Origin of the sequence: Acinetobacter sp. YH12254, from assembly GCF_013417415.1 — a bacterium.
In the GTDB taxonomy this organism is placed as follows: domain Bacteria; phylum Pseudomonadota; class Gammaproteobacteria; order Pseudomonadales; family Moraxellaceae; genus Acinetobacter; species Acinetobacter pseudolwoffii.
This window is the reverse complement of sequence record NZ_VPEB01000008.1, coordinates 1-115,343: the sequence shown is the minus strand read 5'-3', so window position 1 is coordinate 115,343 and position 115,343 is coordinate 1. Positions and strand designations below refer to the sequence as shown.

Here is a 115,343-nt window from a genome sequence, read left to right as displayed (position 1 = left end):
CCAGCATATTCGCGGTATGTACCGGATTGGTCTGCTGCTGTGCAATCACATACAGGGCAATACCGACTCCCAATGCACCGACCGAAGTCCAGAAGAATTTTTTCTTCGCAGGCAGACCGGCATTGTCTTTATAACGAATTTTAATCCAGTCATCCGCCCAACCCACGGCACCGAAGATGACCATCACCGCCAGTACAATCCAGACATAAGGATTGGAAAGATCCGCCCAAAGCAGGGTCGAAATACCGATTGAAAGCAGGATTAGTACGCCACCCATGGTCGGTGTACCCATTTTCTTGGCATGGTTTTCAGGGGCATACGAGCTGACCGCCTGACCATATTTGAGTGCCTGAAGCTTGCGAATCATGATAGGACCCAGCACCAGACCAATGGTCAATGCCGTCAGGACACTGAGCAACGCACGTAAAGTTAAATAACGAACCACCTGAAACGTGCTGTCAAAGCCCGCCAAATGTTCAAAGAGCCATAACAGCATTTAGAGTTTCTCCATCAATGCAGCCATCAATGTTTCCATATGGGTATAACGCGACCCTTTAAACAGAAATGACATCGGCTGAGGTTGATGTGTTTCAATCAAATGAATTAAAAATGGCAATGCCTGCTCCTGATTCAGGAAAGCCTGCATTTTCTTGCCATATTGGGTACTACGTGCACCTTCCTGTGCGGCAGGTGCAAATTCACCCACAGCTACCACAAAGTTAATGCCTTTGACCGAGACCAGATCTCGACCCAGCTTATAATGTTCCATCGCAGCCGATGAACCGAGTTCACCGATATCACCGGTCACCATGACCCGAATGCCCTGCTGCTGTGCCAAAACTTCAGCTGCTGCACGCATTGAACCAGGATTGGCATTGTAGGTATCATCAATCAGCAAATACTGTTTGTGTTGAATAAAGTTCAAACGGCCTTTGGCACCCACAGCCTGCTCCAGACCGGTCACGATATCATCCAGACCAATCCCGATTGCCAAAGCAAAGGCAGCCGCTGCTGTGGCATTTTCAACATTATGCTCACCGGCAAAGGGCAGCTGAACTGTTTTCGAAGCTTGTGGTGTATGCAGGGTAAAGGTAGAAGATTGCGCATCGAGCACGACATCGCTGGCATACACTTCACCGCCGGCACCAAAACTTAAGCTTTGTTCAGTTTTGACCGCCTGACGAATGGTTTCAGTAAAATCATCTGCGGCAGGAATAATCGAGGTTTCTGTAATATGCGCATAAATTTCAGATTTGGCAGTACAAATGCCATCACGGCCGCCGAATTCACCCAAATGCGCAGTCCCGATATTAATAATCCCGGCCACATGCGGCTGTACCATGTTTGAGGTGTAATCAATTTCGCCCTGATGACTGGCACCCAGCTCCATCACTGCATACTGATGTTCGGGACGTAATTCGAGCAACATCACCGGTACGCCGAGGTCATTATTCAGGTTGCCACGCGTGATCAGTGTCGGCGCAAGACGAGACAAGATGCTCCCCAGCATTTCCTTGGTGGTGGTCTTGCCACTGCTGCCGGTCAAGGCAATGACTTTGAGCTGAGGATTCTGCTGACGACGGTATGCGCCCAACCGCCCTAGTGCCAAACGGGTATCGTCTACGACAAGCTGGCAGATATCGATATCGAGCGGTCGACTGACGATCGCAATCTGACAGCCGCTTGCTGCTACTTGTGCCACAAAATCATGGGCATCAAAGCGCTCGCCTTGCAGTGCAAGGAAAGCATCCCCTTGTTCAGCATCACGCGAATCGGTCAGAATACGTTTGATGGCGTCTGCCGTTTTTTTATTATTGAGCCAATTGCCTTGAGTCGCTTGTTCAAGCTGTTCTGCTGTCCAAGGTGCAAGTGGCACGGTACTGGTTGTTGAGGTATGCATATCTGAATCCTAATACGCTGGATAAGCTGAATCTGTGCTGTGATGCTGGGCATCAATCGCGGCTTGCACTTCGACCACATCATCAAACCAGTGACGTACACCATCAATTTCCTGATAATTTTCGTGACCTTTGCCTGCAATCACCACGATGTCCCCTGCCTGCGCGTGTTTAACGGCAAACTTGATCGCTTCACGACGGTCATGAATTTCATGGTAGCTTTTGCCTAAAAAGTCGATGCCATTTTTCATATCGGCAAAAATTTGTGCAGGATCTTCGGTTCGCGGGTTATCGGAAGTCAAGACCGCAATATCCGAACCTTCTAATGCTGCTTGCGTCATCAGTGGACGCTTGCCGCGGTCACGATCGCCGCCACAGCCAAAGACGGCCCAGAGATTTTGTGAAACATGACGTTTTAAAGTGATGAGAACCTGAGTCAAGGCATCAGGCGTATGCGCATAATCCACTACAAATAGGCGCTCGCCATCACGCAGCACCTGCATCCGGCCTGGTGCACCTTTGAGCTGTGGCACAGTCACAATCAAGCTGCTTAAATCAAATCCGGCCTGCTCTGCCATGATCAGACTGGCGACCAGATTTTCAATATTGAAATGTCCAAGCAGCGGACTGTTCACAACATATTCAGCAGAAGCCGTTTTCAGCTTAAAGGCCGCACCTGAAATGCTGTATTGAATATCCTGAACCTGATAATCCGCAGCTTGACGGGTTGAATAGGTCAAAATTTCTGGCTGTGACGGATTGTTGCGCGCTGCATCAATCATGATATGAGCATGCGCATCATCCAGGTTGATGACAGCCACTTTTAAACTTTCAAATTTAAATAAAGCAGATTTGGCTTCTGCATAGGCTTGCAGCGTCCCGTGATAATCCAGATGATCGCGACTTAAATTACTATAGCCCGCAATCTCGATATCACAGCCATTCAAGCGACCTTGCTCCAGACCATGCGAACTGGCTTCAATCGAGGCAAATTTAGCACCGGCTTGAGCATAAACATGCAAAGCATTTTGCAATTGCAAAGCATCGAGCGTGGTATGCGACGAGGCTTCCAGATTTGGCAAAATCCCGTTACCTGTAGTCCCCATCACTGCACAAGCTTTGCTTTGCAACATGAACAGTTCCGCAACCAAACGTGAAATCGTGGTTTTACCATTGGTGCCGGTCACTGCAAGAATACCTGCAGCCTGAACAGGCTGGCTGGCTTGTAAATATTGTTTTTGCCACTGTCCCATCAAATGTCGGACATCAGCAACCACCAGATTGGGTGAGATATCCAATTCGATTTCAGAAATCACCGCTAAGGCACCCTGCTCTAAAGCTTTTTGTGCAAATACTGCAGTTTTTTCTGGTTGTGACAGACTGGTCAAGGCAATAAAAATTTGCCCTGCCTTAACTTTACGGCTATCCAGTTCGAAACCCTGAAAGGCTTGGGTCATCCATTCAGCAGTATCCTGAACGGCGTAGAGATCTTTAAATGTAATAGACATTGATCACCTATTTACTGGACTTTGGGAGATTCTAAAGGTTTGTCCAGAGGGACATTCAGCAGACGCAAGGATTCCTGCATCACGCGTGCAAATACCGGTGCCGATACCGTACCGCCGTAATAGGTGCCTTGCGGATTTTCGACCACCACCACCATGGCAATACGCGGATCACTCACGGGCGCTACGCCAGCAAACAAAGCCCGGTATTCATTGGTAGAATAGCCTTTACGATCGGCACGCAGTTTATGCGCAGTACCGGTTTTCCCTGCCACACGATAACCCGGAATTGTCGCGCGCGTGGCGGTACCGCCAGGCAGAGTTGCTACTTCCAGCATAAGCAAGACCTGATCTGCAATATTGGCATCAATCATTTGCTCACCCTGCGGCTGTTCTTCCAGCTTGTACAGGCTCAGCGGCATTCTCACACCCTTATTGGCCAGCATGGCATAGGCATCCGCCATTTGCAGTACAGTAGCATTCAGGCCATAACCATAGGACATGGTTGCCACTTCTGACACATTCCATTTACTTGGTGGCAAGATCAGACCGGCACTTTCACCCGGGAATCTTACTGCTGAGCGTGAGCCAAAACCCAAGCGTTTATAGAAAGTAGGTAGAGTTTCATACGGCAAAGACAAGGCCAGTTTGGCGACACCCACGTTCGAAGATTTCTGGATAATACCGCCCAGTGTTAACTGACCATAGTTATGCGTATCACGAATGGTGTGATTGCCAATTCGCATACTGCCCGGTGTGGTGTTGACCACAGAATTGGCCGTATATTTACCACTTTCCAGAGCCATTGCCACGGTGAAGGGCTTCATGGTCGAACCCGGCTCGAAGGAATCCACCGCACCACGGTTACGCATGGCATCCTTGTTCAGCAGACCATTTTTATCATTCGGGTTATATGATGGCCAAGATGACAAGGCCAGAATTTCTCCGGTTTTTACATCGACCGCAATCGCAGTCGCAGAACGGGCATTATTGGCCACACCTGCCGCAGTCAGTTCACGGTACATAATATATTGCAGACGCGAGTCGATACTCAGGGTGATATTCTCGCCCGGCTCGACTTCTTTAATCACTTCCGGCTCTTTAACCCGGTTGCCTTTTTTATCCCGGATAATCTGCTGCTCACCATCTTCACCTGCCAGACGGGTATTGAGCTGCATTTCCAGACCTTCAATCCCGGTGCCTTCACTATTGGTCAGACCAATAATCTGTGAATTGGGCTGTGGCTGCGGATAATAACGTTTGTAGTTTTTCTCGGTATACACGCCTTGAAAATTACGCTTCATGATCAGTTCAGCCTGTTGTGGCGGAACTTCTTTTTTCAGGATCAGATAACGAGAACGCGGGCGTTCTTGCATTTTTTTGCGTAGTTCTGCCCGATCCATACCGACTGCATCGGCCAGTTCATCCAGATTCAGGTTTTTATCCGGCAACTGGCGTTTCAGCTTGCGGCTATCTGGCTCTTTTTCTAGTGCCAGTATGGTCTCGTCATAGAGTTTTTTATTGTCAAAATAGTCACGTGGATCAATCACGATTTTCATGATCGGCGTACTGATCGCTAGCGGCACCCCATTACGGTCATAAATTACGCCACGCATGGCCTTGATGGTATTGGTTCTTAAAATATTGGCATTGGCTTTATTTTGCAAAAAATCCTTATTGATAATCTGCACATAGAAGGCACGGCAAATCAGTGTAATAAAACACAGCAACACCACCGCCCACATGATATAGAAACGATTGATATACACATTTGAGGCGTTTTTTTCGGTAACTGATTGTTTTTTACGTACCGCTTGCTTCTTTCTTTTGTCTATCATGTCCGAGCGCTAGCCTTATTTTTTCTCATCTGAAGTTTGTGGTAAAGAAATGACGACACTTTGTGAAACCGGGGGAGAATACATGCGCAGCTGGGTGACAGCACGTGTGCCAATCTGCGCAGTTGCACCAAAAGTTTGCTGTTCAATTAACAAGCGCCCCCAATCTGCATTCAGGTCATCACGCTCACGCATATAAGTGCTCAGTTTTCTGGTGTCCTGACGATATTCAAACACCTGAAATACCACAAAGACTGCACTGATGAAGACCATCAGTATCAAGACGAGATAGATGCTAGCTTGTTTAAGCCATAACTTTTCTGTTTTTTTATCAACCACTTCAGTTTTCATGATGTGCCTATTAAGCTAAACGTTCTGCGACCCGGAGCCATGCACTACGTGAACGAGGATTGGCTTTGACTTCTTCGTCACTGGCTTTTACGCGGGATACCTTCTTTAAACGTCGTGTATCTTTTTGCTGCCCCGGCATTCCCCAGCCAAAATCTTCGTCTAATGTAGATTCTTTTTGAATAAACTGTTTGATCAAACGGTCTTCCAGAGAGTGAAAGCTAATTACGGCCAAACGTGCCTCAGGTTTTAAAATCTCAACTGCTTGAGGCAAGAAGATTTCAATATCTTCTAATTCTTTATTAATAGCAATACGAATCGCCTGGAAAGTACGCGTCGCAGCATGCTTATTTTTTTCCCATTTTGGATGCGCGACTTTCACAATTTCCGCAAGTTGAGCCGTGGTCTCAATCTGCCCTGCCGCCTTGATGGCTTTGGCAATCCGGCGACTATAACGCTCTTCACCGTATTTAAAAATGATATTGGCCAGTGCTTCTTCTTCAATTTCAAGCAGCCATTCTGCTGCAGTTGGACCTTGAGAATTGTCCATGCGCATATCCAGCGGACCATCTTTCATAAAACTGAAACCACGTTCGGCCTGATCCAGCTGCGGCGAAGACACGCCTAAATCTGCCATCACTCCATCCACGGTCTCAATCCCAAGCTCAGCCAGTGCGTCTTTCAGATCGGCAAAGCTGGCATGAATAATTTTAAAACGTGGATCTTCCTGTTCTAAGATTGCTGCCGTCTCTAGGGCCTGAGGATCTTTATCAAAGCCATACACACGTGCATGTTCATCTAATTTTGATAACAATAAACGGGTATGTCCGCCACGACCAAAAGTACCGTCCACATAAATTCCCGTATTGCGACCCGCCAACAAGGCATCAATCGTTTCGTGAAGTAATACAGAAATATGTGACATAAAAACTCAATCAATAGGGCGAAAAATTTAACTGCACATTATCACCCTGTTTCAGTAAAGCTCCAAACGACTTTTTGTAGATAAATATTACTTTCCATAGAGAAAACCGTTTTTATTTGAGTGTCGTCAATAAAAAAGCCTCCGCAAGGGAGGCCTGTTTATCTGTAATTCGTCGTCAAATCAGCAGATTAACGTTTTGAGTTATAAATCTGATCAAAAATCGCGCCATTCACAAAATGGGTTTTCTGTGCATTGGCCCAGCCGCCAAACACTTCATCAATGGTAAAGGTTTTGATTTTCGGGAATTGTGCTGAATATTTGGCTAATACTTTCTCATTGCGCGGACGGTAGAAATGTTTGACTGCCATTTCCTGACCCAATGGGGAGTACAGGTAGTTGATATAACCTGTTGCCAACCATTTATTGCCATTTTTATCCACGGTACGATCGACAATGGCCACCGATGGCTCGGTCAAAATCGTAATTGACGGATAAATAATATCAAACTTGTCTTTACCCAAAGTCTTTTGGGTAACCAGTGCTTCATTTTCCCAAGTCAGCAATACATCACCAATGCCACGCTCAGCAAACGTGGTCATTGAAGCACGTGCTGCTGAGTCCATCACTTTGACATTTTTATAGAGTTTGCCGACAAAGTCCTGTGCTTTGGCTTTGTTACCCCCCGGCTGTTTCTCGGCATAGCCCCAGGCAGAGAGGTATACCCAACGTGGCAAACCACCGGTTTTCGGGTTTGGGGTAATAATTTCTACGCCTGGCTTGGTCAGATCACTCCAGTCTTTAATGCCCTTCGGATTGCCTTTGCGCACCATAAACACGATAGTTGAGGTATAAGGTGCAGAATTATGCGGAAACTCTTTTTGCCAGCCGGGTTGAATCTGACCAGATTTCACGATTTCTTCGATGTCATTGGCCAGCGCCAAAGTCACCACATCGCCTTTTAGGCCATCGACCACCGAACGTGCCTGCTTGCCCGAACCACCATGTGACTGTTTAAAGTTCACATCCAGACCGGTACGGTTTTTCCAGTAAGCACCAAATGATTTATTGAATTCATCATAGAATTCACGGGTTGCATCATATGACACGTTTAGAAATTGACGATCAGCCGCCTGTGAGGTAGTCGCTGTCAAGCCTAGACCTGTAGCCAATAAGGCAACGCTAAATAAGGATTTTAATTGATTTTTCATGAGCGCACGGGAGTTTATCTTGTATAGATATAACTATATGAAATAAAATCATTTATCGCAATTCAACCTACAACATCACAACACGATATACTCAAAGGTTTTTTATTCTTAATCATCTGTTTTTAAAAACAAAATATAGCCAATTATTTTACTTATTTCGAATATATAGAATTTTATGCATTAAATATAAAAAAAACGGATAACGCTTTATCCGTTTTCTTCATTCAATTTAGATTCAAGCTTGTTATCGCTTTTCATTATAAATCTGGTCATAAATCGCCCCATTCACAAAATGGGTTTTTTGCGCTTTTGCCCAGCCACCAAAGACTTTATCAATGGTGAAGGTCTGAATTTTCGGAAATTGGGCGGAATATTTGGCAGCCACTTTAGCATCGCGTGGACGGAAGAAATATTTCGCAGCCAACTCCTGCCCTTTGGGGGAATACAGATAATTCAAATAGCCTTTCGCCAGATTGGCATTGCCATTTTTATTCACATTTTTATCAACGATCGCCACCGATGGCTCGGCCAGAATTGAAATAGAGGGATAGATGATATCGTACTTGTCCTTACCTAGACCTTGCGTTGCCAGCAAGGCTTCATTTTCCCAAGATAATAGTACATCGCCAATACCGCGCTCGGCAAAAGTCGTCAGCGAACCACGGGCACCGGAATCCAACACTTTGACATTTTGATAAAGCTTTTTCACCAGATCTCGGGCTTTGGCATCATTGCCACCGGGCTGTTTCAGCGCATAGCCCCAAGCAGACAGATAGATCCAACGTGGCGCTCCACCAGTTTTCGGGTTAGGTGTAATAATCTCGACACCCGGTTTGGTCAGATCATTCCAGTCCTTGATTTACTTGGGATTGGCCTTACGCACCAAAAAAACGATTGTCGATGTATACGGTGCTGAATTATTTGAAAACTCTTTTTGCCAGCCTTTCTCGATTAAACCGGCATTGACGATTTCCTCAATGTCATTGGCCAAAGCCAAAGTCACCACATCGGCCTGCAAACCATCGACGACCGAACGTGCCTGCTTGCCTGAACCGCCATGTGACTGTTTAAAATTGATTGTCTGTCCGGTTTTCTGCTTCCAGAACTGGCCAAACTCCTGATTATATTCCTGGTAAAATTCACGGGTCGGATCATAAGAGACATTCAGGAAATCTTTGGCCATTACATTTTGCATGGTGGTTGCTGTAAATATTGTCAAGATTGCGGTTGCTATTATTTTTTTCATGTTATGTGACTCATTATTGAGATAACCACACTGTATAAATAAAAAATAAATATAACAATCATGTGTTTATAATAATATTGATGATCTATTTCTGATTTTGAGATATCTGCTAACAATTAAACCTGGATACATATTCTGCTAAAAAATTAATCTCCTGCTACAATATAAGACAGTTCTTCACGTTCTCTTCACAGTTGTCTGTTAAAAATAGGCCGCCAAAAGAGAGAATTACGATTTTTAGTAATTTTCCATAGATGTTATATTAATTTTTTGTAAAAAATGTGACTTGGTTCTACTTCTTTATAATCAACTGTGATTAAATTGTAGACGGAGTATTAAAAAAACATTTTTAACAGAATAAAACCAACCAGAAGCAAGGAGGAAGTTTGGATATGAAATTTAAATTATTCACAGCTAGCATCCTAAGTCTGATCATGCTGTTTTCGATTCAACTGGGTCATGCCGTCGTTGTGAAGACAGATTTGCAGAAGGCCTCAGTCACTACTGTTGAAAGCAAGACATCGCCGATTGAAAAAGCAATTCAACAACAAAAAAGCGAAAAAACCCTGCATACAGACGATAATCTTAAAGTCTTAACTGCGCTGAAAGTCGCACCTTCACAAAATTTCTTTGCAGCACAAAATTATCGCTTTACCCGCTTCGTACAAAGCATATTTTCTAGCGATCATTCTTAATCAGTTTTAACCAACTCGAATAACAGCAGGATTTAAAGCCACATCACTGAATATTGAATAAAGCATTAAGTGATGTGGCTTTTTCGCTATAATAGAACCAAATTTATATTCTAGATTATATCCGGCTATGACTGTTCGTACTCGTATTGCACCTTCTCCTACAGGTTTTCCTCATGTAGGTACTGCCTATATTGCCTTGTTTAACTTATGTTTTGCTAAACAGCATGGGGGTGAATTCATCCTTCGTATTGAAGATACCGACCAACTGCGCTCAACACCTGAATCTGAAAAAATGATCCTGGATTCATTGCGCTGGCTCGGTCTCAACTGGTCTGAAGGTCCAGATGTGGGTGGCCCACATGCACCGTACCGCCAGTCAGAACGCATGGATATTTATAAAAACTATGCGCTGGAACTGGTTGAAAAAGGTCATGCCTTCTACTGTTTCGCCACTGCCGAAGAACTGGATCAAATGCGTGCTGAACAGCAAGCACGTGGTGAATCTCCACGTTATGACGGTCGAGGCTTAAACCTTTCTCAAGAAGAGGTCGAGCGTCGTTTGGCTGCTGGCGAAGCACATGTGATTCGCATGAAAGTACCGACTGAAGGTATTTGTAAATTTAATGACATGCTGCGTGGTGAAGTCGAGATTCCATGGGCGCAGGTCGACATGCAGATTCTGCTGAAAACTGACGGCTTGCCAACCTATCATTTGGCCAACGTGGTAGATGATCATTTAATGCAAATCACGCATGTGATTCGTGGTGAAGAATGGATTCCATCTGCACCGAAGCATCAGTTGCTGTACCAGTACTTCGGTTGGGAGATGCCGGTGCTGTGTCACATGCCACTGCTACGCAACCCGGACAAATCAAAATTGTCTAAGCGTAAAAACCCAACTTCAATCAACTATTACAAAGATATCGGTGTACTGCCTGAAGCCTTGCTGAACTACTTGGGTCGTATGGGCTGGTCAATGCCAGATGAAAGTGAAAAATTCACATTGGTAGAAATGATTGAACATTTTGATATTAAACGTGTATCACTCGGTGGTCCAATCTTTGATGTTGAAAAACTCAACTGGCTCAATGGTCAATGGATCAAAGCCCTTTCTCCTGCTGAATTGCTCGATACGCTGCTAGCATGGAAAGCAGACCGTGCCAAATTAGAAGAAATCGCAGCTGCGATTCAACCACGTATCAACTTGCTGTCTGAAGCAGTGAACTGGTCTGCGCATTACTTCAACCACTTCCCGACACTGACTCAGGAGCAGTTTGTCAGCAAAAAACTGTCTGACGAACAGGTACGTCAGAGCTTGCAGTTTGCCATTTGGCGTTTAGAAAGCCTGTTCACCTGGAACAACGACACGGTCAGCCAAACCTTGATGGATTTGGCAGCACAAATGGAAATTAAACTGCGTGACTTCATGCCGGCCTTCTTTGTTGCCATTGCCGGCTCAACTGCGTCTACCCCGGTGATGCAGACTATGGTCACCATTGGCCCTGACCTGACCTTCGCACGTTTACGTCATGCGCTGGAAATTGTCGGTGGCCCAAGCAAAAAAGAGCTGAAAGTCTGGGAAAAACTCAATGAAAGCTTAAAATTGCCGAAAAATGAAGCGGTTGATCAAGCTTAATCAATTTTTTTGTTGACGTGTGAGCGCGATATCCCTAATATAGCGCTCACACAGACTGGGGTCATAGCTCAGTTGGTAGAGCGCTACAATGGCATTGTAGAGGTCAGGAGTTCGATCCTCCTTGACTCCACCAAATCAAGTCTTGCTTTAGCTGTGTAATGCCTCAATTGTCCCTATCGTCTAGAGGCCTAGGACATCGCCCTTTCACGGCGGTAACCGGGGTTCGAATCCCCGTAGGGACGCCATATTCAAGATTACTTTTGAAGTGGTCTTTTAAAAAACCCAAGCATTATGACTTGGGTTTTTTATTGCCTGTATATTTTATCAAATGAAGCGTAAAACTCTGCCCTAAAGGGCAGAGATATAAGCGACACGACATAAAGTGTCGTTTTAAGAATTGCCCCCACATAGGGTATAGAGAAAAAATTGTTAATATAACCACATGAAAACACTTAAATTACGCATAAAAGATAAACATTGCAAGATGCTAGACCAATTAGCATCTGAAGTAAACTTTGTCTGGAATTATGTCAATGATTTAGGGTTTAAGCATCTAAAAAGAAAAGGTGAATTTCTATCAGCCTATGATGTTGCCAAATACACCAAAGGCGCATCGAAAGAATGCAATCTACATAGCCAAACCATTCAGGCTGTTACAGAAGAATTAATCACTCGAAGAAAACAGTTCAAGAAAGCAAAGTTGAAATGGCGTGTGAGCAATAAGAAGTCAGCGAGAAGATCACTTGGTTGGATTCCTTTCAAGAAAGTAGCCATCAAATACGCTGATGGATATGTTCAGTACGGCAAGCATCAATTCAAGTTATGGGATAGTTACGGATTAAGTAAATACAGTGTGAGAACAGGCTCATTCGTTGAGGATAGTCGTGGACGTTGGTATGTATGCCTTGTAGTGGATTCATCTAAGCAAAATAAACCTACTGCAACTAAAGCGATTGGTATTGATCTCGGTTTAAAAGACGTTGCCACCTGTTCTGATGGTACTGTGATTTCAAATCCTAAGTTCTATCGGAAATATGAACAGAAATTAGGTATTGCACAACGAGCCAAGAATAAAAAACGTGTACGTGCATTACACGCTAAAATTGCCAATTGTCGTAAAGATCATTTGCACAAAGCAAGCACCATGCTTGTGAAAGAAAATGCACTGATTGTTGTTGGCGATCTGAGTGCGGGTAAACTTGTAAAAACTAAAATGGCAAAATCTGTTTTAGATACAGGTTTTTCAGCATTCAAAACAATGCTCAAGTATAAATGCGAGAACGCAGGGGCAATTTTTGGAGAAGTAAGTGAGAGATTCACAACCTGAGAAACATTGTTTCGCAAGGTTCGTGCTGTGGTGAGATCACTTCTAGCAGTCCGAAAGGTAGAGCAGATTTGCGAATAAGAGTATGGGAATGTGAATGCGGAAGTTCCAATAACAGGGATGAAAATGCAGCGAAGAACATACTTGCGCTTGGGCATAAGCGTCTAGCAGTAGGAATCACCTCCGTTTCAGGGAGGTGAGGATGTCAAGTTGGGCAATATTTCGGTTTTTTCGCATCTTCCGATAAAATAATCAGTAATTTAGAATTTTGGAGTTATCATGCAATATCGTTGCCCTAAGTGTCAAAGCCCGAAAATCATGCCAGTGGTCCAGCCAGGTCAAGCAGCTCCACGTCCGGTGGTTCCTAAAAGCCTGATGTTTCTGGTGCCCGCCCTATTCCTATTATTATTGCTAGTGATCATCAGTATAGCGATGTGGATCTTTGGTGATGGTGCAGGTACAACTTTACAGACTGCAACCGTCATCGTCTTTATTCTTTCTTTGATTGCAGGCTTTATGTTCTATAAAGATTTGCCTGATTTTAAAATTTCCATGCAGGCCTTCATGCAGACCCAAAAGAAATGGAAATGTCGTGAATGTAATCATGAGTGGGAAATCTAAGTCATTACCCACCACCCTATAAGCACAAAAACCAGCCCGAAGGCTGGTTTTTTATTTTAAAATCAGGGATTAAACACCAATTTTACGGTATTTTTGACGCTTCGCAACCAGATCATCACCATCGCGCTTACGGCGATATTCTTCAAACTCAGCATAGTTACCGGTGAAGAATTCAGGTGTTTCGCCTTCAAATGACAAAATGTGCGTTGCAATACGGTCCAGGAACCAACGGTCATGCGAGATCACCATCACAGTACCCGGGAACACCAGAATGGCATCCTCAAGCGCACGTAAGGTTTCGATATCCAGGTCGTTTGACGGTTCATCGAGCAAGATTACGTTTGCGCCCATTTGCAGGATTTTAGCCAGTTGTAAACGGTTACGCTCACCACCTGACAATTGACCGACACGTTTTTGCTGATCCTGGCCTTTAAAGTTAAAACGACCGATATATGCACGAGATGCAATTTCGTATTCGCCAATCTTCAAGATGTCTAAACCGCCAGAAACTTCTTCCCAAACCGTTTTGTTGTCATCAAGCGTGTCACGAATCTGACCCACATAAGCCACTTTCACCGACTCACCCAGTACCACAGAACCGGTATCCGGTTGTTGTTCACCGGTCATCATGCGGAACAGTGTGGTTTTACCTGCACCGTTCTCACCCACGATACCCACAATGGCAGCAGGTGGTACTGTGAACGTTAAATCTTTGTACAGTAAGCGATCACCAAACGATTTGCTGATGCCTTCAACTTCTACAACCTTGTTGCCCAGACGTGGACCAGGTGGAATGTAGATTTCAGAGGTTTCGTTACGCTGCTGGAATTCGCGTGAGTTAAGCTCTTCAAAACGCTCCATACGCGCTTTGTTTTTCTTTTGCTGACCTTTGGCATTTGAACGAACCCATTCAAGTTCTTTTTTCAATGCTTTAGCAAAAGATTCTTCCTGCTTGTTCTCTTGCTCTAAACGGGCATTTTTCTGCTCAAGCCAAGAAGAATAGTTACCTTGATACGGAATACCCATACCACGGTCAAGCTCAAGAATCCATTCAGCTACGTTATCCAGGAAGTAACGGTCATGCGTAATCGCGACGATGGTACCTGGGAAGTCTTTCAAGAAACGTTCCAACCAAGATACAGATGAAGCATCTAAATGGTTCGTCGGTTCATCGAGAAGCAACATATCTGGTTTAGACAGAAGTAAACGACAAAGTGCAACACGACGGCGTTCACCACCTGAAAGCTTAGATACATCTGCATCCCAAGCAGGCAGGTTCAATGCTGCAGCCGCTTGATCCATCTGGTTGGCAAGGTTATGCGCATCCCAAGTCTGGATAATCGCCTCAAGCTTCTCTTGCTCTTTCGCAAGTGCATCGAAATCAGCATCTTCTGCTGCATATTCTGCAAATACTTCGTCAAGACGTGCCAAAGCATCCAGCGGCTCACGCAGACCATCTTCAACGTTGCCACGCACGTCTTTAGTTTCATCTAAAGGCGGCTCTTGCTCGAGATAACCGATTTTAGTACCTGGTTGTGCACGTGCTTCACCAGAGAAATCTTTATCTACGCCCGCCATAATACGAAGCAAGGTCGATTTACCTGCACCGTTTAGACCAAGCACACCAATTTTTGCGCCCGGGAAAAATGATAAGGAGATATCTTTCAGGATTTCGCGTTTCGGCGGCACCATCTTAGACACTCGGTTCATCGTATAAATATATTGGGCCACGTAGGACTCCTCAACTGAAAAACCAAATGGGGTTAAAACAACCACCCCAGCTCAAAAAAGAGCGAAAAAATAATCGGCTATTATACGCAGAAAGCTGCGAAAACATAAGCCATTGCCATGAACTTCAATGCATTGTTACAAGTTTATTTATGGTGATTTTTCAAACAGCTGATTTAAGTCAAATAAGTGCGTCGAATCCCAATTTATATATGATTATTTCATCTATCTATTTCAGTAAAATTGCACTTTTACTTATATATGAAAATGTTACACTCAAGTCATAAACTTAAACACAAGAAGATCAGTCATAATGAGTTATAAAGCAGAAACCCTTGCGATTCATGCAGGTTATAGCCCTGAAGCCACCACCAAAGCAGTTGCAGTGCCAATTTACCAAACTACGTCTTATGCCTTTGACAATACTCAACATGGGGCCGATTTGTTCGATTTAAAGGTACAGGGCAATATCTATACCCGGATCATGAACCCGACCACGGCGGTGTTAGAGCAACGTATTGCCGCACTTGAAGGCGGGATTGGCGCACTTGCTTTAGCGTCTGGTATGGCTGCAATTACCTATGCGATTCAGACCATTGCTGAAGCCGGTGACAATATTGCATCCGTATCTACGCTCTATGGCGGCACCTATAACCTGTTCGCACACACCCTGCCGAAGCAAGGTATTGACGTGCGTTTCTTTGATTATGAAAAACCGGAAAGCTTGCGTAGTTTAATTGATGACAAGACCAAACTGGTCTTTGTGGAATCCATTGGTAATCCACTGGGTAATATTATTGATCTGGAAGAGATTGCAAAAATCGCGCATGAGTACGGTGTGCCCGTGATTGTTGACAATACGGTGGCAACGCCAGTGCTACAAAAATCTTTTGATTTTGGTGCCGACATTATCGTGCATTCATTGACCAAATATATCGGCGGTCATGGCAATTCGATTGGTGGCATCATTGTCGATAGCGGTAAATTCCCGTGGGGTAAATATCCTGAACGCTTTCCCGCGCTGAATACCCCCGATCCAAGTTATCATGGCGTAAACTATGTCGAAGTTCTCGGTGAAGCAGCTTATATCGCTCGAGCGCGTGTGGTGCCACTACGCAATACTGGGGCCGTGATCAGCCCGCAAAATGTATTTCTGATCCTGCAAGGTTTGGAAACTTTAAGTCTGCGTATGGAGCGTCATACTGAAAATGCGCTTAAAATTGCGGAATATTTACAGCAGCATCCTAAAGTAAAATGGGTCAATTACGCTGGTCTGAAAGATCATCCACAACATGCCTTGGCACAAAAATATGTGAAAGGTAAACCGTCTGCAATTCTGACCTTTGGTGTAGAGCATGGTCTTGAAGGCGGCACACGTTTTATTGATGCGCTGCAACTGTTTACCCGTCTGGTTAATATCGGCGATGCCAAAAGTCTGGCCTGCCATCCGGCGACCACCACACATCGCCAACTCAATGCCGAGGAGTTAAAATCAGCAGGTGTCAGTGAAGATATGGTGCGACTCTCGATTGGGATTGAACATATTGATGACCTGATCGCGGATCTGGAACAGGCACTAGCGACCGTTTAAAGGCGTGTTTCATCTGACTCAAAACTCCACCCTTTCTGGTGGAGTTTTTTTTATTTATATTCTAAAACAGCCACTTGCTTTGCTTTTTATTTTCATGGTAAAAGTTAAATGAAATAGCGAACACAAATAGAGCAATTACTCTAATTTTTATTTTAATTTCAATAGTTTAATTTATAGATTTTCCTGAAGAATTGGTTATCATATCTGTACTCACCTTCGCTCTCATCTCCTGTTAGAGCGCCATACACCTTTAATAAAAATAATTTGAACGCTGACTTCAAATTAGGGATAACAAATGTGAAAACTAGACTACACAAACAACTGGAAAAATCTGTTGCAGGTAAAACCGTCCTGATCACCGGCGCATCCAGCGGTATTGGGTTAACGACGGCACATCAACTGGCCGATGCAGGTGCGCATGTTTTACTGGTGGCCCGTACTCAAGAAACCCTAGAACAAGTAAAAGCAGACATTGAAGCCAAAGGCGGCAAAGCCTCAATCTTTCCATGCGATTTAAACAATATGGAGGCGATTGATGAGGTCTCCAAACAGATCATTGCCTCAGTCGATCATATTGATATTCTGATCAATAATGCGGGTCGTTCGATTCGCCGCGCCGTGCATGAATCGGTCGACCGCTTCCATGATTTTGAACGAACCATGCAGCTGAACTATTTCGGCGCCGTGCGCCTGGTCATGAATATCCTGCCACAAATGCTGATCCGTCGCGCGGGTCATATCATTAACATCAGTTCGATTGGCGTACTGGCCAATGCCACCCGTTTTTCGGCCTATGTCGCGTCAAAAGCCGCACTGGATGCCTTTAGTCGCTGTCTGTCTGCCGAAGTGCATTCGCATAAAATCGCCATCACCTCGATCTATATGCCTTTGGTACGCACTCCGATGATTGCACCAACCAAAATTTATAAATACGTCCCGACACTTTCTCCGGAACAGGCAGCTGACCTGATTGCCTATGCGATTGTGAAACGTCCGAAGAAAGTTGCCACCGGTTTGGGTCGTCTGGCCTCGATTACTTATTCGATTGCTCCGGATATCAACAATGTTCTGATGTCGATTGGTTATAACCTGTTCCCAAGTTCAAGTGCCTCTGTGGGTCAACCACAAAAATTAAACTTGGTGCAAAAAGCATATGCACGTCTGTTCCCGGGCGAACACTGGTAATTTTTACTGGGATAATTTCCTGAAAATACGAGCCGCCGATCGGGCGGCTTTTTTGATGTCTCAGTTTTAAATCTCTAGGTGAAAGCAAGCTCATCTGGATCACACACGACATAGCCTGTCTTTATCGACACAGATTTTTGCCGCAAATGCTGCGAGATCACGTACACTATCTGCGGATATTTCCTATCCGTATTTTTATATTTTGATTGAAATGATGGAAACCCTTATGAACAACGCGCGATGGCTCGATGAAGTAAAATTTAACGAACAAGGATTAGTCCCTGCCATTGCCCAGCATCATCAAACTGGTCGTGTCTTGATGGTGGCCTGGATGAACCGTGAAGCGCTAGCACTAACGGCTGAGAAAAACCAAGCCGTGTATTTCTCCCGTTCACGCAGCAAGTTATGGCATAAGGGCGAAGAATCAGGACATTTTCAAACCGTACATGAAATCCGTCTGGACTGTGATGCCGATGTAATTGTGCTGCAAATTGAACAGCATGGCGGCATCGCTTGTCATACTGGTCGTGAATCATGTTTCTATCGTAAACTCACGCCAAATGGCTGGGAAATTGTCGATGCACAGCTGAAACACCCGTCTGCAATTTATGGTGAAAAATCCACAAATCCGCATACGCTGGCGATGGAAGCGTCAAGCGCCCAGTCTGAACAGGTCGAAGTCTTGTCCTATCTGGGCCAGATGATGGCAGAACGCAAACAGGCCGATCCGGATTCCTCTTATGTGGCCAAGCTCTATCACAAAGGCCTGAACAAGATTTTAGAAAAAGTCGGTGAAGAAAGCTTTGAAACTGTGCTGGCTGCCAAAGATTTCAACGCTCAGGTCTCTCAAGACAATAAAAATGATCTGATCTATGAAGTTGCTGATCTGTGGTTCCATACCATTGTGATGCTGGGTTATTTCGATATCGAACCGCAACTGGTCTTGAATGAGCTGGCACGTCGTCAGGGCTTATCCGGTCTGGTTGAAAAAGCCAGCCGTCAGCATTAAATGATGAATATGCCTGTGTCTGATCTGCAAAAACCCAAGGCCACTTATGAGCAGGCCACTGCCATCGATAATGCCCGTCTGGGTAATTCCTTTAAAGTGATTGCCTATGCCGGCACAGGTAAAACCACCACACTACAAATGATCAGTGATGCCATGCCTGAACGGCGTGGCATGTATCTGGCTTTCAACAAAGCCATTGCCAGTGAAGCGCAAGCCAAATTTCATCGCGGCGTAGATTGCCGCACTTTTCACTCGCTGGCATTTCGCAGTGTTCCACGTGGAATCACCGACAAGCTGCGTCTGCCCCGTTTAAGCCCAAGCTTTATTGCCAAAGAATACCGTCTGGAACCGATGACCATGCGCCGTATGATGGGTGGGCGTTATGAAAAATATGTCTTGATGCCTTCGCGTCTGGCGAGTTTAGTCGCCAATGCAGTTGGCTATTTCTGTTCGACCAGTTCGCAATATCCTGCTCCGCGGCATATTCAGGCACCGAGCTGGTTGCATCCAGATGATATTGAGATCCTGCAAAAGAAACTTTATCCGGCCGTAGAACGGCGCTGGCTAGAATCAATCGATCCCAATCATCAGGCCGGGATTGGCCATGATATTTACCTGAAACTCTGGGCGCTGTCTGAACCGAATATTCCGGCCGATTATGTGCTGTTTGATGAAGCGCAGGATGCCGACCCACTCATGCTCGGAATTTTGCTGAAACAGCGGAATACTCAGGTGATTTATGTCGGTGACGCGCATCAGCAGATTTATGCTTGGCGCGGTGCGGTGAATGCCATGCAGCAACTGCCCTTACCCGAATCACGCCTGACCACATCGTTTCGTTTTGGCCCTGAAATCGCGTTAAATGCCAATGCCATTTTAGGTGCACTGAATGAAACCGTGCCTTTGCTTGGCAATCCGTTGTTAGATTCTAAAGTCGTGAATAAACCGCATACCAAAATGCGTGATGCGATTCTGTGCCGGACCAATGCCCGGGCCATGGAGTTGTTATTAGCAGGTTTAGTTCGTGGCGATAAAGTCAGCCTGCAAGCCGATCATGTCAAACTGAATCGTTTTGTCGATGCGGCTGCCATGTTGAAACAGGGCAAACGTGTGGTCGATGTGCCGGAACTGGCCTGGTTTAATTCCTGGCATGATGTGCATGAATACTGTGAAACCAATGAAGGTAGCGACATCAAACCGCTGGTTAAACTGGTCGATGAACATGGCACCGATCCATTGAAAAAAGCCCTGGCCAAAATCACCCCGATTGGACAGGCGGACTATATTATTTCCACTGCCCATAAGGCCAAAGGTCTGGAGTGGGAACGGGTGCATATTGAAGATGACTATCAGTTTAAGCTGAATGAAAAAGATCATAAAATTAGTGATGAAGAGCTACGTTTACTTTACGTGGCCTGTACACGTGCTAAAGTAAGCTTAAATATTCATCACATTTATGACCTGATTCAACAACTGAAGATCAAGATGCCGCAGTCGCTTCGTCAAGCCGTCGGTTAAGGTATGGATGTAAAATCATGGTACAGGTGACCTATGCACATCGAAGCGCTTCAACTGAAACACACCCTGCATTTTCCAGAGATTCAGCTTCAGCTTGATTATTCACAATATCCGCTTACCTTAATTTTGGGCAATCAGGGTACTGGCAAAACCACTTTGTTACGCTGTGCTTATCAGGCGCTGACCTGGTTTGCAGCGCGTTATCGCGATAGCCGGGCTGCCGGTCTGGTGATGCCTGATCAGGACATCATGCAACACCGGCTGCAATCCAAAATTGATATCCGGGTTGGCTTTCCCGAAGAGGTTTCAGCGCTTACAGAATCCAGCCAGACTGAAGCTGCACAGCAACAGAGCTGTTCCTGGCAAGTCTATAAGACTTTAAATAGTCAGGGACTCGGCTTTAGCAAAGCAGAAACCGCGCAACTGGACAGCATGCTTGGGCTTTATCAGAAAGCCCGACTCAATGATCCTCTGCTCGGCTTGCCGCTAATTGCCTATTATCCTACCGACCGCTTTGTCAATGACGTCAATCTGATCAGCAAAAACAATCCGGCCATTTTCCATACAGCGTATGCTTACGACATTGGCGCGATTCCGTTTACGACCTTTGCCCGTTTCTTTGAATGGTTGCGTGAAGTCAGTGATATTGAAAATGCGCAAAGCGCCAAGATCATGGATCAGATTTTAGCGCGTGCCTTGCAGCAGCCTGAAGATATTCGGGGAGATGAACTGGCGCGGCAGATCGAGAAAGCCCAGGCACAGCTGCATACCCCACATTTAACGGCCTTAAAAAATGCCCTGTCGCAGGTATTGCCTGACATCAGCCAGATTGAGTTAAAATACCAGCCCAAGCTGCAACTGATGCTGACCTATCAGGACAAGCGTTTTACTTTTCAGCAGCTTCCCAATAGCGTCCGCATCTGGATTGCACTGGTGGGCGATATCGTACGGCGTCTTTGTCTGCTCAATCCGAACAGTTTATTTCCATGTCAGGAAGGTACAGGGGTGTTGTTGATTGATGCCATTGATCATCAGCTGGATCAGGATCTGGCAGCAGAGATTCTGCCACGTCTGCATCAGGCATTTCCTAACTTGCAAATTATTGCCACCGGCAACCGACCTGAGTTACTGGAACATGCACAGGCCTTTCAGTGCTTAAGACTCGAAAATAAACAGTTGCATCCAATTCATCTTGAAAGCATGAAAATCCAGTTTGATCAGATCTATGCCGAAATGGGTCTACATACTGATCCAGACGCAATTCCTGCCGAAGAAGCGCTAATAGAAACCGTCACCGAACCGACTACACCGCTTGCTGTATTACAGCGGATTCAGCAACAGTTGAATCCTGAACAGCAGCAGGAATTGTTACGTTTACTTGCTCAGGATCAGCCGACGCTACCGCAATCGCTCTAAGTAACGTTGAAAAACAGTAATGATCGTTTCGATGAATATCGAGATTTATCCAGACCATTTTAGTGCTGTCTTTTTGCAATTGTAAAACTGCATTTAGTCATATTTACAATCAATGCTTGCAATTTAATCTTAATTTTCGGTCACTTCTGGATGATCTGTTTAAGCATCCACCCCACGCCAAAAGCCTGCTCGCGTATAATTTATAAGTTCGACATAAAAACGTTGATGTTGTTGTTATCCTGTAATATGATCGGTTTTATTTGCGAATTTCATTGTAAAATCGGAATTTGCTATCGTTTATAAGTTGCGCAATACAACTGTTTTTATATTCTTTTTGAATATTCTTTTGGCTTTCAAGATTGAGAAGTTTGGGTTGCTCCTTGTAATCCTGTAGTCCTTGAAAGATGAAGATTCACCCTAGGTTGGTCACAACCTAAATCACGACAATGGATACGAGTGTGCTGCCGATTATTATATTGTTACCGTTAGTATTAGGCACAACCCTTGTCTCGTGGCTGAAGCAATTTTCGCGCGGGGTAACGGCTTTAGGGGCAATTGGTGTCAGCCTCAGCAGTTTCTTATTATTATTAAGTCAGGCGCCTGCCATCTTTGATGGTGCCGTGATCATTCAGACCTGGTCCTGGCTGCCCCAGCTCGGGATCGATTTCAGTTTCCGTCTGGATTCTCTGGCCCTGCTGTTTGCCTTGCTGATCAGTGGCATAGGCACCCTGATCTATATTTATGCCTATTATTATCTCAATCCTAAAAATTCGCTGAGCAAACTTTATTTCTTGCTGATGCTGTTTATGGCAGCCATGCTCGGAATTTCATTGTCGAATAACTTGCTGATCCTGCTGGTTTTCTGGGAACTTACCAGTATTTCATCATTTTTACTGGTGGGCTATTGGAGCAATTACGAAGCCGCACAGCGCGGCTCACGTATGGCCTTGACCATTACCGGCATGGGTGGCTTGGCCATGCTTGGTGGCTTCATCCTGCTGGGTCAAATTACCGGCACTTATCAGATTGATCAAATCCTGACGATGACTGAACAGATCCAGTCACATGCGCTATTTGTTCCCACTTTGTTGCTGATTTTACTCGGTGCCTTTACCAAGAGTGCGCAGTTCCCCTTCCATTTCTGGTTACCCAATGCCATGGCAGCACCGACACCGGTCTCTGCCTATTTACACTCGGCCACCATGGTCAAAGCCGGCCTGTTTCTGGTCGCACGTTTACTCCCGATTTTTGCGGGCGCGGCACTGTTTCATAATATTGTGACCTTTGTCGGTCTGTTTACCCTGTGCATGGCCGCCTTTTTTGCCATTTTTAAGGAAGATCTGAAAGGCCTGTTGGCCTATTCAACCATCAGTCATTTGGGTCTGATCATGTGTCTGCTCGGGATTGGTTCTCCACTGGCAGTCGCAGCGGCAATTTTCCATATTATTAACCATGCCACCTTTAAAGCGGCCCTGTTTATGATTGCCGGTATTATCGATCATGAATCTGGCACCCGTGATTTACGTAAGCTTTCCGGTCTGTGGCAACTGCTGCCCTTTACTGCAACGCTGACCATGATCACTGCGGCCTCTATGGCCGGTGTTCCATTGACCAATGGTTTCCTCTCCAAAGAGATGTTCTTTACTGAGCTGGTGGCCAATTTAAGCGGGCCAGTGCTGGTCGGTTCAGCCATTGTGGCAACATTGGCCGGAATTTTTGCAGTCACTTATTCGATTCGTCTGGTGCATGGGGTATTTTTCGACGGTCCACTGGGCAAGCAAGTCCCGAATAAAAATGCGCATGAGCCACCATTTGGCATGCGTGCACCCGCCACTTTACTGGCATTTTTATGTATTTTAGTGGGCCTATTGCCAGCACTTTTGGTCGAAAAAATCGTGAATAGTACCACGCAGGCAACGACTCAAAATTTTGCTTTTGAAGGTACGCATCTGGCCCTCTGGCATGGGTTTAATCTGCCATTATTAATGAGTGTGATTGCTTTGGCCGGTGGTGCGGTGTTTTACTTTTCTCTGGCCAAAGGTGGTGCCTTACGTGAAATTGATCTGGATCCAAAACTGGGCCGCTTACAGGGTCGGATCCTGTTTGACCTGTTCCTGAAAAATCTGCTGTTAAATTCACGTCGTTTCCGCCGTGCCACTGAAACTGGCAAATTACAAAGCTATTTATTGTGGATTGTGATCTTTACCATCGGCCTGGTTGGTTTCCCATTGTTATCCAATGGTATCGGTAGCGGTACGCGTGAGCTGACCCATGCCCCTGCCCTGGCCATTGTCTTGTGGATGTTGCTGTTCTCTGCCTGCTGGATGCTGCTATGGTTCCATCATGAACGGATTAAAGCGGTACTGATCAGTGGTGCAGTGGGTCTGGTGGTAACCATGGTCTTTATTGGCTTCTCGGCACCTGACCTGGCATTGACCCAAATTACGGTCGATGTAGTAACCACCGTCTTGTTATTAATGAGTTTATCTCTGCTACCGCAGCTAACCCCTTATGAATCCAGTCCAACCCGGCGCTGGCGCGATGCGATCATTGCGCTGGGCGGCGGTCTCGGTATTGCCACCATCGCCTGGCTGATCATGACCCGCGATCATAATTCTATTTCATGGTTCTTCCTGCAGCAGTCAATTCCACTCGGCGGCGGAACCAATGTGGTCAATGTGATTCTGGTCGACTTCCGTGGTTTCGATACCTTCGGCGAAATTACTGTACTCGGGATTGCCGCGATTGGTGTGCTTAGCCTGATGGATGGCATGCGTGCGCATGGCACCACCATGACTCAAGGTTTGACCTATCGATTTAATCCCTCCCCCTTGATGTTACGTATCACGGCATCATGGATTTTACCTGTAGCTCTGGTAGTCAGCCTGTATATCTTTATGCGTGGCCATAACCTGCCGGGCGGTGGATTCATTGCAGGATTAGTCACCTCACTGGCCTTAATTATTCAATATATTGCAGTGGGACAGGATAAAACTGAACAGTTGCTGGGTGCCAAATCTGGTCGTTTGTATGAAATCTGGATTGGCGTGGGTTTAACCATTGCCGGTTTGACCGGGGTTGCAGCCTGGTTCTGGTCACGCCCATTCCTGACCAGTGCGCATATTTATGTCTCGCCACCCGTGATTGGAGAAATGCATCTGGCTTCGGCGGCGCTGTTTGATGTCGGTGTCTATGTCACTGTAGTCGGTGCGACCATGCTGATGATTTCTGTGCTGGGCGATTCACGTCACTCCAGTATGACTGGCCCAGTACCAAGAGGATAATAGAATGATAAGTTTAGAATTTTTATTAGCCTCCGCCATTGGTCTACTCGCCGCCACCGGAATCTATCTGATTCTACGTGCGCGTACTTTTCCGGTGGTGCTGGGCTTGGCCATGATTGGTTATGCGGTCAACCTGTTTTTATTTGCCATGGGGCGGATCCAGATGAATTCGCCTGCCGTATTGACCGAGGCCTCCAGAGTCACCGATCCCCTTCCGCAGGCACTGGTGCTGACCGCCATCGTGATTGGCTTTGCCACCACTGCCTTTATTGTTCAGCTGGCACTGCGTAGCCGTTATGAATCAGGAACAGACCACGTTGATTCAAAAGAAGAAACACCTCAGATTGACCCACGTGAGGATGAGCCTTAATGACTGATCTTCTTCACTTCTGGTCTCAACATACGCCAATTTTCAGTATTCTTTTACCGGCCATTACCGCTTTTAGTCTGGTACTTTTAGGCAATCCGGGTTCTGGCTCCCTGACCACAGACTGGCGTCAGCCTTGGCGTCGTGGTATCAGCCATATCTCGGGTATCTTGGGTCTGATCATTGCGGTCAGTTATTTAATTGACAGCAGTCAGGGTCAAGTCAGTGTATATACACTGGGCGAATGGGCCGCACCTTTTGGGATCGTGCTGGTGCTGGACCAACTCTCTGCCATGATGCTGGTGTTGACCTATGCCCTGGCAGTACCGGTGGTCTGGTATGCCAGTAAAGAATGGGATACCCGTGGCCGTTATTTCCATACCATGGTGCATTTCCTGCTGATGGGCCTGACCGGCGCCTTCCTGACTGGTGACTTATTCAACCTGTTCGTATTCTTTGAAATCTTGCTGATGGCGTCCTATGTGCTGCTATTGCATGGACAGGGCAAGGCGCGTTTCCAGCTGGGAATTCATTACGTCACCATTAACCTGCTGGCTTCTGCGCTGTTCCTGATTGGACTCGGCATGATTTATGGCAGTGTCGGCAGTCTGAACATGGCCGATGTGGCGCGCTTAATGCCTACCTTGGCAGCAGATCAGCATAAACTGGCCGTTGCCGGTGGACTCATGCTATTCGTGGTCTTCGGGATTAAGGCGGCAATGCTGCCGGTGGGCTTCTGGTTACCCAAAACCTATGCCGTAGCCACCACCCCTGTTGCCGCACTCTTTACCATCATGACCAAAGTCGGGATCTATGCGATTTTGCGAATCAATGGAACTGTTTTTGATGATGAATACAGCCATCAGATTCTGATGAACTGTCTACTGGTGATCGGTCTGATTACTTCAGTCTATGGTGTCATTTGTGCGATTGGTACAGAACGCCTGCGCCGTTTTGTCGGCTTTATGGTGCTGTCTTCAGTCGGCACGATTCTGGTGGCGATTGGCATGAATACGACTGCAGCCTGGGCCGGCGCCCTGTACTATATGGTACACAGTACCCTGATTGCTGCAGCATTTTATATCCTGTCTGGCTGGATTACCTCACAGCGCGGTGAGTTCAAAGATCATTTTAAAATCGCACCGCTGATGAAACAGAACAAGCTGGTTTCGATTATCTATTTCATCATTGCCTTGATGATGGCCGGTCTGCCACCGTTCAGCGGCTTCTTTGGCAAAGTCTTTATTTTGCAGGCTTCTGCCAATTCAGAGCATCAGATGATCATTATCCTGACCATTCTGCTGGTGAGTTTCCTCAGTATTCTGGCTTTTACTCGAGTCGGCTTTATGCTGTTCTGGCGCTCGACCAAACCTGAAGATGATTTGAATTCTGACGATTTCCACAAATATGAAGCTTTACCCAGTAAGGCACCTGCACGTAATGATCACACGATCTATTTGCTACTTGCCGGCTTAACAGCTTATGTTGTATTTGCTGGACCGATCTATCAATATAACTATCAGACGGCAGAACAGATTAAAAACAATCCGGTCTATGAAGCTGCCCTGTTAAAACGTGATGCAGAAGGTCAATTTATTAGTGTGCAACCCTTTGATCCAAGTTATTTGCCAGAAACCAAATATGGTGGCGAGGTGGTGGATCCAAATGCACATCTGATTCCTTATATGATTTCAGAAGCCACTTTGGAAGGTGAAAATATTTCTGAATTCAAACAACGTCAGATTGACCAGCAGCATATTGAACAAACCCAACATGATGATAATCAACTTAAACCGGCGGAGGGACCTTAATGGCTGAATCATTCCTGCAACGTTGGTTCCCGCACCCGTTGGTTTCTGTAATCGTGGGACTCAGCTGGACTTTACTGTCACATAGCACAGAAGCCGGAACCTTGCTGGTGGCCCTGCTTCTGGCGATTGTCATTCCCAAAATGGTCGCGCCGTTTATTGACTATACCCCGAATATCCAGTGGCGGCCTGCGCTGCGTCTGTTCTTTGTCGTGGTCTGGGACATTGTGGTGGCCAATCTTAAAGTTGCAAAACTGGTCTTGGGGCCGACCAAAAACCTACATCCCAAATGGTTCCGTGTGCCTCTGGAAACCGAGCATGAAGAAGTCAACACCTTACTGGCCATGATTATTACCACTACACCGGGCACAGTCACTGCCGGTATTGATCAGGATCGTGGTGATATTCTGGTGCATGCTTTAAGCACGGATGATGAAGCAGCTGAAATCGAGCTGATCAAACAACGTTATGAACAGCCCTTGCTTAAAATTTTCAGCGCACAGACAGGAGAAAAAATATGACGATTCTGCCTTATGCATTAATGATTTGCCTGGGTGCAGTCACTGTCTCGATGTTACTCTGCCTGATCCGACTCATTACCGGCCCTTCTATCGTTGACCGCCTCCTGGCACTCGACACCCTGTTCCTGAATGCCACCTGTCTGATTGTCATTTTGGGAATTTACTGGAGCAGCACTTTTCTGTTTGAAGAGGCTTTACTGGTGGCGATGCTCGGCTTTGTCTCTACAGCAGCCTTGGCGCGTTATTTCACCACTGGCCATGTCATCGACTAGGAGTTTTTAAATGCCGTTAATTTTAGAAATACTAGTTTCGATTTTTTTATTGATTGGTGCTTTCTTCATGCTGGTCGGAGGGATTGGGATGGTACGCCTGCCCGATCTGTTTATGCGGCTGCATGCACCGACCAAATCCAGTACCTTGGGCTTGGGCAGTTTTCTGATTGCCGCGATTATTTTTTCTGCCATGTACGGCCGTTTCGGTTTTGCTGAAGTGCTGATTACCCTGTTTGCTTTTATCACTGCACCCGTATCGGCCAATCTGATGGCGCAGGCAGCATTGCATTTACGTTTACGCTCGCTAAGTGGTGAGGCTCCAGAAACACTGGAGCGTCCCCTGCCTTGGCAACGTTCACGTCGCCGTGCTTTTTATGAGAAAAAAATGAATCATAAAAATGATGATCTCACTTGATTTGGACTATTTTTAGATAGGTCGATTCACTTCTAATGTTTAAAGTTTCAATAAAGCCAGCTATAAAAAAGCCACCCGAAGGTGGCTTTTTTATTGTCCTAAGACTTATTCATCATCTTTTTTTGCTTCAGCTTCAGGTAAATCCTTCACAGCTTCAGCAATCAGACCAAACATATAGTTACCATAGGCATTGGTCTTGTCGTAATGGAAACGTAGACGAGGTGTAATACGGGTTTTGATACGACGGCTCAGTTCGTGACGCAGGAAACCAGAGGCTTTGTTTAACACCTCTAAAGTTTCTTTATTCGCCGCTTCACTTTGTTCATCGCCCAGCTCACGTCCCATAACAGTGACATAAACTTCCGCATATCCCAAGTCCGGGCTCACCTTCACGGCAGAGATGGTCACCAGACCACCTAAGCGTGGATCTTTCAGCTCCTGACGGATCAGTTCTGACAACTCGCGTTGTACTGTATCCGCCATACGCTTCAGACGTTGACTACCCGCCATTAAAGACTCCGTTTAATCAGTTGAACATCGTACACTTCGATCTTATCCAGTGCTTTGATGTCTTTATAACCTTTCACCGCAAGACCACATTCCATACCGGCACGAACTTCTTCAACCACTTCTTTATAGCGACGAAGAGATTCAAGCTCGCCCTGGAATACCACCACGTCATCACGGAGTACGCGAATCGGTTTGTTACGATGCAATACGCCTTCAAGAACCATACAGCCCGCAGCCGCACCGAATTTACTTGAGTGGAATACTTCACGTACTTGTGCAACACCCAGAATCGTTTCACGATGTTCAGGTGCCAGCTTACCGCTCATTGCTGCTTTCACATCATCAATCAATTGATAGATAATTGAGTAGTAACGAATGTCGATGCTGTCTGCATCGGCTTTTTGACGCGCAGTGTTGTCCGCACGAACGTTAAAGCCAAGTAGAACTGCTTCTGAAGATTCAGCCAGTGTTACGTCAGACTCGGTGATTGCACCAACGCCCGAACCAATAATACGTACTTTCACTTCATCCGTTGCAAGTTCAGCAAGTGCAACATGCAAGGCTTCCAGTGTACCGCGTACGTCAGTTTTCAGCACCACGTTCACGATAGGCACATCTTTCTTGCCCATAGACGCCATGATGTTTTCAAGACGCATTGCAGATTGACGCTCAAGACGTTTTTGACGTTCACGATCCATACGTGCATCGGCAACTTCACGTGCTTTTTTCTCATCGCTGACAACAAGAACTTCGTCACCTGCCATTGGCGCTTCTGGAAGACCCAAGATTTCCACTGGAATCGAAGGACCTGCAGATTTGATACGCTGACCATTTTCATCGGTCATTGCACGAACGCGACCATAAGATGAACCGGCAAGAACCAGGTCACCCACTTTCAAGGTACCGTTTTGAACCAGAATAGACGTGACCGCACCACGGCTGTTGTCTACACGTGCTTCAATCACCACACCTTGTGCAGCACCTTCTTCCGATGCTTTCAATTCAAGCAATTCAGCCTGGATCGAAATCAGGTCTAGAAGTTCATCGATACCTTGACCAGAATGCGCCGAAACCATGGCAACCGGTACATCACCGCCCCATTGTTCAGGTACGATCTGTTTGGTGGTCAATTCGTTCAATACGCGATCTGGATCAGCAGATTCTTTATCCATCTTGTTGATTGCAACAATGATTGGTGTACCTGCAGCACGTGCATGGTCGATTGCTTCTGCAGTTTGTGGCATAACACCATCATCTGCTGCAACAACCAGTACCACGATATCCGTTGCTTTGGCACCACGTGAACGCATTGCAGTAAACGCTGCGTGTCCCGGAGTATCAAGGAAGGTAATAATACCTTTGTCGGTTGTAACGTGGTAAGCACCGATATGCTGGGTAATACCGCCTGCTTCGCCTTGCGCCACTTTGGCACGGCGGATACGGTCAAGAAGCGATGTTTTACCATGGTCAACATGGCCCATGATGGTAACCACTGGTGCGCGCGTTGTTTGTGCACCACGTGCTTCTTCAGCTGCTTCAAGCAAGTTATCTTCAGCTTGCGTATCAGAAACCAATACCGGGTTATGACCCATTTCTTCTACGATTAACGCTGCAATTTCCTGATCAATGGCTTGGTTCTGAGTAACCAGCTCACCCATTTTCATGAGAGATTTAATAACTTCACGAACCTTGATCGCCATTTTCGCAGCCAGGTCAGCCACAACAATGGTTTCACCAATTTCAACATCGTAAACCTGTTTCTTCACAGGTTTTTCGAAGCCGTGCTTATTGCCCTGGCTGGTTTTCAAACCGCGTTTAGGCTGTTTGCTGAAGCTCTGTTCTTCCTGACCACGACGTCCACCTTTTTTCGGTGCACGTGCAGCTGGGGTATTGGTACCACGTTTGATCTCGCGGTCTTCTTTGGCAAATGAGTCTTCATATGCCTGACCTACCAGACCGGCAGCAAGCGGAGAATCATCTACGACACGAATCGTTGCTGTTGTATCTTCAGCGGTGTACTTAGACGCCATCTGACGCATTTGTTCAAGCGTACGTTGCTGCGCTTCTTCAGCCGCTTTACGACGTGCTGCTTCTTCAGTCGCTTTTAATTGCGCTGCCTGAGCTTCACGTGCTTTTTTCTGTTCAGCCGTTTCAGTTTGTTTAACAACCTGTTTTACAATCGGCTTGTTGGTCGATTTGCGTTTTACCACGACTGCCGCTTTAGAAACTTCTTGCTTGTCGCTGGTTTGTTTTGCAGCAGCACGCATCGCTTCTAGAGCTTTACTCGCGTTATTTACGCCAGTTTTCGGAGCTTCAGCAGAAGAAGCAGCTTGTGCTGTATTCTGCTCAGGCGCAGCTTTGGCCTGTTGTTCAGCCTTGGCTTTCGCCAATGCTTCTGCTTTGATCTGTTCTGGATCAGGCTTAACAAATGTATGCTTCTTGCGAACTTCTACATTAATCGTTTTCGCCTTACCTGAAGTACTCGCAACTTTTGCAGTACTGGTTGTTTTACGTTTCAACGTGATTTGCCCTGCTTGGCTTTCTGAACCTTGTGATTTCTTCACATGGCTCATCAAGCTATCTTGTTGTTCGGTGGTAATAATATCGTCAGCTTTACGCTGTGGTAAACCTGCCTCACGAACCTGCTCTAGGAGCTTCTCAACTGGACGACCCACGCTGAGGGCTAACTCTTTAATCGACTTGTCCGTCATATACTACCTCCTAGTTAAACCATGATTCGCGCGCTTTCATAATGAGTTGACCGGCTTTCTCAGCACCCAAACCTTCAATATCTTCGATATCGTCGGTCGCCTGATCTGCCAAATCGTCAACTGTTACCACACCACGAGCTGCTAGAGCTTGCGCGATCTCTGCTGTCATGCCTTCCATTGCAACAAGTTCTTCACTTGGCGCTTGTATATTCTCTTGCTGTTGTAATGCATCAGCAAGTGCAATTTCTTTCGCACGGCTTTGCAATAATTCAACCAGTTCAGCATCAAGTTCGATTTCATCAAACGTTTCTGCAGGGACATAAGCAATTTCTTCAAGCGAGGTGAAGCCCATTTCTACCAGTGCCATCGCCAAATCTTCCGCGATATCCAGACGTGTTACAAACATGTCCAGATACTGTTGCGCTTCGTTTTGTTGACGGGCGTAGTATTCCTCTTCCAGCATCATGTCCAGCTTGTAGCCAGTCAATTCTGATGCCAGACGAACGTTCTGACCTTGTGAACCAATCGCACGAGCCAATTGATCACTCGTTGCAAAGATGATGTCTGCAGTACGGGCATCTTCATCGATGACAATACTCGATACATCTGCTGGTTCCAGTGCGCTGGCGATGTACTGGGCAGGGTCGTCAGACCATACCACGACATCGATACGCTCACCGTTCAATTCTTGTTGAACAGCCTGGATACGTGTACCACGCATACCAATACATGCACCAACCGGATCAATACGGTGATCATTTGTTTTTACTGCAATTTTAGCACGCACGCCTGGTTGACGAGCTGCTGCTTTAATTTCAATAATTTCTTCAGAAATCTCAGGGATCTCTTTCTTCATCAATGCGATCAGCATATCCGGCTTGGCACGTGACAACTGGAGTTGCGCACCACGACCTTCACGGTTCACATTGAACAGAATCGCATTCATACGTTGCTTCGGACGAAGAATTTCTTTCGGAATCATTTCTTCACGTGCAAGGTATGCTTCAGCATTATCACCCAAGTCAATGATAAAACCATCTTTGGTTTGTTTCTTCACTTCACCATAGATCAGCTCGCCGACTTTAGATTCGTAAGCATCGGCCACAAGTGCGCGTTCTGCTTCACGGATCTTCTGTACAATCACTTGCTTGGCAATTTGTGCTGCAATACGACCGAAATCAATCGATTCTACTTCGAGTTCACGAATATCACCAATTGACCATTGTGCAGGATCAAGATCAGAAATCGCATCCTGACACGCTGGCATTTCATGATCTTCGTCAGCGACTACTTCCCACTGACGAAAAGTACGGTAGTCACCTGTTTTGCGATCAATTTCCACACGTAAACGTGCTTCTTCAGAGCGAGTTCCTTCGTAGAATTTTTTCTTGGTCGCCGCAACTAAAGCTTGCTCAAGCGCTTCGAAAATTGCTTCACGAGGTACACCCTTTTCGTTACTAACCGTTTCAACGACGGTCAGAATTTCACGTGCCATACGTCACCTATTCGTTAAATTTTTATTTATTCAATTAATCTTGGAAGACCAAATTTGCTTTATCGATATTGTGACTGTCGATCTCCAATACCTGTTGCTTTTCTACTTCAACTTGAATCATTTCATTGTCTAGGTCGACTGCAACCAGTTTGGCCTGGAATTTACGACGGTTATCTACTGCACTAATCAGACGTAATGCTACGCTATGACCAATATAGCCTGACATCTGTTCGAGCTGGAAGAATGGACGATCCCAGCCTGGAGAAGACACTTCAAGTGAATATTCACCCGAGATCGGATCATGAACATCCAGCATGGCGCCGACTTGCTGCGTTACACGCACACAATCCTGAACACCAATACCACGCCCCTGTTCCTCTTCACCGTCTTCATTAACGGCCGGTTCAGCGCTTGCATCGACCGGTTTGTCGATGTAGATACGTAATAACGAACGTTTACCCTGTGGCAGGAACTCAATCCCCCAAAGGTTTACATTACAGGCTTCAACTGCCGGTGCAATCAAGTCCTGAAGTGCTTGAGTTTTATTTGATAGCTTCATTTACTCTCGTCATCTGGTGCGATTTTATGATCTATTTGACCACTACAAACCAATACAAACTATAGTAGTAGTGAAACATGGAGACGTGACCAAATAATGTCGACACTACACGATAGCCAATAAAAAAGGGCGTAAATCGCCCCAATTAAGCACAATAGCGATTTTTTTTCAAATCCCACTGTGCAAAAAGGCCCACCTTGTTGTGAGCCTCTTTTTAGAAACTTGGTAGCGGGAGCTGGATTTGAACCAACGACCTTCGGGTTATGAGCCCGACGAGCTACCAGACTGCTCCATCCCGCATCAACGTGCAAAAATTATATACAAAAGATGAGAGCTTTTCAATCAAAACTGCATCATTCTGCATATTTGTCATTTGTGACTGAAAAAATGGTAGTGGGTGCTGGATGTAAACCAACAACCTTCGCCAGTTTATAGAGAGTTGAGCCCGACAAGCAATCAACTAAATCCATAAATAACGTTTACCAAACCATTTAAATGGTAGCGGGAGCTGGATTTGAACCAACGACCTTCGGGTTATGAGCCCGACGAGCTACCAGACTGCTCCATCCCGCATCAGCGTACAAATAACATTCAGCCTAAAAAAACTTAAACTGCTTTTAAAGTTTGCATCTTTAAAAGATTGGTAGCGGGAGCTGGATTTGAACCAACGACCTTCGGGTTATGAGCCCGACGAGCTACCAGACTGCTCCATCCCGCAACAACATGCAAATTATATTTCTCAGCTTAATAACTTATTAAACTGCCTCTTAAAAGTTTGCGTCTTTAAAAAGGATTGATTGGTAGCGGGAGCTGGATTTGAACCAACGACCTTCGGGTTATGAGCCCGACGAGCTACCAGACTGCTCCATCCCGCATCAACAGAAGTTTTTTCAGCTGCATACACCAACTTAAATTTCTGGATTATAAGTTGGTGCGGAAGGGGGGACTTGAACCCCCACGCCCGAAAGCACTACCACCTCAAGGTAGCGTGTCTACCAATTCCACCACCACCGCAGCTGTGACGCATTCTAGTCGCATCACTGGAAAAAAGAAAGGACTAATTAAAACTATTCGGTCGTTTCTGGTGCAGTTGGTGAAGTTTCATTCGATTGCACAGGCATGGTCGGCGCAGATTGAACCGTTCCCAAACTATAGGCATTTGTGCTGTCTTTCTTGGCCAAAACAGCCAGAGTCAAACTGGTCACAAAAAATAGCGCCGTTAAAATGGCAGTCAAACGGGTCATAAAATTGCCGGAACCCGATGCCCCGAATACTGTCGCCGCACCACCGCCACCGAAAGAGGCACCAGCATCTGCACCTTTACCATGCTGAACCAAAATCAAGACAATCATCAAAACAGCTAAGATAATATGTACTACCAGCACAAAAGTTTGCATGCTGAACTCCTAATTATTGTGTATTTGCAAATGCGTGAGCAATTTTATGGAACGACTCAGCATTGAGTGATGCACCACCGACCAGTGCTCCATTGATATCCGGGCAGGCTGCTAACTCTACTGCATTTTCCGGCTTGACACTACCACCATATAAAATCGCCATGGTTGCACCATAGCCGGTGATCTGGCTCAAACCTTGACGGATTTGTGCATGCATGGCTTGTGCATCTTCAGGAGAGGCGGTTTTACCGGTACCAATTGCCCAGATCGGCTCATAAGCAATCACGATATTTTTCCATTGCTCAGCGTCCACTACCGCTGCAATATCACAAATCTGTTGCAATACGACCGCTTCAGCCTGCCCTGCTTCACGTTGTTCCAGGCTTTCACCCACGCAGTAAATCACCGTTAAACCGGCAGTTAATGCATACTTGATTTTGGCATTCAGAACTTCTGCGTTTTCTGCGAAAACTTCACGACGCTCGGAATGACCAATCAGTACATAATGAATCTGGCTGTCTTGCAATAATTCAGCGCTCACTTCACCGGTATAAGCACCCGTTCCTGAAATACGTGAAACATCTTGTGCTACAGTGTAAACAGGACGAGTCGCAGATGACAGTTCCGCCTGAATCTGGGTCAGGGCAAGAGCAATCGGGGCTACACCGACATGACATTTATCTGCGGCGATTGGTGCAGTTTCCAGTAAATTTTTAATACCGTGTACCAGTGTTAATGCATCTGCCTGCAGCGGATTCATTTTCCAGTTACCTATTACCCAAGGGGTAATCGTCGAAACTGACATAATTAACCTATTTTATTTACATATTTCGAATTGGGCACATTCTACACGGAATTGGAAAATTTAAAGAATAGTTTTCTTATCACTTATTCTAGGTTTAGACTATTCAAAATGGTTGTTTTTTGTTATCACTTAAAAAAATGGGAACTTCTTCTAACCAGTTCAAAGTTTTACTGGATATGAGGAAGGTAGCAGCACTCTTAGCTATGGTATTTTTACGTAACAAACGTATAATTTTAATATAGCAATTAAAAAAATTTGATTTATAGGCATTTATAGCATGACAGCATTACAGGGGTCGCCAAGATTTACCGGATTTATTCGTCGTTTGGTCGAGGAAGGCGTCATCTCGGCTGAAGATATGCGCAGTGCTTTGGCACATGCCAAGCAAGAAAAAATAGATATTGTGGCGGAGCTGATTAACCAGCAACAGCTCTCCCCAACCGTTATTGCTGAAACGATTTCAGTCGAATTTGGTGAGCCGCTGTTTGATATCAGTGCCTATGATCCTGCGCAAATTTTGCGGGATATCATTGATGAGAAGCTGATTACCAAGCATCGCATCCTGCCAATTTTTAAAAATTCCAGTATTTTATATATTGCCATCAGTAATCCGACCAATATTGAAGCGATTGATGCCGTTCGCTTTTCAACCAAGCTCAATATTGAAACCATTATTGTTGAACACAATAAACTGGAAAAACTAATCGAGCAGAATTTTACCGAAGAAAGCACTTTTGAGTTTGATGAAGACTTTGATCTGGCTGTAGATTTCGATTCATCTGATCCGAGTAAAGAAGAAGATGAAAAAGACAAAGGTGAAGAAGAAGCACCGATTGTCAAATATATCAATAAATTATTAATTGATGCGATTCGTATGGGTGCTTCAGATCTGCATTTTGAACCTTATGAAAAAATCTACCGGGTTCGTTATCGGGTCGATGGGGTATTACGCCAAATTGCAACACCGCCGCTGCAATTGGCAACCCGCCTGTCTTCACGCTTAAAAGTCATGTCGCAAATGGACATTTCTGAAAAACGTGTTCCGCAAGATGGCCGTATCAAGCTGAAACTCTCAAAGAACAAAGCCATTGATTTCCGTGTCAACTCACTACCGACCCTGTTTGGCGAAAAACTGGTACTGCGTATTTTAGATCCATCTAGCGCGATGCTGGGGATCGATGCACTAGGGTATGAGCCGGAACAAAAAGAACTTTTTATGCAGGCGCTGGATAAACCGCAAGGGATGCTGCTGATTACCGGGCCGACGGGTTCTGGTAAAACGGTTTCACTTTATACCGGTTTGAATATCCTGAATCGTGAAGATACCAATATTTCCACCGCGGAAGATCCGGTCGAGATCAACCTGCAAGGGATTAACCAGGTCAACGTCAACAATAAAGTCGGCCTGACCTTCTCTGCTGCCTTGAAGTCATTCTTACGTCAAGATCCAGATATCGTGATGGTCGGTGAGATCCGGGATCTGGAAACTGCCGAGATTGCCATTAAAGCGGCACAGACCGGTCATATGGTGATGTCGACGCTGCATACCAACAGTGCGCCTGAGACCCTGACCCGTTTGCGCAATATGGGCGTGCCGTCTTTTAATATTGCCACTTCAGTGAATCTGGTCATTGCACAACGACTGGCACGTCGCCTGTGTTCACAATGTAAAAAACCTGCTGACATTCCACAGCAGAGTTTATTGGAAATGGGCTTTACCGAAGCAGATCTCCAGCAACCAGAGTTCCAGATCTATGAGCCGGTGGGTTGCAATGAGTGTCGCGAAGGCTATAAGGGTCGTGTAGGTGTTTATGAAGTCATGAAAGTGACGCCTGAAATTTCTAGAATTATTATGGAAGATGGCAATGCACTTGAAATTGCCGATGCTTCTGCCCGTGCAGGTTTTAACAATTTACGCCGATCAGGTTTAATCAAGGTGATGCAGGGGGTGACTTCTTTACAGGAAGTCAATCGTGTCACCAGCGAATGATCGTGCGCTGATCTAAAATAAGGATAAAGGTATGGCAGCAGTAAAGAAAGGCCAGATGATGCCGATCTTCAGCTATGAAGGAATTGATCGTAAAGGGGCAAAGATCAAGGGGGAATTGCCGGCGCGCAATATGGCACTGGCCAAAGTGACGCTCAGAAAACAGGGCATCAGTATCAAGACCATTCGGGAAAAGAAAAAAAATATTCTCGAAGGCTTAATGAAAAAACGTATCAGCACACTGGACATCACGATTTTTACCCGACAGCTCGCGACCATGATGAAAGCCGGCGTACCTTTAGTACAAGGCTTTGAAATTGTTGCAGAGGGTCTGGAGAATCCAGCCATGCGTGAAGTCGTTCTGGGGATTAAAGGTGAGGTGGAAGGTGGTAATACCTTTGCCGGTGCACTGCGTAAATACCCACAATACTTCGATAAACTATTTTGTTCACTGGTCGAATCGGGTGAACAATCCGGTGCGCTAGAAACCATGCTGGATCGGGTCGCGATCTACAAGGAAAAAAGTGAACTGCTCAAGCAAAAAATTAAAAAAGCCATGAAATATCCTATATCAGTCATTGTGGTTGCAATTGTAGTTACCATCATTTTGATGGTTAAGGTTGTTCCTGTATTTCAAGAACTATTTCAAGGTTTCGGCGCTGATCTTCCTGCATTCACACAAATGGTTGTAAACATGTCAAACTGGTTCCAAAAATACTGGTTCTTATTGATTATTGGGATTGGAATAGCGATTACAGCATTTTTAGAAGCAAAAAAACGCAGTAAAAAATTCCGCGATTTTCTGGATAAAGCAGCACTTAAAGCACCGATTTTCGGTGATCTGGTGTATAAAGCCATTATTGCCCGTTATAGCCGTACATTGGCCACCACTTTTGCAGCCGGTGTACCCTTGATTGATGCACTGGAATCTACTGCCGGCGCAACCAATAACGTGGTGTATGAAGATGCCGTCATGAAAATCCGCGAAGATGTTGCCACTGGTCAGCAATTACAGTTTGCCATGCGGGTAACCAACAAGTTTCCATCTATGGCCGTGCAAATGGTCGCGATTGGTGAGGAATCCGGTGCGCTGGATGCCATGTTGGATAAAGTCGCTACCCATTATGAAAATGAAGTCGACAATGCCGTAGACGGTCTCACTTCCATGATGGAGCCCTTGATCATGGCTGTTCTCGGTGTACTCGTCGGTGGTCTGGTGATTGCCATGTACCTTCCAATCTTCCAAATGGGCTCAGTCGTTGGCTAATCAGCAGGTTAAATATCTTGTTCAGTAATATTATTTCTTATTTCATTCAAAACCCAACAGCGCTGTATATCGCAGTTGGGCTTTTTAGCCTCTGCATTGGTAGTTTCTTAAATGTGGTGATTTATCGTACGCCCAAGATGATGGAACAGGAATGGCGTACCGATTGCCAGATGTTCCTGCATCCGGAACAGCCAATTATTGATGAGACCAAATTAAGTTTAAGCAAACCCGATTCGACTTGCCCCAAATGTCATCAACCAATCCGCTGGTACCAGAATATTCCCGTCATCAGCTGGCTGGTCTTGCGCGGCAAGTGCGGCAACTGCCAGAATCCCATCAGTATCCGCTATCCACTGATTGAGCTTCTGACCGCTGCCTGTGCGCTGATGGTGGTGGCTGTTTTTGGTCCGACTGTCCAGATGTTATTTGGGCTGATTCTGACCTATGTCTTAATTGCACTGACCTTTATTGATTTTGATACCCAGTTATTGCCGGACCGTTATACCCTACCCCTGGCCGCGCTGGGTCTGGGCGTCAATAGTTATGCCCTCTATACCTCACCGAGTTCTGCCATCTGGGGCTATATTATTGGCTTCCTGTGTCTGTGGGTGGTGTATTATGTCTTTAAAATCGTCACTGGCAAGGAAGGTATGGGCTATGGCGATTTTAAATTGCTTGCCGCCTTGGGTGCCTGGATGGGGCCTTTGCTATTACCATTAATTGTGCTCCTTTCTTCTTTAGTGGGCGCGATTATCGGGATTATCCTGCTGAAAGTCCGTAAGGAAAATCAGCCTTTTGCCTTTGGTCCCTATATCGCGATTGCCGGCTGGATTGCTTTTCTGTGGGGCGAGCAGATTATGAAAGTGTATTTAGGTCAATAAAGTGAAATTTATACTCGGATTAACCGGCGGGATTGGCAGTGGCAAGTCTGCGGCCAGCCAATGGTTTGAAGCACAAGGCATTGTCGTTGTGGATGCCGATGTGGTGGCGCGTGAAGTGGTCGAGATTGGCCAGCCTGCACTTGCCCAGATTCAGCAGGTTTTTGGGGATTGGGTACTGCTTGAAGATGGTTCACTGAATCGTCGTACCTTGCGCGAATATATTTTCCAGTCTCCTGAAGCACGTAAAACCCTGGAAAATATTACTCATCCAGCAATTCGCACTTCGATTATTCAGCAGTTAGATGCTGCGCAAAGTTCCTATGCCATTCTGGTTTCACCGCTCCTGTTTGAGACCAATCAACATGAGCTCACTCAGCATCGCTTACTGATTGATGCCACAATCGAATTGCAAATTGAACGTGCCTCACAACGTGATGGTCAAAATATTGAGCAAATCCGAAACATTATTGCCGCACAAATGTCACGTGAACAGAAACAGGCCATGGCTGATGATATTGTGCTGAATGATGGTCATCTGGATCATCTTTATGCCCATCTCCGCCCATTGCATGAAAAATATTTAAACATGGCAGCTGCCTGAGGTATAAAAAAAGCAGTCCGATTAAGACTGCTTTTTCTGTGCTGCAAGTTGTGCTTCTAAACTATCTTTACGGCCAATCCAGCGCCAAGGCTGTAAGGCCCCAATTGCCATCCCCACCAAGCCACAGATCATCGCCAGGCTCAGCGCTTCATTTAATAAAGGCACCGCCAGAATCGCAGCAATAAATGGTGCAAGATTGGTAATGCTACCGGCTTTAAATGCACCGAGACGCTTGATTGCTTCGACATAGCTTAAAGTGGCAATAATTACCACAAAAACCCCATGAAAGATGGTTTGAAACAATAAGTGCTGGGGTTCTGGCACACTCAAATTTTTGGGTAAAAACAGCAGATAAACAGGTACGTAAACCACTGCTGACCAGATCGCGACGCCGCTCATTGCCTGCCATGCAGTTAACTGATATTTCCGCAATAACACGGTAAAAATTGCCCAGAGTATTGCACTGATAAAAAATAGCCCATCCCCTGCCCCGAATGCCACTCCGGTTTCCTGATACATCAACAGACTCATGATACAGAGCACCGCAATCATAATAATCAGGCTGGCCCAGGTATGCTTATCAAAAGCCTGCCCCATCAGGAAAAAAGCCATGATGGCAGTACAAATCGGAATACAGCCATTCAAGAAAATCGCGGCATGGGCGGTAGGCGCATAATGAAAGGCGCTATAGGCAAACAGACAGTAAATTACTCCGCCAATCATGGCCAGAATAAAGGGTTCTTTTTTCAGTAAAAAAGCCGCCTCCTTGCGATAGAGCAAGATCGGCATCAGAATCAGAAAAGCCAGAGAAAACCGCAGAGCCACGATATCCCAGGCACTGATGTTCCAAAGCGCATTCAGACGGGCGGTTAAAGTAAAACCGCCCCAGATACACATAGTCGTCAGTAGAAAGACATAGCCCTGTGTACGATCTGACAATGCCATCATCAATTACAGGTTACGCTGGCGGCAAGCTTCATACAGTGCCATACCTGTTGCAACACTGACATTCAGGCTTTGCAGATTACCCGCCATCGGGATATACACCGTCTGATCGCATTGGCTTTGTGTAATTGGACGTAGACCGGTATCTTCCGCACCCATCACCACACAGACACCAGTACCGGTGAAATCAAACTCCTGAATCGGCAGCGCTTTTTCATCCAGCATGGTACCGACGACTCGCACATTAAAGTCTTCTTTGATTTGCCCCAAGGTACGCGCCAGATTAGTCACCTGAATAAATTTGACTTTGTCAGCACCACCGGCAGCCACTTTACGTGCAGTCGGAGTCAAGCTTGCAGAACGATCACGTGGTGCAATTACCGCCTCAACACCCATCGCAGCGGCGGTACGCACACATGCTCCGAGGTTGTGTGGATCGGTAATATGATCAAGGGCCAATAACAAGGCTTGCGGATTTGCGCTCAATAATGTCTCAAGATCTTTTTCATTCAAGACCGGATGGGCACGAACGGCTGCTACAACACCCTGATGAAAGGGTTGACCGGCCAATTTTTCCAGTTTGTCACGGCTGGCTTGCTGCACACTGATGCCAAACGGCTCAGCCAGTTCCAGTACACGTTTTAAACGCTGATCATCGCGTCCTTTGAGAGTGAATAATGTCAAGACACGTTCAGGCTCAAGCTCTAACAATGACTCCACTGAATGTACGCCATAAAAATATTCAGGTTTTGCCATGAACGACCTCTAAATTAAATTTATATATAAAAGAAAAATCCCGTAAAGCTGACTTCACAGGATTTCTATAGAATGATTAGTTTAACCGATTCGCATTGAAATTTCTTGCCCGGTTTGCACTGATCTTGCGCTGTACTTAACCTTCAAAATGGCAGACATAGTCCAGCACATCATCGGTTTCGATTTTAAAACGGCTATTACCCGGCACATAGAAGGACTGGCCTGCACGGAACAGCTCACTTTCTTCGCTATCTCCGATCTGAACACGACATTCACCTGAAACAATTTCCATGCGCTCAGGCACATGCGTTTCAAAGGTTAAGGCATTTTCTGATGGTAAAATGACCCCCAAAGTCTTTTTGGTGCCATCTTCAAATTGAACAATATGGCTGATACATAAACCGCCGAAATATACATTTGATTTTTTAAGTACAGATACATGATCAAACTGAGCTGACATGCGATTTCTCCAGATAAAGCATTTTGTAATATTTTGATTGCTGTAGTTTAAATGTGCACTCTCAACTAATCAATCGAAGTTTGTCGGCAGCGGTGAAATATTGCTTCTCGCCTGAATGCCTGTTGCGAAAGGGGTATTCTGGCCGCTTGTTTACTGGCTTGATGGTATATTCAGCCCGCCAGATTTGGTTTCTAGCTTAAACTTTGACAATGTCAAAACTATGAAAACAAGCAGTGAATTTGCCGGCTTTTGAGTCAGCTTCTTTCGAAAATACAGTGAAATAAGCATATATGAATCGCTAAAATTTAAGATAGAATGAAATTGATTCATCCTGATTTATAATCACAGCCGTGTTGTGACCCCAATCCAACATCAGGCTATTTCACTCAAACTTTTCGCAGCCCGGATGCGTTTATGCTGACACATTTAACTCTGATCAATTTTGCTTTAGCTGAGCACCTTGCTATTGATATTGATAAAGGTTTTAACGTTTTAACCGGTGAAACCGGTGCAGGTAAATCCCTCTTGTTAGATGCCTTGTCTGCCTGTCTGGGTGAGCGAACCGATACCAATTATGTGCGTTATGGTTCCGAAAAAGCCGATGTGACTGCAAGCTTTAGCTATCAGGAACATAGTCCTGAAGCCGCGTGGTTAAAAGAACATGAGCTGGATGATGAATCAGGTGAAATCCATTTACGCCGGGTAATTTTTGCCACCGGTCGCAGCAAAGCCTGGATCAATGGACGACCGAGCAGCCTGTCCGAACTAAAAGAAATTGGGCGTTTATTGGTACAACTCTATAGCCAGCACAGTCAGCAACAACTACTCGAACCGCCTTATCCGAAGCATTGGCTGGATCGTTATTATCACTTTTATGCGCCGGCGCAAGCGGTACGGGATGCTTACAGTACCTGGCAGAAAAATATCCGCCAGCATCAGACAGCACTGGATGCACAAGCCACCCGTAAACAGCGTATCGAAACCCTTGAGCTGCAACTGGAAGAACTGGAAGACATCGTTCAGACTGATTATCAGGAGATTGAGCAGGAATTTGACCGGCTTTCCCATCATGAAGCGATCATGCAGGATTGTGTCTATAGCCTGAATGTACTCGATGAGGCTGAACAGAACATGACCCAGGAACTGGCATCAATTATGCGTCGGGTCGAATCGCATGCCGGTCGTAGTGAGCAGCTTTCCGGAATTTATAATTCCTTATTAAATGCACAAAGCGAACTTGAAGATGCTGCGGCGAATTTACGTCAGTTTATGGATCGTCAGAGTTTTGACCCGGAACGCATGGAAGAACTGAATTCAACTTTAGAGGTTTTCCATCGTCTGGCACGTAAATATCGTACTCAACCGGAATTGCTCAAGGCAGAATATGAAACCTGGCAAACCGAATTAGAACAGCTGCATCAACTGGAAGACCCGGAAACACTGGCTGAACAGGTTGCAGTCTCTTATCAGGATTTTCTGGAGAAAGCCCAACATCTGGATCAGATTCGCCGTGAAGCCGCAGCACCTCTGGCCAAGCAGCTCACAGAACAGGTTAAACAACTGGCACTACCAGAAGCCCATTTCGAATTTAAGTTTGAAGCTTTGGAACAGCCATCGAGTGAAGGCCTCAGCTTTATTCAACTCCTATTTACTGCCAATAAAGGCATTCCGGCACAACCCCTGGCTCGCGTGGCATCAGGTGGTGAGCTGTCGCGTATTGCACTGGTGATGCAGGTCATGAATGCAGAAAAAACCGAAGCCGAAGTACTGGTCTTTGACGAAATTGATGTCGGGATCAGTGGCGGTACAGCAGAGATTGTCGGGCGTTTATTGGCAGGTTTGGCCCAGCATGTACAGATTCTGTGTATTACCCATCAGGCACAAGTGGCCGCACAATCCGATCAGCATTTACTCGTGAAAAAGCAGCAAACCGACCCGGCCAGCAGCACCATTCTGAGTTTGCAAGAAGATGCACGTATTGATGAACTCGCGCGCATGACCGGTGGTGTTGAAATCAGTGAAACGACTTTACAACATGCCCGTCAGTTACGTCAGTTGAAATTTCAGCAGGTTTAAATATCACAATCCAGACAAATAAAAGTTGGTAAATCCATAAAGCTCGAGTAACGTAGCGGTTAGGATCATACGATTTCTTTGCGAAGAAATTGATTTTAAGGAGAACTGCTCAGGTGACCAAACAGTTTCTGACACATCGTTGTCTGATTGCGCCGCCACATGCGGATGATGATTTTTTTGCCCAGACGGTGATCTATCTGGCTCGCCATGATGAAGATGGTGCACAAGGCATCATCATCAATCGCCCTGCCGGTATTCAAATTAAAGAATTGCTGAATGATCTTGATATTGAAGCAGACAATGTCAATCCACATGAAGTCTTGCAAGGTGGCCCTTTACGCCCTGAGGCCGGCTTTGTGCTGCATACCGGTCAGCCGACCTGGCATTCCTCTATTGCGGTGGGTGAAAATGTCTGTATCACCACCTCCAAAGATATTCTGGATGCAATTGCGCATAATGAAGGTGTGGGTCGCTATCAAATCGCACTCGGCTATGCCAGTTGGGGCAAACACCAGCTAGAAGAGGAAATTGCCCGCGGTGACTGGCTGATTTGTGATTCTGATATGGATCTGATTTTTAACTTACCTTATAACGACCGTTGGGATGCTGCCTATAAAAAGATGGGCGTCGACCGCAACTGGTTATCTTCCGAGATTGGACATGCCTGATGTAAACACGCCACAAACCATTATGGCGTTTGATTTTGGTACACAAAAAATGGGAATGTCTGTTGGACAATCCCTGATTGCAAGTGCCAGTCCCCTACCTTTATTTCCCATGAAAGACGGCATTCCGAACTGGGATGAACTGCTCAAAATAGTAAAAAGCCATCAACCGAATCTATTTCTGGTCGGTTTGCCACTGAATATGGATGATAGTGAATCGGAGCTTTCGACACGGGCACGTAAATTTGCGCGCCGTTTACGGCACCAGACCAATATTGCAACCTTGATGGTGGATGAGCGTCTGACCACCCGTGAAGCACGCGATGAGCTGGATCATTATCAGGCGCAAGGTCGCGGCAAGAAACTTTCTGCTGATAGTATCGCCGCAGCCTTATTGATTGAAAGTTGGTATCGCCATCCTGCCGGAATCACCCCTTAAACTGCTGATGAAATTTTAAAATCAGCATCCTTTGGGATGCTTTTTTATGCCTAAAAACATGATTTAAGGATAAAAATAACGAAAGGTCAGGTTAATTCTGGGTGTCAAAACTTTGCTACTTTTACCAATGCTGTGTTTCCAGTACTGCTGGGTCTGGCCGCGCATCACAATCAGTTGGCCACTGTGTAACAGTAACTCGACTTTATCCCCGTGAGTTTTATGTTTAAAACTCATTTTACGGATCGCGCCCAGACTCAGAGAAGCAATGACATTTTCCCGAGAACTTCCTGTATATAAGGCAGGCTCATCATCGCTATGCCAGCCCAAGCCTTGTGAACCATCTTCATATAAATTGGCCAGACAGGAATTAAAGGGATGACCCACCAGCTGTTCAATATGCTGTTTTAAACGCAATAATCCCGGGGGCCACAACTGAGCTTGCTTGAGCGTCCCCGAATAGCGATATTGATAGTGCGCATCGCCATACCAGACCACCTTGCGTGCTGTGATATAGTGCTTGCCGAACAACCGTACTTCATCATGTTGCCAGGCCAACTGGCTCAGAAAATACTGCAAATACTGCTGGCTTTGTGCCTGCTCCAGAATCAGACCATAGTCCTCCACCACCCCATCAAAGGGTAAGATATTCGTTTCAGGTTGGGGCGCAAATAAATCTAAAGTCATCTCAATTAGACCCAGTATCTTACTGAAAATACTGACATTGACTTTGAAAAAGTACAACCGGATTTCACAAATGACTACAAGATTTGCTCTTGTGACTTGTCCTGTTCCTGCCTAAACTGAATTTAACTTTCACAATAAAAATAATCCTTTATGAACTTATGGCAGCTGTTTCAGAAACTTCGTCCTTTTGTTCAGCCCTATCGGGTGCTGGTCATTGCCACGCTGATTTTGACCCTGATCGGATCCTTTACCGCACAGGTCAATGCGCTAACCCTGCAATATGCAGTCGATAGTATCAATGCGCTGCTGGAACAAGGTCAGGGACTGGAGCAGGGCTGGCATATTCTGATTACGATTTCAGCGATCTTGCTCGGTAAAGAGATTATCAATGCCTTTGTCCAGTTCGGCCAGAAGTTTTATGGAGAAAAGCTACGGATTTTTGTTTCTCAGGATCTGGCCCAAGGAATTATTGAAAAATTCTTAAAATATCGTCTGGAATTTTTTAATCAGGAAAATAATCAGGCCGGAAAATTACAGACCCGAATTGATCGTGGTATCGGCTCACTGACCCGTCTGGTACAGATCTTCTTTATTGATATTTTACCGTTATTTACCAGCGCAATTGTGGCTTTGGGCCTAATGTACTATGCCAATATGTATGTTGGTCTGGTGGCCACCGCCATTGTCCCAATCTATTTCTGGCTGACCTATAAACAGGCACAAAAGCTCGGTGGTTGGCGCCGCAGTTTAAGAGATGGCCGCGAGAAAAAGAGTCAAGGTATTCTCAGTATTATTAATTCAATTACCGTGATCAAATCCTTTAACCGGGAAGCGATTGAGTCGGAAAAGCAGCTAGGATTGCAACGCGAACTGACCGACAACCAGATGAAAACCCGTCAGACCAGTTTCCTGTTTGATGGTCTGAAAACATTCCTTGAACAGATCGGCATTGTGCTGATTATTATTCTGACCTCTTATTTTGTGCTGGATGGCCAGATGAGTATCGGCATGATCATGTTTCATGTGCTTCTGTTTAATAATGTCTCCGCCCCGATTCGCTCACTGCACCGGATTTATGATGAAGTGAATGATGCCATGATCTATTCAGAAAGCTTCTTTAAGATTCTGGAAGCGGATCAGGAAATTGAACAAAGTGGTCAACAAAAACCGCAAGTGACTGGTAAATTTGAACTGACTGGGGTGAATTTTTATTATCCGAATGGCCATCATGCCCTGAAAGATATTGAGATGGAAATTCGTCCGAATAAGATCACGGCTTTGGTCGGCTTATCCGGTGCGGGGAAATCTACCCTGATCAGCCTGCTGGATAAGTTTTATGAGCCGCAACAAGGCCAGATCAAACTGGATGGCATTGACCTGAAAGACTATGACACCCAATTTTTGCGTGATCATATTGGTCTGGTGTTGCAGAAAAATCATATTTTTCAAGGCACTATTTTTGAGAATATCCGTTATGGCAAAACTACAGCTTCAATGGACGATGTCATTGAGGCGGCAGAAAAAGCCTCGATTCATGCGCAGATTTTACAGTTACCGGATGGCTATGATAGCGATGCCCTCATGCTGTCTGGCGGACAGCAGCAACGCATTGCCCTGGCGCGGATGTTCCTGAAAAACCCACCGATTATTTTTCTGGATGAACCGACGGCGAGCCTGGATGCCATCGCCACCGAACAGATCAAGCAAAGTCTGGATCAAATCAAGCAAGGCCGTACCGTGATCATCATTTCACATAGCCTGTCGCAAATTATTGACGCGGATTATACCTATGTGATGAAAGAGGGAAGGATTGCCGAACATGGTGAGCACGCTCAGCTTTATCATCAGCAAGGCGTGTATAAGGAAATTTTTGATGCCATGGCCAAGAGCCTGAATATTGAAAAAATCGCCAAGACTTTTGAGGATGATGCCGAGGAAGAAACCCATGGTTAGGGCTTCTTCCAAGCCAATAAAAAAACCTCCGAGCGGGAGGTCTTTTATTGAGAGATAATTGTTTTTAACGCTGAACTTTTTGCTCAATTTCTTCGACGCTGGTATGACGTACGTCAAAACCTTTGACCATATAGATCACCTGTTCAGAAATATTCCGGGCATGGTCGCCAATTCTTTCGAGTGAACGAAGCACCCATAGTACATTGATAACACGACTAATATGTCGCGGATCTTCAATCATATAGGTCATGAGGGTACGTGTTGCTGACTGGTATTCACGGTCGATATCCGCATCTGCCAACATCACTTTCAAGGCCTGATCTACATCCAGACGTGCAAAAGCATCCAGTGCATCATGAATCATCACCCGAACCTGGTTGCCAATATGCCGGGTTTCCATATAACCGCGCGGCGAACTACCCTCTTCGCTCAGGCTTTGTGCAATCCGGCCTATTTTAGACGCTTCATCACCAATACGCTCAAGATCGGTATTGGCCTTGGACATGGCAAGTACCATCCGTAAATCAATCGCAGCAGGATGACGGCGTGCCAGAATCAGGGTCAGTGCTTCATCAATGTCTCTTTCCATCTGATTGACAACATTGTCCTGAAACTGCACATCAATCGCCATGGCGACATCGGTATCCAGTAAGGCATGAATGGCGTTGGCCACCTGCTGTTCCACCAGTCCGCCCATGGTCATGAATTTGGTATTGACGTCCTGCAACTCTTCATTAAATTGCGAAGAAATGTGATGACTTAACACAGGATTATTTGGACACAAGGAAGTCTACTCCTGAAACGGCATATAGCGATGATCAATAATAAAGCACATTAAAGCATATTTATGATGAAAGTTTGATGACAATCGTAGCGTCATCTGGGCTGAGGTGAATCATATTCGATCAGCCAGGCATTCAGCTCTGCCAGCTCCTTTTCGGTCAGCTGCCCGACTGAAGCCTGTAACTGGAGTACATGCAGCAGATAATCATATTTGGCATTCAGATAATCCGTTTTGGCAGAAAAAGCATTGCGCTGGGCCAGCAACACATCGACCATGGTCTTTAAGCCCTCCTGATATTGGGCTCTGGAGGCTTGTGAAACCATTTCCGAAGATTCCATTGCTGCTTTACGCGCATTCAGTTTGGCCTGATCGGTTTCTACCTGCATAAAGGACTGCTTCACATCGGTATTGGCTTTACGGATCGCAGCGTCTAATTGGGCTGCACTTTTTTGTACATTGACCCCAGCCTGACGAATACTTTTCTGGGTACGGCCACCGCTAAATAGGTTCCAGTTGACTTCCACCCCAATCTGGTCGAAATCACCATTGCTGGACATAATCGTTTCTGGTGTCTGTTTCAGATAGCCATAGGTGCCGACCGCTTCAACCTGCGGATAGAGGGCGGCCTGCTCAACCCGCTTGGCATCTTCAGAATAGCGTTTTTGCAGACGGGCTTGCAGAATGTTCAGATTCTGGCTTTGTGCCAAATCTGTCCAGGACTGCATGTCACTTGGAATCGGTTTCTGAAACTGGAAGTCATTGCGTAATACCGCCAGATTTTCTCGGTAAGGCCCGATCAGTTGAGCCAGTTGCTCCTGAGCTAGAACCAGCTGAACTTGGGTCGAAATCCGGTTGGCTTGGGCATTTTGATACTGGGCATTGGCTTCACTGACCTCACTACGTGCCACCAGACCTTCTTTTAGTTTGGCATTCATCATGCGCAGCTGCTCAGATAGAGCCTGTTCTTCCTGCAAATATGCCGTGGTCAAAGACTGCTGACGCAAGACGTTAAAATAGGCTTCTGCCACCTGTAAAATATGCTGCTGTTTTTGCAGACGTAAGTTGACTTCGCTGAGTTCGACCGAAGTTTTGACTTGTTTATAGCCCTGCCAGGCATCCCAGCGGAATAAAGGCTGGCGTGCAGTTAAAGCCACCTGGCGGGTGGTATTACTGGAAGTAATGAAATTAGAAAACTGTGGATCGGCAGGTGCATCAACAGACTGGTTTTTACGGGTGATATTTCCTGAAAGGCTCACGGTCGGCAGTAAATTTCCGCTAGCAATCCCCAGATTGAGCTGATCGGCCTGATATTGCAACAGATTCGCTTGCCAGTTCGGATCGTTTTGCTGGGCGCGCGCATAGGCTTGTTGCAAATCCAGGGCAAAAATCGCCGGACTACTGCACAATAAACCGGCCATGACACTGAGTTTTAGTTTCATTTTATAGTGTTAACCCCTAACAGCCATTCAGATCAAAAATTCTGGCGCTTTAAGCTAAGCCATACTAAAGAGATTTTTTGCATTTTTGCGTATGATTTTTATTAACTTTTTAATATAACTCTCGGGTTTTATCCACGATTAATTCAATTTTCAAGATCTATACCCCCAATGTAACAAAGCAATTCACAATACTAAACATAGTATTTTTATTTGATCTATACAATATATCTCCCAGCAAGGCCGTTATTTTCTGAATTCACCTATACAGAGTCCTGAAACATAGTGTTAATGCCATTCCCGTCGATATTCAAAGCCTGTCTAATTTCCGGCAGTCTGCTGTTTCTGGCAGGCTGTCAGCAGCCGTCGGAACCACAGATCCAGGTCGAACAGACTGAGACCAATCAGAAGCAAAGTCCAGTCAATGACTTTAGCCTGATGTGCAAGAATATTGAAAAAAATATGTCCCAGATTAATGACCAACGCACCACTTTTGCGCTGGAACAGGTTAATCAGGATCTTAAAGTGTGTCTGCCCCTGATGGAATTGGCGGAGCAGAAGCATCTGATGCTGCGTTCTACTGAAATGTATCAGCGCTTTTTAGCCGTCGACCGTACCGAGTTCCAGCAACGCGCCTTTGAACAGTATGCGCTGGAAATGGCCCAGCATCCGACCATTCAGCAAGCCCATTTTCAGCAGCTCACCTCACGTGACCAGTACCTGTTAAAACACAAAGGTCAGGCTTATGTCGAACTGCTGGATCTTGGCGATGGCAACTTACATTATCGTCGTAGTCCGGAATATCTGGCCCGCATTTTTGCGCCTTATTTACCCGACGCTGAAAAAGCCTTTATTGAACATCTGGCTGAACAGAATATGCAGCCGGTACTGGTGGAAAAACGCCTGCAAATTGAAGCAGCTGACATTGCAGCCCGCAGTCTGCTTTGGGAAGATTATCTCAAGACCTATCCTGAGAGCAGCTATAAGCGGGATGCCGAATACCTGCTGAAACAATATACCTATTTTTTGTTTAGAGGCACCGAAGCATCTCCCGTTTCTGAGGATTATCGCGACCGTTATGCAGTCGATACCAGTCATCTGGAAACCATTATTGGTCTATCCAGTGGTCAGAAATCAACGCTTTCGACCCAGGCTCGCCAATTTCTGGAGTTTCTGGACATGAATCCACAACAGCGCCAGCAAGCCTTGCCTGCCGACTATCGAAACCGTTCGGATGCTGAACAGATTCTGTATTATGCCAAGATCAGCCCACCCTCACAAAAATATGATAAAGACTGTTTTATGGATGCATTCTGTATCTAGCTAGAAATATTTGGCTTGAGTCCAGCTTCCCCTGCCTGAAGAGATCATCGCTAAAGTTGAGAGATTTAGACCTGTTTATTCGGCATAAACTGAGCTAAGCTTTAGCCTCGCTTGACGGAGCGCGAGTAATCCCTCGCTGAGATCATGTGATTCCTTTTATCTTTATCAGGAATTGAGCATGGGTACCGTTGAACCTGATCAGGTTAATACCTGCGTAGGAATCAAGCCAGCTAAAAACCCAGCCCCTGCTTTATCTGCTCAGGATAAATCTGTCCGCGTTTTTGGTCGTGCTTGATTCGTTGATGTCATTCATAAGGATCATAGCCATGAACCAGTTAACGAATCTTTCTTCTGAAACTTCTCTCTCCACGCATGAACAGGAAGCACGTGATTTAACGCGCATTCTACCCGCTTCACGTAAAGTCTATCTGCCAGGCTCGCGTCCTGATATTCAGGTGCCGATGCGGGAAATTTCCCTCAGTGAAACCCCGACCGGCTTGGGCGGTGAATATAATCCGCCCTTGATGGTTTATGACACGTCTGGTGTCTATACCGACCCCAATGTGACGATTGACCTGAATAAAGGCCTGCCCAATATCCGTGACAGCTGGATTGAACAGCGTAACGATACGGAAATGCTGGACGATTTAAGCTCTGAATTTGGCCGACAACGTTTACGTGATATCCGTACTGCGGCCATCCGTTTCGCGCATATTCAAAAACCGCGCAAAGCCAAACGCGGCCAGAACATCACCCAGATGCACTATGCCAAACAAGGCATGATTACGCCAGAAATGGAATATATCGCCATTCGTGAAAACCTGCGTCAACTGGAGGGTGTCGATATGCGCCAGCATCCGGGACAAAATTTCGGCGCTAAAAACCTGACTGAAATCACCCCGGAGTTTGTACGGCAGGAAGTCGCTGCCGGCCGCGCGATTATTCCGGCCAATATCAATCATCCGGAACTGGAACCGATGATCATCGGACGCAATTTTCTGGTGAAAATCAATGCCAATATTGGTAACTCGGCTTTGGGTTCTTCGATTGAAGAAGAAGTCTCGAAAATGACCTGGGCGACACGCTGGGGTGCAGATACCATTATGGATCTCTCAACCGGGCAGAACATCCATGAAACCCGGGAATGGATTATCCGCAATTCTCCCGTGCCAATTGGCACCGTACCGATCTATCAGGCCTTGGAAAAAGTCAACGGCGTAGCCGAAGACCTGACCTGGGAAATCTTTAAAGATACCCTGATTGAACAGGCGGAACAGGGCGTGGATTATTTCACCATTCATGCCGGTGTACTTTTAAGATATGTACCGCTCACGGCGAATCGCTTAACCGGCATTGTTTCGCGTGGCGGTTCGATCATGGCACAGTGGTGTCTGGCGCATCATCAGGAAAACTTTCTCTACACCCATTTCGATGACATCTGCGACATTATGAAAGCCTACGATGTGTCTTTCAGCCTCGGCGATGGCCTGCGTCCGGGCTGTGTGCAGGATGCCAATGACGAAGCACAGTTCGCTGAACTGAGAACCTTGGGTGAACTGACCCATCATGCCTGGGAACATGATGTACAGGTAATGATTGAAGGTCCGGGGCATGTCCCAATGCACATGATCAAGGAAAATATGGACCTGCAACTGGAAGTCTGTAAAGAAGCGCCCTTCTATACCCTTGGGCCTTTAACTACGGATATCGCCCCGGGTTATGACCATATTACTTCAGCCATTGGTGCTGCGATGATTGGCTGGTATGGCACTGCCATGCTGTGCTATGTCACCCCGAAAGAGCATCTGGGTTTGCCGAATAAGAAAGATGTCAAAGACGGCATTATTACCTACAAGATTGCAGCACATGCAGCCGATCTGGCCAAAGGGCATCCAGGCGCACAGGCCCGGGACAATGCGCTGTCCAAGGCACGTTTTGAATTCCGCTGGGAAGACCAGTTTAATTTGAGTCTGGATCCGGATACAGCCCGCAGCATGCATGATGAAACCATGCCCAAAGCAGCCCATAAATCTGCACATTTCTGTTCCATGTGTGGACCGAAGTTCTGTTCAATGAAGATTAGCCAGAATGTTCGAGACTATGCCAATCAGCAGGCCAAGCCTGATCAGCCGGCAAGCTCTCAGGCCGAAATTGAAGCAGGTATGGATCAGATGAAAGCCAGCTTCCATAAGTCTGGCCAAAATCTGTACCACAAACTATAAAACTTTAAAAAAAACAGTTGTCTTCAAAAAAAACTCAGATAGGATGAAAATAAATCAATTCATTCTATCTGAGCATATGAATATTATTAAACAGGCCTCTTATAATAAAAAAGACTTTCGCATAGAGGCACGTGAGTTTTTGTACCGGGGATTTATTCAGGTGGAAAAAGTCAGCCTGCGACACCGTTTATTCCAGCAGGACAGCTCGACGCCTATTTTGCAACGTGAGCTGATTCACCGGCCAGAAGCAGCGGGTGTGCTGCTCTATAACCATCAACAGCAGAAATTCGGCCTGATTGAACAGTTTCGGATTGGCGGACTGGACGATGTCGATTCACCGTGGCAACTCGAAGTGATTGCTGGTGTTCTGGATGGCGATGAAGCGCCTGAAGCGTGTATCCGTCGCGAAGCACTCGAAGAATCAGGCTGTACTCTGGATGAGCTACAGCACATTTTCAGCTTCTATCCTTCCGCCGGAGCATGTTCTGAGCTTTTCCATTTATATGTGGCCCAGACCGAATTGCCTGAACAGGGCGGTATTTTTGGCATGCCGGATGAAGGGGAAAATATCCAGCTGCATATTCTGGATTATGCCGATATTCCGTCCTTGCTCACGAATGGTCGCTTAAGAAATGCACCTGTCATTATGGCCTTGCAATGGTTGCAACAACATATTCATACTGCAGGAATATGTCTAAGGGGAAAGACATGAGTTTTCAGCAGTCAAGCACAGACACGCAGCCGGATTGGACCATTATCCAGATTTCTGATACCCATTTGATGGATCGGGAAGAGCTGGAATTTGCCCGGATGAATCCCGAGCAGAGTTTTCATGAGGTGATGCAGCAGATTCAGCAGCGCTTTCGCAAAATGGATGCGCTGATTCATACCGGTGATCTGGCCCAGGTGCCGGTGGAACGAACTTATCAGCGTTATTTAGACTTTATCCAGTCCTTAAACGTGCCGCATTATCAGATTCCGGGTAATCATGATGACACCCGGATCTTTCCGTTTCATCAGAATGCCAATCAGGTACATGCGATTCATTTTGGTAGCTGGACCATGATTTTGTTGAATAGTGCGGTTCAAGGCAAGGTTGATGGCTGGGTGGAACAAGCTCAGCTTGATCAATTGAACCAATTATTGCTTGAGTTTAAGCATCAGCATGTCATCATCGCTTGTCATCATCACCCTTTTGCGATGAAATCGCACTGGATTGATCAGCACCGGCTGAAAAATGCTGAAGATTTAAAAGATGTCCTGGCACGGCACCAGAATATAAAGTTGGTCTTGTTTGGTCATGTGCATCAGGATTCCTGTAATGAATGGCATGGTATCTATTTTTTATCCACGCCATCGACCAGTGTGCAGTTCAAACCTAAAAGCCAGGATTTCGCGCTAGATCAGGCGGCGCCCGGTTATCGTGTATTACATTTGCAACAAAATGGTGAGTTTGATACCTATATTGAACGGGTGGCATTGAGTCAGCAAAATATTAATACTGAAATTTCAGGTTATTAACTTTTCAATTTGTTTTTTTTGCATTACTTTATTGCAACCAAAGGAAATGTGATATGCATAGTCCAGACATCAAAGACTATCAATAAGCATAAAAAGTCTATATGATGACGGCCCCCACAGGAGGATAATCCTTCTACAGGGTGGATAAAAATTGCATATCACCATATTTTTTGCGTAGCAATCAATCATACGCATATGATGAGGAATGCCCTAAATGGCGAATGACAACCAAAATCAAGTCTTAGACAATCAAATTGAAGTTGTAGAAGAGAAAGCTGCAAAGCGCGTACGCAAATCTAAGCCTAAAACGACTGACGGTGGTTCTACTGCTAGCTTATTTGGTATTGAACCTTATCAACCTAAAAAAAATGAAGAATACATGTCTGAAGGTCAGCTTCAGCATTTCCGCCAAATATTGCTGGCCTGGAAAGCCGAGTTGATGTCAGAAGTGGATCGTACGCTGAATACGATGCAAGATGAGAATACTGCCCTGCCTGATGTCAACGATCGTGCCACTCAGGAAGAAGAATTTGCAATTGAGCTGCGTACCCGTGACCGTGAACGTAAACTGATCCGTAAAATCGAACAGTCAATCGAAGCGATCCAGAATGATGACTATGGTTTCTGTGAAACTTGTGGCATCGAAATTGGTTTGCGTCGTTTAGAAGCCCGTCCAACGGCTACTTTATGTATTGACTGCAAAACCCTGGCGGAAATCAAAGAGAAGCAAAATAACGGTTAATGATGCTGTTGAATAATCCTCCCCTAACCCCTCCTTTAAAAAAGGAGGGGGACAATAGGATGGCTTATGTGGGTCGGTTCGCGCCATCGCCAACCGGCCCTTTGCATTTTGGCTCCCTCATTACCGCAGTTGCCAGTTATTGCGATGCCAAAGCCAACCACGGCACATGGCTGGTTCGGGTGGAAGATACCGATATTCCGCGTATTTATCCGGGCAGTGAAGAGCATATTTTGCGTGCCATGGACGCCTTTCAGCTTGAGCCAGACGGCGAAATCATTTTCCAGAAAGACCGTTTAGATATTTATGCAGATGTGATCGAACAATTACGTCAGCAGGGTCTGGTTTATGCCTGTCAATGTACCCGTAAAATGCTCGGTTCCAATCATATCTATCAGGATACCTGCCGTGACCTAGCTCTGGCATTCGACAATCAAGCGATCCGTTTAAAAGTCGAAGATATCGAAATCTGTTTTGAAGATCAATTACAAGGTCGACACTGCTCAAAGCTGAAGAAAGATCTGGGAGACTTTGTCTTAAAACGTCGTGACGGGATTATTAATTATCAGCTGGCGGTAGTGGTCGATGACTATCTGCAAGGCATGACCCATGTGGTACGTGGTGCTGACCTGCTGGACAATACCGAACGGCAAATCTATCTGGGGCAGTTGCTCGGTTATCCGCGTCTGAATTATATGCATCTACCCCTAGCGATGAATGATCAGGGACAAAAACTCTCAAAACAGAATCTGGCCCAAGCACTGGATTTAAGTCAGGCCCCACAACTCTTAAAACAGGCACTTAATGCTTTGCATCAGGCTGAAGTTGATCTGGATACGCCACAACGCATGCTGCAACAGGCGGTTGCGCAATGGAACATTGAACGGATTCCACATACAACAGCGCTACAAGGTTGTTATCAATAAAAACCTGTTTTGGCTTAAGCTAGAATTCTAGAATTAAAATCAGAGAGGAAAAGCAGATGTTTTTTATTTTTGGATTCGGCCCTAAAACCAAAACTATTGAAAAGAGCCAGTTCCTGTGTCCAGTCTGCCGAACCCGTACAGGCTATGAGCTGAAACAGCAACGTCATTATTTTTCTTTGTTTTTTATTCCATTGATTCCACTTTCCAAGCCTAAAACTGCTTTTGTGACCTGTTCCAATTGCGGAACTGCAATGCCGAGCACAGTGCTTGACCATGCTCAGCCGGAGCCCGGGTCCAACTCCAATCTAGAAGCTTGATTCTTCCCGGCTTGGATTGACCTGCCGAGTGGTCGAATCAATTTTCAGCACTAAACTGATCATCACCGCACAGATAATCAATGATGAACCCCCATAACTAATAAATGGCAGGGTCAAACCTTTGGTCGGTAACACGCCCATATTCATACCGGCATTCACCAGAATCTGTAACAGGAAAATGATACAGATCCCATAGGCCAGATAGCCGGCGCGTAGATATTGATGTTGCAAGGCACGATGTCCGATCCGGATACAGCAGACCAGCATGGTAAAAGACAGGATCAGGATGGTCGCAATACCTAAAAAGCCAAATTCCTCACCTAAAATCGCCAGCATAAAATCAGTATGCGCTTCAGGCAGATAAGACATTTTCTGAATGCTGTGCCCCAATCCAACCCCGGCCCACTCACCACGGCCGAAGGCCATTAGTGCATTCGAGAGCTGATAACCGCTACCCAGTGGATCTTCCCATGGATTTGAAAAAGACATCAAACGCTGCAAGCGATAAGGCTCTAATAAAATCGCTGCGGCAAATGCACCGACCAAGGTCATAAAGGCCACACCAAACTGAATCCACGGCGCACCCGCGAGGAAAAACACGCCAAGCATGGTCAAGGTAATTACTACGGTTGCCCCCAAGTCCGGCTCAAGAATAATCAAACCGACGGTCACACCCATAATCGCACTTAAACGAACCAAACCTTTAATATTGTTCCGGACTTCTTCCGCACGGCGTACCACATAGTCCGCGGTAAAAATCGCCATCATCACTTTCGCCACTTCCGAGGCCTGCAAGGTAAATCCGGCCACCCGAATCCAGCGCTTGGAACCATTGACCTCAGTCCCGACCACCAGCACGGCCACCAACAGTACAATGGTAATAATCCACAAAAAGAAGGTGTTATTAAACCAGACCTTTAAGGGAATTTTATAGGTTAGATAGGCGGCTACTGCTGCCACAAAAATCGAAATGCCATGGCGGCTAATATAATGAAAGGCATTTTCATGCATACGTTCAGCATAAGGCATCGAGGCCGATGCCACCATGATCGAACCAATACACAGTAAAGCCAATACACAGAAAATTAGTACATTCCGTGGATTTAGCTCAGCGGGGAGCTTGGGTACCCACTGGCTATAAAATTGGTTTAGTTTATTGATCGTAGTCTGAGCAAACCCAGCCATATCACGAATCCTTGTTATTCTTAATTGAGTTCATTCACATACGCAACAAACTTGCGACCACGCTCAGGATAACCCGAGAACATATCAAAACTTGCGCATGCAGGAGACAATAGCACGACATCATCTGCCTGGGTGTGCTTTTGGCAGATTTCTACGGCCTGCTGCAAACTCTCTGCATGAACCAGCTCAGTCGTGCCCCTAATCGCTGCTTCGATGATCGGACGGTCTTCACCAATCAGCACTGCAATCTTGGCATATTTACTCAATGATTCACGCAAAGCCTTAAAGTCCTGTCCTTTGCCCTGTCCACCGAGAATAATCGCAACTTTGCCACCTTGGGCTTCAATCGCCATACCTAAACCATCGAGTGCCGCCAAGGTTGCACCGATGTTGGTGCCTTTGGAGTCGTTATAATAACGTACGCCCTGCACTGCTTTGACAAATTCGCAGCGATGTTCCAGACCTTTGAAGGTTTTTAAAGTATTTAGCATGCTGTCCAATGGCAAACCAATCGCTTCACCGAGTGCCAGACAAGCCAGGGCATTGGCAACATTATGCGTGCCCTGCATATACATCTCGGTACTTTTTAACAGACGTTCACGACCACGCGCCAACCAGATGCCACCATCGGTATCTTTAAGAATCCCGTACTGGTTCATATCGGGTGCATTCAGGCCAAAACTTTGCATCGGCGTCACATCTGGCACCAAAGGACGGGTCAAAGAATCATCCCGGTTATACACCACTTTTTTCACACCCTGAAAAATCCGGTGCTTGGCGGTGTGATAGCCCATCATATCGCCATGCCGATCCAGATGATCTTCACTCATGTTCAGTACCACCGCCACTTCAGCCGCCAGATTTGAAGTAGTTTCCAGCTGAAAACTGGATAATTCTAAGATATATAACTCAGGATCATCTTTGGTTAAATCCAGTGCAGGACGTCCCAGATTGCCACCGACCGCGACTTTTTTGCCAGCATCGGCTGCCATTAAGCCAATCAAAGTGGTCACTGTACTTTTGGCATTGGAACCGGTAATCGCGACAATGGGCTTATCCGTAGCACGGCGTAAAATCTGGATTTCACTCACCACAGGAATACCCTGCGCCATCGCCGCCTGAATTTCTGGCAATTTTGGATCCAGTCCCGGACTGATCACGATTTCTTCTGCAGAAAGCAACAGCTCGGCATCAAACTGGCCGAAACTGGTCTGGACTTCGGCCGGAATCTGGTCATGTCCCGGGGGGGTGGCTCTAGAATCCGTTACTGCAACGCGGTAGCCCTGGTCATGTAAGAAATTGACTGCTGCAACACCTGATATTCCGAGTCCTGCAACGACTTTTAACCCACCACGTTGTATTAACATTTTCGCCCCATATTTTGGTCTATTTTGAAACTGACGAAATGGTAGCACTTTGCTGTTTTGAATGCCTTTTCTGATTGAGCTTTCTGCATATTTTTTTGTGTCCATGCGTAAAAAAACCGTCATGCTCATGACGGTTTTTAAAATTACAGCCAAAAAGGAACTTATTTCCATTTGACCGCTTGCTGGGCCGGCTTTTCCTGTGCACTTTGCTCCGACACCGGACAGGCACAGTTGCCACCACAGCCTGCAGCCATACCCGGTTGCAGCCATTTGGCCAGACGCGTCCAGCCTTTTGCTGCGCAGGCATCAGACAGCTTCTGGAAGACTGAGTGAGAGGTGTTCGGAAACACCTTTTTAAATACCACCAGCGCACTCCACAGCACCAGTGCCGCCACAATCAGAATTTCAATCATCTCAATCTCCCATGCATATACTCAGGCAAGCTCAACGGGCCGAGGCCAACCTGAGATTAGCCCAAATAATATGAAGCAATTTGATAAGTCAGGAATGACATGAAATATGCCAAGCCAAACAGGTAAACCGTCATGATACTGACCGTTTTCCAGGAACCAGTTTCACGTTTGACTGTCGCCAAAGTTGCCAGACAATGCGGTGCATAAATAAACCACACCAGTAAAGACAGACCTGTCGCCACTGACCAGCCCAGATCACCACCACTACTGATGAGTGAAGAGAGACCTTCGGACATTGCATCGTCATCTACGGCAGACAGTGCATAGACAGTGCCCAATGCAGCAACCACCACTTCACGTGCTGCCATGGCTGGAATCAAGGCAATACAGATCTGCCAGTTAAAACCGAGCGGTGCAAAGATTGGCTGCATCAGATGACCGAGCATACCTGCCAGTGAATAATCAATCGCCGGCAAAGTCGCACCTTCTGGGGGTTGCGGGAAGGTACACAGGAACCAGAGTACAATCGATAAGGCAAAGATGATACCGCCGACCCGCTTCAAGAAGATTTTGCCGCGATCCAGCAAGCCGATCCAGACGTTTTTCAGATCCGGGAAACGGTAGCTTGGCAGCTCCATCAACAGCATGTGCTGGGATTTATCTTTATGGAAAAATTTCAGTACAAAAGACACCGCCAGAGCACTGACAATACCCGCCATATACAGGCCAAATAACACCAGACCTTGCAGGTTCATAAAACCCCAGACAGTTTGCTGTGGAATGAAAGCTGCAATCAGCAAGGCATATACCGGCAAACGTGCTGAACAGGTCATCAGCGGTGCCACAAAAATCGTGGTTAAACGATCTCGCGGATCACTGATGGTACGCGATGCCATGATGCCCGGAATGGCACAGGCAAAGCTGGACAATAACGGAATAAAGGCACGGCCTGACAGGCCCGCTTTAAACATCAGCTTATCGAGCAAGAAGGCTGCTCGTGGTAAATAACCTGATTCTTCCAAGACTAGAATAAAGAAGAACAGAATCAGAATCTGTGGCAGGAATACCACCACCCCGCCGGCACCAGCAATAATCCCGTCCACCACCAGACTATTCAGTAAGGGATGAGCAATATATTCACCGAGGAATTCACCGAGCCAACCAAAGAAGGTTTCGATGCCATCCATAAACGGCGCAGCCCAGGCAAATACCGCCTGGAAAATCACGAACATCATCACAGCCAGGCTGAGTAGACCCAGTACCGGATGTAAAAAAATCCTGTCGAGAAAATCGGTACGTTTGTCTTCCTGATCGACGAAATTGACCACGTCGTTCAGAATGACTTCCACCTGCTGATGCGGGTCACCCTTTAAGCCACTCAGTTCAGTCTGCGGTACCGAGAATTTTCCCTGATCCAGGGCATTCTTCAGGTTTTCAATGCCTGAACTGCGTACCGCTACAGTTTCCACCACGGGCACGCCGAGACGTTCAGACAGCTTCTGGGTATTGATTTGCATCCCACGACGGCGTGCTTCATCCATCATGTTGAGTACAACCAGAATCGGACGCCCCAAAGCAATCATTTCTAGGACCAGACCCAGATGCAGTTTCAGGTTAGTGGCATCTACCACACATAAGAATGCATCCTGCTGCTGTTCTTCTGCGATTTTACCTTGCACCACATTACGGGTGATTTCTTCATCCGGACTGGTCGCATCCAGACTATAAGTTCCTGGCAAATCCAGTACCCGCACCGCTTTGCCTGAAGCAAGCTGAAACGTACCGACTTTACGTTCAACCGTGACCCCCGCATAGTTACCAACTTTTTGGCGTGTTCCGGTTAAATGGTTGAATAATGAAGTTTTACCGCAGTTAGGGTTACCGACAAGGGCAATACGTAATGTATCACTCATGCCGACACCGCCTGTTCGATTTCAATTTTGGCTGCTTCTGATTTACGCAAAGCAAAACGGGTAAATCCAACTTGAATCAAAATGGGATCTCCACCAAAAATACCTTTCGTAATCACCTGTACCTTCGTACCCGGCACAAAGCCTAGAGTTTCCAAACGACTCGCGACGACATCGTGTAGAGCACTTTCACCATCAGTTGTTCGACTCACTTTTCGAATGATGGCAATTTGTTTTGCTTTTAAATCAGACAAACGCACCGTGAAATTCCTGAACTATTTTGTACAGTATACAAACAAATGAGAATAATTAACAAATAAGATTGATTACATGCTGAATTAGTTTTTATATCACATCGACAGTCTGGTGAAATTAAACTACAGTGGAGAATACCTATTAAATTCATCGCTTTTTCAGATCAGATCCTTGCACCCTATGCTGAATAAAAAACCCCGTATTCCCGCCCCGGTTCAAATTCCTGAAGCCTTGAGCTATTTACAGGGTTTTCGTGATTATCTGATTGCGCAAACGGTCAGTCCACACACCCGAAATGCCTATTTATCTGATTTGCTGCAATGTGCAGAATGTCTGAGCAAGCCTTTGCCAGAATGGACCCATGACGATATTTCCGATGTATTGATTGCACTGACCAAACAGCAAAAAAGCCCACGCTCAATTGCCCGCTGTCTGTCAGCCTTGCGTTCATTTTATAAATTTCTGCGTGAACAGAAGCTGCGTAGTGATAATCCGGTGGCAGCGCATAAAACCCCGAAGCTTGGCCGTGCCTTGCCCAAAGATTTGTCTGAAGCCGATGTTGAGGCCTTGATTGATGCCCCCGATATCAATACTGCTTTAGGCCTGCGTGACCGTGCCATGTTTGAAGTGCTGTATGCTTGCGGTTTACGTGTCACTGAACTGATTAACTTACGTCTGGAACTGATTAACTTAAAACAGGGCTATTTACGCATCGTCGGTAAAGGCAATAAAGAACGGCTGGTACCGATGGGACACATGGCCTGTGAATGGGTGGAAAAATATCTGAATGAAGCCCGTCCACAACTGTATAAAACCTCAACCGATTATCTGTTTTTGACTCAGCATGGCGGCATCATGAGCCGGCAAAATTTCTGGTATGCGATTAAACGCTATGCTTTACAGGCCGGGATTGCATCCGAGCTGTCACCGCACACCTTGCGGCATGCCTTTGCGACGCATCTGCTCAATCATGGCGCAGATTTACGTGTGGTACAGATGCTGCTTGGACATAGTGACCTGTCGACCACCCAGATTTATACCCATGTCGCGCAAGTGCGGATGCAGCAGCTGCATGCAGCGCATCATCCACGGGCTTAAAACATCTACATATGGAATAAACTGAGAAGTTTGACGTGTTTGTATTTTTTTTTGTTATGCTAATGCTCTGTTTTTAGTCCAAGAAGAAAAGGGTTATTTATGACATTTGCCCGCTCAAAAGTTTTTATGGCTTGTACACTTGCTGCTGGTTTGGGGCTTAGCGCATGTTCCAATTCCGATAACAACACTAAAAAGCAAGATACACTGACTGCAAGTGCACCAGCAACGGGAGAAGCCTCTACCCTGACCGAACGCAATGCACAACAGCGTCTGGTCTCTACCTTGGAAAAGCATTTCAAAACTGCGGGGATCAGTGCCAAAATTATCGATATTAAAACCACCGAAGTACCGAACCTGTTCTGGGTCAGTCTGGAAGGTATGTCTGCGGTCTATGTCACCAGCGATGGTAAATACCTGATTCAGGGCGACGTGATCCGACTCGGTGATAAACAGCTGCATAATGTCAGTGAAAACCTGCAAGCCGGAATCAACAACAAACTCTTTGCCGAACTGAAAGCAGAAGATCTGCTGATCTATCCGGCCAAAGGCAAGGCCAAGCATGTGGTCTATGTCTTTACCGATGTCAGCTGTCCGTATTGCCATAAATTCCATGAACAAATGGATGAAATGAATAGTAAAGGTATTGAGGTTCGTTATATCGCCTGGCCGCGTGGTGAACAGCATATGCCGGCCATGGAAGCAATCTGGTGTAGTGCTGACCGTCATAGTGCTTTTGATCAGGCCATTGCCGGCGCACAGATTAGTGCAGAGAAATGTGAAAATCCTGTTCAAGATCAATATCACATGGGCCTGAATATGGGCGTCAATGGCACCCCTGCCATTTATAGTTCGGAAGGGGTTTACCTAGGCGGATATCTGTCTAGCGCTGAATTATTGAAGCGACTTAAATAACTCATTTTAATACGTTATTTAACTTTATTTTATACATAAAGATATTCTAAAATGACCCTAGAGTCATGGCGTTTTTTTAGCTATGATCTAGGTTCTCGTAAAAAACTGTTTATTTGGAGTGTGACGTGAAACCAGTTCGTCTGGCTATCCTCGGTCTTGGTACTGTAGGTGGTGGTGCCTTGAAACTATTAAAAGAAAATGCTGCTGAGATTAAACGTCGCACCGGTCGTGAAATTGAAATTACCTATGTAGGCACCCGTCGTCCACGTCCTGATCTGGACCTACCTGCATCAGTGAAACAAAGTGCAGACTTGATGGACATCGTGCGTCAACCTGACGTAGACGTGGTGGTCGAAGTCATGGGCGGGATTCATCCTGCTTTTGAAATTATTATGGAAGCCATGAAACATGGCAAGCATATTGTCACTGCCAACAAGGCGCTATTGGCTGAACATGGGAATGAGCTGTTTAAAGCGGCTGAAGACAACGCCGTGCAGATTGCCTATGAAGCGGCAGTGGCTGGCGGTATTCCCATTATTAAAGTGATTCGTGAAGGTCTGGCGGCCAACAAGATTGAATGGCTGGCGGGCATCATCAATGGTACGGGTAACTTCATTCTCAGCGAAATGCGTGAAAAAGGCCGTACTTTTGAAGACGTACTCAAAGAAGCACAAGAACTCGGATATGCCGAAGCCGATCCAACCTTTGACGTGGAAGGTATTGATGCTGCACATAAGCTGACCATTCTGGCTTCATGTGCCTTTGGTATTCCGCTACAGTTTGACAAAGTCTTTACTGAAGGTATTGGCAAAGTCACTGCACAAGATGTGAAATATGCAGAAGACCTCGGTTTCCGTATCAAGCACCTGGGAATTGCACGCCGCACTGATGCCGGGATTGAACTCCGTGTTCATCCAACCCTGATTCCTGAAGAAGAACTGATTGCCAACGTCAATGGCGTGAAAAACGCCGTACTGGTACAAGCCAATGCGGTTGGCCCAACGCTCTACTACGGCGCAGGTGCGGGTGCAGGCCCAACGGCTTCTGCTGTGGTCGCAGACGTGGTGGATATTGTCCGTGATATCATTTATACCGAAGACGGTGCTGGAACCATTCCGCAACTGGCCTTTGAAGCCCTGACCGATTTACCGATCTTGAGTCGTGAACAAATGACCACCGGCTATTACATCCGTATTAATGCCGAAGATCAAATGGGCGTGCTTGCCGATGTCACCACGATCCTCAGTCGTGCCGGAATCAGTATTGATGCCATCATGCAGCAACCTCGCTTAAAAGACCTTATTCCGATCGTGATTCTGACCGATCCTATCGTCGAATCAAAAATGGATGCAGCGCTCTCACAAATTCAAGCATTACCCGTCATTCATGGCGAAATTGTACGAATTCGTTTAGAATCGCTTGATAATTAATCGGGTTAAGGGGAGTATTTCCCCTTGCCAAGCTCTACACACAATTGGAACATCATCATGTCGAATGCCAATCGTTATACTGGTTTAGTTGACCGCTATCGCGACCGTTTACCAGTGTCTGCAACTACTCGTGCGATCTCTTTGGGTGAGGGTAATACTCCACTGATCAAGCTTGAGAATATTCCACGCATTATTGGTAAAGATGTTGAAATTTATGTGAAGTACGAGGGCTTAAACCCGACTGGTTCATTTAAAGACCGCGGTATGACTATGGCAGTGACCAAAGCCGTTGAAGAAGGCTCTAAAGCCATCATCTGTGCATCCACTGGTAATACTTCTGCTGCTGCGGCTGCATACGCTGCTCGTGCCGGTATCAAAGCATTCGTGCTCATCCCGGAAGGCAAAATTGCCATGGGTAAAATGGCGCAAGCGATGATGTATGGTGCGATCACCATGCAAATTCGTGGTAACTTCGATGACGGCATGCGTCTGGTGAAGGAAGTTGCAGATCAGGCACCGGTAACGATTGTAAACTCAATCAACCCGTACCGCCTGCAGGGTCAAAAAACCATTGCTTACGAGATCGTTGAAGCTTTAGGTCGTGCCCCGGATTACCACTGCCTGCCAGTGGGTAACGCAGGTAATATCACTGCACACTGGATGGGCTATACCGAAGCGGTGGCCAATCAGTCGAAAGAAGAATTTGAGCAAGTGATTTACGATGCTGAAACCGATGCTTTCACTGGTCCTAAACCGGCTGGCTTGCCAATCATGGCAGGTTACCAAGCGTCTGGTGCTGCTCCGTTCCTGCGTGGTGGTCCAGTAGAAAATCCGGAAACTGTTGCAACTGCAATTCGTATTGGTAATCCGCAAAGCTTCAATCATGCCAAAGCTGTCGTTCGTGATTCAAACGGCTGGTTTGATGAACTGACGGATGCTGAGATTCTTGAAGCACAACGTCTGCTGTCGATGTATGAAGGTGTGTTTGTAGAACCTGCATCTGCTGCGTCTGTTGGCGGTGCAATCCGTGATATCAAAGCAGGTAAAATCGCTGAAGGTTCAGTAATCGTATGTACCGTAACCGGTAATGGTCTAAAAGATCCAGATACCGCGATCAAACAATGTGCCGATGCGGTGATGCTGTCTATCGACGCAACCATGGCTCAGGTAAAAGACTCTATTCTGTCGAACATGTAATTTCAGCCAGAATAAAAAACCCTGCATTTGCAGGGTTTTTTATTAGCGCAGAGATTAGATTCGTTTTGGTTGCTGGCTCACCCAGCTCATCAAACGGGTCGCATCATTGGTACGCGCCTGTGAGCTATTTGCACCTAACAGTACCACTGCCACCGGACGGTTATTCAGGGTCGTATGCATCACCACACAGCGCCCTGCTTCATTAATAAAACCGGTTTTAGAAATATTGATATTCCAGCCGCCGTTACGCACCAGTGCATTGGTATTATTCGATTTCAGTACACGATAACCCAAGTTAAAGTCATAGCTTGGTGTGGTCGAGAATTGACGAATCAAACCATATTGAGAAGCGGTATTCACTAAAATACCCAAATCACGTGCTGATGCCACATTTCCAGGGTGTAAGCCGGTTGATTCCATAAAGCGGGATGAATTCATGCCTAAGGCCTTGGCCTTACTGTTCATCGCTGCAATAAATGCACTGCGACCACCTGGATACGTTCGCGCCAAGGCTGCAGCTGCCGGGTTTTCAGACTTCATTAGAGCAAACAATAAAGCTTCGGCACGGTTCATGCTATCGCCAGCACGTAAGGTCGAGCTTGAGCTTTTACAACCTGCGCAAGAGAAATCAGCCTGTTGCAGCGTGATTTTTTCAGACATGTTTAAACGTGCATCGGAAATCACCACAGCTGTCATCAGCTTGGTAATAGATGCAATCGGCAAAGCGGTATTGGTGTTTTTGCTAAACAGCACCTCACCGGTTTGCGCATCCATAACCAATGCAGCACGGGCATTTACAGAGGGTTGATTGCTATAACTGTTTGTATCAAAAATCTGTGTTGTTTTTGCTGGTTGCTGAACACTGACCGACTGCTGGGTGCTCGGTACACTCTGACGCAAGGTCGTGGTCACGGTGGCTGAACCGGGTGGCGAAGGCTCATCAGCAGCCACACGGAAATCATCACTCATCAGCTGATTGACTTCCTCAGAAGACCAACTAATGCTGGATCCGCCCTCTGTCGTGCCAGAATTCATAATGATTTCAGCAAAACTTGTCGCACTCATGCTGACTAACACGGACAGGCCCAATACATGCCTTAAAGACTTGTTTATTTTCTTCACTATTTCTTCACTCAACTAACAGAGGTAAGATTGATTTGCGTATTACCTCTAATATGCCTTACATTTAAACACATTGCAGAACATTTTTTGATCTTGACACTGTGTGATAAGTTTCAGATTTTATCTTGCGAATAGGATTGCTAATTTTGTACTTTCATTGCAAGCTTATTTTGCTTTATGTAACAAAAAAATGATTTTTTTAACAGAGGGAGAGCGTAGGTGATCACAGTTTTAGTTGTGGACGACCATGAATTAGTACGTACTGGAATTTGCAGAATGCTGGAAGACCATGCGGAGGTTCAGGTGATTGGACAGGCTGAATCTGGTGAAGAAGCGATTTCTCTGGTTCGTCAGCATCATCCGAATGTGGTTTTACTGGATGTGAATATGCCGGGCATTGGTGGCGTGGAAACCACGCGCCGCCTGCTTCAGAGTGCCCCTGAAACCAAAGTGCTGGCTGTCAGCGGTCTGGCAGAAGAACCCTATCCTTCGCTGTTATTAAAAGCCGGAGCCAAAGGTTATATTACCAAAGGGGCGCCGATTTCAGAAATGGTTCGCGCCATCAATAAAGTCATGCAAGGCGGTAAATATTTTAGTGCCGACATTGCAGAACAGTTAGCGAGTTCTTACCTTTCTGATACACAGCAATCGCCTTTTGATGCACTGTCAGAACGTGAAATGCAAGTGGCGATGATGGTGGTGAACTGTATCAGCGCTCAGGAGATTGCTGACAAGCTCTTTGTCAGCGTCAAAACCGTAAATACCTATCGTTATCGTATTTTTGAAAAACTGAATATTGATAGTGATGTCAAACTGACGCATCTGGCCATGCGCTATGGGCTGATTAAACCTTAGCCTTTGGCGAGTCGCGCTGCATATGGCACAAAAACCCAATTATTCTGAACTCAATCAGTATCATTTAGGGATCTGGTATAGCGCGTATCGCCTGCTGATCAGCACTGGCCTACTGCTGATTTTTCTGCTGACCTACCCCGAGCTAACCGGCGATTATCAATATCCACAGCTGTATTATTATGCGCTGGGAATCGGTGTTGCCATTAATACAGCGCAGATGTTCGCGCTGAAATGGATCAGACGCCTGATCCAGCCGCAGCTGATTATGATTTTTTTTAGCGATGTCTGCGTCTTAAGTTTACTGACTTTGGCAAGTGACGGGCCTAATCTGCAAATTGGTTTGCTGTTTGTGATTACCATTTTTTCCGCATCGTTATTGCTGGATGCAAAAAAAGCTTTGGTGGTCACCCTGATTGCTGTGATTAGTGTCATATATCAACATTTTATCGGCAGTATTTTTGCATTTTCTTCCTTAAGCAATATCAGTAATAGTGCCTTGCTGGCCTTTTTGTTCTTTGTGGTCTATGGAACCGGGCAAATTGCGGTGCGCCGTTTTCAGATTCTGGAAAACCTGAACTTTTCGCAATCTCTGGAACTTTATCGCTTACAGAATATTAACCGTTATATTCTGGAACAGATCGAAACTGGCTATCTGGTGCTGGATGAAAATTATCATGTGGTCCTGAGCAACCCTGCGGCCTGTACACTGCTCGGGATCGAAGCAAAATTTGCACATGAGAAATTTACCCTCTACCAGTCACAACCAGATTTATTTGAACTGATCCAGTTTGAAACGCTGGAAAATGGCGAGCGTTTTCAGTTTGAATCACAGCAAAGTCGCTATAACATTCATGTACAGGTACAAAAGCTGATTGTGCCGCATCAAACCCTGATGTTATTGGTGTTACAGGATGCAAAAAAACTCAATCAGCAGGTGCAGCAACTTAAACTTGCCGCACTGGGCCAGCTTTCGGCCAGTATTGCGCATGAAATTCGTAATCCATTGGCAGCTATTGTGCAGGCCAATGATTTATACCTTGACTCTGACAGTGAACAACAACAAGTACTTAACCAGATGATTGGCCGACAGGCGACCCGGATTGACCGGATTATTCAGGACACGCTGAATATGGTCAAAAATAAAAAAACCCATCCGGTGCCGATTCATCTCAATGAATTTATCCCGTTATTTATCCAGGAAGATTTGGCCGATATTTGCGATCAGATTCAATTTAATATTGATGTGCCGCTGCTGATTCAGTTCGATGAAGCGCAGTTCCGGCAAGTCCTGATTAACCTGCTTCGCAATGCCATCCGTCACAATTCAGCAGATGCCAATTACATTCAGCTGAATATACATCCCTATGAACATCGGGTCTGGATTGATATCCGGGATTTCGGCTCAGGTGTAGCCATACACGACCAAGCCCTATTATTTCAACCTTTTTTCAGTACCTCGATTAGTGGAACCGGATTAGGACTGTACTTATCACATAGTTTTTGTGAAGCAAATCAGGCACAATTAAACTATATACAACAAGAACAGGGCGCATGCTTTCGCATTAGCTGCCAACGTATTACGGTATAAAGGGGTTTAAGGGAAATGAGTGTGGAACAACAGCCACTGGTGCTCTTGGTGGATGATGAAGAAGATTTATGCACCCTCATGCAAATGTCGTTGCTGCGGATGGGGATTCGTACGCACATCGCACATCGTCTGCAAGATGCTAAAAAATATCTTGCAGATCATCAATATGATGCCTGTTTAACTGACCTGAACCTGCCCGATGGCAATGGTTTGGAGTTACTGGACTGGATTGGTCATCTCTATCCTGCACTTCCGGTCGCGGTTCTGACCGCCTATGGCAACATGGAAATCGCGATTGCTGCACTCAAGGCCGGTGCCTTTGACTTTGTCAGCAAACCGATCAATCAGAAACATCTGGAACAGCTGCTACAAAAAGCACTGAATAAACCGGTGGATTATTCCCATAATAATCCAAATGATGCTTTAGAACATAAAATGCTGATTGGGCAATCGATACCGATTCAGCACTTACGTATTACCTTACAAAAAATTGCCCGCTCACAGGCACCGGTTTTTATTACTGGTGAATCGGGAACTGGCAAGGAAGTGGTGGCCAATCTGGTCCATCGCCTGAGCAACCGTAATGAAGGCCCATTTATTGCAATTAACTGTGGTGCGATTCCCACTGAACTGATGGAAAGCGAACTGTTTGGGCATAAGAAAGGCAGCTTTACTGGCGCCGCTCAGGACAAACAGGGGCTGATTCAATCGGCACATGGCGGCAGCCTGTTTCTGGATGAAATTGCCGAATTACCACTTGCTATGCAGGTCAAACTGTTACGTGCCGTACAGGAAAAACGTATTCGTCCCCTCGGTTCAGATACTGAAATTGATGTGGATTTCCGCGTCATCAGTGCCACTCATCAGGATCTGGAAGCCTTGGTACAACAAGGCAAATTCCGTCAGGATTTATATTTCCGTATTCATGTGATGGATCTGACTTTACCGCCGCTGCGTGAACGGAGTCAGGATATTCTCTTACTCGCCGAACATTTTATTCAGAAGATTTGCCAGGAATGGGGCATTGCCAATAAAAAACTGACAGAACGCAGTAAAGAATTTTTATTGGAACAATATTATCCGGGTAATGTACGTGAATTGCGTAATATTATGGAACGTGCAATTACCTTGAGTGATGAAGAGCGGATTGATCTTCAGCATCTGCAAAGTGCACCGTTACGTCAGGCTCTTAATAGCGCTCAGGAGATGAATACGCTCACGAGCGAGATTATTGCGACTGACACCCTGATTGCCCCGAGAAAGCTCCCAGAAGAAGGCCTAGAGCTATATTTAGAAAAGATTGAAAAAGAAGTTCTACTCAATGCGCTGAATCTAACGCACTGGAACCGCACACTGGCCGCGAAAAAGCTCGGTATGTCATTCCGCTCCCTACGCTATCGTTTGAAAAAGTTCGGACTGGATACTGAGGAAGACGAATAATTATTTTTGCAGGAGCAGCAGGTCTGTGACGTGTTCCAGATAGCTCTCCTCACGCATTTCCTGCTTAAACGGATAACTGAAATGTGGCTGCACGCCCCGCCCTTCAATCATCTGACCACTCGGACTGAAGTATTGTGCCACTGTCATTTGTAAAGCAGAACCATTACTCAGTGGAAATAGCTTTTGTACCACACCTTTGCCATAGCTTTGCTCACCGACCACCCAAGCCCGGCTATGTTCTTTCAATGCTGCCGTAAAGACTTCAGCTGCCGAAGCTGAACGGTTATTAATCAGAACGCCCACTTTCAGATTCTGAAATTCAAAACTTGGCAGCGCCTGAAATTGCTGATTGCCTTCCGAACGGCTTTGGGTCGAGACAATCACACCCTGATTCAAAAATAAATCGGCCGATTCTACTGCGGCAGAAAGTAAGCCACCCGGGTTATTGCGTAGATCAAACATCACCGCTTTTAAGCGTCTGTCAGAATAGCTTTCAATCAGGCGCTTGATTTCATTGGCTGTATCTTGCTGGAAAACTTTGACCTGCAATACCAGTACCTGATTATTGTGCAGACTGGATTTAATTTCAGTATCGAGCTTGGTATTCCTTACCAGACGAACCACCGGACTTTGCGGGGAAAGCTGTATGCTCAGCGTAGAGCCGACCGCCCCGCTCAATAACTGTCGCACCTGCTCCTGATTCAGGCTACTCAGTACCTGATCATCAATTTTATAGACCGTGACACCATTACGCAGTCCCTGCTTGGCAGAGTCGGCATCGGCGCTCAATCCCTGCACCATCCATTGCTTCATCTGCGAGTTAAATTGCAGATCGAAATCAATGCTGGCCAGATCACCTTCAGTATATTCACGTAGCTGCTTATAATCTTCAGGAGACAAATAACGCGAATAGCGGTCTAAGCCACTGACTAGCCCTTGGATTGCCTGTTGGAACAAGGCGTCTTCATTTTTGTCTTGAATATAATTGTCTTTGACGATGCCGTAAATTTGTACAAATTCTTGAATGGATGCCACAGGAATTTCAGTATAGACCTGACCATCCATTTCCATATCATCGAATGCCGGCTCTTTTGAGCCCGCACCCCAGGCCGAATGACTCAAACACATCAGTAAGCATGGTATAACGACAGACTTCCAATGTGTTGTTGCCATTTTTTACCTTTCTTTAAAATCTTATCGAAAATTATTGATTCAGTTCAATCAGGTTGCGACCTTGCATTTCCGCAGGGACTGGAACTTGCATCAGACTTAATAAGGTTGGTGCGACATCTGCCAATACGCCACCTTCTGCGATCGTGGCCTGAGTTGGACCTACATAAATAAATGGAACCAATTCAGTGGTATGTTGAGTATGCACCTGACCACTGTGATAGTCCTGCATCTGCTCTACATTACCATGATCGGCAGTGATAAGCATATGACCTTTTTGCGCCATCACCGCCTCATAAACCCGGCCTAAGCAGGTATCGACCGCTTCGACCGCTTTCACTGCGGCATCAAAAACACCGGTATGACCGACCATATCACCATTGGCATAGTTCACCACCAGCAGGTCAAATTCGCCTGAATTGATCGCAGCGACCAGCTCATCAGTCACTTCATAAGCACTCATTTCCGGTTTGAGGTCATAAGTTGCTACATTTGGTGATGGAATCAGGATACGTTTTTCACCCGGATATTCATCTTCACGACCGCCACTAAAGAAGAACGTCACGTGTGCATATTTTTCAGTTTCAGCAATACGCAATTGGGTTTTACCCAGATTTGACAGGTATTCACCAATCGAGTTGACCAACGCTTCTGGCATATAGGCCACAGGCGCATCAATCGTTGCTTGGTAACGCGTCAACATCACAAACTTGGCTAAGTTCGGCACCACTTTACGTGCAAATCCAGCAAAGTCCTTTTCAACAAAGGCTTTGGTAATTTCACGGGCACGGTCAGCACGGAAGTTCATGAAGACCACGCTATCACCATCCTGAATTTTTGCCAGCTCACCAATGCGGGTGGCTTTGACAAACTCATCCGACTCATCTGCGGCATAAGCCTGTTCCAGACCTTGAACTGCGGTGGCAGCTGTACGGGCCGCTTCGCCTTCAGTCAATAAACGATAGGCCTGTTCGATGCGATCCCAACGGTTGTCACGATCCATCGCGAAGTAACGACCAATCATGCTGGCAATACGACCCTGACCCGGATATTGTGCAAACAGCGCATCCAGTTTTTCCAATGACGGTTGGGCACTTCGTGGCGGCGTATCACGACCATCCAGGAAAGCATGCAAATAAACTTTGACACCACGTTTGAGTGCCAGTTCAGCCATCGCAACAATATGGTCTTCATGCGAATGCACACCGCCTTGAGATAAAAGGCCGAGCAAATGCACTGCACCACCTGAAGCTTTGGCTTTCTCCACCGCATCGACGAGTACTTCATGATTGAAGAAATCACCGGTACGAATGTCTTTGGTAATCCGGGTAAAATCCTGATACAGCACACGACCTGCACCGAGGTTCATATGTCCGACTTCCGAGTTCCCCATCTGGCCATCTGGCAGACCAACATCTTCGCCTGAACCCGAGATCAAACCATGCGGATGCTTGTCCTGCATTGCAGTTAAATTTGGTCGTTTAGCTGCTAAAAACGCGTTGTCTTCGACCGCTTCGCGATGACCCACACCATCCATAATCACCAAAACGTGAGGGATTTTGCCAGCAGTTGCATCCGTCATAATGAAATACTCTGTTCGTCTACGAATTAATCGCTCTATTTTAGCGAAGTTTGCAAAAAGAGGCCATGACCAGAGTATGGTTTAAGCCGCTCATCGCGATTGATTTGTTCTATTTTCCTGGGTCTTAGCGTGCCCGATGCAGCAGGTAACCCCCAATACCGAACATGATCAGAATCGGAATAAAGACAAACCATGCCGGAGATGGCGCATAGACCAGACTGGCATAGCCGAGGAAATCCTGTAGATAGAAAAAGCCCAGACCGGCAAATAAGGCAATCACCAGACGAAAACCCATGGATTGCTGACGCAGCGGCCCGAAAATAAATGAACAGGCAATCACCACCAGTGCAATCAGGGCAAAAGGAGAACCGAGTTTCTGCCAGAAAGCCAGTTGATAGGTTTTTGGCACCTGACTATATTCATGCATATAACTTGTGAAACTGATCAGTTGGCTCGGTGACAAGTCTTCAGGATCGATGGTGACCATATGCACATATTTTGGCTGTAATGCCAGTGCCAAAGGTTGCTGTTCCTGCTTGATCAGGGTAGCACTACCATTTTGCAGAATATCGAACTGCTCGGTATTGCTTAATGTCCAGGAGCCATCTGTGACGAATTCACCCTGATCCGCTTGCAAGGTGCCGCGTAAGCGATAATTTTCATCAAAATCCAGCATCTGCACATTTTTCAGCTGACCTTGCGAATTGGCATAATCAATATAAATAAAGCGCTGCCCTTCCCGGGTCCAGTAACCCCGCACTTCGCCCAGTTGTGCGGCTTTACTCGAACTTTTTACGCTCTTGGCCTGTTCATTGGTATAGGGAATCACCCACTCGCTTAAGGCAAATGACAAGACCACCAGCAGTAATGCTGAACGGATCACCCAGCCAACAATCCGCCACAGACTGATCCCGATCGAACGCATCACAATCAGTTCACTATTTGAGGCCAATGTGCCCAAACCTAAAACCGCACCGATCAGCGCCGAGATCGGCAGAATTTCATAAAGATAATTCGGAGCACCCCAGAGCACATATTTCAAGGCATCCCAGGCGCCATAACCTTCTTTTAGTGAACCCAGCTCACCCAGATAAGTAAATAACACCTGTAAACCCGCCAACACAGCGGTTGCACCCAGCATCGCCAGCGCAGTGGTTTGGGTCACATGTTTTGCAACTATACGACGTGCCAACATTATTAAGACCTCACTCGCTGAATCTGTTTCTTGATTTTCGGGGCCAAATTCTGTTTACGTGAGAACAAGGCACCCGCCATCGCATAAGCAATCAGGATCAATGGATAAGCCCAGATCCCCATTTCCTCTTTACTGATCCGGGTTTTCACGGCCATTAACGCCACAATCAGACTGGCAAAGATCATGAGCGCCGGAAATAACTTGAGATAACGACCTTGGCGCGGACTCACTTCAGACAAGGCCACGGCCAGAATCAAAGCAATCAGAATCGCAAATGGTACAAATACCCGCCAGCCTAATTCACTGGCCACCACAGGATCCTGACGGTTCTGCCACAATTGCGAGGTTGGCAGGGCTTCAACTTCAGCACTGGCAAACTGTGCTTCCTCATCATTTTCTAAACGCAGACGATAGCTTGCAAATTCAGCCTGGGTATATTGCGGAGTGCCCGGATAGATTTCATAACGGCGACCTTGAATCAGATCGACCACATTGGCCGCATCATTTGGCACCTCAATGCGGGTGGCTTCCTGGGCCAGAATCATCACATCCGGTTTACCGGGTTTTTCTGCTCGCTGATAGAAGAAAATATCTTTTAAGTTTTTACGGTCTTCGGACAGATCACCGGCATAAATGGTATAGGGGCCAGAGGAAATAAATTCTTTGGGTCGTACCAGATCAAAGCCGGTGCGTACCGCCTGACTGGTGGTCAGCGCTTCAAACTGGCGGATTCCCCATGGCGCTGCCCAGAGCATCAAGCCGGCTTGGGCAATGAGAAACACCAAGGTCATCGGCACCAGAAGGCGCGCCAATTGATGCCGGCTGACACCACTGCCATTCATCACCGCCATTTCATGGTCGACATATAAACGGCCAAATACCAGCATCAGGCCAATAAAGAAACCGAGCGGAAGAATTAAGGTCAAAAACTCAGGCAAACGGTAGCCAATGATGCTAAATAAAATGCCTGCATCCAGACGGCCTTGCGCTGCGACACCAAAATACTTGATCAGTCGGCCACCCATCATGATCAAGGTCAATAAGGCAATCACCACCAAGGATGTCGAGACAACTTGCTTGACCAGATAACGCCGAATAATCAAATTAATTCTTCCAAAATAAGGTCTATAAAACGAGTGCTAGTTTACCCGAATAGCAAAAATATAAAACCTAGACGGCCCTACCCATTGAAACTCTATTCAGATAAATGGTTCAATGACTGAATGATTTACAAATCTAGACAGGCGTGAAAACAGAATATGAAACTTACAATTAATACGTCATTCCCAGAGAATGGATCAAGTCAATCTTTGTTGATTTTAGTTGACTCAGAACAACTTCAAAATACCACCTCAACCTATCAAATCAACAATTTAGACAGATTAATTGAAGCATCTCAGTTCAAAGCAGCTTTGGCTGAAAGTCTGAGCCTGATTGGCCAAGTCAGCCAGTCCAGCCATGCAGCACTGATCGGTTTAGGCAAAGTCGCTGAATTGCAACCAGCAAAACTCGCAAAAATTGCCCAGACTATTATTCAGGCCACTCAAAAAAAATTCAAACAGATTTCTGTAGACCTGACACAACTTCCACAAGAATTGCATTATCTGTTTGCTCTGGCTTTGACTCAAGCCAGCTATGGTTATGATGAATATAAGTCGAAAAAGAATGAATTTGTACTTGAACAGATCGACCTGATTGCCACGCATAGCGTTTTAACGACAGAACAGCTGCAACTGGTTCAAGCAGTACAGAGCGGGCAAAACCTGGCACGTGATCTGGGCAACCGTCCGGGCAATATCTGTTTCCCGGAATATCTGGCAGATCAGGCCATCGCCTTGGCTGCTGAATATCCGGATTTACTGAAAGTCACGGTACTGGATGAACAACAGATGGCAGATTTAGGCATGGGTGCCTTCCTTGCAGTCAGCCAGGGTTCAGAGCGTCCGGGTCGTATTATCAGCATTGAATATCAATCAGAGCGTAGTGAAGCGCCAGTGGTACTGGTCGGTAAAGGCATTACCTTTGATACCGGTGGTATTTCACTCAAACCTGGCGCAGGTATGGATGAAATGAAATACGACATGTGCGGTGCAGCCTCTGTACTGGGTACCATGCGTGCATTGTGTGAGTCCCGCTTAGCTCTGCATGTGGTAGGAACCATTGCCGCAGCAGAAAATATGCCTTCTGGTAAAGCCACTCGTCCAGGTGATATCGTCACGACGATGAGCGGTCAAACGGTTGAAATCCTGAATACCGATGCCGAAGGTCGTCTGGTGTTATGTGACACCCTGACCTATGTGAAACGTTTCAACCCTGCTCTGGTGATTGATATTGCGACCTTGACCGGTGCATGTGTGGTGGCTTTGGGTTCCGTGCTGACAGGTCTGTTCACACCAGATGATAAATTGGCAGCAGAACTGGAAACTGCCGGCCAGCATTCATTTGACCGGGTATGGCGTATGCCGGTCATAGATGACTATCAGGAACAACTCGATTCACCATTTGCCGATATTGGCAATATCGGTGGCCCAAAAGCTGGTTCTGTCACTGCAGCCTGCTTCTTGCAACGTTTTACCCGTGAATATCGCTGGGCACATCTGGATGTTGCAGGTACAGCATGGAACTCAGGTGCCAATAAAGGCGCAACTGGGCGTCCAGTGCCATTATTGATGCAGTTCCTGGCCAACCGCGTTCAAACGAATGGCTAAGGTCAGCTTTTATTTATTTGAAAAAAGTCCTGAACGACAAGTCGAAAGTGCTTGTCGTTTATGCCGCAAGATTCTGCGCCAGCCGGCGCGGATCTGGTTACTATGTGCCGATGCAGCCTTGCAGCAGCAGCTGGATGAACGCCTGTGGAGCTTTGATCCCGCGAGTTTCATTCCGCATGGCATTGATCAGCCTGAGGCGAGCGTGTGTATTTCGGCAACATTGCCTGAACAGTCCGACTGGATTATTTTCAATTTTAATCCGGAAGCACTTGAACCTTACGCAAAATTTAGTCACATTATTGAGATCATTGAAAACCATGAAACGGCTAAACAGCTGGGTCGTGAAAAATTCAAACAATATCGTCGTTTAGGTATTGAGCCCAACACCCATAAGCTTTAACCGATATCACCCACAAGGAGAGGCATGTGGCATTAAATGTAGGTCCAGATTTTAAACAGCGCTGGTTAAATGTGCCAGAAGCTGTACGTCAGACCTTTATCGATGACCTCTCTCGGATCTGTGACATTTTAAAGCCTGAAACCTCTTTAGAAGAATGGCAGATTCGTGATCAGCGCTTACAGCAGGAATCTGAACGCAAGATTGAAGAAGCCTATGCGCAGCGCAAGGCTGAATTGATTGAGGCTGCACGTATTCGCAGACAGCTGGCACTCGAACAGGCCCTGGCCGATAAACGTGCTGCAGAGCAGGCTGCGATTGCACAGTTATATCAGGATGAACAGCGTAAATTTACTGAGCAGACCCAAGCCCTCGCTGACATAAACCTCAGTCTAGAGACAGAAATGCAGCACTATGTTGCCCGTTATCAGAAAAATCCTGAGCATAGTTTTGACTTTGCCCAAGGTCGTATCCAGATTGAAGACCACACCATTTTATCTGAATTAGAGAGTGTGCGTTTGCGTCTGGAACTGGAGGCAGAAACGGTGATTGAACAGACCATCAATGCACTAAGAGAACAAATGCGTGTGGCGGCCCAAGAAGAAATCGACTATATACTGAAAAATTCAGAATTTTCCGAGCAAGTGAGACCTGATTAAAAATCCCAACTCATATAAAAAGCCCGCTCATTCGGTAATGCTGATCAGTTAAGGAGTTTAGAAATAGACCCTTTAACTGTTTAGTCGTTCACGACGAAACCTTAAGGTTTTACATCAAACATCTGTAAAGCATTGGTTAATTTGGTTTTGTCCAAATGAGAAGCAGAGCTTCGCAAGGAAGATATCTTGCGGTGCAATACACCGCATGCCTCAAACAGTTGCGGATGACTTTTCCACCCATCAAATATAATCATGAATTTAAAAAAGAAAATGCCAGTCAATTGCTTAACTAACTGGCATCCGGCTGATTCGGATTTTTAATTTGATCTTTTAGAGCACATCGGCCAGCATAAAGGCAGCATTTCCAAGCAAATAGCCAATACTTAATAAAGTACCAATCCAGAGAATACCACCCGTAATATTATAAAAGCTGAATGTGGCAAAACTCATATGGGCTGAACCGGCAGCAAAAGGGCCAAATGAACGAACAAAAGGAATAAAACGCGCAATCAGAATGGTTTTACCGCCATGTTTCATAAAATAGTGATTGGTTTTCACCATATATTCTGGCTTGAAATAGCGTGAATGCCGATTAAAATATTTTAGGCCCAGCACTTTTCCAGTGTAATAATTCACGGTGTAGCCGAGTACCGATGCAGTAAAGAGCAGTAATCCCATCGAATGCAGGGTCAATATATCGCTGCTGGCACATAAAGCTCCTACAGCCAGCAATAAACTGTCACCGGGCAGAAAAAAGAAAAATACTGAGCCGGTTTCCGCAAAAATCACCAGAAACAGGATCGCGTAGATCCATACCCCATATTGATCAAGCAATAGCGGTAATGACTGTTCCAAGTTGAGTAAAAAATCGAGCATTCGACCCGTCCACCAAGGCAATATTTGCAAATTGAATTGCTGATTATCCCGAAAAATAAAAAAACAGTCTAATTTTTCAATCAGACTGTTCAGTATTTAAGCATTCCGCTTATTTTAAAAAGCCATTTTCAGCCAGAAAATCCATGCTGATCTTAGACTGTTCAGTGGTATCTGCGGCTTTATCACCGAGCAATAAACGCTCGATATAACGTGCCAACACATCCACTTCCAGATTGACCTTGCTACCCACTTTCCAGGTACCGATATTGGTACGTTCAGCCGTATGCGGAATCAAGTTCAGACTAATCACACAGCCACGCAAGTGATTAATGGTCAGGCTAATACCATCGACTGTGACCGAACCTTTTTCTGCCAGATATCTGGCAATTTCAGCCGGTGCAGTGACTTCATAATAAATCGAGCGTGCATCTGCACGCACCAAAGTGATCTCGCCGACTGCATCGACATGACCTGAAACAATATGGCCGCCAAAACGCGTGGTCGGCAACATGGCTTTTTCGACGTTAACAGGTTGACCGGCTTTCCAGTTGCCCAGTGTCGTCCGGTTCAGACTTTCACGGGACACATCAGCTGCATACCAGTTTTCGCCCCAGTCGATGACTGTCAGGCAGATGCCATTTGTAGCAATAGAATCACCCAGATGTACATCCGACATGTCCAGGTCAGTCTGGATACGTAAACGTACATCACCACCCACAATTCGCAGACTGTCTACTTTGCCGAGGCTTTCGATAATACCTGTAAACATTTTTATTTCCTTTTCTATTCTTTTACCAGAGTGCCAACTGGGTACTGACACCAGTGGTATCCACACCGCCCAATTCTGCATAATGATGCAACTGGCTGAGGAGTTGACGGATCGGTGGACCTGACCTGGCATGGGTATCGGTAATCACAATAAATTCCAGTACGCGTGCACGTTCAGATTGGCGCTGTTTGCTGACCCGATAACGTGGTACATCCTGAGTCAGCAAGGTCACCCGGCCACGTTTCAGGTTGGCCTGCAATAAATCAGTGGCGCTGATATTACCATCCGTTGAATAACTGGTCAGAATGAAACGCGCATTGATGGTCGCCAACAAGTTTTCATAGGCTTCTTTGGCATATTTGGAAGAGTTGTACTGGCTCGGACGCTCTTTGCGCCATGCCCGGTCAATCCCGCTCTTGAAGCCCTTGGTATCTGGCGTCGGTAAATCGGCCTGATCCCATAAGGTCAAAGCATTCAGGACATGGTAATTACTGCTATAGGCATGCTGATTATACGGTGGATCCAGATAAGCCACATCTACTTCAAAACCGCTCATCTGATTGGCCAGATGCTGGGCATCGACACACCACATTTCGGCAGCCATACCTTTCTTCTGATCCGACTCGCAAAAGCGGCTTGGGGTCAGCCACAGTAAAGATTCAATCCGTTCCAGCGCCGTTTGGGTTTTTCCGCCCCAGCCGTGGTGGAAACTCTTGAAAACGCCCGAGGTATTGCTGACAAAACTGGCTGAATACAGTAATGGTGCCAGCAAGGCAGACATCTCTACATCGTCAATGGCACCTTGGGCCTGCCAAGCTGCAATCTGCTGACGAATCGCATCAATACGCATGCCGTTACGACGTTTAAAGAACAAACGGTCACGGGCGGGATCATAAATTTCATCATTGCGCGGACACAGGTTATGCGTGACCCAGCCTTTCACTTCCGGCAGACGGTTCAGATAATCAATGGCTTTCTGATAGCCACCCAATTCTTTAAACGCCGGTGCTTCAGTACAGGCCAGCACCGCATGATTCAATGCATGGCTATAGGGTTCCCAGTCATTGGCAATCACGCGATAACCATTTTGACGGGCTAAGCGTGATACCACACCAGAACCAGCAAAAAAATCAGCAAAAATCGGCGCACGGCCATCTTCACGCTTCAGAGTTCCTGTAATTTCAAGTGCTTCCAGAATCAAATGTAATAAACGGCGTTTGTTGCCCAGATAAGGAACCAGCTGATGGAAAAGATATTCATCGGTGGTACGTGCCGCATGGCGACGTTTATGATAAACCGTAGACTCTGAACTCATAGTGTCTCTTGAAAAGGAATTAACCTGAAGCGCACGTCATCACCCAAGCGGGTCACATCGCGCAGCTTAAATCGGAGTTGTTCTGCCATAAGGCTGAATTCTGCATTAAACATAGTACGTGCAGACTGACCCAATAAAGTCGGTGCAACGTAACTGATCAGTTCATCAACCAATTGTTCTTGTAAAAATGCCGTAGATAAGGTCGCCCCTGCTTCCACCAAGACATCATAAATCTGATGCTGCTCAGCCAGCTGGGACAATAATTGTTTTAAAGGCTGTACCGGCAATTGTAACACACCCAGATCGGCCAGCTCTTGCCGAAAAGGTCCCATCACCAACACGGTATCGGCTTGCGCTAGAATTTTCGCCGTTAATGGCAAACGCCCCTGACGATCCAAAATGATACGCTTGGGCTGTACTACTGTTTCAATATCTTCAATGCCATCCAGTTGCCGCACATTCAGCTGACAGTCATCGGCCAGAACTGTTTCAATCCCAGTGATGACTGCACCGGAAATGGCCCGCCAATGCTGCACATCCTGACGCGCTTCGGTTCCGGTAATCCATTTCGATTCGCCGGATGCCATAGCGGTACGGCCATCTAAACTCGAGGCAATTTTAAGACGCACATACGGCATGCCGGTCGCCATGGCTTTCAGGAAACCTTGATTCAGCTGATGCGCTTGTTCCTGACCAATCCCGACTTCAACATCGATACCGGCATCCTTTAAAATCTGTACACCCTTACCCGCCACCAGCGGATTTGGATCAGGACAGGCCACAACCACTTTAGCCACACCAGCTTCAACCAGACCCTTGGCACATGGCGGCGTTCGCCCATAATGCGCACACGGCTCCAAAGTGACATACGCGGTTGCACCACGTGCCTGCTCACTAGCCTGACGCAGCGCGAATACTTCAGCATGCGGCTGCCCTGCTTGAGGATGAAAACCCTCACCGATAATGACGCCATCTTTGACAATGACACAGCCGACATTCGGATTGGGCTTGGTCGAGTATTGACCTTGCTGGGCAAGTTGAATTGCGCGGCGCATCCAGACTTGATCTTGATTCAGTTCAGACATGCTTATTCTTGTGATTCTCGCTGTTGCATCTGTTCAATTTGATGACGAAAAGCTTCAACATCCTGGAAATCCTGATAAACCGAAGCGAAACGCACATAGGCCACGTGATCGAGTGCGAATAAAGACTGCATGACAATTTCACCGATGGTACGCGATTTCACATCACGCTCACCCAAACGGCGAATCTGTAACTGGATATCGCTCAAAACTGTTTCAATCTGCTCTTGGGTTACCGGACGTTTCTGCAAGGCATGCATCAGGGAACGACGTAATTTGGCTTCATCAAAGGGTTCATTCTTGCCATCCGATTTAATCACGCGCGGCATCACCACTTCATAACTTTCAAAAGTCGTAAAACGTTCATTACAACTGACACATTCACGGCGACGACGAATCTGACAGCCTTCAGCTGCCAGGCGTGAATCAATCACTTTACTGTCGGCAGTATTGCAAAATGGGCAATGCATAGCGGTTTAATTGAACAAATCCAGATGGATTCCGAGTGTAGCAAAAATTGCAAACTTTGTAGAGTCTTACGCAACATATAGAAAAAAAACAGCCCATTTGGGCTGTTTTGCACTATATATTGATTATTGTGTGTTTATTATTATTCGACACGTTCACCATGCTGGCTCAAATCCAGACCCATGCGCTCATCATCAGATGCGACACGGATACCAATGATCAAGTCAATCACTTTCAGGATGATGAAGGTCATGATGGCAGAGTAAGCGATGGTCGCAAGTACACCTTCAACTTGAACCCAAAGCTGGCTCATCATGTTGGCTGGCGCAGCATCCCCCATAATGAATTCGCTGGCAAAAAAAGCGGTCAAAATTGCACCGACCACACCACCTACACCATGCAGGCCAAACGCATCTAAAGAATCATCGGCTTTCAAGGCACGTTTCAGCGCAGTAATCCCCCAGAAACACACCACACCACCGATCAGACCCATCGCCAATGCACCACCGACAGTCACAAAACCTGCGGCTGGCGTAATCACCACCAGACCAGCAACTGCACCCGATACGCCGCCTAATACAGATGCTTTGCCACGTGCCAGTTTTTCAGTAATCAGCCAAGAGAGCGCTGCCGCTGCCGCTGCCACCTGAGTCACCACCAGCGCATAACCTGCAGAGCCGTTCGCACCCAAGGCAGAACCACCGTTGAAACCGAACCAGCCCACCCAAAGTAAAGATGCACCCACCACAGTAAGGGTCAAGTTGTGTGGCGCCATCGATTCACGGCCCAGGCCCATACGTTTGCCCAGCATATACGCTGCTACCAGACCGGCAACACCCGAGTTGATGTGAACCACTGTACCACCAGCAAAATCGAGCGCACCGTCATTACCCAACCAGCCACCACCCCAGACCCAGTGAGTAATCGGCGCATAGACAATCACCACCCAAAGTGCAATGAAAGCAACGAAAGCACCAAATTTCATCCGTTCTGCGATCGAACCACTAATAATTGCAACGGTAATGATGGCAAAAGTCATTTGGAAAATGACAAACAGAATTTCAGGAATGGTGCCTGAAAGCGCCTCTGTGGTAATACCGGCCAACATAAATTTGTCCAAGCTACCAATGAAGGCATTCCCTTCCCCGAAGGCCAGGGTATAACCGATAATCACCCAGACAATGCTGACGACTGCAGCGGCAATAAAGCTATGCGCCATGGTCGCCAGGACGTTTTTCTTACGGACCATACCGCCATAAAAGAGTGCTAGACCCGGAATGGTCATGAGTAAAACTAATGCGGTGGACGTTAAAACCCAAGCAGTATCACCTGTATCTAATGTTGCTTCTTCTTCTGCAGGTACTGCTGTTTCAACTGGCGCTACTTCAGCAATTGCTGCTGGAGTATCTGCCGTATTATTCAGTGTGATTTCGCCTGTTTCTTCAACAAGCACAATGTCTTCTGCGGGTGGTGTTGCTGTTGCAGCATTTTCAGCCCATGCAACAGAACCACCAAAAAGTGCGCCGGCCATGCCGAACGCAAGTAGCATTTTTTTCATTCGTATCCCCCAACCAAGTTTTTGTGAGTTCTTAGGTACTCAGCAAACTTCGTGCCAAGTTAAACAGCGTCTGCACCTGTTTCACCTGTACGAATACGGATGACTTGTTCTAAGTTCGTCACGAAAATTTTTCCGTCACCAATTTTTCCAGTGCTAGCAACACGCGTAATAGATTCAATGACGGAGTCAACCATGTCATCGCTAATCGCGATTTCAATTTTGACTTTCGGCAGGAAATCTACAACGTATTCAGCACCACGATAGAGTTCAGTATGGCCTTTTTGACGACCAAAGCCTTTCACTTCAGTTACAGTGATGCCTTGAACACCAATTTCAGACAATGCTTCACGAACATCATCCAATTTAAAAGGTTTTACGATTGCAGTTACGAGCTTCATGTTTGTTTTCCTTCGGCTTATTTCACCAGTAAGGTTTTACGTTCAAATTTCATGCCAAGATTCCTAAGGTCGGGGGAAATTAGAAAGCCCGGCATGCGGTTTATTTATACCTTATTTTATACTTATAAAGGTTTTGAATCTTTAAAAAACCGACATTTTTTATGTGGATTTTTACAATATCTCTTATCGATTAAGCCTATATTTTGTCTGAAATACTAGGGTCTGTATTCGAGCAATGCTAAACTGTCGCTTCCTTTCGATGGCGATGGATCAGACAATGATTGAAACCCTATTACAAGCAATTTTGCAGCAAGTTGAACAACCTAAGAAAGATCTGGAACAGAATATTCGTGCTCTATTAAATGAAGCTGTGACAAAAATGGATCTGGTGTCCAAAGAAGAAATTGAACGTCAACGTACTGCCCTCGATAATGCCAATCATCGCCTCAATGATTTGCTGAAACAGGTTGAAGCCTTAGAAGATAAAATTTCGAATAAAAAATAAGCACAAGTACAGTGCACAAAAGACCTAAGACCGATAAAAATAATGCACTAAATTGGAACAATAATAATGTCTTTTGCCAAAATTTATACGCGAGGCTTGCTTGGCCTGCACGCGCCTTTAATTGAAGTCGAAGTTCATGTCAGTTCCGGCATGCCTTCACTCACGATTGTGGGGCTTCCTGAAGCCGCAGTCCGGGAAAGTAAAGACCGGGTGCGTTCTGCCATTTTAAATAGTGGCTTTCAGTTTCCGACCAAACGCCTGACCATTAATCTGGCTCCAGCAGATCTACCGAAAGATGGTTCGCGTCTGGATTTACCGATTGCTTTAGGTATTTTGGTCGCCTCCGGACAGCTTCCGGAAAACTGCACCGATGATCTTGAGTTTATTGGAGAATTGGCTCTCGATGGTCAACTTCGCCCAGTTACAGGGATCCTGAGCATTGCGATTGCCTGTCAACATGATCAGCATCAGCTGATGCTGCCGGGTCCGAATGCACAAGAAGCCTGCCAACTCCCGGACTTTAAGGTCTTTGCTGCCAATCATCTAAAAGAGGTGTGTGAGCATCTTGCTCAGACGCAGTGCTTAGCAGAAATACAAACCATCCCAGTCGATACCAACCATTTTTATAAATGTGATCTTGCCGATGTCAAAGGCCAATTGCGGCCACGGCGTGCTTTAGAAATTGCCGCGGCAGGTGGTCATTCCCTGCTGTTTCGAGGCCCACCTGGAACAGGCAAGACCTTGCTGGCTTCTCGATTGGCCAGTATTTTACCGCCTTTAAAAACCCAGGAAAATCTGGAAGTTGCCAGTATTTATTCAGTCGCCAATGCCAATCATCCTTTTGGCCAGCGGCCGTTTCGAGCCCCGCATCATACTGCTTCTGCTGTTGCACTGGTCGGTGGCGGCTCACACCCCAAACCGGGTGAAATTACGCTGGCGCATTTGGGCGTGTTATTTCTGGATGAATTGCCTGAATTTGATCGAAAGGTACTGGAAGTTCTACGTCAGCCTTTGGAAGCAAAGGAAATTGTCATTTCCCGGGCATCACGCCAGATTACTTTTCCCGCCAATTTCCAGTTGGTGGCCGCCATGAATCCCTGCCCGTGTGGTTATGCCTTTAATCAGGATATCCGCTGCCAATGTTCACCGGAAAGTATTAAACGCTATCAGAACCGGATTTCAGGCCCGTTGCTGGATCGGATTGATTTACATATTGATGTACCACCATTACAGGCGCATGAGTTACAGGACAATCGGCCTACAGAAAGCTCAGAAACGGTCAGACAACGCGTCATTGCAGCCTATGAAATTCAGATGCAACGGCAAAATACCTTGAATATGAGTCTGAGTCCAAAACAGCTAGAGCAATATGCCGCATTAGATCAGTCTGCTCAGAATATGCTTGAAATGGCTCAGCAAAAACTGAATTTATCCGCACGTGGCTATCATCGGGTCTTGCGTGTCGCACGCACCATTGCCGATTTAAATCAAAGTGCAGATATTCAAAGTCAGCATCTTTCGGAAGCCCTGTCTTATCGCGGGCAGCAGCAGATTTAGGTCATTAAAAAAGGCGACCTAAGGTCGCCTTTTTATCTAAAGAGAATTAGAAGCTATAACCCAGTCCGAATACGACTTTATTCTTTTGTTTTTCATCAAAACGGTCATAACCACCCAAGATATAATTCATGCTTGCAGTTACACCTGTGTCACCAAGTGGCTTGCTTAAACCGATGTCAAAATGACGGAAACCGAAACTTTCCGTAGTTCCTTCAATAAAGTCACCTGATTTTTCATAAGCATATAAGCCTAAAGCTGTATCCAAGCTGAAATCTTGTGGTAAAGCATAGCTATAAGTGGCTTTTAAATAGGTATCACCTGCATTGCCCCAAGTGGTATCTTCAAGAAGGGTTTGTGCTGTAACGCCCAAATCTTTATAGCTCATACCCAATAACAGCTCAAATCCATCAGAATTGACATCAGATTCATAATAATAGTAGTAAGTCGTACCGATCGTTAAACCTAAGTCATCATTGACTGCGTGGCTATAGCCAGCATAGAAGTTATTTTCGAAAGCATCACGTCCTTCTTCAGACAAAGTGTAATCTAGCGTAGATCCCCACCAACCTGCATAGAAGCCAGACGCATGGTTATAATCGAGTCCACCTTGTAAGGTAGCGCCGCTATTTTCAGGAATGTTAGTAATACCACGCAGGTTATAGCTTGAAAGTACGCTTATATTTCCAGATACCGTATGTTCAGCAACAGGTTCTTCGGCAAAAGAAAAAGAAGATACAGCGCCCAATAAAGCAAGAGATAATACTTTTAATGTTAATTTCATTGTGTGGCTCCCCCCAGATCGTCTGAGACGTTTTTATGATCATTGATTAAACTCAAGCTCAAAATTTGCAAGAGCTATGCCAATCTGGATAAAAGGAACCAAAATAATAAATCCAAAAAGACAAATAAAACTTAAGTTATTGTTTTTAATTTAAAATTTAAATTATAAAAAACTGAATTATCTAGGCTTTCTTTTAAATAAATGTATTTAAGGCTATTTCATCACTTTTTTAATACTTATACATAATCATTTACAATTTGCCCCATTTTGATTCTATTTTTGTAATGATTAAAATTTGTGCTAAAAAATAGTGCGTAATTTTTGATCATATTTTTCGCACGTTTCAAAATAAACAAGCTGATCACATTCATTTCATCACTTCAGAAATATCATTTATACCTGTCAATAGAGTTATGTTTTTACTCACTTTTTACCGACAGGTTAAAAATTAATCACCTCAAATCCTGGCTATTGTTTAATTTGAGTTAAAAAAATCTAAACTTTAGTGGAATATATCCAATAAAAAATGACATTTTTTCAGCATTTCTTATACAATTCCTAAAAAATTCTGATCAATTTGTATAAGGCTCTCTTCCCAATGCAAAATTCAAAAAAATTAACATTAGCAGTTTTGATTCAGGCTGCTTTGGTTTCTACCGCTTTCGCTAGCGAGCAAAGCGAGTCTAAAGGTTTTGTAGAAGATGCTGAAGGTTCTGTACTTTTCCGGACTGGCTATTTGCACCGTGATAAAACCAATTACACTGATAACCAAACAGGTGAACGCAAAGTTGTTAATGACACAAGCTCAGCTGCTCAAACTGCGATCGTTAAATTAGACTCTGGTTTTACCAAAGGTGTAGTCGGCTTTGGTGCCGGTATTATTGGTGATGCATCTTTCAAATTGGGTGAAAATGCACATGCCGGCAATGACATGATTCCTCAACATCCCGATGGTTCAGCTTATGATCACTGGGCACGTGGTGGCGCATATGTAAAAGCACGTGTTTCAAACACGACTGCTACTTATGGTACTCAGGTTTTAGACCTACCTGTACTTGCAAGCAATACTGCGCGTTTAGTACCTGAATACTTTACAGGTGTATTGGTTGAAAGTAATGAAATCGAAAACTTAAGTCTAGTTGCTGGTAAATTTACTGAAAACCAGCGTTCAAGCCAGATCAAATCTGATGGTAATGAATTGGATCGCGCAGTAGTTTGGGGTGCAAAATACAAATTTAATGATGCAGTTAATGCTTCTTACTATGGTACAGACATTAAAGACCGCCTAGAACGTCATTATGTTAATGCAAACTATAATTATGCATTGGCGAATGGTAGTACTTTAACTCATGACTTTAGTGGTTATCATACTGATTGGGATAAAAAGTCAGATGGTGGTGCATACACTTATTCGCATACCACAAATGATCTAAATAAGTTAAGCAACAATATTTGGGCAATTTCTACGACCTATAATAAAGGCCCACACAATGTCATGCTAGCTTACCAACAAAATACAGGTAATACAGGTTATGACTATGGTTTAGGTCAAGGTGTAGGTGATGGTCATCAAACCATTTATATGCCGAACTCATACCTGTCTGACTTCATTGGTAATGATGAAAAATCAGCACAGCTTCAATACACTTACGATTTCAGTGCAATGAATGTTCCTGGCCTATCTTGGACTTCTGCATTTGTATATGGTTGGGATATTGATGTTGCTAATCAAAATGATCGCTCTCAATTAATCACTGGTGATGCTCAAGAACGTGAATTCTTTAATCAGGTAAAATATACAGTTCAATCTGGTTTTGCTAAAGATACCAGCTTACGTGTACGTCACTCATACTACCGTGCGAGTGATGAATACCAATACGGAAACTACATTGGTGACACAAACGAATGGCGTATCTGGTTAGATATTCCTGTGAAATTATTCTAATTAACTCGAAGTTCAAACCATAAAAAAACCTGCACAATGTGCAGGTTTTTTCAATTTAAGCTTTAAAAATTTAAAATCTTAAACTAACGCAAAGCAATTATTTGTTTGCTTCTGCATATGCAGCAATTGAGTCCAGTACTTCTTGTTTCGCAACATCAGCACCTTCCCAACCGCTTAACTTAACCCATTTTCCAGGCTCTAAGTCTTTGTAGTGCTGGAAGAAATGTTCAATCTGGCTAATCAACAATGACGGAAGATCAGTATATTCCTGAATATCTTTGTAGATTGGAGTCAATTTGTCGTGTGGAACTGCAACCAGTTTCGCATCAACACCACCATCATCTTCCATGTTCAGTTTACCAACAGGACGGCAACGGATCACAGAGCCTGGCTCTACTGGGTGTGGCGTTACAACCAATACGTCAAGTGGATCACCATCAAGAGAAAGTGTATTAGGTACATAACCGTAGTTTGCTGGGTAGAACATTGCTGTACCCATGAAACGGTCTACGAATAATGCATCAGAATCTTTATCAATTTCGTATTTGATCGGTGCTGCATTGGCAGGAATTTCGATAATGACATAGATGTCGTTTGGCGCATCTTTACCCGCTGGGATATTGCTGTAGCTCATAGCATCACTCTTTAACAAGTTATATCTTTTAAAAAACCGCGACAATTATAACGGTTTTTAAAGAAATGTTTGGATTTTAAAATATCGAACTGTAAATATGTCCGCGAACTGTAATTGATTGCTTAAACGATCTTGATGATCAGCAGCAATAAAGCCACAGGACATAAGATTGAAAGCAGCCAGACGATCGAACGTAAAGTCGCCCAGTTGGCCAGATAACAAATGCCGTACAACACACGAAATACCAGATAGGCTATCCCGAAGGTCATGACCAGGGTTTGAGGAACCACCATATATTCAGCCATTAAAATAGCGGCAATAAACAATGGTAAACTTTCAAAACTATTTTGTTGAACCGCATTGGCACGGCTCGAGAGCCCGGTTGATTTTGCTAAAAACTCTCGTGGGTTCTGATTGTCTTTTGCGCTAAAGCCTGCCGATTTCTTTGCAATCAAAGTAAATACATAAGGCAAAAGACAAGCGGCTAAAATGAGATAAATCACCCCACTAATGCTGTGCATCTGTTTTTTCTCATGAAAATTTTATATCTATCATAGCATGGTGTTTCGTGAATAAATTTTGTTAAATAGAGTGTTTTTTATTACTTAAGAAGGATTCACTATGGTCGCGCCTGAGCAAAATGAAATGTTCGATGTCCTCGATAAACAGCGCCAGCATCAACGTCAAGTGGATCGCGTATTAAAAATCGTGCTGCCGATTGTGGCTTTTTTGATGGCCGTGATTTGTGCCAATATGAATATCTGGTCGCCGATCTTTAGCTTTGCCATTTTATGGATTGCCTTTTATGCCGTCGGCATCAAGCGCATGCCAATCTGGCACTGGGTGGTAGCCATTTTGGTCTATTGTGTGGTCGACAATATTCTGAGTTATGGCAACTTTAACCAGACAGGATTTACCCGCCAATTTGGCACCATGTTTATTTTTCTGGGAGTAGTCGGTGTAGGACGTCCTTATTTTGACCGCTGGCTCATGAAAAAATAAAAACCTGCAAATAAAAAAAGCGCCATCAGGCGCTTTTTTTAATATCGAGTTTAAGCTGTTTTACGTAAATCTTTACGCAGGATTTTACCCACGTTCGATTTCGGTAATTCGTCCATAAACTCCACATAGCGTGGACGTTTATAACCGGTCAGATTTTCTTTAGCGAAGGCCAAGACTTCTTCTGTGGTCAAAGACGGATCTTTTTTCACAACAAACAGTTTCGGTACTTCACCAGATTTTTCATCTGGCACACCAATCGCAGCCACTTCCAGTACTTTTGGATGGGTTGCAACAACTTCTTCAATCTCAGATGGATACACGTTAAAACCAGACACTAAAATCATGTCTTTTTTACGGTCTACGATTTTCACATAACCACGTGAATCCATGACACCGATATCACCAGTACGGAAGAAGCCATTAACCATGACTTTTTCAGTTTCGTCTGGGCGGTTCCAGTAGCCTTTCATGACCTGAGGACCACGGATTGAAATTTCACCTTGCTCACCCAGTGCAACTTCATTGCCGTCATCATCCAGAATCGCCACTTCAGTTAATGGCAATGGAATACCGATGGTGCCACTGAATTCTTCAGAAGCAGGCGGGTTTGCCGTTGCAACCGGAGAGGTTTCAGACAAGCCATAACCTTCAACAATATTGGTTCCAGTGAGCTTTTTCCACGCTGCTGCTGTAGAAGGAAGTACCGCCATACCGCCGCCCATCGCCATTTTCAATTTGCTATGATCAAGCTGTTTGAACTCTTCATTGTTCACCAGCGCATTGAATAGTGTATTCACTGCCGGGAAGAAAGTCGGCTGGTATTTACGTAGTTCCTTCATCACCGCAGGAAGATCACGCGGATTCGGAATCAGGACGTTGGCCTGACCTTTATACATGCCATAAAGTGCGCACACCATGAATGCAAAGATATGATAAAGCGGCAAGGCACAGAAAATACGGTCATCTGGCTGGCCATCTTGTGCACCAAACTTACTCTGGAAGATCCCGTCACACTGCAACATGTTCGCAACCAGATTACGATGTGTCAGTTCAGCCCCTTTCGATACGCCGGTAGTACCACCAGTATATTGTAGAACCGCGGTATCGCTCAGGCTCAACTCAGGACGTTTGTAATTGCTCGGGCTAATTTTATTTAATGCCGTATTGAATTTCACGTGGCCTGGAATGTCCCAAGCTGGAATCTGCTTACGCACAGAACGCAAGACAAAGTTCACCAGAGTTCCTTTCAAAGCACCCAGCATATCGCCTACAGAAGCAATAACCACATGTTTTACCGGGGTTTTACCCAGAATCGCTTGGTAAACAGAGGCAAAGTTCTCAATAATCACCAGGACTTCAGAACCTGAGTCATTGAGTTGATGCTCAAGTTCACGCGAAGTATAAAGTGGATTGACGTTGACCAGTACCAACCCTGCGCGGAAAACCCCAAGTGCCACGACCGGATACTGAAGAACGTTTGGCATCATCACCGCCACACGTGAACCTTTTGCCAACCCCAAGCTTTGTAAATACGTTGCAAACTTACGGCTCGCCTCTTCCAGATCATTGAAAGTCATGGCCTTATCCATAAAGATAAAGGCATCACGCGAACCAAATTTTTGGAAATTACGTTCAAAAACATCGACTAGAGAAGTATTCTCTGCCGGTAATTCTACTGTTTCCGGAATCCCTGTCTTTTGGTATTCAGCCAACCAAATTTTTTCCATAATGCCCATCTCTCCAATCATAATCCTTAGTGTTTTCAACTGTTTTTTTCAATATCACACGCCATTTTTAGACTTGTATATGTGCAATATTGCATCCATCTTGTTGAATCGTTGTTCATATATAACGTATTTTACAGGATGGATGCTAGTCTTATCTTTGAATCAACAGTTTATTTGCTTTTTGATATCCGCGTGGTAAAAGCTGTCCTTTTGCACCGCGCTTGCCGATATATTTCTGCAAATCATCCCCTTTTAATTTTAACTGCTGTTGTCCTGCAAGCACTTGAATTATTTCATCAAGCTTCAATATTGTCATGGACAAAATTTGATCACCACCTTCAAGTTGTATCAATTTATTTCCTTTACCTTTGTTCAATACAGGCAATTCTGCTAAATCGACAATCAACAGGCGTCCTGCTGAACTGAGCAGTGCAACATGCGTGGCATCTTCGAGTGGCTGCAGGCTCATGACTTGCGCCCCATCGGATAAGTTCAGGAAGGCCTTCCCTGCTTTGGCATTGGTATCCAGCTGTTTGGCCTGCGTTTTAAAACCATAGCCCTTGTTACTCAGCGCCAGGACTTCCGTCTCATCCTCTGCAACAAAGACCTGTTTAAAACCGATGCCGCTGGCAGGTGATAATTTTGAACTTAAAGGTTCACCCAGACCACGCGCCGATGGCAGGTTATTGATTGGCAAGGCATAACTACGTCCCGATTCATCCAATACATAGACACGCTGATTGGATTTGCCCTGTGCGTGGCTGAGATATTGATCACCGGCACGGAAATTCAGATTTTCAGCGTCGACATCATGGCCTTTGGCACAGCGAATCCAGCCGGCTTCTGACAAAATCACGGTCACAGGATCGGCTGGCAGCATCTCATTTTCATTAATCGCAGCAGCTTCGGCACGTTGCACCAGTGGCGAACGGCGATCATCGCCAAATTTCTTGGCATCATCTTTCAGTTCATTGATGATCAGCGCTTTTAAAGATTCCGGATTGGCCAGCTGTTCACGAATCACCGCAGCCTTCGCTTCCAGTTCTTCCTGCTCACGGCGCATTTCCATTTCTTCAAGCTTGGCCAAATGACGCAATTTCAGCTCCAGAATGGCTTCGGCCTGAATCTCATCAATGCCAAAGCGTTCCATTAACACGGGCTTGGGCTGATCTTGTTCACGAATAATCTGAATCACTTCATCGATACTCAAGTAGGCAATGATCAGCCCCCCCAGAATATGCAGGCGTTTTTCGATTTTGTTCAGATGATATTGCAGACGACGGGTCACCGTGGTTTTACGGATCTCGATCCATTCCAGTAAAATGCGACGAATCGATTTCACCTGTGGACGGCCATCAGCACCAATCATATTCATGTTGACACGGTAGCTCGATTCCAGATCAGTGGTGGCAAATAAATGACTCATCACCACTTCGGCATCAATCCGGTTAGAACGCAATACAATCACTAAACGGGTTGGATTGGCATGATCCGATTCATCCCGTACATCGCTGACCAAAGGCAGTTTCTTGGCCTGCATCTGGTCGGCAATCTGGGTGATGATTTTGGAGCCTGAGACCTGATATGGCAGTTCGGTAATCACAATCTCATTTTTATCGACGGTATAGACCGCGCGCATACGATAACTACCACGACCTGTGACCTGAATTTTTAACAGTTCAGCCGGTGGGGTAATAATTTCTGCTTTGGTCGGCAAGTCCGGCGCAGGAATATATTCTGAGATTTTTTCATCGGTCAGATTCGGGTTACGAATCAGGGCAATGGTGCCTTTAATCACTTCACGCAGGTTATGCGGCGGAATGTCGGTGGCCATACCGACGGCGATTCCCGTTGTACCATTTAAGAGAATATTCGGTACACGTGCCGGCAAGTTCACCGGCTCTTTCATCGAACCGTCAAAGTTGTCCTGCCAGTCACAGGTACCCTGACCCAGTTCAGACAGTAACAGTTCACTGTACTGAGACAGTTTGGCTTCGGTATAACGCATTGCGGCAAAAGACTTCGGATCATCGGGTGAGCCCCAGTTGCCCTGTCCTTCAATAAACGGATAACGATAGCTAAACGGCTGTGCCATCAGCACCATGGCTTCATAACAGGCCGAGTCACCATGCGGATGATATTTACCCAGTACGTCACCGACGGTACGTGCAGATTTCTTTGGTTTGCTGGTCCATTTCAGGCCCAGCTCACTCATGGCATAGACAATACGGCGCTGTACCGGTTTCAGGCCATCACTGATGTGCGGTAATGCCCGATCCATAATCACGTACATGGCGTAATTCAGATAAGCTTGTTCGGTAAATTCTGCTACGGAGCGGTTTTCTGTCGCATGATGCGCAAGGCTTGTCATAACAACCTATAGTCCTAAATAATTCGTTTTTGTATCAATGTTTCTTATGCTATGTCGCGGCTGGGGATGACACAAGAGCATCAAATGCCTCAGCGCGACAATTTGTGTCTTATGGCCTAAAAATATCCACTTTATAGACCCTAAGCAACTAAAAATTCATCAAGTTTATAAGCCCATCGACTCAAGGGTCTTGCCTTTGGTTTCTTCACCCAAAACCAGAATCACGATTGCAACGGCAACCAGAACCGCAGTAAACATGGTGAAGACATAACTGAAACCATTTGGCATGCCCATCAGATGGGTGACAGCAAAAGGTGCTGCGATGCCCCCAATTCGGCCTACTGCGCCAGCCCAGCCTGAACCAAAAGCACGGATATTGGTTGGATATTGTTCTGGTGTATAGGTATAAAGCACGCCCCAGGCACCCAGATTAAAGAAGGACATCAGACAGCCCCAGATCACAATTTCGGTGACACTGCCCGACTGGCCAAAGAAATATGCCGAGATGGCACACATGCCGATGAAACCTGCCAAGGTCGGTTTACGACCGAGCTTTTCGACCAGCCATGCTGCCACCAGATAACCGGGCAACTGCGCTAAAATCATAATCAGCACGTATTCAAAGGACTGGACGATGCTATAGCCTTCTTTGACCAGCAAACTTGGCAACCAGGTAAAGATGCCATAATAAGAAAATATAATACCGAACCAGATCAGCCACAGCATGAGGGTACGACGCGCAAAGATACCCGACCACAACTGGGTAAATGAAATATACTGTTTCTCTGCGACCGGCTTCACTTCAAAGATTTCATAAACTTCAACGCCGCATTGACGCTCGATCTTTTTCACCAGTGCCGAAGCTTCTTCTACACGGCCACGGTTAATCAGAAATGGAATAGATTCCGGCACCATTTTCCAGATCACAATCGCATATAGCGCAGGCAGACCACCGATCAGGAAAGCGGTTTGCCAGCCAAAATCCGGAATGACAAAGCGCGATACCAGAGCCGCAACCAACCAGCCCAGTCCCCAGAAGCTTTCCAGCAATACGATAAAACGGCCACGCACATGCGCAGGAATATATTCACTGACCAGCGTCACTGCCACGGGTAACTGTCCACCCAGACCTAAACCGACGATAAAACGAAACACCAACAACCAGGTCAAATTCGGTGCAAAAGCGCAGGCCGCTGTAGCCAAGCTATAAATCACCAGTGTCACAGCGAATACGGTTTTACGGCCGAAACGGTCTGCCAGACCACCTGAACAGATTGCACCGATTGCCATACCAACAAAACCAATCGACACTACCCAGCTTTTTTGATCCGCAGTCATCTGCCAGTCTTCAGCCATTTTTGCCAGAATAAACGAAATCAATCCGGTATCCATGGCATCAAACATCCAACCGAGTCCAATCACCACCAGCAAGGTGTAATGAAACCGACCAATCGGTAAGCGTTGTATGCGAGAAACTAAATCCATAACAAAAATCTCTGATCAGGTGGAACGGGAGATGCTGCTTTCTCAACAGGTAGGCTGCTTTGTATTTTTTATACTATGAATTAAGCTGAATGCGGCTATTTTTTATAGCCGCATTCATGACGATTACAAATCAGGATTCGTCTTTGGAAGATGCCGAATGTTCATCATCTTCTTTATAAATGAATTTTGGCATTTCCAGTCCAAAATAGATGGCGATCAAACGCAAGCTAAAGCCGAAAATCAGGGTGGAAAGAATGGTCAGGTCCTGCGACAAGCCGTAATGGCTACAGAGCCAGTAAAAGATCACTGAAACAAAAGCAATACTGGCATACAGTTCACGACGGAAAACCAAAGGTACATCATTACATAGGATGTCACGCAAGATCCCGCCGGATACACCGGTCAAGACACCTGCAACGGCACTCACCACAAAACCATGTCCCATTTCCAGAGCAATCTGGCAGCCAATAATGGTAAAACCAATCAGACCCAAGGCATCCAGTACCAGGAAGACATTACGTAACTGGCGCATCCATTTTGCAATCAGGATGGTGACGAAAGCAGCGCAACAGGTCAGCACCAGATATTCGGGGTGTTTGACCCAGGTTAAAGGATAATGTCCAAGCAGAACATCACGGACCGACCCACCACCCAGTGCCGTAACACAGGCAATGATCATGACACCAAACCAGTCCATGCTGCGCCGGCCAGCGGACAGTGCCCCGGTCATCGCTTCAGCGGTAATTGCAATAATATAGATGACGGTCAGTAACATCGCCCTGCTTCCACCTGAGGCTTTGAGATGGCGCTTATTCTAAGCTAAATCTATGTGAAAGTTATAAAAATCCCGCACAACATTGCTTAAATTTTTTCCCCGAGCCACAAATACAAACCTGTTTCATGCTGAGTTTCTGCTCCGTGGTCGGGTCCAGAAAATACCAGTGGCCTTCAAATTTTACAAAATGCGAAGCTTCATGATGCACTTGTGCCTGCTTGCCATCATGAAAATGCGCCTTAAACTCGACTAAGGCGTGATTTTTATCTAATTTTTCATTGGCTTGAACAATCTCAAGCTTTAACCACTGATTGGCTTTACTCCAATCACTAATGGCTTGCAAATCCAGTGCCTGCTGCTGACCCAGCGCAGTCGTGGTTTTGATGTAATCGATTTCATGCTTGGCAAAGGCACTATAACGGGAACGCATGAGTTGCTGTGCAGTCTCTGCAACCTGTTGTCCAGTATGTAAGGGCTGACAACAGCTATGATATTCACCTTGTCCGCATGGACATGCTTCTGACATTTCAGTTCCATAAAAATAGCCCGACAATGCGGGCTATTTTAGCAAACTTTACCAACCCAACGCTGACTATAGTTTAGTCTTGCGCAGGAAGCTGCGGAATGATATGCACTTTATCAATCTTATGACCGTCCATGGTCACCACCTCAAAGATATGCCCATCTGCTTCAAACTTTTCACCGCTGTGCGGTAAACGTGCCATATGGAATAACACATAGCCAGACAGGGTCGAATATTCTTCAGTTTCATTGACCAGATCACGATCCAGCAGCAAGGAAACGTGACGAATATCGGTGGAACCATCCAGAATCAGGCTGCCATCATCCAGACTTTCTGCTGCCACTTGCAGCTCATCTTCATCTGGAAATTCACCGGCAATCGCTTCAAGGATATCAATTGGGGTGGCAATCCCTTCAATTGAGCCATATTCATTCAGCACAATTGCCATCTGTAAGGGCGCTTGACGCAATTGATCCATCACCATCAGTACCTGAGCATTTTCATGTACGATGACTGGCTCACGTAAATGCTTTTCAAAGTCCAGCACCCCAGTTTCGATATATTCATTCAGGACTTTATGGGTCAGCACCACACCGGCAATATTGTCCAGTTCGCCGCGAGCGATGATCAAACGCGAATGGCTCATCTGCAACAATTGTGCTTTGATGCTGTCGGCAGCATTGTCCAGATCGATCCATTCCAGTTCAGGACGCGGCGTCATCACCGATTTTACCGGACGTTCAGACAGACCCAAAACTCCCTGCACCATGACACTATGATAGATGCCATTGTCATCATTAAAGACTTCATCGGCAAAGGCACGGGTTGCCAGAACATCTTCCGGTTCAGACGAATCATTGTCCTGAGCAGGTTTACCACCCAGCATACGCATCACGGCAGAGGCAGTACGGTAGCGCATATCCGTGGTGGTCACCATTTTTTCCTGATTGCGTTTCATGGTCTGGTTAATAAATTCGACAATCACCGAGAAGCCAATTGCAGCATACAGATAACCTTTCGGAATATGGAAACCGAAGCCTTCCACCACCAGCGAGAAACCGATCATCATCAGGAAGCCCAGACACAGAATCACCACGGTCGGATGTCTGTTGACAAAATCCATCAGGGCTTTGGATGCCCAGAGCATAATCCCGATGGCAATAATCACGGCAATCATCATCACTGACAGGTCTTTGACCATACCTACTGCAGTAATTACGCTGTCCAATGAGAATACGGCATCCAGCACCACGATCTGGACAATCACCATCCAGAATACTGCATGGACCGGATTTTCTTCTTTAATGACCGGTTTGGCTTCCAGACGCTCATGCAGTTCCATGGTGCCTTTAAACAGCAGGAACACCCCACCAAACAATAGAATCAGATCTCGACCCGAGAAAGCATGATCAAATATATGGAACAGTGGATCAGTAAGAGTGACCACCCAGGCAATCGAAGCCAGCAAGATCAAACGCATCACCAGGGCCAGCATTAAGCCCACAATCCGCGCGGCATTACGTTGTTCTGGTGGCAGTTTCTCCGCCAAAATGGCAATAAAAACCAGATTGTCGATCCCGAGTACAATCTCAAGAACAATTAACGTGAGTAAACCGACCCAGGCTGAAGGGTCCGACATCCATTCAAAGATCATACGCTTGGCTCCTGAAGCTCAGGACTGCAGCATTGAATGAACCGAGACTGTAATGAAACAGCATAATATTTTTGATATTGAACAATACCAATTACTTGACGGCGATTTATAGCGTTACACGGCCAACGACCACTACCCATTTTCGTTCTATTGTTGTGAAACCAATTTTCAGTATATCAAGATCAATTTGAAATTCACCTGTTTTCATGGCTGTTTATCGATGAATTTTGCTGAGCCCTATTGCAGTGAAAATGTAGCCGCACACAGAATTGTCATATTTATTAATTAAGCTAGAGTCACCAGAAAGAAAAATGATAAGGTGAAGAAAATAAATGCAAAGCGTAATTCAAATGACAGATTATTTTAAAGACAACTCCCCAAAAACAACTCGCCCTCTAGTGGCACTCTATTGTGGTTCACGTGCAGGCAACAAACCGGTTTATTTAGAAAAAGCCATTCATCTCTCGCAAGGACTGGCAGAACATGGCTTCGGGCTGGTCTATGGTGGCGCCAGTATTGGCCTGATGGGACAGGTCGCGGATGCCATGATTCAGCATGGTGGTGAAGCAGTCGGGGTGATTCCCGAATTTATGCTGGATTATGAAATTGCCCATAACCAGCTTACCGAATTACATGTTGTCACCAGCATGCACCAACGTAAGGCCATGATGGCAGATCGTGCCTGTGCCTTTGTGGCCTTGCCAGGCGGACTGGGAACCTTTGAGGAAATCCTGGAAATTGCCACCTGGGGTCAGCTGAACCAGCACCAGAAACCGATGATGCTGTATAACGTTAACGGTTTCTATGATGCCTTGATTATGCAGCTGGACCGTGCAGTCGAAGATGGTTTTTTGCCTCCCCAGCATCGCGCCAAACTGATCATTTGCGAACACGAAGAAGAAATTTATACAACTTTAACCAATTTAGGCCATCCGCAAAGATTTGTGGTTTAAACCGTTCCAATTAATAAAAAAGCGAGCACCTGGCTCGCTTTTTTATTGGATTTTTAATATCAGGACTTATTGACCATAATTCGTCACGAACTCGTAAAACATCGGCAAAGTTGTTGCCAGAATGACAGACATAGCCAGACCGAACATCAGTTTCATGGCATCTGCACTGACATTACGTGAAGTACGATGTTTGTTGACTTCATCCAGAATCATCGACATGGCAAATTCACGACCTGCGAGTAATCCCAGGAATACCCAGGTGGTACTCATTGGAATGTTGCTCCACTCTTTAAAAACTAACAGGATAATGGCATACATGAAGTCAATAATCGTTGCAGCACGAATGTCGGTGACACCGGTTTTGGTGTCGACAATGTTCTGGATCGCCCCGCCACGTTGATACAGAATCACACCCAGCAAGACCACGAATACCGTAATCGCAAACATCAGGAATTCAAACGGCACCTGACGTGGCACATACACGAAGATGTTAGCCAGATCCTGAATCAGCCATTGACTCCACAGGAAACCGGTAGAGACCCACTGCAAGCCCATCCAGACCTTGGAGTGCTCCTGATGACGTGTCTTGGCAAAATGGCGTGCCAGCTGCTTGACCACAAAACGATAGATAACAATCGCCACGATAAAGGCGACGGCATAGCCCATCATCGATTTGACCATCATCGAGCCCAGGCTGGCAGGAGAGAAAATCGTAAGCACCAGGAAGGTGGTACTGACTGGAATCCCGTATCTGGTCAGTAGTAACAGGAGAATTGGCGGCACAATGTACAGCCAGGTAATGCCACCTTCAGGGAAAGGAATCGTTTCTAAACGACCGTATGAGGCATCACCCACCCCGGATGCATACCAACCATAGACCAATACGACAATTAAAATTGAGCTGATATAAATCCACAACACCCACCATGGACGATGTGAATTCGAGGAAATAAATGTCCCTAAGGTTTGAGGTACATCATTTCCGACAATAGAATAAGCGGCTAAACAGAAGCCGATCACCATCAAAATCTCGATTGTCATAAAAACAAACCTATACGCGAGGAGATTTCAGCATTGCTGAAAAGTTGGCCCAAGATTATGACGGTTTTATTTCATTTTCATGACAATTTTGTCATATTTTCATTTGATGAAGATGAAATTGACAGAGAAAGCTGTTTATAAACAAAAAAGTACTGCTTTAATTTTATTTTTATCGCTCTTTACAGCTATGGAGCACCGATCTGATAAATACTCACTTTGTTATGAGTTTTACACTTATAACTGATTTATATCTTGCAAAAAAGTTCACACGTATTCACTACACCTGTGCCTTACTCTTCCTTTAAACTATTCAAAATTTTCAGTTTTCCAGAATTATGAATGCCACGCCTATGCATCAAGCCTTAGATCCCGAATTCAGACTGCTGGTCTTGTTGGTATCGATCGGATTTTTTATGCAGGGGCTGGATACCACCATTATTAATACAGCTCTGCCCGCGATTGCACATAACCTACAGGCCGATCCTTTACGCATGCACAGTGTTGTGGTGGCTTATGTCTTGTCTGTGGCAGCCTGTATTCCCTTGAGTGGCTGGCTGGCAGACCGTTTCGGCGTCAGAAATATCTATTTTGCTGCAATTATTATTTTCTCTTTGGCCTCTTTGGGCTGTGCCTGGTCAGATAGTCTGAATGAATTACTGGCTTATCGGATCTTGCAAGGAATGGGTGGCGCCTTACTGCTCCCCGTCGGCCGTTTGGCCATGCTCAAGATCATTCCCCGTACCCAGTTTCTGGCCGCCATGAGCCTAATGAGTCTGGCCGGCCTGATTGGCCCCCTGATTGGTCCAACTCTTGGGGGCTGGATGGTGGAATATCTGTCTTGGCAATGGATTTTCCTGATCAATCTGCCGATTGGCTTACTGGGAGCGCTGATTACTTTTAAGGCCATGCCGAATGTCATTGAACCGCTGGTCGCTCGCTTTGATTATTGGGGCTTTGTCTTGCTGGTTGTGGCCATGGTGGGACTCTGTCTGGGAATTGAAAATTTTGCCAGTCCACAAAATTCGCTGTGGTGGAGTCTGAGTATGATTCTGGCCGGAATCTTGGCGGCCTTGATGTATGCCTATCATTCGCATACGCATAGCAATGCCCTGTTCCGCAGTCGGCTCTTTAAAAATAAAATTTATGCGATTGGCATTCTGGGGAATTTTTTTGCCCGTCTTGGCGGTAATTCGATTCCGTTTTTACTCCCCCTTATGTTGCAAGTCGCCTTTGGTTTTGAGCCCTTTATTACCGGTCTATTGATGATTCCAACCGTACTCGGCTCTCTGGCGTCTAAACCGATTATCCGAAAAATCATTCAGCGTTTTGGTTATCGTCGGGTTTTGCTGGTCAATACCTTATTGGTGGGTTTATGTATTGCCAGTTTTGCCCTGACCACGGCGGACACCCCGATCTGGCTGCGTGCAATTCATTTCTTTATCTTCGGCATTTTAAATTCCCTACAATTTGTATCGATGAACACCCTGACTTTAAAGGACTTAAGCCAGCAGGATGCCAGTAGCGGCAACAGTTTCCTGTCGATGATCATGATGCTGTCAATGAGTATCGGGGTGGCGCTGGCAGGCACCCTGGTCAACATGCTGAGTGCCTATTACGGCGCTGACAATCTGGTGGCTGCTTTTCATGTGTCACTGATCTGTTTGGGCTGTATCAATATTATTGCGGCTTATACTTTCTGGCATATTCCTAAAAACACCCCTGTTTAATACGATATATTAACGCCAGGCGAATGCAGCCTTTTAAGCTCAGGTTTAGATACAGGTAAGAACTGAAAATGCAAAAAAATCTGGCTCTGAACAGATTCAAACAGCCGCTTTTCATCGGGCTTGGCATTCTGATCGCCGTGATGATTATCGCCATGATTTATCTTTGCCTGATGAAAGCCCCTTCTGCGCATGCAGCAGATTATCCGATCCAGGGTTTCGATGTATCACATCATCAAAAAGAAATTCAATGGCAGCAGATTTCGCCGGAAAAATACCGTTTTGTCTATCTGAAAGCCACAGAAGGTGGTGACTTTAAAGATACGCGTTTTCAAGAGAACTGGCTCAAGGCCCGGGAACGCGGCTTTCTGGTTGGTGCCTATCATTTCTATCGGCTTTGTCGCGATGGCAGCATTCAGGCACAGAACTTTATCGACTCCGTCCCCAAGCAAGCCAATGCTTTACCGCCGGTGATTGATCTGGAATATGACAGCAATTGCATCAATACCTATTCCAAAGAGCAGCTTCTAAACGAAATCCAGATCATGCACGATGCCCTGCAAAAGCATTATGGCAAACAGCCAATTTTCTATATTTCTAAAGCATTTTATAATATTGTATTGGCAGGATATTTTCCAGAAGTGCCACTCTGGGTACGCGAGTATAAGGGCCTGCCCGATTTAAACAATCAGCCCAAATGGACCTTCTGGCAACATAGCAATCAGGGTAAAATTCCCGGCATTAATACAACTGTGGATCTGAATGTGTTCTATGGCTCAGAACAGCAGTGGCTGGATTTTCTGAGAATGAATGCAATTGCAGTACCATCATCTACTCATCAGGCCAAATAAAATCGATCGATTGAAAACAAGCGCTTTATAAAAGTAGAAAAATAAGGAAATAAAAATCTTGAAATGGATTAAAGGTATTTTACTCGGTCTGGTGATTGTTCTGCTGCTCAGCGTGGGTGCGCTGGCTTATCTACTGCAACCTTCAGGCAAGCTCAGTGACTTTCAGAACTGGCAGCCGCAAAGCAGTTCCTCTCGTTCTGGACTAAACGTTAAATTTTTCGGTGTTTCCACCCTGTTGCTGGATGATGGTCAGGATCAGATCCTGATAGATGGTTTCTTTAGCCGGCCGTCGTTGTCGCAAGTGCTTAGCGGTCCAATTCAGAGTGATAGCGTGCTATTAAGGCAGCTAATTCAAGAGCATGAACTGCACCGGGCCAAAGCCATTCTGGTCAGTCACTCGCATTATGATCATGTTCTGGATCTACCGGCTTTACTGGAAATGCTTCCTGAAACCGCTGTCATCGGTTCACCCACTAGCCTGAATATCGCCCGGGCAAATCCCAAAGTAAGTCCGCAGCAGTTACACTCCGTCACGCCTGAGCAAATACAGCACGTCAACAAATTTCAAGTAACCGCAATTCCTTCACAACATACGCCAGCCACAGCGGTAAATGATGACCTAGGCGAAGAGTTATTCCAACCTTTAGCCCTGCCGGCCAAATTTTCCGAATTTAAGGAAGGCGGCAGTTTTGATTACCTGATTGAGCATTCAGGACACAAGATTCTGGTCAAGGCCAGTACCGGATTTATCCCGGATCAATTTAAAAACCTGCAGGTCGATACGTTATTTTTGGGTATTGCCCAGCTCTCCAGACAATCCAATGACTATCAGCAGCACTATCTGGCTGAAACCCTGCAAACGCTCAAACCCAAAGTGGTCATCCCGATACATTGGGATGATTTTTTCCAGCCTTTAAGCCAGCCGCTACAATTTTTACCCCGCCTTGCAGATGACACGCCAAAAAGTTTAAATCTGCTGATTCAGGCCGCCGAGGCACAAGGCACTAAAGTCATCCTGCTCAGCGGCCCACAGCCTTACTTACTCCGCGAAACGGTCTCTTCCCAAGCAGATTAAAGCCCCTTAAGATAGCGGCTATGCGCAAAATTATTCATATCGATATGGATGCGTTTTATGCCTCGGTCGAGCTGCGTGAACGTCCAGAACTCAGACACCTGCCTGTGGTGATTGCCTCGCATCATCCCCGGGCGGTGGTTGCGGCTGCCTCCTATCCGGCACGCGAATATGGTCTACGTTCTGCCATGTCGATGGGACAGGCGCGCAAGCTCTGTCCGCAGGTCATCGTAATTGAGCCGGACTTTGCCAAATACCGTCAAGTTTCTGCACAGATCCATCAAATTTTCCAGCAATATACCGCCCTGATTGAGCCTTTATCGCTAGATGAAGCCTTTCTGGATGTCACAGAAAATTTACAACAGATTCCGAGTGCTACCGAGGTCGCCGTGCGGATTCGGGAGGATATTGTTCAAGTGACTGGACTGACTGCTTCTGCCGGCGTGGCACCGAATAAATTTCTGGCCAAAATTGCCTCGGACTGGCACAAACCGAATGGCATCTGTGTGATCAAGCCCTCACAGGTGCAGCGTTTTATTCAGAATCTGCCGCTGAAGAAAATTCCCGGGGTGGGTAAAGTCACGCAGGAAAAACTGAAAAGCCTGAATCTGGATACCTTGGGTGACTTACAACAGATGGATGAAGCCATTCTGATTCAGCATTTTGGTAAATATGGACGGCGGCTGTTTTTATATGCGCAAGGCATTGATGAACGACCAGTCGAAGTAGAACGGGAACGTCAGCAGATTTCCAAAGAGACCACCTTTGATGATGATCTTTATTTAAATCAGTGCCATTCTTATTGGGAAGCTTTAGTTGCACAACTGTGGCAAAGCTTGCAAAAAAAACAACTTTCGGCTCGCGGCGTGACGGTCAAATTAAAGCTCAAGAATTTTCAGGTGATGCAACACAGTAAAAGTTTTAAGCAGCTCTTGCGCAGTCCGCAAGAATTAGCACAAGCCTTGGACTTACTATTGGATGATCTGCATATCGCGCCGCAGATGCAATTCCGGCTGATCGGTGTCGGCGTCTATCAACTCAGCGCCCCCGAGACTGAAACCCAATTATTACTGCTCTAAACGACTTTTGTTCATGTTTTGAACATCAGTTTAAAAATACAGCAACTTTATTTTTATATTTTGATTTTTTAGAGTACTCTATCTGCGCAATGCATTATCCATGTATATGCTGAGATGCTGAAAATCACCTTTACTTTCAGCATGCTGTCCTGTGATTGGCGTGACGATCAAATCCGAATATTACAGGGCAACTCTGATGTAACTCATGGACTTCCTTCCTGCATGTCTTCTGTAAATCTTTCTGTGGTTCAAGAACAATACGCGTAAAGCTGCGCTGTCTAGTTTTGTGGGTGCTATTGTCGATTGGTATGATTTTCTCCTTTACGGCATTGTTACAACCTTAATTTTTAAAGATCAGTTTCCACAGCATTGGTGAGAATATGGACACTCTGGCGGCATTGGCCACTTTTGGTGTTGGCTTTCTGTTTTGCCCTTAGATGGCATGGTCTTTGGTCACGTTGGTCACTAGCTTGGCCATAAGAAAATGCAGGTCTTAACCGTCGTCCTGATGGGAATTTCTAGCAATTACTTGGGCATGGACAAACAGTTCTTCTGGAATATCACCTTGATGGTCGGTGCAATCCGCTGTTTCAGCATTCCGTTTTTTGCCTGACGGGTGGATACATTTCATCATCAAAAAATGTGTGGCTAGAATAGTTTGATTGGTGCGCTCTCGGCCTTTTCATTCTTTATGGCACTCGATGCACAAAACACCTGAATGATCATTGTCGACATAATTTTACTGGCAAATGTTGCATACGACAGGGTGGTCAGGGCTCATCAACCGATTTTCACTTCCCTGTTCGGTACCGAATATCGCTACAGCGGTGCCGGCGTTGGCTATCAGATGGGCAGTATTATTGGTGGTGGTTTTACCCCCATTTATTGCAGCAGTACGGGTGATTTGGGCAGACGGTTCATGGCATTATATTGCCCTCTATCTGGCAGTGGGTTGCTTGCTGACCGCACTGGTCGCAGCCCTGGTGCCCAAAACGCAGGATGAATAATATGACAGTGGAACGCTTACATATCTCGAAACGCTTTTCAGAAATTGCCATTGCAGGCAATCTGGTACATCTTGCCGGGCAACTGGCCACAGATGTTGAGCTGGATATCAAAGGTCAAACCCAACAAACTTTAGATATTATCGACCAGTTTCTGGCAGATGTCGGTACAGACAAAAGTCACATCATGTCGGTGACCATCTATTTAAAAGACATTGAAAAAGATTATGCGGCATTTAATGAAATCTGGGATGCATGGGTGGCTGATATCGAAGCATTACCTCGTACCTGTGTCGAGGCAAAACTTTATGATCCACGGGTTTTGGTTGAAATGACAGTCGTGGCCGTCAAACCAGAATAATGTGGCAAAATCGATATGCATAAAAAAGCATGCTCATGGCATGCTTTTTTATTTTAACCTACTGCTTTGATTTTACTGCGCTCTAAATCTGAATATAAATAATACTTTTTCAGATCATTGCTGACCGTATATTTGGGCATTTTCTTCATTTGCGCTTGCTCCTGCAGAAAATCTTGCCGCAACTGGTAATATTCCGGCACATCATCGTAGCGAATCACCCGATAACCGGCCATACTCAACAAGGCATCCTGAAAACCAGTCTGCTGTGGACGCTTCAAGATTAAAGGATCATCCACAGCCACAATGGCTATAATCCGATGCTGTTGATCCATAATCACAAAATCTGCAGTCAGGTTGCGATATTTATGTCGCGTCCGGTTAAATTTGGTGGTCATTAAGGCGTCATAGGACACATGGGCCAAAACAATATATTCAGGTAATACTTCCTTCAAGCGCGTGAAGGTCAATTGCTCATTCAGGTTAAAAATAGCACGCTGCTTTAACGCGCTGTCTTGTGGTTTGGAATTATTTCCGAGCGTTTTCCATGCCATGAGCACGACACAGAAGAGCAGGAAACTCCCAATCATAATATAGGTGGTCATGCCTCAATCCTTGCATTCTTATCATCATTTTTGTTTTATTGTGGTGCAGTATAAACTCACACTTTATTTTAAATAGGTCTTACAACTAATCTGCTTAGATACCCATACAACCGGTATCAAAACCTGATTCTGCGTTACCTAAAATGACATCTTTCCCTATGTCAATGAAAGTGGATTTAAGGTACTGATAATGCACTCTAAAACATCCCTAGAATTGATCGCAATACAAATCTGCCCAACTGTAGAACAATTCCGATAAAGTGTTATTTTTATATCACTTTTAAGCCAGACTTAATGTAAATAATACATCCTTTTACATTTTTCAGTCCTCGTTTCAAGCTACGTTACTTTACCTAAGTGCTAAAAAAAGACACCGAAGTGTCTTTTCTATTAACTCAATTATGCACGTGATTTAGGCTTTGCTTTCGGCTTTGATCCACCAAATGGTTTTTTGGCATCCCCTGTTTCACGCGGCGGTAGGCCTGTGTGCTGGGTCAGGATTTGACCACGCTCAGGACGCTTCTTGGTATTTGAAGGACGGGACTGAGCTTGTGCAGCCTTGCCACGATTTCCCTGCTCACCGGTACGTTTCTGCGAATCACCCGCCACTGTCGAGTTTTTCTTGCGCGCAGACTGGTATTGACCTTCTGCACTGCCAGCAGGCTGATAAGTCGGAATCAAATGCTGTTTGGAGTTACCAATCAAATCCTGACGACCCATTTCTCTCAGAGCTTCACGCAACAACGGCCAGTTGTTTGAATCATGGTAACGCAAGAAAGCTTTGTGCAGACGACGACGTTTATCACCTTTGACAATATCTACTTGCTCAGTATAACGTGCCACTTTGGCAAGCGGGTTTTTACCGGTGTAATACATGGTGGTAGCCGTTGCCATCGGTGATGGATAAAAGGTCTGTACTTGGTCAGCACGGAAACCGTTCTTCTTCAACCAAATCGCAAGATTCATCATGTCGTAATCGGTAGTCCCCGGATGCGCTGCGATGAAATAAGGAATCAGATACTGTTCCTTGCCGGCTTCCTTACTATAACGTTCAAACATCTGTTTGAAACGATCATAGGTTCCGATTCCCGGCTTCATCATTTTATTGAGTGGGCCTTTTTCGGTATGTTCCGGTGCAATTTTTAAATAACCACCGACGTGATGGGTTACCAATTCTTTGACATATTCAGGGTTTAAAACCGCTAAGTCATAACGTAAACCAGAACCAATCAAGATCTTCTTAATACCCGGTAATGAACGTGCTTTACGGTATAACTGGGTCAATGGTGCATGATCGGTATGCAGGTTCTGACAAACGCCCGGGAAGACACAGGATGGTTTACGGCAGTTCTTTTCAATCTCTGGATCTTTACAGGCCAGACGGTACATGTTGGCTGTCGGGCCACCTAGGTCTGAAATAATCCCGGTAAAGCCCGGCGCCGTATCACGGATTTTTTCCACTTCACGCAGAATCGACTCTTCAGAACGGTTCTGGATAATACGACCCTCATGTTCTGTAATCGAACAGAAGGTACAGCCACCAAAACAGCCACGCATGATATTCACAGAGAACTTGATCATGTCAAACGCTGGAAAACGCGCTTCACCATAAGCAGGATGTGGCAAACGTGCATAAGGCAGGTCAAACACATAGTCCATTTCTTCCGTGGTCAACGGAATTGGTGGCGCATTTAGCCAGACATCACGTTCACCATGCTTTTGTACCATGGCACGGGCATTGCCCGGATTGGTTTCTAAATGCAAAATTCGGTTGGCATGGGCATAAAGCACCGGATCTGCAGCCACTTCTTCAAATGCAGGCAAGCGAATTACGGCCAGTTCACGCGGTGGTAATTTATGTTTAATTGCTTTTGAAGCGGGTTGTAATTGCACGATTTGCGTATCAGGATCTAGCTCATCGCCGGCCCGCACAATCGGATTGGCGACAGGCTCTTTCTGGAAACCTTGATATTGAGTCAGACTATCTTTGTCTTTTTCAATTTCACAACCTTCCAGATCTTCAGTCATCACATAAGGGTTAATGATTGGATCGACACGGCCAATCGCATCGACATCATTCGAGGCAATTTCGACAAACTTTGCTTTCGATGCACGGTTATGTTTATTGACAATGAACGCAGTACCGCGAACATCGGTAATCTCGTGAATTTTTTCGCCACGCGCCAGACGATGCATAATTTCGGTAATTGAGCGTTCGCCATTGCCGTACATCAAAAGATCGGCTTTTGAGTCCATCAACACTGAACGACGGACTTTATCTGACCAGTAATCATAATGTGCAATACGACGCAGAGAAGCTTCAATTCCACCTAATAATACAGGCACATCTGGATATGCTTCACGGACACGCTGACAATATACAGTTGCTGCACGGTCTGGACGTTTATTTGGCTGATTATCTGGGGAATAGGCATCATCCGAGCGGATTTTACGGTCGGCGGTATAACGGTTGATCATGGAATCCATGTTCCCTGCCGTTACCCCCCAAGCAATATTCGGTTTACCCAGAACGCGGAACGCATCCACGTTGGTCCAGTCTGGCTGTGCAATAATACCGACACGAAAGCCTTGGGCTTCTAATACCCGGCCAATAATACCTGAACAGAAAGACGGGTGATCAATATAGGCATCGCCACAGACCAGAATAAAGTCACAGCTGTCCCAGCCGAGTTGATCCATTTCCTCGCGTGACATCGGCAAAAAAGGCGCAGGGTCAAAACAAGACGCCCAATATTTGTCGTAATCAAACAACGCTTTTGGCGCAGTCTGCATGGTATAAGCAGTAGACATGGCTAGCAATTCTCGGCTGGCAGATGATAGGAGATCTAAAATAAGATCAAAGATGAAAGCCGATCATTTTACCATGAATTAGACCCAGCTTGCTTGATTATAATTTATACAAAATCAGGAACTAAGCGAATCAAGGCCTGGTCATCATCAGAATTGAAAGCAAAATGATCCGCAAGATAAATGCACAGGGTTTATTTTATAGAGAAAAATCTAAATACGATGTTCTAATCTGAGCGGAGCTTGAAACTGAATGCCAGACCACTCAGCAACAGTAGTGTAATAAATGCAGTTAATCCACTCCAACCATAATTTTCCCAGACCAGTCCACTCGAACTGCCCAACACACTAGAACCGAGGTAATAACAGAATAAATATAGCGAAGAACCGACTGCCCGATATTGTAGCGACTGGATCGACACCCAGCTACTTGCAGTAGAGTGCGCCGCAAAAAATGAAAAAGTGAAGATTAGTAATCCGATAAAGACCAGAGCCAGCTGGTTGAGCAGCATGAGCGTTAATCCAAGGAGCATCATCAGCATCATGACGACCAATGTCTTGAATTTACCATAATGCCGACCCCAATGTGCTGCTCGGGGGGAGCTATAAATACCAGCCAAATATGTCACCGAAATTAAACCAATCCAGGCCTGTGATAATTCAAAAGGTGCCTGAAGCAAACGATAGCTGAGATAATTAAATATCGAAACAAAACAGCCCATCAGGATAAAACCTTGCAGAAATAAAATCCGAAGTTTCGGATCGGCCAGATTATGCCTGAATGAGTTTTTGAATCGATTAAACTTGATCGGATAAGCCTTAAAATGTTGCGATGCCGGCAATAGATAATAAAATAATCCTGCAATACAGATATTTAAAATACCAATTATCAGAGTAGCAGATTGCCAGGAGATAAAATCAACTAGAACTCCGGCAATCAAACGCCCTCCCATACCGCCAATTGCCGTGCCAGAAATATATAAGCCCATGGCGAAACCGATATCTTTTTCGGCAATTTCTTCCCCGATATAAGTCATGGCGACTGCCGCCACACCACTGACACAGAGACCAATCAAGATCCGAATCAATAAGAATACCGACCAAAGAGATAGTATCGAACTGAGCATTAACAAAATTGCAATCAATGCCAGGGAGCAGACCATCACCGGTTTACGTCCGAAACGGTCTGAAATCAGTCCGGTAAATAGCAAACCAATGGCTAAGGCAAGAGTAGAAAGTGATAAGGGAAAACTACTTTGAGTCGGACTGACCTGAAAATAATCTGCCAAAATGGGCATCATCGGCTGTAGGCAATACAAAGATGAGAAAATGGCAAAGCCGGCAAGAAATAAGGAAAAAAGTACTGCTTTAAATGCGGTAGTACCATATTCAATATGGCTAGAAGATGAATTTGAGGACATATCCGCTCCTTAGATAGATCCAGTATACGCCTTTCGCTCATTTTTTCTGTGGAGATTTCATCTGAGTGATCACCTAAGCCTTTCTTCACGCACAAAAAAACACCCCCTGCATAAGCAGGGGGTGTTTCGAATAATGAGCTGGCGATGACTTACTCTCACATGGGTAACCCCACACTACCATCAGCGCAAAGAGGTTTCACTTCTGAGTTCGGGAAGGGATCAGGTGGTTCACTCTTGCTATTGTCGCCAGCACAACTGTTTATGGATACTCGTTAGGTCTTATATTCACTTTTCAGTGTATGCCTTACTTTCTACCAAATGAGTTATTAACAGAACGTTATTTGAGTCGAAGTATATGTTCTAGCGTATTCTGAATCAAGATCAGTCAGTATTGACTGTTTGGTTTTAAATCAATTTCAGCTCACTGCTTACGCAGTTCGTACAACAACTGTTTGGGTGTTGTATAGTCAAGCCTCACGAGCAATTAGTATTGGTCAGCTTCACATATCACTATGCTTCCACATCCAACCTATCAACGTCGTAGTCTTCAACGGCTCTTTAGAGGACATAAAGTCCTAGGGAAATCTTATCTTGAGGTAGGCTTCCCGCTTAGATGCTTTCAGCGGTTATCCCTTCCGAACATAGCTACCCGGCGATGCGACTGGCGTCACAACCGGTACACCAGAGGTTCGTCCACTCTGGTCC

99 protein-coding genes, 7 tRNA genes, 2 rRNA genes, 3 pseudogenes and 1 riboswitch (1 of these 112 running past the window's edge) are annotated in these 115,343 nt (G+C 45.7%); of the genes and pseudogenes, 53 read left to right on the top strand and 58 right to left on the bottom strand.

Annotated elements, in window-relative coordinates; all coding sequences use genetic code 11:
* From mraY to FTV29_RS08075, 8 genes and pseudogenes are all read right to left on the bottom strand, one after another.
* Nucleotides 1-496: the 5' end (the start) of a phospho-N-acetylmuramoyl-pentapeptide-transferase gene (mraY, locus tag FTV29_RS08110; RefSeq protein ID WP_005094334.1), read on the bottom strand. Its footprint begins 623 nt before the window's first position; the window shows 496 of its 1,119 coding nt (coding positions 1-496); it begins with the start codon at nt 494-496; the stop codon falls past the left edge of the window.
* Nucleotides 497-1,900: a UDP-N-acetylmuramoyl-tripeptide--D-alanyl-D-alanine ligase gene (murF, locus tag FTV29_RS08105; protein ID WP_180075314.1), complete on the bottom strand. Its 1,404-nt coding sequence runs from the start codon at nt 1,898-1,900 to the stop codon at nt 497-499.
* 9 nt (nt 1,901-1,909) lie between these two features.
* Nucleotides 1,910-3,406 carry a UDP-N-acetylmuramoyl-L-alanyl-D-glutamate--2,6-diaminopimelate ligase gene (locus FTV29_RS08100; protein WP_180075313.1) on the bottom strand — a complete coding sequence of 499 codons (1,497 nt, stop codon included), beginning with the start codon at nt 3,404-3,406 and terminating at the stop codon, nt 1,910-1,912.
* 11 nt (nt 3,407-3,417) lie between these two features.
* The gene (ftsI, locus tag FTV29_RS08095) at nt 3,418-5,241 is read right to left on the bottom strand and encodes a penicillin-binding protein PBP3 (RefSeq protein WP_180075312.1); all 1,824 of its coding nucleotides are present in this window, start codon (nt 5,239-5,241) and stop codon (nt 3,418-3,420) included.
* A gap of 15 nt (nt 5,242-5,256) precedes the next feature.
* Nucleotides 5,257-5,589 carry a cell division protein FtsL gene (ftsL, locus tag FTV29_RS08090; RefSeq protein ID WP_180075311.1) on the bottom strand — a complete coding sequence of 111 codons (333 nt, stop codon included), beginning with the start codon at nt 5,587-5,589 and terminating at the stop codon, nt 5,257-5,259.
* A 10-nt stretch (nt 5,590-5,599) separates the two neighbouring features.
* Complete coding sequence (gene rsmH / locus FTV29_RS08085) at nt 5,600-6,511, bottom strand: 16S rRNA (cytosine(1402)-N(4))-methyltransferase RsmH (protein WP_180075310.1); 912 nt, start codon at nt 6,509-6,511, stop codon at nt 5,600-5,602.
* A 188-nt stretch (nt 6,512-6,699) separates the two neighbouring features.
* Nucleotides 6,700-7,719: a sulfate ABC transporter substrate-binding protein gene (locus FTV29_RS08080; protein ID WP_180075309.1), complete on the bottom strand. Its 1,020-nt coding sequence runs from the start codon at nt 7,717-7,719 to the stop codon at nt 6,700-6,702.
* Nucleotides 7,720-7,963: 244 nt separating this feature from the next.
* Nucleotides 7,964-8,965 (bottom strand): annotated as a pseudogene (locus tag FTV29_RS08075) (sulfate ABC transporter substrate-binding protein).
* A 392-nt stretch (nt 8,966-9,357) separates the two neighbouring features.
* Here FTV29_RS08075 and FTV29_RS08070 point away from each other — a divergent pair.
* From FTV29_RS08070 to FTV29_RS08045, 6 genes and pseudogenes are all read left to right on the top strand, one after another.
* Nucleotides 9,358-9,660, top strand: a complete 303-nt coding sequence (locus tag FTV29_RS08070; protein ID WP_005094351.1) for a hypothetical protein — start codon at nt 9,358-9,360, stop codon at nt 9,658-9,660.
* A gap of 127 nt (nt 9,661-9,787) precedes the next feature.
* A complete protein-coding gene (gltX, locus tag FTV29_RS08065) occupies nt 9,788-11,296 on the top strand; it encodes a glutamate--tRNA ligase (RefSeq protein ID WP_180075308.1) in 1,509 nt (502 codons plus the stop codon).
* A 57-nt stretch (nt 11,297-11,353) separates the two neighbouring features.
* Nucleotides 11,354-11,429 (top strand) — tRNA-Ala (locus FTV29_RS08060).
* A gap of 36 nt (nt 11,430-11,465) precedes the next feature.
* Nucleotides 11,466-11,541: transfer RNA gene (locus FTV29_RS08055), tRNA-Glu, on the top strand.
* A 197-nt stretch (nt 11,542-11,738) separates the two neighbouring features.
* Nucleotides 11,739-12,820, top strand: a pseudogene (locus tag FTV29_RS08050) (RNA-guided endonuclease InsQ/TnpB family protein).
* A 79-nt stretch (nt 12,821-12,899) separates the two neighbouring features.
* Nucleotides 12,900-13,241: a hypothetical protein gene (locus FTV29_RS08045; RefSeq protein WP_180075307.1), complete on the top strand. Its 342-nt coding sequence runs from the start codon at nt 12,900-12,902 to the stop codon at nt 13,239-13,241.
* A 69-nt stretch (nt 13,242-13,310) separates the two neighbouring features.
* Here FTV29_RS08045 and ettA read toward each other — a convergent pair whose 3' ends face one another.
* Complete coding sequence (ettA, locus tag FTV29_RS08040) at nt 13,311-14,972, bottom strand: energy-dependent translational throttle protein EttA (RefSeq protein WP_180075306.1); 1,662 nt, start codon at nt 14,970-14,972, stop codon at nt 13,311-13,313.
* 310 nt (nt 14,973-15,282) lie between these two features.
* Between ettA and FTV29_RS08035 the strand changes: the two genes are divergently transcribed.
* The 11 genes from FTV29_RS08035 (at nt 15,283) to FTV29_RS07985 (ending at nt 28,355) form a co-directional block, all read left to right on the top strand.
* Nucleotides 15,283-16,560 (top strand): O-acetylhomoserine aminocarboxypropyltransferase/cysteine synthase family protein, encoded by a 1,278-nt coding sequence (locus tag FTV29_RS08035; RefSeq protein WP_180075305.1) that lies wholly within the window; start codon nt 15,283-15,285, stop codon nt 16,558-16,560.
* A 297-nt stretch (nt 16,561-16,857) separates the two neighbouring features.
* Nucleotides 16,858-17,745: an SDR family NAD(P)-dependent oxidoreductase gene (locus FTV29_RS08030; RefSeq protein WP_180075304.1), complete on the top strand. Its 888-nt coding sequence runs from the start codon at nt 16,858-16,860 to the stop codon at nt 17,743-17,745.
* Between the two features lie 226 nt (nt 17,746-17,971).
* Complete coding sequence (gene hisIE / locus FTV29_RS08025) at nt 17,972-18,754, top strand: bifunctional phosphoribosyl-AMP cyclohydrolase/phosphoribosyl-ATP diphosphatase HisIE (protein ID WP_180075303.1); 783 nt, start codon at nt 17,972-17,974, stop codon at nt 18,752-18,754.
* A gap of 15 nt (nt 18,755-18,769) precedes the next feature.
* Nucleotides 18,770-20,272, top strand: coding sequence for a UvrD-helicase domain-containing protein (locus tag FTV29_RS08020; RefSeq protein WP_034608364.1), 1,503 nt, complete (start codon nt 18,770-18,772; stop codon nt 20,270-20,272).
* Nucleotides 20,273-20,305: 33 nt separating this feature from the next.
* The gene (locus FTV29_RS08015; protein WP_180075302.1) at nt 20,306-21,688 is read left to right on the top strand and encodes an AAA family ATPase; all 1,383 of its coding nucleotides are present in this window, start codon (nt 20,306-20,308) and stop codon (nt 21,686-21,688) included.
* Between the two features lie 446 nt (nt 21,689-22,134).
* Complete coding sequence (locus FTV29_RS08010) at nt 22,135-24,972, top strand: monovalent cation/H+ antiporter subunit A (RefSeq protein ID WP_074383643.1); 2,838 nt, start codon at nt 22,135-22,137, stop codon at nt 24,970-24,972.
* 4 nt (nt 24,973-24,976) lie between these two features.
* A complete protein-coding gene (locus tag FTV29_RS08005) occupies nt 24,977-25,342 on the top strand; it encodes a Na+/H+ antiporter subunit C (protein ID WP_180075301.1) in 366 nt (121 codons plus the stop codon).
* The gene (locus FTV29_RS08000; protein ID WP_005094371.1) at nt 25,342-27,150 is read left to right on the top strand and encodes a monovalent cation/H+ antiporter subunit D; all 1,809 of its coding nucleotides are present in this window, start codon (nt 25,342-25,344) and stop codon (nt 27,148-27,150) included. Before FTV29_RS08005 ends, FTV29_RS08000 begins: the two co-directional genes overlap by 1 nt.
* On the top strand, nt 27,150-27,668 hold the full coding sequence (locus tag FTV29_RS07995) for a Na+/H+ antiporter subunit E (protein WP_005094373.1): 519 nt from the start codon (nt 27,150-27,152) through the stop codon (nt 27,666-27,668). Before FTV29_RS08000 ends, FTV29_RS07995 begins: the two co-directional genes overlap by 1 nt.
* Nucleotides 27,665-27,940 (top strand): monovalent cation/H+ antiporter subunit F, encoded by a 276-nt coding sequence (locus tag FTV29_RS07990; protein ID WP_005094376.1) that lies wholly within the window; start codon nt 27,665-27,667, stop codon nt 27,938-27,940. Before FTV29_RS07995 ends, FTV29_RS07990 begins: the two co-directional genes overlap by 4 nt.
* A gap of 10 nt (nt 27,941-27,950) precedes the next feature.
* Nucleotides 27,951-28,355: a Na+/H+ antiporter subunit G gene (locus FTV29_RS07985; RefSeq protein ID WP_100329411.1), complete on the top strand. Its 405-nt coding sequence runs from the start codon at nt 27,951-27,953 to the stop codon at nt 28,353-28,355.
* Between the two features lie 105 nt (nt 28,356-28,460).
* Here FTV29_RS07985 and FTV29_RS07980 read toward each other — a convergent pair whose 3' ends face one another.
* The 11 genes from FTV29_RS07980 to tpiA form a co-directional block, all read right to left on the bottom strand.
* Entirely contained in the window at nt 28,461-28,865 is a 405-nt protein-coding gene (locus tag FTV29_RS07980; RefSeq protein WP_005094380.1) for a ribosome-binding factor A, read from the bottom strand.
* On the bottom strand, nt 28,865-31,576 hold the full coding sequence (gene infB, locus FTV29_RS07975; protein WP_005094383.1) for a translation initiation factor IF-2: 2,712 nt from the start codon (nt 31,574-31,576) through the stop codon (nt 28,865-28,867). Before infB ends, FTV29_RS07980 begins: the two co-directional genes overlap by 1 nt.
* 10 nt (nt 31,577-31,586) lie before the next feature.
* Nucleotides 31,587-33,071 carry a transcription termination factor NusA gene (gene nusA, locus FTV29_RS07970; protein ID WP_005094384.1) on the bottom strand — a complete coding sequence of 495 codons (1,485 nt, stop codon included), beginning with the start codon at nt 33,069-33,071 and terminating at the stop codon, nt 31,587-31,589.
* A gap of 34 nt (nt 33,072-33,105) precedes the next feature.
* Nucleotides 33,106-33,630 carry a ribosome maturation factor RimP gene (gene rimP / locus FTV29_RS07965; protein ID WP_005094386.1) on the bottom strand — a complete coding sequence of 175 codons (525 nt, stop codon included), beginning with the start codon at nt 33,628-33,630 and terminating at the stop codon, nt 33,106-33,108.
* 223 nt (nt 33,631-33,853) lie between these two features.
* Nucleotides 33,854-33,930, bottom strand: a tRNA-Met gene (locus FTV29_RS07960).
* A 196-nt stretch (nt 33,931-34,126) separates the two neighbouring features.
* Nucleotides 34,127-34,203 (bottom strand) — tRNA-Met (locus FTV29_RS07955).
* A gap of 68 nt (nt 34,204-34,271) precedes the next feature.
* Nucleotides 34,272-34,348 (bottom strand) — tRNA-Met (locus FTV29_RS07950).
* Between the two features lie 80 nt (nt 34,349-34,428).
* Nucleotides 34,429-34,505, bottom strand: a tRNA-Met gene (locus FTV29_RS07945).
* Nucleotides 34,506-34,559: 54 nt separating this feature from the next.
* A tRNA-Leu gene (locus FTV29_RS07940) sits at nt 34,560-34,644 on the bottom strand.
* A 53-nt stretch (nt 34,645-34,697) separates the two neighbouring features.
* Entirely contained in the window at nt 34,698-35,027 is a 330-nt protein-coding gene (gene secG, locus FTV29_RS07935) for a preprotein translocase subunit SecG (protein WP_005094388.1), read from the bottom strand.
* Between the two features lie 13 nt (nt 35,028-35,040).
* Nucleotides 35,041-35,832: a triose-phosphate isomerase gene (gene tpiA / locus FTV29_RS07930; protein WP_159516333.1), complete on the bottom strand. Its 792-nt coding sequence runs from the start codon at nt 35,830-35,832 to the stop codon at nt 35,041-35,043.
* A 277-nt stretch (nt 35,833-36,109) separates the two neighbouring features.
* Between tpiA and pilB the strand changes: the two genes are divergently transcribed.
* From pilB to coaE, 4 genes are read left to right on the top strand one after another with little or no spacing between them, the layout of a single operon-like run.
* Nucleotides 36,110-37,822: a type IV-A pilus assembly ATPase PilB gene (pilB, locus tag FTV29_RS07925; RefSeq protein WP_074383648.1), complete on the top strand. Its 1,713-nt coding sequence runs from the start codon at nt 36,110-36,112 to the stop codon at nt 37,820-37,822.
* Nucleotides 37,823-37,853: 31 nt separating this feature from the next.
* The gene (locus FTV29_RS07920; RefSeq protein ID WP_180075300.1) at nt 37,854-39,086 is read left to right on the top strand and encodes a type II secretion system F family protein; all 1,233 of its coding nucleotides are present in this window, start codon (nt 37,854-37,856) and stop codon (nt 39,084-39,086) included.
* A 17-nt stretch (nt 39,087-39,103) separates the two neighbouring features.
* Entirely contained in the window at nt 39,104-39,967 is an 864-nt protein-coding gene (locus FTV29_RS07915; protein WP_005094397.1) for an A24 family peptidase, read from the top strand.
* Nucleotide 39,968: 1 nt separating this feature from the next.
* Nucleotides 39,969-40,568, top strand: coding sequence for a dephospho-CoA kinase (gene coaE, locus FTV29_RS07910; protein ID WP_180075299.1), 600 nt, complete (start codon nt 39,969-39,971; stop codon nt 40,566-40,568).
* 21 nt (nt 40,569-40,589) lie between these two features.
* On the opposite strand, the gene FTV29_RS07905 is transcribed toward coaE, so the two are convergent.
* The 3 genes from FTV29_RS07905 to FTV29_RS07895 all read right to left on the bottom strand — a co-directional run bounded on the left by FTV29_RS07905 (nt 40,590) and on the right by FTV29_RS07895 (nt 42,729).
* The gene (locus tag FTV29_RS07905; RefSeq protein WP_005094400.1) at nt 40,590-41,513 is read right to left on the bottom strand and encodes a DMT family transporter; all 924 of its coding nucleotides are present in this window, start codon (nt 41,511-41,513) and stop codon (nt 40,590-40,592) included.
* Nucleotides 41,514-41,519: 6 nt separating this feature from the next.
* Nucleotides 41,520-42,269: a 23S rRNA (guanosine(2251)-2'-O)-methyltransferase RlmB gene (gene rlmB, locus FTV29_RS07900; protein ID WP_005168959.1), complete on the bottom strand. Its 750-nt coding sequence runs from the start codon at nt 42,267-42,269 to the stop codon at nt 41,520-41,522.
* Between the two features lie 136 nt (nt 42,270-42,405).
* Nucleotides 42,406-42,729, bottom strand: coding sequence for a pyrimidine/purine nucleoside phosphorylase (locus FTV29_RS07895; protein WP_004281089.1), 324 nt, complete (start codon nt 42,727-42,729; stop codon nt 42,406-42,408).
* A gap of 414 nt (nt 42,730-43,143) precedes the next feature.
* On the opposite strand from FTV29_RS07895, the gene recN reads away from it, so the two are divergent.
* From recN to ruvX, 3 genes are all read left to right on the top strand, one after another.
* A complete protein-coding gene (gene recN / locus FTV29_RS07890; protein ID WP_180075298.1) occupies nt 43,144-44,805 on the top strand; it encodes a DNA repair protein RecN in 1,662 nt (553 codons plus the stop codon).
* A gap of 113 nt (nt 44,806-44,918) precedes the next feature.
* A complete protein-coding gene (locus FTV29_RS07885) occupies nt 44,919-45,473 on the top strand; it encodes a YqgE/AlgH family protein (RefSeq protein WP_159516335.1) in 555 nt (184 codons plus the stop codon).
* The gene (ruvX, locus tag FTV29_RS07880; RefSeq protein ID WP_005094407.1) at nt 45,466-45,909 is read left to right on the top strand and encodes a Holliday junction resolvase RuvX; all 444 of its coding nucleotides are present in this window, start codon (nt 45,466-45,468) and stop codon (nt 45,907-45,909) included. Before FTV29_RS07885 ends, ruvX begins: the two co-directional genes overlap by 8 nt.
* Nucleotides 45,910-45,972: 63 nt before the next feature.
* Here the strand turns inward: ruvX and FTV29_RS07875 are convergent, their stop codons facing one another.
* Entirely contained in the window at nt 45,973-46,593 is a 621-nt protein-coding gene (locus FTV29_RS07875; RefSeq protein ID WP_180075297.1) for an alpha-ketoglutarate-dependent dioxygenase AlkB, read from the bottom strand.
* A gap of 150 nt (nt 46,594-46,743) precedes the next feature.
* On the opposite strand from FTV29_RS07875, the gene FTV29_RS07870 reads away from it, so the two are divergent.
* Nucleotides 46,744-48,546 carry an ABC transporter ATP-binding protein gene (locus tag FTV29_RS07870; protein ID WP_180075296.1) on the top strand — a complete coding sequence of 601 codons (1,803 nt, stop codon included), beginning with the start codon at nt 46,744-46,746 and terminating at the stop codon, nt 48,544-48,546.
* A gap of 64 nt (nt 48,547-48,610) precedes the next feature.
* Here the strand turns inward: FTV29_RS07870 and phoU are convergent, their stop codons facing one another.
* Nucleotides 48,611-49,330 (bottom strand): phosphate signaling complex protein PhoU, encoded by a 720-nt coding sequence (gene phoU / locus FTV29_RS07865; RefSeq protein WP_005094412.1) that lies wholly within the window; start codon nt 49,328-49,330, stop codon nt 48,611-48,613.
* A 92-nt stretch (nt 49,331-49,422) separates the two neighbouring features.
* The gene (locus tag FTV29_RS07860) at nt 49,423-50,769 is read right to left on the bottom strand and encodes a TolC family outer membrane protein (RefSeq protein ID WP_180075295.1); all 1,347 of its coding nucleotides are present in this window, start codon (nt 50,767-50,769) and stop codon (nt 49,423-49,425) included.
* 288 nt (nt 50,770-51,057) lie between these two features.
* Between FTV29_RS07860 and FTV29_RS07855 the strand changes: the two genes are divergently transcribed.
* The 7 genes from FTV29_RS07855 to FTV29_RS07825 all read left to right on the top strand — a co-directional run bounded on the left by FTV29_RS07855 (nt 51,058) and on the right by FTV29_RS07825 (nt 57,814).
* Nucleotides 51,058-52,089, top strand: coding sequence for a hypothetical protein (locus tag FTV29_RS07855; RefSeq protein ID WP_074383657.1), 1,032 nt, complete (start codon nt 51,058-51,060; stop codon nt 52,087-52,089).
* Between the two features lie 105 nt (nt 52,090-52,194).
* Nucleotides 52,195-52,327, top strand: a riboswitch (TPP riboswitch).
* Nucleotides 52,328-52,415: 88 nt separating this feature from the next.
* Nucleotides 52,416-54,311 carry a phosphomethylpyrimidine synthase ThiC gene (gene thiC, locus FTV29_RS07850; protein WP_180075294.1) on the top strand — a complete coding sequence of 632 codons (1,896 nt, stop codon included), beginning with the start codon at nt 52,416-52,418 and terminating at the stop codon, nt 54,309-54,311.
* Between the two features lie 76 nt (nt 54,312-54,387).
* Nucleotides 54,388-55,023 carry an NUDIX domain-containing protein gene (locus tag FTV29_RS07845; RefSeq protein ID WP_100329423.1) on the top strand — a complete coding sequence of 212 codons (636 nt, stop codon included), beginning with the start codon at nt 54,388-54,390 and terminating at the stop codon, nt 55,021-55,023.
* Complete coding sequence (gene cpdA, locus FTV29_RS07840; RefSeq protein WP_180075293.1) at nt 55,020-55,832, top strand: 3',5'-cyclic-AMP phosphodiesterase; 813 nt, start codon at nt 55,020-55,022, stop codon at nt 55,830-55,832. The genes FTV29_RS07845 and cpdA overlap by 4 nt, the downstream gene beginning before the upstream one ends.
* A gap of 214 nt (nt 55,833-56,046) precedes the next feature.
* Nucleotides 56,047-56,574 carry an RNA polymerase-binding protein DksA gene (dksA, locus tag FTV29_RS07835; RefSeq protein WP_005094428.1) on the top strand — a complete coding sequence of 176 codons (528 nt, stop codon included), beginning with the start codon at nt 56,047-56,049 and terminating at the stop codon, nt 56,572-56,574.
* A gap of 2 nt (nt 56,575-56,576) precedes the next feature.
* The gene (gene gluQRS / locus FTV29_RS07830) at nt 56,577-57,497 is read left to right on the top strand and encodes a tRNA glutamyl-Q(34) synthetase GluQRS (RefSeq protein WP_225553535.1); all 921 of its coding nucleotides are present in this window, start codon (nt 56,577-56,579) and stop codon (nt 57,495-57,497) included.
* 56 nt (nt 57,498-57,553) lie between these two features.
* A complete protein-coding gene (locus FTV29_RS07825) occupies nt 57,554-57,814 on the top strand; it encodes a zinc ribbon domain-containing protein (protein WP_005094432.1) in 261 nt (86 codons plus the stop codon).
* Here FTV29_RS07825 and ftsW read toward each other — a convergent pair.
* From ftsW to FTV29_RS07800, 5 genes are all read right to left on the bottom strand, one after another.
* Nucleotides 57,803-58,999 carry a putative lipid II flippase FtsW gene (ftsW, locus tag FTV29_RS07820; protein WP_005094435.1) on the bottom strand — a complete coding sequence of 399 codons (1,197 nt, stop codon included), beginning with the start codon at nt 58,997-58,999 and terminating at the stop codon, nt 57,803-57,805. The two genes, FTV29_RS07825 and ftsW, sit on opposite strands and share 12 nt — an antisense overlap.
* A 20-nt stretch (nt 59,000-59,019) precedes the next feature.
* Entirely contained in the window at nt 59,020-60,366 is a 1,347-nt protein-coding gene (murD, locus tag FTV29_RS07815; protein ID WP_159516341.1) for a UDP-N-acetylmuramoyl-L-alanine--D-glutamate ligase, read from the bottom strand.
* Nucleotides 60,367-60,527: 161 nt separating this feature from the next.
* A complete protein-coding gene (locus FTV29_RS07810; RefSeq protein ID WP_005094438.1) occupies nt 60,528-60,779 on the bottom strand; it encodes a DUF6587 family protein in 252 nt (83 codons plus the stop codon).
* Nucleotides 60,780-60,835: 56 nt separating this feature from the next.
* Entirely contained in the window at nt 60,836-62,692 is a 1,857-nt protein-coding gene (locus tag FTV29_RS07805) for a ferrous iron transporter B (RefSeq protein ID WP_005094440.1), read from the bottom strand.
* Entirely contained in the window at nt 62,689-62,949 is a 261-nt protein-coding gene (locus FTV29_RS07800) for a FeoA family protein (protein ID WP_004281065.1), read from the bottom strand. The genes FTV29_RS07805 and FTV29_RS07800 overlap by 4 nt, the downstream gene beginning before the upstream one ends.
* Before the next feature lie 175 nt (nt 62,950-63,124).
* Here FTV29_RS07800 and xerD point away from each other — a divergent pair, with 175 nt between their 5' ends.
* The 4 genes from xerD (at nt 63,125) to thrC (ending at nt 67,581) form a co-directional block, all read left to right on the top strand.
* Nucleotides 63,125-64,042: a site-specific tyrosine recombinase XerD gene (xerD, locus tag FTV29_RS07795; RefSeq protein ID WP_005094442.1), complete on the top strand. Its 918-nt coding sequence runs from the start codon at nt 63,125-63,127 to the stop codon at nt 64,040-64,042.
* 99 nt (nt 64,043-64,141) lie between these two features.
* Nucleotides 64,142-64,954, top strand: a complete 813-nt coding sequence (locus FTV29_RS07790) for a DsbC family protein (protein WP_100329427.1) — start codon at nt 64,142-64,144, stop codon at nt 64,952-64,954.
* Nucleotides 64,955-65,079: 125 nt separating this feature from the next.
* Nucleotides 65,080-66,384: a homoserine dehydrogenase gene (locus FTV29_RS07785; protein WP_005094444.1), complete on the top strand. Its 1,305-nt coding sequence runs from the start codon at nt 65,080-65,082 to the stop codon at nt 66,382-66,384.
* 57 nt (nt 66,385-66,441) lie between these two features.
* On the top strand, nt 66,442-67,581 hold the full coding sequence (gene thrC / locus FTV29_RS07780; RefSeq protein WP_005094446.1) for a threonine synthase: 1,140 nt from the start codon (nt 66,442-66,444) through the stop codon (nt 67,579-67,581).
* Nucleotides 67,582-67,635: 54 nt separating this feature from the next.
* Here thrC and FTV29_RS07775 read toward each other — a convergent pair whose 3' ends face one another.
* Nucleotides 67,636-68,703 (bottom strand): serine hydrolase, encoded by a 1,068-nt coding sequence (locus FTV29_RS07775; RefSeq protein ID WP_141667085.1) that lies wholly within the window; start codon nt 68,701-68,703, stop codon nt 67,636-67,638.
* Between the two features lie 219 nt (nt 68,704-68,922).
* Between FTV29_RS07775 and FTV29_RS07770 the strand changes: the two genes are divergently transcribed.
* The 3 genes from FTV29_RS07770 to FTV29_RS07760 are packed head-to-tail and all read left to right on the top strand — an operon-like array spanning nt 68,923 to nt 72,586.
* Complete coding sequence (locus FTV29_RS07770) at nt 68,923-69,558, top strand: response regulator (protein ID WP_005108454.1); 636 nt, start codon at nt 68,923-68,925, stop codon at nt 69,556-69,558.
* A 22-nt stretch (nt 69,559-69,580) separates the two neighbouring features.
* The gene (locus FTV29_RS07765) at nt 69,581-71,146 is read left to right on the top strand and encodes a PAS domain-containing sensor histidine kinase (protein WP_180075292.1); all 1,566 of its coding nucleotides are present in this window, start codon (nt 69,581-69,583) and stop codon (nt 71,144-71,146) included.
* 15 nt (nt 71,147-71,161) lie between these two features.
* A complete protein-coding gene (locus FTV29_RS07760; RefSeq protein WP_159138527.1) occupies nt 71,162-72,586 on the top strand; it encodes a sigma-54 dependent transcriptional regulator in 1,425 nt (474 codons plus the stop codon).
* On the opposite strand, the gene FTV29_RS07755 is transcribed toward FTV29_RS07760, so the two are convergent.
* From FTV29_RS07755 to lptF, 4 genes are all read right to left on the bottom strand, one after another.
* Nucleotides 72,587-73,759 (bottom strand): S41 family peptidase, encoded by a 1,173-nt coding sequence (locus FTV29_RS07755; RefSeq protein WP_180071999.1) that lies wholly within the window; start codon nt 73,757-73,759, stop codon nt 72,587-72,589. It abuts the gene before it with no gap.
* Between the two features lie 31 nt (nt 73,760-73,790).
* Complete coding sequence (gene gpmI / locus FTV29_RS07750) at nt 73,791-75,338, bottom strand: 2,3-bisphosphoglycerate-independent phosphoglycerate mutase (RefSeq protein ID WP_159138525.1); 1,548 nt, start codon at nt 75,336-75,338, stop codon at nt 73,791-73,793.
* A gap of 124 nt (nt 75,339-75,462) precedes the next feature.
* Complete coding sequence (lptG, locus tag FTV29_RS07745) at nt 75,463-76,533, bottom strand: LPS export ABC transporter permease LptG (protein ID WP_005094459.1); 1,071 nt, start codon at nt 76,531-76,533, stop codon at nt 75,463-75,465.
* A 2-nt stretch (nt 76,534-76,535) separates the two neighbouring features.
* Nucleotides 76,536-77,636 carry an LPS export ABC transporter permease LptF gene (gene lptF / locus FTV29_RS07740; protein WP_180072000.1) on the bottom strand — a complete coding sequence of 367 codons (1,101 nt, stop codon included), beginning with the start codon at nt 77,634-77,636 and terminating at the stop codon, nt 76,536-76,538.
* A gap of 156 nt (nt 77,637-77,792) precedes the next feature.
* Here lptF and FTV29_RS07735 point away from each other — a divergent pair, with 156 nt between their 5' ends.
* The 3 genes from FTV29_RS07735 to FTV29_RS07725 are packed head-to-tail and all read left to right on the top strand — an operon-like array spanning nt 77,793 to nt 80,297.
* Complete coding sequence (locus tag FTV29_RS07735) at nt 77,793-79,241, top strand: leucyl aminopeptidase (protein WP_005094464.1); 1,449 nt, start codon at nt 77,793-77,795, stop codon at nt 79,239-79,241.
* Nucleotides 79,234-79,641: a DNA polymerase III subunit chi gene (locus FTV29_RS07730; protein WP_005169032.1), complete on the top strand. Its 408-nt coding sequence runs from the start codon at nt 79,234-79,236 to the stop codon at nt 79,639-79,641. The genes FTV29_RS07735 and FTV29_RS07730 overlap by 8 nt, the downstream gene beginning before the upstream one ends.
* Nucleotides 79,642-79,667: 26 nt before the next feature.
* Entirely contained in the window at nt 79,668-80,297 is a 630-nt protein-coding gene (locus tag FTV29_RS07725) for a hypothetical protein (RefSeq protein WP_074383669.1), read from the top strand.
* A gap of 330 nt (nt 80,298-80,627) precedes the next feature.
* Here the strand turns inward: FTV29_RS07725 and FTV29_RS07720 are convergent, their stop codons facing one another.
* From FTV29_RS07720 to glnK, 7 genes are all read right to left on the bottom strand, one after another.
* Entirely contained in the window at nt 80,628-81,173 is a 546-nt protein-coding gene (locus FTV29_RS07720) for a VTT domain-containing protein (protein ID WP_005094471.1), read from the bottom strand.
* 109 nt (nt 81,174-81,282) lie between these two features.
* Nucleotides 81,283-81,942: a riboflavin synthase gene (locus tag FTV29_RS07715; RefSeq protein ID WP_100329432.1), complete on the bottom strand. Its 660-nt coding sequence runs from the start codon at nt 81,940-81,942 to the stop codon at nt 81,283-81,285.
* Between the two features lie 22 nt (nt 81,943-81,964).
* A complete protein-coding gene (locus FTV29_RS07710; RefSeq protein WP_005094477.1) occupies nt 81,965-83,257 on the bottom strand; it encodes a DNA adenine methylase in 1,293 nt (430 codons plus the stop codon).
* A complete protein-coding gene (gene ribD, locus FTV29_RS07705; protein ID WP_180075291.1) occupies nt 83,254-84,342 on the bottom strand; it encodes a bifunctional diaminohydroxyphosphoribosylaminopyrimidine deaminase/5-amino-6-(5-phosphoribosylamino)uracil reductase RibD in 1,089 nt (362 codons plus the stop codon). Before ribD ends, FTV29_RS07710 begins: the two co-directional genes overlap by 4 nt.
* A 2-nt stretch (nt 84,343-84,344) precedes the next feature.
* Nucleotides 84,345-84,809: a transcriptional regulator NrdR gene (gene nrdR, locus FTV29_RS07700; RefSeq protein ID WP_005094481.1), complete on the bottom strand. Its 465-nt coding sequence runs from the start codon at nt 84,807-84,809 to the stop codon at nt 84,345-84,347.
* Between the two features lie 140 nt (nt 84,810-84,949).
* The gene (locus tag FTV29_RS07695; protein WP_180075290.1) at nt 84,950-86,365 is read right to left on the bottom strand and encodes an ammonium transporter; all 1,416 of its coding nucleotides are present in this window, start codon (nt 86,363-86,365) and stop codon (nt 84,950-84,952) included.
* A gap of 59 nt (nt 86,366-86,424) precedes the next feature.
* Entirely contained in the window at nt 86,425-86,763 is a 339-nt protein-coding gene (glnK, locus tag FTV29_RS07690) for a P-II family nitrogen regulator (protein WP_005094485.1), read from the bottom strand.
* A 277-nt stretch (nt 86,764-87,040) separates the two neighbouring features.
* On the opposite strand from glnK, the gene FTV29_RS07685 reads away from it, so the two are divergent.
* Nucleotides 87,041-87,268: an accessory factor UbiK family protein gene (locus tag FTV29_RS07685; RefSeq protein WP_005094487.1), complete on the top strand. Its 228-nt coding sequence runs from the start codon at nt 87,041-87,043 to the stop codon at nt 87,266-87,268.
* 66 nt (nt 87,269-87,334) lie between these two features.
* Complete coding sequence (locus FTV29_RS07680; RefSeq protein ID WP_180075289.1) at nt 87,335-88,825, top strand: YifB family Mg chelatase-like AAA ATPase; 1,491 nt, start codon at nt 87,335-87,337, stop codon at nt 88,823-88,825.
* A gap of 46 nt (nt 88,826-88,871) precedes the next feature.
* Here the strand turns inward: FTV29_RS07680 and FTV29_RS07675 are convergent, their stop codons facing one another.
* Nucleotides 88,872-89,606 carry a TorF family putative porin gene (locus FTV29_RS07675; RefSeq protein WP_085064601.1) on the bottom strand — a complete coding sequence of 245 codons (735 nt, stop codon included), beginning with the start codon at nt 89,604-89,606 and terminating at the stop codon, nt 88,872-88,874.
* A gap of 598 nt (nt 89,607-90,204) precedes the next feature.
* Between FTV29_RS07675 and FTV29_RS07670 the strand changes: the two genes are divergently transcribed.
* The gene (locus FTV29_RS07670; RefSeq protein ID WP_159138522.1) at nt 90,205-91,551 is read left to right on the top strand and encodes an OprD family outer membrane porin; all 1,347 of its coding nucleotides are present in this window, start codon (nt 90,205-90,207) and stop codon (nt 91,549-91,551) included.
* Between the two features lie 97 nt (nt 91,552-91,648).
* Here the strand turns inward: FTV29_RS07670 and ppa are convergent, their stop codons facing one another.
* Both ppa and FTV29_RS07660 read right to left on the bottom strand, forming a co-directional pair.
* The gene (gene ppa, locus FTV29_RS07665) at nt 91,649-92,185 is read right to left on the bottom strand and encodes an inorganic diphosphatase (RefSeq protein ID WP_180072003.1); all 537 of its coding nucleotides are present in this window, start codon (nt 92,183-92,185) and stop codon (nt 91,649-91,651) included.
* A gap of 122 nt (nt 92,186-92,307) precedes the next feature.
* Entirely contained in the window at nt 92,308-92,706 is a 399-nt protein-coding gene (locus tag FTV29_RS07660) for an MAPEG family protein (protein WP_005094494.1), read from the bottom strand.
* A 100-nt stretch (nt 92,707-92,806) separates the two neighbouring features.
* Between FTV29_RS07660 and FTV29_RS07655 the strand changes: the two genes are divergently transcribed.
* On the top strand, nt 92,807-93,187 hold the full coding sequence (locus tag FTV29_RS07655; RefSeq protein WP_074383676.1) for a hypothetical protein: 381 nt from the start codon (nt 92,807-92,809) through the stop codon (nt 93,185-93,187).
* 50 nt (nt 93,188-93,237) lie between these two features.
* Here FTV29_RS07655 and FTV29_RS07650 read toward each other — a convergent pair whose 3' ends face one another.
* From FTV29_RS07650 to FTV29_RS07625, 6 genes are all read right to left on the bottom strand, one after another.
* Nucleotides 93,238-94,914, bottom strand: a complete 1,677-nt coding sequence (locus FTV29_RS07650) for a long-chain-fatty-acid--CoA ligase (RefSeq protein WP_005094498.1) — start codon at nt 94,912-94,914, stop codon at nt 93,238-93,240.
* A 151-nt stretch (nt 94,915-95,065) separates the two neighbouring features.
* A complete protein-coding gene (gene parC, locus FTV29_RS07645; protein ID WP_159138521.1) occupies nt 95,066-97,285 on the bottom strand; it encodes a DNA topoisomerase IV subunit A in 2,220 nt (739 codons plus the stop codon).
* A gap of 165 nt (nt 97,286-97,450) precedes the next feature.
* Complete coding sequence (locus FTV29_RS07640; protein WP_005108434.1) at nt 97,451-98,770, bottom strand: MFS transporter; 1,320 nt, start codon at nt 98,768-98,770, stop codon at nt 97,451-97,453.
* 130 nt (nt 98,771-98,900) lie between these two features.
* Entirely contained in the window at nt 98,901-99,545 is a 645-nt protein-coding gene (locus FTV29_RS07635; RefSeq protein WP_005108433.1) for a trimeric intracellular cation channel family protein, read from the bottom strand.
* Nucleotides 99,546-99,606: 61 nt separating this feature from the next.
* Nucleotides 99,607-100,071, bottom strand: coding sequence for a YchJ family protein (locus tag FTV29_RS07630; protein ID WP_005094506.1), 465 nt, complete (start codon nt 100,069-100,071; stop codon nt 99,607-99,609).
* Between the two features lie 73 nt (nt 100,072-100,144).
* The gene (locus FTV29_RS07625) at nt 100,145-101,722 is read right to left on the bottom strand and encodes a TerC family protein (protein WP_159138520.1); all 1,578 of its coding nucleotides are present in this window, start codon (nt 101,720-101,722) and stop codon (nt 100,145-100,147) included.
* 332 nt (nt 101,723-102,054) lie between these two features.
* Between FTV29_RS07625 and FTV29_RS07620 the strand changes: the two genes are divergently transcribed.
* The gene (locus FTV29_RS07620; protein ID WP_159138519.1) at nt 102,055-102,675 is read left to right on the top strand and encodes a TIGR00730 family Rossman fold protein; all 621 of its coding nucleotides are present in this window, start codon (nt 102,055-102,057) and stop codon (nt 102,673-102,675) included.
* 66 nt (nt 102,676-102,741) lie between these two features.
* Here FTV29_RS07620 and FTV29_RS07615 read toward each other — a convergent pair whose 3' ends face one another.
* A complete protein-coding gene (locus FTV29_RS07615; RefSeq protein ID WP_086044352.1) occupies nt 102,742-103,716 on the bottom strand; it encodes a hypothetical protein in 975 nt (324 codons plus the stop codon).
* A 335-nt stretch (nt 103,717-104,051) separates the two neighbouring features.
* On the opposite strand from FTV29_RS07615, the gene mdtD reads away from it, so the two are divergent.
* From mdtD to FTV29_RS07585, 6 genes and pseudogenes are all read left to right on the top strand, one after another.
* Nucleotides 104,052-105,443 (top strand): multidrug transporter subunit MdtD, encoded by a 1,392-nt coding sequence (gene mdtD / locus FTV29_RS07610; RefSeq protein WP_180075288.1) that lies wholly within the window; start codon nt 104,052-104,054, stop codon nt 105,441-105,443.
* A gap of 68 nt (nt 105,444-105,511) precedes the next feature.
* Nucleotides 105,512-106,291 carry a GH25 family lysozyme gene (locus FTV29_RS07605; protein ID WP_159138518.1) on the top strand — a complete coding sequence of 260 codons (780 nt, stop codon included), beginning with the start codon at nt 105,512-105,514 and terminating at the stop codon, nt 106,289-106,291.
* A 58-nt stretch (nt 106,292-106,349) separates the two neighbouring features.
* The gene (locus tag FTV29_RS07600; RefSeq protein ID WP_159138517.1) at nt 106,350-107,366 is read left to right on the top strand and encodes an MBL fold metallo-hydrolase; all 1,017 of its coding nucleotides are present in this window, start codon (nt 106,350-106,352) and stop codon (nt 107,364-107,366) included.
* 20 nt (nt 107,367-107,386) lie between these two features.
* Entirely contained in the window at nt 107,387-108,442 is a 1,056-nt protein-coding gene (dinB, locus tag FTV29_RS07595) for a DNA polymerase IV (RefSeq protein ID WP_074383683.1), read from the top strand.
* A gap of 222 nt (nt 108,443-108,664) precedes the next feature.
* Nucleotides 108,665-109,449 (top strand): annotated as a pseudogene (locus FTV29_RS07590) (hypothetical protein).
* 1 nt (nt 109,450) lies between these two features.
* Complete coding sequence (locus FTV29_RS07585) at nt 109,451-109,807, top strand: RidA family protein (protein ID WP_005169082.1); 357 nt, start codon at nt 109,451-109,453, stop codon at nt 109,805-109,807.
* A gap of 53 nt (nt 109,808-109,860) precedes the next feature.
* Here the strand turns inward: FTV29_RS07585 and FTV29_RS07580 are convergent, their stop codons facing one another.
* From FTV29_RS07580 to FTV29_RS07560, 5 genes are all read right to left on the bottom strand, one after another.
* The gene (locus FTV29_RS07580) at nt 109,861-110,409 is read right to left on the bottom strand and encodes a DUF2726 domain-containing protein (RefSeq protein ID WP_159138516.1); all 549 of its coding nucleotides are present in this window, start codon (nt 110,407-110,409) and stop codon (nt 109,861-109,863) included.
* Nucleotides 110,410-110,808: 399 nt separating this feature from the next.
* The gene (locus FTV29_RS07575) at nt 110,809-113,220 is read right to left on the bottom strand and encodes a YgiQ family radical SAM protein (RefSeq protein WP_005169087.1); all 2,412 of its coding nucleotides are present in this window, start codon (nt 113,218-113,220) and stop codon (nt 110,809-110,811) included.
* 224 nt (nt 113,221-113,444) lie between these two features.
* A complete protein-coding gene (locus FTV29_RS07570; protein ID WP_005094523.1) occupies nt 113,445-114,638 on the bottom strand; it encodes an MFS transporter in 1,194 nt (397 codons plus the stop codon).
* Between the two features lie 136 nt (nt 114,639-114,774).
* A 5S ribosomal RNA gene (gene rrf, locus FTV29_RS07565) occupies nt 114,775-114,889 on the bottom strand.
* 212 nt (nt 114,890-115,101) lie between these two features.
* Nucleotides 115,102-115,343: ribosomal RNA gene (locus FTV29_RS07560) — 23S ribosomal RNA — on the bottom strand; the annotation flags it as partial.

Bases quoted from the DNA above. Each gene is read 5' to 3' on its own strand.
- ftsI (WP_180075312.1), bottom strand. From the start codon at position 5,241: ATGATAGACAAAAGAAAGAAGCAAGCGGTACGTAAAAAACAATCAGTT.
- dksA (WP_005094428.1), top strand. From the start codon at position 56,047: ATGGCGAATGACAACCAAAATCAAGTCTTAGACAATCAAATTGAAGTT.
- FTV29_RS07640 (WP_005108434.1), bottom strand. From the start codon at position 98,770: ATGGATTTAGTTTCTCGCATACAACGCTTACCGATTGGTCGGTTTCAT.
- FTV29_RS07660 (WP_005094494.1), bottom strand. From the start codon at position 92,706: ATGCACAGCATTAGTGGGGTGATTTATCTCATTTTAGCCGCTTGTCTT.
- murD (WP_159516341.1), bottom strand. From the start codon at position 60,366: ATGTTAATACAACGTGGTGGGTTAAAAGTCGTTGCAGGACTCGGAATA.
- FTV29_RS08015 (WP_180075302.1), top strand. From the start codon at position 20,306: ATGCACATCGAAGCGCTTCAACTGAAACACACCCTGCATTTTCCAGAG.
- gltX (WP_180075308.1), top strand. From the start codon at position 9,788: ATGACTGTTCGTACTCGTATTGCACCTTCTCCTACAGGTTTTCCTCAT.
- FTV29_RS08010 (WP_074383643.1), top strand. From the start codon at position 22,135: ATGGATACGAGTGTGCTGCCGATTATTATATTGTTACCGTTAGTATTA.
- glnK (WP_005094485.1), bottom strand. From the start codon at position 86,763: ATGAAGCTCGTAACTGCAATCGTAAAACCTTTTAAATTGGATGATGTT.
- FTV29_RS07875 (WP_180075297.1), bottom strand. From the start codon at position 46,593: ATGACTTTAGATTTATTTGCGCCCCAACCTGAAACGAATATCTTACCC.
- thiC (WP_180075294.1), top strand. From the start codon at position 52,416: ATGAACCAGTTAACGAATCTTTCTTCTGAAACTTCTCTCTCCACGCAT.
- ppa (WP_180072003.1), bottom strand. From the start codon at position 92,185: ATGAGCTACAGCAATATCCCAGCGGGTAAAGATGCGCCAAACGACATC.
- FTV29_RS07860 (WP_180075295.1), bottom strand. From the start codon at position 50,769: ATGAAACTAAAACTCAGTGTCATGGCCGGTTTATTGTGCAGTAGTCCG.
- secG (WP_005094388.1), bottom strand. From the start codon at position 35,027: ATGCAAACTTTTGTGCTGGTAGTACATATTATCTTAGCTGTTTTGATG.
- FTV29_RS07720 (WP_005094471.1), bottom strand. From the start codon at position 81,173: ATGCTCGATTTTTTACTCAACTTGGAACAGTCATTACCGCTATTGCTT.
- FTV29_RS07985 (WP_100329411.1), top strand. From the start codon at position 27,951: ATGCCGTTAATTTTAGAAATACTAGTTTCGATTTTTTTATTGATTGGT.
- FTV29_RS07670 (WP_159138522.1), top strand. From the start codon at position 90,205: ATGCAAAATTCAAAAAAATTAACATTAGCAGTTTTGATTCAGGCTGCT.
- lptG (WP_005094459.1), bottom strand. From the start codon at position 76,533: ATGTTGGCACGTCGTATAGTTGCAAAACATGTGACCCAAACCACTGCG.
- murF (WP_180075314.1), bottom strand. From the start codon at position 1,900: ATGCATACCTCAACAACCAGTACCGTGCCACTTGCACCTTGGACAGCA.
- FTV29_RS08080 (WP_180075309.1), bottom strand. From the start codon at position 7,719: ATGAAAAATCAATTAAAATCCTTATTTAGCGTTGCCTTATTGGCTACA.
- FTV29_RS07585 (WP_005169082.1), top strand. From the start codon at position 109,451: ATGACAGTGGAACGCTTACATATCTCGAAACGCTTTTCAGAAATTGCC.
- FTV29_RS08000 (WP_005094371.1), top strand. From the start codon at position 25,342: ATGACTGATCTTCTTCACTTCTGGTCTCAACATACGCCAATTTTCAGT.
- FTV29_RS08005 (WP_180075301.1), top strand. From the start codon at position 24,977: ATGATAAGTTTAGAATTTTTATTAGCCTCCGCCATTGGTCTACTCGCC.
- FTV29_RS07895 (WP_004281089.1), bottom strand. From the start codon at position 42,729: ATGTCAGCTCAGTTTGATCATGTATCTGTACTTAAAAAATCAAATGTA.
- FTV29_RS07625 (WP_159138520.1), bottom strand. From the start codon at position 101,722: ATGATCTTTGAATGGATGTCGGACCCTTCAGCCTGGGTCGGTTTACTC.
- FTV29_RS07980 (WP_005094380.1), bottom strand. From the start codon at position 28,865: ATGGCGGGTAGTCAACGTCTGAAGCGTATGGCGGATACAGTACAACGC.
- parC (WP_159138521.1), bottom strand. From the start codon at position 97,285: ATGACAAGCCTTGCGCATCATGCGACAGAAAACCGCTCCGTAGCAGAA.
- FTV29_RS07825 (WP_005094432.1), top strand. From the start codon at position 57,554: ATGTTTTTTATTTTTGGATTCGGCCCTAAAACCAAAACTATTGAAAAG.
- rlmB (WP_005168959.1), bottom strand. From the start codon at position 42,269: ATGGCAAAACCTGAATATTTTTATGGCGTACATTCAGTGGAGTCATTG.
- ftsL (WP_180075311.1), bottom strand. From the start codon at position 5,589: ATGAAAACTGAAGTGGTTGATAAAAAAACAGAAAAGTTATGGCTTAAA.
- ribD (WP_180075291.1), bottom strand. From the start codon at position 84,342: ATGTCTGAACTGAATCAAGATCAAGTCTGGATGCGCCGCGCAATTCAA.
- FTV29_RS07650 (WP_005094498.1), bottom strand. From the start codon at position 94,914: ATGGAAAAAATTTGGTTGGCTGAATACCAAAAGACAGGGATTCCGGAA.
- FTV29_RS08045 (WP_180075307.1), top strand. From the start codon at position 12,900: ATGCAATATCGTTGCCCTAAGTGTCAAAGCCCGAAAATCATGCCAGTG.
- FTV29_RS07905 (WP_005094400.1), bottom strand. From the start codon at position 41,513: ATGGCATTGTCAGATCGTACACAGGGCTATGTCTTTCTACTGACGACT.
- FTV29_RS07920 (WP_180075300.1), top strand. From the start codon at position 37,854: ATGGCAGCAGTAAAGAAAGGCCAGATGATGCCGATCTTCAGCTATGAA.
- dinB (WP_074383683.1), top strand. From the start codon at position 107,387: ATGCGCAAAATTATTCATATCGATATGGATGCGTTTTATGCCTCGGTC.
- FTV29_RS07620 (WP_159138519.1), top strand. From the start codon at position 102,055: ATGCAAAGCGTAATTCAAATGACAGATTATTTTAAAGACAACTCCCCA.
- FTV29_RS07990 (WP_005094376.1), top strand. From the start codon at position 27,665: ATGACGATTCTGCCTTATGCATTAATGATTTGCCTGGGTGCAGTCACT.
- FTV29_RS07755 (WP_180071999.1), bottom strand. From the start codon at position 73,759: ATGGCAACAACACATTGGAAGTCTGTCGTTATACCATGCTTACTGATG.
- FTV29_RS07790 (WP_100329427.1), top strand. From the start codon at position 64,142: ATGACATTTGCCCGCTCAAAAGTTTTTATGGCTTGTACACTTGCTGCT.
- cpdA (WP_180075293.1), top strand. From the start codon at position 55,020: ATGAGTTTTCAGCAGTCAAGCACAGACACGCAGCCGGATTGGACCATT.
- mdtD (WP_180075288.1), top strand. From the start codon at position 104,052: ATGAATGCCACGCCTATGCATCAAGCCTTAGATCCCGAATTCAGACTG.
- infB (WP_005094383.1), bottom strand. From the start codon at position 31,576: ATGACGGACAAGTCGATTAAAGAGTTAGCCCTCAGCGTGGGTCGTCCA.
- pilB (WP_074383648.1), top strand. From the start codon at position 36,110: ATGACAGCATTACAGGGGTCGCCAAGATTTACCGGATTTATTCGTCGT.
- ftsW (WP_005094435.1), bottom strand. From the start codon at position 58,999: ATGGCTGGGTTTGCTCAGACTACGATCAATAAACTAAACCAATTTTAT.
- thrC (WP_005094446.1), top strand. From the start codon at position 66,442: ATGTCGAATGCCAATCGTTATACTGGTTTAGTTGACCGCTATCGCGAC.
- FTV29_RS08070 (WP_005094351.1), top strand. From the start codon at position 9,358: ATGAAATTTAAATTATTCACAGCTAGCATCCTAAGTCTGATCATGCTG.
- xerD (WP_005094442.1), top strand. From the start codon at position 63,125: ATGCTGAATAAAAAACCCCGTATTCCCGCCCCGGTTCAAATTCCTGAA.
- FTV29_RS07685 (WP_005094487.1), top strand. From the start codon at position 87,041: ATGATTGAAACCCTATTACAAGCAATTTTGCAGCAAGTTGAACAACCT.
- gpmI (WP_159138525.1), bottom strand. From the start codon at position 75,338: ATGACGGATGCAACTGCTGGCAAAATCCCTCACGTTTTGGTGATTATG.
- FTV29_RS07765 (WP_180075292.1), top strand. From the start codon at position 69,581: ATGGCACAAAAACCCAATTATTCTGAACTCAATCAGTATCATTTAGGG.
- FTV29_RS07655 (WP_074383676.1), top strand. From the start codon at position 92,807: ATGGTCGCGCCTGAGCAAAATGAAATGTTCGATGTCCTCGATAAACAG.
- FTV29_RS07615 (WP_086044352.1), bottom strand. From the start codon at position 103,716: ATGACAATCGAGATTTTGATGGTGATCGGCTTCTGTTTAGCCGCTTAT.
- rsmH (WP_180075310.1), bottom strand. From the start codon at position 6,511: ATGTCACATATTTCTGTATTACTTCACGAAACGATTGATGCCTTGTTG.
- FTV29_RS07630 (WP_005094506.1), bottom strand. From the start codon at position 100,071: ATGTCAGAAGCATGTCCATGCGGACAAGGTGAATATCATAGCTGTTGT.
- nusA (WP_005094384.1), bottom strand. From the start codon at position 33,071: ATGGCACGTGAAATTCTGACCGTCGTTGAAACGGTTAGTAACGAAAAG.
- FTV29_RS07580 (WP_159138516.1), bottom strand. From the start codon at position 110,409: ATGACCACCTATATTATGATTGGGAGTTTCCTGCTCTTCTGTGTCGTG.
- FTV29_RS07845 (WP_100329423.1), top strand. From the start codon at position 54,388: ATGAATATTATTAAACAGGCCTCTTATAATAAAAAAGACTTTCGCATA.
- FTV29_RS07870 (WP_180075296.1), top strand. From the start codon at position 46,744: ATGAACTTATGGCAGCTGTTTCAGAAACTTCGTCCTTTTGTTCAGCCC.
- FTV29_RS07760 (WP_159138527.1), top strand. From the start codon at position 71,162: ATGAGTGTGGAACAACAGCCACTGGTGCTCTTGGTGGATGATGAAGAA.
- FTV29_RS07710 (WP_005094477.1), bottom strand. From the start codon at position 83,257: ATGAGTTCAGAGTCTACGGTTTATCATAAACGTCGCCATGCGGCACGT.
- FTV29_RS07570 (WP_005094523.1), bottom strand. From the start codon at position 114,638: ATGTCCTCAAATTCATCTTCTAGCCATATTGAATATGGTACTACCGCA.
- hisIE (WP_180075303.1), top strand. From the start codon at position 17,972: ATGAACAACGCGCGATGGCTCGATGAAGTAAAATTTAACGAACAAGGA.
- nrdR (WP_005094481.1), bottom strand. From the start codon at position 84,809: ATGCATTGCCCATTTTGCAATACTGCCGACAGTAAAGTGATTGATTCA.
- FTV29_RS07995 (WP_005094373.1), top strand. From the start codon at position 27,150: ATGGCTGAATCATTCCTGCAACGTTGGTTCCCGCACCCGTTGGTTTCT.
- FTV29_RS07695 (WP_180075290.1), bottom strand. From the start codon at position 86,365: ATGAAAAAAATGCTACTTGCGTTCGGCATGGCCGGCGCACTTTTTGGT.
- ruvX (WP_005094407.1), top strand. From the start codon at position 45,466: ATGCCTGATGTAAACACGCCACAAACCATTATGGCGTTTGATTTTGGT.
- FTV29_RS07805 (WP_005094440.1), bottom strand. From the start codon at position 62,692: ATGAGTGATACATTACGTATTGCCCTTGTCGGTAACCCTAACTGCGGT.
- FTV29_RS07810 (WP_005094438.1), bottom strand. From the start codon at position 60,779: ATGATTGAAATTCTGATTGTGGCGGCACTGGTGCTGTGGAGTGCGCTG.
- FTV29_RS07730 (WP_005169032.1), top strand. From the start codon at position 79,234: ATGGCTAAGGTCAGCTTTTATTTATTTGAAAAAAGTCCTGAACGACAA.
- FTV29_RS08035 (WP_180075305.1), top strand. From the start codon at position 15,283: ATGAGTTATAAAGCAGAAACCCTTGCGATTCATGCAGGTTATAGCCCT.
- FTV29_RS08100 (WP_180075313.1), bottom strand. From the start codon at position 3,406: ATGTCTATTACATTTAAAGATCTCTACGCCGTTCAGGATACTGCTGAA.
- FTV29_RS07575 (WP_005169087.1), bottom strand. From the start codon at position 113,220: ATGTCTACTGCTTATACCATGCAGACTGCGCCAAAAGCGTTGTTTGAT.
- rimP (WP_005094386.1), bottom strand. From the start codon at position 33,630: ATGAAGCTATCAAATAAAACTCAAGCACTTCAGGACTTGATTGCACCG.
- gluQRS (WP_225553535.1), top strand. From the start codon at position 56,577: ATGCTGTTGAATAATCCTCCCCTAACCCCTCCTTTAAAAAAGGAGGGG.
- tpiA (WP_159516333.1), bottom strand. From the start codon at position 35,832: ATGTCAGTTTCGACGATTACCCCTTGGGTAATAGGTAACTGGAAAATG.
- FTV29_RS07735 (WP_005094464.1), top strand. From the start codon at position 77,793: ATGAAACTTACAATTAATACGTCATTCCCAGAGAATGGATCAAGTCAA.
- FTV29_RS07715 (WP_100329432.1), bottom strand. From the start codon at position 81,942: ATGTTTACAGGTATTATCGAAAGCCTCGGCAAAGTAGACAGTCTGCGA.
- FTV29_RS07635 (WP_005108433.1), bottom strand. From the start codon at position 99,545: ATGTTACTGACCGTCATCTATATTATTGCAATTACCGCTGAAGCGATG.
- recN (WP_180075298.1), top strand. From the start codon at position 43,144: ATGCTGACACATTTAACTCTGATCAATTTTGCTTTAGCTGAGCACCTT.
- FTV29_RS07855 (WP_074383657.1), top strand. From the start codon at position 51,058: ATGCCATTCCCGTCGATATTCAAAGCCTGTCTAATTTCCGGCAGTCTG.
- FTV29_RS07680 (WP_180075289.1), top strand. From the start codon at position 87,335: ATGTCTTTTGCCAAAATTTATACGCGAGGCTTGCTTGGCCTGCACGCG.
- FTV29_RS07675 (WP_085064601.1), bottom strand. From the start codon at position 89,606: ATGAAATTAACATTAAAAGTATTATCTCTTGCTTTATTGGGCGCTGTA.
- FTV29_RS07605 (WP_159138518.1), top strand. From the start codon at position 105,512: ATGCAAAAAAATCTGGCTCTGAACAGATTCAAACAGCCGCTTTTCATC.